Origin of the sequence: Streptomyces diacarni (genome assembly GCF_003323715.1) — a bacterium.
In the GTDB taxonomy this organism is placed as follows: domain Bacteria; phylum Actinomycetota; class Actinomycetes; order Streptomycetales; family Streptomycetaceae; genus Streptomyces; species Streptomyces diacarni.
Map to the genome: position 1 here is coordinate 115,344 of NZ_QOIN01000035.1, position 115,343 is coordinate 230,686.

General features: G+C 73.1%; 80 protein-coding genes and 3 tRNA genes (1 of these 83 only partly in view). 59 read left to right on the top strand and 24 right to left on the bottom strand.

Annotated features, from left to right (window positions below; all coding sequences use genetic code 11):
• Positions 1-152: 152 nt before the first annotated feature.
• Positions 153-225, bottom strand: a tRNA-Arg gene (locus tag DTL70_RS08200).
• A gap of 343 nt (positions 226-568) precedes the next feature.
• Between DTL70_RS08200 and DTL70_RS34155 the strand changes: the two genes are divergently transcribed.
• From DTL70_RS34155 to DTL70_RS08245, 7 genes are all read left to right on the top strand, one after another.
• A complete protein-coding gene (locus DTL70_RS34155; RefSeq protein ID WP_245979129.1) occupies positions 569-2,968 on the top strand; it encodes a GTPase domain-containing protein in 2,400 nt (799 codons plus the stop codon).
• 1,490 nt (positions 2,969-4,458) lie between these two features.
• Complete coding sequence (locus tag DTL70_RS33825) at positions 4,459-6,846, top strand: GTPase (RefSeq protein ID WP_425470333.1); 2,388 nt, start codon at positions 4,459-4,461, stop codon at positions 6,844-6,846.
• Positions 6,847-6,973: 127 nt separating this feature from the next.
• Complete coding sequence (locus DTL70_RS34935; protein WP_342776467.1) at positions 6,974-7,735, top strand: single-stranded DNA-binding protein; 762 nt, start codon at positions 6,974-6,976, stop codon at positions 7,733-7,735.
• Positions 7,736-7,927: 192 nt separating this feature from the next.
• Positions 7,928-9,421 carry a TQXA domain-containing protein gene (locus DTL70_RS08230; RefSeq protein WP_114021199.1) on the top strand — a complete coding sequence of 498 codons (1,494 nt, stop codon included), beginning with the start codon at positions 7,928-7,930 and terminating at the stop codon, positions 9,419-9,421.
• Positions 9,422-9,951: 530 nt separating this feature from the next.
• A complete protein-coding gene (gene ettA, locus DTL70_RS08235; RefSeq protein WP_114021200.1) occupies positions 9,952-11,616 on the top strand; it encodes an energy-dependent translational throttle protein EttA in 1,665 nt (554 codons plus the stop codon).
• 4 nt (positions 11,617-11,620) lie between these two features.
• Positions 11,621-12,046 (top strand): acyl-CoA thioesterase, encoded by a 426-nt coding sequence (locus tag DTL70_RS08240; RefSeq protein ID WP_114021201.1) that lies wholly within the window; start codon positions 11,621-11,623, stop codon positions 12,044-12,046.
• Positions 12,027-12,707: a DUF8185 domain-containing protein gene (locus tag DTL70_RS08245; RefSeq protein ID WP_114021202.1), complete on the top strand. Its 681-nt coding sequence runs from the start codon at positions 12,027-12,029 to the stop codon at positions 12,705-12,707. Before DTL70_RS08240 ends, DTL70_RS08245 begins: the two co-directional genes overlap by 20 nt.
• A gap of 29 nt (positions 12,708-12,736) precedes the next feature.
• Here the strand turns inward: DTL70_RS08245 and DTL70_RS08250 are convergent, their stop codons facing one another.
• The 6 genes from DTL70_RS08250 to DTL70_RS08275 form a co-directional block, all read right to left on the bottom strand.
• Positions 12,737-13,885, bottom strand: a complete 1,149-nt coding sequence (locus DTL70_RS08250) for an ATP-binding cassette domain-containing protein (RefSeq protein ID WP_114021203.1) — start codon at positions 13,883-13,885, stop codon at positions 12,737-12,739.
• On the bottom strand, positions 13,882-16,776 hold the full coding sequence (locus DTL70_RS08255; RefSeq protein ID WP_114021204.1) for a hypothetical protein: 2,895 nt from the start codon (positions 16,774-16,776) through the stop codon (positions 13,882-13,884). The genes DTL70_RS08250 and DTL70_RS08255 overlap by 4 nt, the downstream gene beginning before the upstream one ends.
• Positions 16,777-16,779: 3 nt before the next feature.
• On the bottom strand, positions 16,780-20,334 hold the full coding sequence (locus DTL70_RS08260; protein WP_114021205.1) for an FtsX-like permease family protein: 3,555 nt from the start codon (positions 20,332-20,334) through the stop codon (positions 16,780-16,782).
• A gap of 133 nt (positions 20,335-20,467) precedes the next feature.
• The gene (locus DTL70_RS08265) at positions 20,468-20,869 is read right to left on the bottom strand and encodes a globin (RefSeq protein ID WP_114021206.1); all 402 of its coding nucleotides are present in this window, start codon (positions 20,867-20,869) and stop codon (positions 20,468-20,470) included.
• Positions 20,870-20,987: 118 nt separating this feature from the next.
• Positions 20,988-22,064 carry an ABC transporter permease gene (locus DTL70_RS08270; RefSeq protein ID WP_114021207.1) on the bottom strand — a complete coding sequence of 359 codons (1,077 nt, stop codon included), beginning with the start codon at positions 22,062-22,064 and terminating at the stop codon, positions 20,988-20,990.
• Entirely contained in the window at positions 22,061-22,831 is a 771-nt protein-coding gene (locus DTL70_RS08275) for an ABC transporter ATP-binding protein (protein ID WP_114021208.1), read from the bottom strand. The genes DTL70_RS08270 and DTL70_RS08275 overlap by 4 nt, the downstream gene beginning before the upstream one ends.
• 420 nt (positions 22,832-23,251) lie before the next feature.
• Here DTL70_RS08275 and DTL70_RS08280 point away from each other — a divergent pair, with 420 nt between their 5' ends.
• The 7 genes from DTL70_RS08280 (at position 23,252) to DTL70_RS33455 (ending at position 35,863) form a co-directional block, all read left to right on the top strand.
• Positions 23,252-24,727 (top strand): hypothetical protein, encoded by a 1,476-nt coding sequence (locus DTL70_RS08280; RefSeq protein ID WP_181860837.1) that lies wholly within the window; start codon positions 23,252-23,254, stop codon positions 24,725-24,727.
• Between the two features lie 20 nt (positions 24,728-24,747).
• Positions 24,748-25,836 (top strand): glutamate ABC transporter substrate-binding protein, encoded by a 1,089-nt coding sequence (locus DTL70_RS08285; RefSeq protein WP_114021209.1) that lies wholly within the window; start codon positions 24,748-24,750, stop codon positions 25,834-25,836.
• Between the two features lie 74 nt (positions 25,837-25,910).
• The gene (locus DTL70_RS08290; RefSeq protein ID WP_245979131.1) at positions 25,911-27,239 is read left to right on the top strand and encodes a hypothetical protein; all 1,329 of its coding nucleotides are present in this window, start codon (positions 25,911-25,913) and stop codon (positions 27,237-27,239) included.
• A gap of 65 nt (positions 27,240-27,304) precedes the next feature.
• On the top strand, positions 27,305-30,046 hold the full coding sequence (locus DTL70_RS08295) for a serine/threonine-protein kinase (RefSeq protein ID WP_425470334.1): 2,742 nt from the start codon (positions 27,305-27,307) through the stop codon (positions 30,044-30,046).
• Positions 30,047-30,744: 698 nt separating this feature from the next.
• Complete coding sequence (locus DTL70_RS35100) at positions 30,745-31,782, top strand: PP2C family protein-serine/threonine phosphatase (RefSeq protein WP_425470330.1); 1,038 nt, start codon at positions 30,745-30,747, stop codon at positions 31,780-31,782.
• Positions 31,783-31,972: 190 nt separating this feature from the next.
• Positions 31,973-33,322 (top strand): vWA domain-containing protein, encoded by a 1,350-nt coding sequence (locus tag DTL70_RS08305; RefSeq protein WP_114021211.1) that lies wholly within the window; start codon positions 31,973-31,975, stop codon positions 33,320-33,322.
• A gap of 84 nt (positions 33,323-33,406) precedes the next feature.
• Positions 33,407-35,863, top strand: coding sequence for an FHA domain-containing protein (locus DTL70_RS33455; protein WP_181860838.1), 2,457 nt, complete (start codon positions 33,407-33,409; stop codon positions 35,861-35,863).
• A 161-nt stretch (positions 35,864-36,024) separates the two neighbouring features.
• Here the strand turns inward: DTL70_RS33455 and DTL70_RS08320 are convergent, their stop codons facing one another.
• Positions 36,025-37,011 (bottom strand): mechanosensitive ion channel family protein, encoded by a 987-nt coding sequence (locus tag DTL70_RS08320; RefSeq protein ID WP_114021213.1) that lies wholly within the window; start codon positions 37,009-37,011, stop codon positions 36,025-36,027.
• Positions 37,012-37,287: 276 nt separating this feature from the next.
• Here DTL70_RS08320 and DTL70_RS08325 point away from each other — a divergent pair, with 276 nt between their 5' ends.
• The 8 genes from DTL70_RS08325 to pepN (DTL70_RS08360) all read left to right on the top strand — a co-directional run bounded on the left by DTL70_RS08325 (position 37,288) and on the right by pepN (DTL70_RS08360) (position 47,640).
• Complete coding sequence (locus tag DTL70_RS08325) at positions 37,288-37,827, top strand: HNH endonuclease (protein WP_114021214.1); 540 nt, start codon at positions 37,288-37,290, stop codon at positions 37,825-37,827.
• A gap of 376 nt (positions 37,828-38,203) precedes the next feature.
• Entirely contained in the window at positions 38,204-39,040 is an 837-nt protein-coding gene (locus DTL70_RS08330; RefSeq protein ID WP_245979132.1) for a YwqG family protein, read from the top strand.
• A gap of 389 nt (positions 39,041-39,429) precedes the next feature.
• On the top strand, positions 39,430-39,711 hold the full coding sequence (locus tag DTL70_RS08335) for a hypothetical protein (RefSeq protein ID WP_114018208.1): 282 nt from the start codon (positions 39,430-39,432) through the stop codon (positions 39,709-39,711).
• On the top strand, positions 39,711-41,558 hold the full coding sequence (locus tag DTL70_RS08340; protein WP_114021215.1) for a 4-alpha-glucanotransferase: 1,848 nt from the start codon (positions 39,711-39,713) through the stop codon (positions 41,556-41,558). The genes DTL70_RS08335 and DTL70_RS08340 overlap by 1 nt, the downstream gene beginning before the upstream one ends.
• A 138-nt stretch (positions 41,559-41,696) precedes the next feature.
• Entirely contained in the window at positions 41,697-43,406 is a 1,710-nt protein-coding gene (locus tag DTL70_RS08345; RefSeq protein ID WP_114021216.1) for an alpha-L-fucosidase, read from the top strand.
• Positions 43,407-43,453: 47 nt separating this feature from the next.
• Complete coding sequence (locus DTL70_RS08350; protein WP_114021217.1) at positions 43,454-43,690, top strand: hypothetical protein; 237 nt, start codon at positions 43,454-43,456, stop codon at positions 43,688-43,690.
• 121 nt (positions 43,691-43,811) lie between these two features.
• On the top strand, positions 43,812-44,717 hold the full coding sequence (locus DTL70_RS08355; RefSeq protein WP_114021218.1) for a hypothetical protein: 906 nt from the start codon (positions 43,812-43,814) through the stop codon (positions 44,715-44,717).
• A gap of 262 nt (positions 44,718-44,979) precedes the next feature.
• Positions 44,980-47,640 (top strand): aminopeptidase N, encoded by a 2,661-nt coding sequence (gene pepN / locus DTL70_RS08360; protein ID WP_114021219.1) that lies wholly within the window; start codon positions 44,980-44,982, stop codon positions 47,638-47,640.
• Positions 47,641-47,900: 260 nt separating this feature from the next.
• Here the strand turns inward: pepN (DTL70_RS08360) and snpA are convergent, their stop codons facing one another.
• The gene (gene snpA / locus DTL70_RS08365; protein ID WP_114021220.1) at positions 47,901-48,593 is read right to left on the bottom strand and encodes a snapalysin; all 693 of its coding nucleotides are present in this window, start codon (positions 48,591-48,593) and stop codon (positions 47,901-47,903) included.
• A gap of 285 nt (positions 48,594-48,878) precedes the next feature.
• On the opposite strand from snpA, the gene DTL70_RS08370 reads away from it, so the two are divergent.
• Positions 48,879-49,967, top strand: coding sequence for a LysR family transcriptional regulator (locus DTL70_RS08370; RefSeq protein WP_114021221.1), 1,089 nt, complete (start codon positions 48,879-48,881; stop codon positions 49,965-49,967).
• A gap of 76 nt (positions 49,968-50,043) precedes the next feature.
• On the opposite strand, the gene pepN (DTL70_RS08375) is transcribed toward DTL70_RS08370, so the two are convergent.
• Positions 50,044-52,689 carry an aminopeptidase N gene (pepN, locus tag DTL70_RS08375; RefSeq protein ID WP_114021222.1) on the bottom strand — a complete coding sequence of 882 codons (2,646 nt, stop codon included), beginning with the start codon at positions 52,687-52,689 and terminating at the stop codon, positions 50,044-50,046.
• A gap of 166 nt (positions 52,690-52,855) precedes the next feature.
• Here pepN (DTL70_RS08375) and DTL70_RS08380 point away from each other — a divergent pair, with 166 nt between their 5' ends.
• A complete protein-coding gene (locus DTL70_RS08380; protein ID WP_114021223.1) occupies positions 52,856-53,494 on the top strand; it encodes a DsbA family protein in 639 nt (212 codons plus the stop codon).
• Between the two features lie 178 nt (positions 53,495-53,672).
• On the opposite strand, the gene DTL70_RS08385 is transcribed toward DTL70_RS08380, so the two are convergent.
• Both DTL70_RS08385 and DTL70_RS08390 read right to left on the bottom strand, forming a co-directional pair.
• The gene (locus DTL70_RS08385) at positions 53,673-54,314 is read right to left on the bottom strand and encodes a superoxide dismutase (RefSeq protein WP_114021224.1); all 642 of its coding nucleotides are present in this window, start codon (positions 54,312-54,314) and stop codon (positions 53,673-53,675) included.
• Between the two features lie 210 nt (positions 54,315-54,524).
• Positions 54,525-55,976, bottom strand: coding sequence for an amino acid permease (locus tag DTL70_RS08390; protein ID WP_114021225.1), 1,452 nt, complete (start codon positions 55,974-55,976; stop codon positions 54,525-54,527).
• 304 nt (positions 55,977-56,280) lie between these two features.
• Between DTL70_RS08390 and DTL70_RS08395 the strand changes: the two genes are divergently transcribed.
• Positions 56,281-56,889: a biotin transporter BioY gene (locus DTL70_RS08395; RefSeq protein ID WP_114021226.1), complete on the top strand. Its 609-nt coding sequence runs from the start codon at positions 56,281-56,283 to the stop codon at positions 56,887-56,889.
• 105 nt (positions 56,890-56,994) lie between these two features.
• On the opposite strand, the gene DTL70_RS08400 is transcribed toward DTL70_RS08395, so the two are convergent.
• On the bottom strand, positions 56,995-58,512 hold the full coding sequence (locus DTL70_RS08400) for an amino acid permease (protein ID WP_114021227.1): 1,518 nt from the start codon (positions 58,510-58,512) through the stop codon (positions 56,995-56,997).
• 220 nt (positions 58,513-58,732) lie between these two features.
• Here DTL70_RS08400 and DTL70_RS08405 point away from each other — a divergent pair, with 220 nt between their 5' ends.
• The gene (locus DTL70_RS08405; protein WP_114021228.1) at positions 58,733-59,230 is read left to right on the top strand and encodes a ribose-5-phosphate isomerase; all 498 of its coding nucleotides are present in this window, start codon (positions 58,733-58,735) and stop codon (positions 59,228-59,230) included.
• A 4-nt stretch (positions 59,231-59,234) separates the two neighbouring features.
• Complete coding sequence (locus DTL70_RS08410; protein ID WP_114021229.1) at positions 59,235-60,083, top strand: Fpg/Nei family DNA glycosylase; 849 nt, start codon at positions 59,235-59,237, stop codon at positions 60,081-60,083.
• A gap of 47 nt (positions 60,084-60,130) precedes the next feature.
• Here the strand turns inward: DTL70_RS08410 and DTL70_RS08415 are convergent, their stop codons facing one another.
• On the bottom strand, positions 60,131-61,387 hold the full coding sequence (locus DTL70_RS08415; RefSeq protein WP_114021288.1) for a GNAT family N-acetyltransferase: 1,257 nt from the start codon (positions 61,385-61,387) through the stop codon (positions 60,131-60,133).
• A 124-nt stretch (positions 61,388-61,511) separates the two neighbouring features.
• On the opposite strand from DTL70_RS08415, the gene DTL70_RS08420 reads away from it, so the two are divergent.
• The 3 genes from DTL70_RS08420 to DTL70_RS08430 all read left to right on the top strand — a co-directional run bounded on the left by DTL70_RS08420 (position 61,512) and on the right by DTL70_RS08430 (position 66,247).
• Positions 61,512-62,675, top strand: coding sequence for a PP2C family protein-serine/threonine phosphatase (locus DTL70_RS08420; RefSeq protein WP_114021289.1), 1,164 nt, complete (start codon positions 61,512-61,514; stop codon positions 62,673-62,675).
• Between the two features lie 141 nt (positions 62,676-62,816).
• Positions 62,817-63,668, top strand: coding sequence for an ABC transporter ATP-binding protein (locus DTL70_RS08425; protein ID WP_114021230.1), 852 nt, complete (start codon positions 62,817-62,819; stop codon positions 63,666-63,668).
• Between the two features lie 44 nt (positions 63,669-63,712).
• On the top strand, positions 63,713-66,247 hold the full coding sequence (locus DTL70_RS08430) for an FtsX-like permease family protein (RefSeq protein ID WP_114021290.1): 2,535 nt from the start codon (positions 63,713-63,715) through the stop codon (positions 66,245-66,247).
• An 80-nt stretch (positions 66,248-66,327) separates the two neighbouring features.
• Here the strand turns inward: DTL70_RS08430 and DTL70_RS08435 are convergent, their stop codons facing one another.
• Complete coding sequence (locus DTL70_RS08435) at positions 66,328-67,566, bottom strand: acyltransferase family protein (RefSeq protein ID WP_114021231.1); 1,239 nt, start codon at positions 67,564-67,566, stop codon at positions 66,328-66,330.
• A 628-nt stretch (positions 67,567-68,194) separates the two neighbouring features.
• Between DTL70_RS08435 and DTL70_RS08440 the strand changes: the two genes are divergently transcribed.
• Entirely contained in the window at positions 68,195-68,389 is a 195-nt protein-coding gene (locus tag DTL70_RS08440) for a hypothetical protein (protein ID WP_114021232.1), read from the top strand.
• Between the two features lie 213 nt (positions 68,390-68,602).
• Here DTL70_RS08440 and DTL70_RS08445 read toward each other — a convergent pair.
• Positions 68,603-68,673 (bottom strand) — tRNA-Gly (locus DTL70_RS08445).
• A 56-nt stretch (positions 68,674-68,729) separates the two neighbouring features.
• Here DTL70_RS08445 and DTL70_RS08450 point away from each other — a divergent pair.
• The 5 genes from DTL70_RS08450 to clpX all read left to right on the top strand — a co-directional run bounded on the left by DTL70_RS08450 (position 68,730) and on the right by clpX (position 73,387).
• Positions 68,730-68,806 (top strand) — tRNA-Pro (locus DTL70_RS08450).
• A 102-nt stretch (positions 68,807-68,908) separates the two neighbouring features.
• A complete protein-coding gene (gene tig, locus DTL70_RS08455) occupies positions 68,909-70,321 on the top strand; it encodes a trigger factor (protein ID WP_114021233.1) in 1,413 nt (470 codons plus the stop codon).
• A gap of 229 nt (positions 70,322-70,550) precedes the next feature.
• Positions 70,551-71,168 carry an ATP-dependent Clp protease proteolytic subunit gene (locus tag DTL70_RS08460; RefSeq protein WP_114018229.1) on the top strand — a complete coding sequence of 206 codons (618 nt, stop codon included), beginning with the start codon at positions 70,551-70,553 and terminating at the stop codon, positions 71,166-71,168.
• 100 nt (positions 71,169-71,268) lie between these two features.
• Positions 71,269-71,928: an ATP-dependent Clp protease proteolytic subunit gene (locus DTL70_RS08465; RefSeq protein ID WP_114021234.1), complete on the top strand. Its 660-nt coding sequence runs from the start codon at positions 71,269-71,271 to the stop codon at positions 71,926-71,928.
• A 175-nt stretch (positions 71,929-72,103) separates the two neighbouring features.
• Positions 72,104-73,387 (top strand): ATP-dependent Clp protease ATP-binding subunit ClpX, encoded by a 1,284-nt coding sequence (gene clpX / locus DTL70_RS08470; protein WP_114021235.1) that lies wholly within the window; start codon positions 72,104-72,106, stop codon positions 73,385-73,387.
• A 125-nt stretch (positions 73,388-73,512) separates the two neighbouring features.
• Here the strand turns inward: clpX and DTL70_RS08475 are convergent, their stop codons facing one another.
• From DTL70_RS08475 to DTL70_RS08485, 3 genes are all read right to left on the bottom strand, one after another.
• On the bottom strand, positions 73,513-74,355 hold the full coding sequence (locus DTL70_RS08475) for a hypothetical protein (protein WP_147266750.1): 843 nt from the start codon (positions 74,353-74,355) through the stop codon (positions 73,513-73,515).
• A 60-nt stretch (positions 74,356-74,415) separates the two neighbouring features.
• The gene (locus DTL70_RS08480; RefSeq protein ID WP_114021237.1) at positions 74,416-75,447 is read right to left on the bottom strand and encodes a hypothetical protein; all 1,032 of its coding nucleotides are present in this window, start codon (positions 75,445-75,447) and stop codon (positions 74,416-74,418) included.
• A 322-nt stretch (positions 75,448-75,769) separates the two neighbouring features.
• Complete coding sequence (locus tag DTL70_RS08485; protein WP_114021238.1) at positions 75,770-76,837, bottom strand: hypothetical protein; 1,068 nt, start codon at positions 76,835-76,837, stop codon at positions 75,770-75,772.
• Positions 76,838-76,969: 132 nt separating this feature from the next.
• Between DTL70_RS08485 and DTL70_RS08490 the strand changes: the two genes are divergently transcribed.
• On the top strand, positions 76,970-79,612 hold the full coding sequence (locus DTL70_RS08490; RefSeq protein WP_114021239.1) for a valine--tRNA ligase: 2,643 nt from the start codon (positions 76,970-76,972) through the stop codon (positions 79,610-79,612).
• A gap of 75 nt (positions 79,613-79,687) precedes the next feature.
• On the opposite strand, the gene DTL70_RS08495 is transcribed toward DTL70_RS08490, so the two are convergent.
• Complete coding sequence (locus DTL70_RS08495; protein WP_114021240.1) at positions 79,688-80,452, bottom strand: glucose 1-dehydrogenase; 765 nt, start codon at positions 80,450-80,452, stop codon at positions 79,688-79,690.
• Positions 80,449-81,114, bottom strand: coding sequence for a TetR/AcrR family transcriptional regulator (locus DTL70_RS08500; protein ID WP_114021241.1), 666 nt, complete (start codon positions 81,112-81,114; stop codon positions 80,449-80,451). The genes DTL70_RS08495 and DTL70_RS08500 overlap by 4 nt, the downstream gene beginning before the upstream one ends.
• Positions 81,115-81,229: 115 nt before the next feature.
• Between DTL70_RS08500 and DTL70_RS08505 the strand changes: the two genes are divergently transcribed.
• From DTL70_RS08505 to obgE, 17 genes are all read left to right on the top strand, one after another.
• Positions 81,230-82,510, top strand: coding sequence for an extracellular solute-binding protein (locus DTL70_RS08505; RefSeq protein ID WP_245979135.1), 1,281 nt, complete (start codon positions 81,230-81,232; stop codon positions 82,508-82,510).
• Positions 82,511-82,579: 69 nt separating this feature from the next.
• Positions 82,580-84,139, top strand: coding sequence for a bifunctional tetrahydrofolate synthase/dihydrofolate synthase (folC, locus tag DTL70_RS08510; protein WP_114021243.1), 1,560 nt, complete (start codon positions 82,580-82,582; stop codon positions 84,137-84,139).
• Positions 84,140-84,493, top strand: a complete 354-nt coding sequence (locus tag DTL70_RS08515; protein ID WP_114021244.1) for a DUF4233 domain-containing protein — start codon at positions 84,140-84,142, stop codon at positions 84,491-84,493.
• Between the two features lie 176 nt (positions 84,494-84,669).
• Positions 84,670-85,083 carry a nucleoside-diphosphate kinase gene (gene ndk, locus DTL70_RS08520; protein WP_114021245.1) on the top strand — a complete coding sequence of 138 codons (414 nt, stop codon included), beginning with the start codon at positions 84,670-84,672 and terminating at the stop codon, positions 85,081-85,083.
• 259 nt (positions 85,084-85,342) lie between these two features.
• Positions 85,343-86,362 (top strand): rod shape-determining protein, encoded by a 1,020-nt coding sequence (locus tag DTL70_RS08525; protein WP_114021246.1) that lies wholly within the window; start codon positions 85,343-85,345, stop codon positions 86,360-86,362.
• 138 nt (positions 86,363-86,500) lie between these two features.
• Positions 86,501-87,436, top strand: a complete 936-nt coding sequence (gene mreC, locus DTL70_RS08530; protein WP_114021247.1) for a rod shape-determining protein MreC — start codon at positions 86,501-86,503, stop codon at positions 87,434-87,436.
• A gap of 24 nt (positions 87,437-87,460) precedes the next feature.
• Positions 87,461-88,177: a rod shape-determining protein MreD gene (gene mreD / locus DTL70_RS08535; RefSeq protein ID WP_425470335.1), complete on the top strand. Its 717-nt coding sequence runs from the start codon at positions 87,461-87,463 to the stop codon at positions 88,175-88,177.
• Between the two features lie 76 nt (positions 88,178-88,253).
• Positions 88,254-90,536 (top strand): penicillin-binding protein 2, encoded by a 2,283-nt coding sequence (gene mrdA, locus DTL70_RS08540; RefSeq protein ID WP_114021248.1) that lies wholly within the window; start codon positions 88,254-88,256, stop codon positions 90,534-90,536.
• Positions 90,533-91,732 (top strand): rod shape-determining protein RodA, encoded by a 1,200-nt coding sequence (gene rodA / locus DTL70_RS08545; RefSeq protein ID WP_114021249.1) that lies wholly within the window; start codon positions 90,533-90,535, stop codon positions 91,730-91,732. Before mrdA ends, rodA begins: the two co-directional genes overlap by 4 nt.
• A 123-nt stretch (positions 91,733-91,855) precedes the next feature.
• Complete coding sequence (locus DTL70_RS08550; protein WP_114021250.1) at positions 91,856-93,781, top strand: TIGR03960 family B12-binding radical SAM protein; 1,926 nt, start codon at positions 91,856-91,858, stop codon at positions 93,779-93,781.
• An 81-nt stretch (positions 93,782-93,862) separates the two neighbouring features.
• A complete protein-coding gene (locus DTL70_RS08555) occupies positions 93,863-94,444 on the top strand; it encodes a GNAT family N-acetyltransferase (protein WP_114021251.1) in 582 nt (193 codons plus the stop codon).
• Positions 94,441-95,655, top strand: a complete 1,215-nt coding sequence (locus DTL70_RS08560) for a hypothetical protein (RefSeq protein ID WP_114021252.1) — start codon at positions 94,441-94,443, stop codon at positions 95,653-95,655. Before DTL70_RS08555 ends, DTL70_RS08560 begins: the two co-directional genes overlap by 4 nt.
• A gap of 277 nt (positions 95,656-95,932) precedes the next feature.
• Positions 95,933-96,793, top strand: coding sequence for a TIGR03936 family radical SAM-associated protein (locus DTL70_RS08565; RefSeq protein WP_114021253.1), 861 nt, complete (start codon positions 95,933-95,935; stop codon positions 96,791-96,793).
• Positions 96,794-97,040: 247 nt separating this feature from the next.
• Complete coding sequence (locus tag DTL70_RS08570) at positions 97,041-101,666, top strand: ribonuclease E/G (RefSeq protein WP_114021254.1); 4,626 nt, start codon at positions 97,041-97,043, stop codon at positions 101,664-101,666.
• A 230-nt stretch (positions 101,667-101,896) separates the two neighbouring features.
• Entirely contained in the window at positions 101,897-102,220 is a 324-nt protein-coding gene (rplU, locus tag DTL70_RS08575; RefSeq protein ID WP_114018249.1) for a 50S ribosomal protein L21, read from the top strand.
• Between the two features lie 13 nt (positions 102,221-102,233).
• On the top strand, positions 102,234-102,491 hold the full coding sequence (gene rpmA / locus DTL70_RS08580; protein WP_114021255.1) for a 50S ribosomal protein L27: 258 nt from the start codon (positions 102,234-102,236) through the stop codon (positions 102,489-102,491).
• A gap of 176 nt (positions 102,492-102,667) precedes the next feature.
• Positions 102,668-104,116, top strand: coding sequence for a GTPase ObgE (obgE, locus tag DTL70_RS08585; RefSeq protein WP_114021256.1), 1,449 nt, complete (start codon positions 102,668-102,670; stop codon positions 104,114-104,116).
• Positions 104,117-104,195: 79 nt separating this feature from the next.
• Here the strand turns inward: obgE and DTL70_RS08590 are convergent, their stop codons facing one another.
• A complete protein-coding gene (locus DTL70_RS08590; protein ID WP_114021257.1) occupies positions 104,196-105,446 on the bottom strand; it encodes a phospholipase D-like domain-containing protein in 1,251 nt (416 codons plus the stop codon).
• A gap of 371 nt (positions 105,447-105,817) precedes the next feature.
• The gene (locus DTL70_RS08595) at positions 105,818-107,914 is read right to left on the bottom strand and encodes a hypothetical protein (RefSeq protein ID WP_114021258.1); all 2,097 of its coding nucleotides are present in this window, start codon (positions 107,912-107,914) and stop codon (positions 105,818-105,820) included.
• A gap of 822 nt (positions 107,915-108,736) precedes the next feature.
• Between DTL70_RS08595 and proB the strand changes: the two genes are divergently transcribed.
• The 5 genes from proB to DTL70_RS08620 all read left to right on the top strand — a co-directional run bounded on the left by proB (position 108,737) and on the right by DTL70_RS08620 (position 114,178).
• Complete coding sequence (proB, locus tag DTL70_RS08600; protein ID WP_114021292.1) at positions 108,737-109,843, top strand: glutamate 5-kinase; 1,107 nt, start codon at positions 108,737-108,739, stop codon at positions 109,841-109,843.
• 185 nt (positions 109,844-110,028) lie between these two features.
• Positions 110,029-110,475, top strand: coding sequence for a hypothetical protein (locus DTL70_RS08605; protein WP_425470336.1), 447 nt, complete (start codon positions 110,029-110,031; stop codon positions 110,473-110,475).
• Between the two features lie 153 nt (positions 110,476-110,628).
• Positions 110,629-111,993 carry a glutamate-5-semialdehyde dehydrogenase gene (locus DTL70_RS08610; RefSeq protein WP_220183596.1) on the top strand — a complete coding sequence of 455 codons (1,365 nt, stop codon included), beginning with the start codon at positions 110,629-110,631 and terminating at the stop codon, positions 111,991-111,993.
• A 160-nt stretch (positions 111,994-112,153) separates the two neighbouring features.
• A complete protein-coding gene (locus DTL70_RS08615) occupies positions 112,154-112,858 on the top strand; it encodes an SCO2584 family spore wall biosynthesis protein (RefSeq protein ID WP_114021261.1) in 705 nt (234 codons plus the stop codon).
• A gap of 195 nt (positions 112,859-113,053) precedes the next feature.
• The gene (locus DTL70_RS08620; RefSeq protein WP_114021262.1) at positions 113,054-114,178 is read left to right on the top strand and encodes an SCO2583 family membrane protein; all 1,125 of its coding nucleotides are present in this window, start codon (positions 113,054-113,056) and stop codon (positions 114,176-114,178) included.
• A gap of 178 nt (positions 114,179-114,356) precedes the next feature.
• Here the strand turns inward: DTL70_RS08620 and DTL70_RS08625 are convergent, their stop codons facing one another.
• A protein-coding gene (locus DTL70_RS08625) for a M48 family metallopeptidase (protein WP_114021263.1) crosses the window boundary here: on the bottom strand, positions 114,357-115,343 show its 3' portion. It continues 156 nt past the right edge of the window; 987 of the gene's 1,143 nt are visible here — the last part of the coding sequence; its start codon lies beyond the right edge, outside the window; it ends in the stop codon at positions 114,357-114,359.

Sequence of the window (115,343 nt, forward strand, 5' to 3'; positions counted from 1 at the left end):
CGTCAGGCCGGTGTCCATCAGACCGGCGTCCGACGTGACGGACATCACCGTGCGTCTTCGGCCGCGGGCGGTCGTAGCGCTTGGCTCGTGCGGGACGTGCGCACCGGCACGAGAAAGCCTCACCGGCGTTTCCGCTGGTGAGGCGTGTCGTGCGCCCCCGGCAGGACTCGAACCTGCGGCCAAGCGCTTAGAAGGCGCCTGCTCTATCCACTGAGCTACGGGGGCCGGTCTCCGTTGCGGCGGGCGGGCTCGCCGTCCCCCGGAGTGACCACGGCGGGGTCAAGGATAGGGGGCCGTGCGGCTCGTCCTGTGCGCTTCACGTCCGCGACGTCTTGTGGAGGTTCCGTGAAGCGGTCCCGATAATCGCAGGCTGGTGCGATTCACGCAGCGGTTTTGGCGGCGCGCGGTGCGGGTGTTGCGCAGTCGTTATGGGTGCGGCCGGGTTGCAGGTGGTACATCGGGCTCTAATGCGGCGAAAGAGGCTATTGAGCCCCTAAAGCACCTATTTTCCCCGCCTGGTGTTGCGGATACGCTTCAAAACTGCCGCAAAATTGGGCATTCTGCGCATGTGGCGATCTTGGACGTACGGCTCGAACTGCTCGACGCGCTCACCGCACTGCGCGAACGCGTCGCCGCCGCGCGCTTTCCCCTCCCGTTGCCGGGCGCCGAACGCGCCCGCCGCTCGCGGGACGAGCTGCTCGCGCAGCTCGACGACTATCTCCTCCCGCGCGTCCGCACCCCGGAGGCCCCGCTCCTCGCGGTGATCGGCGGGTCGACGGGTGCCGGCAAGTCGACACTGGTCAACTCGCTGGTCGGGCGGAAGGTCAGCGAGGCGGGAGTGCTGCGGCCCACGACACGGACTCCGGTGCTGGTCTGCCATCCGGACGACCGGGCCTGGTTCATCGGCAGGCGCGTGCTGCCGGGCCTGGAGAGGGTGTGGGTCCCCAGACAGGACGCCCCTGGCGCCCCCGATCCCGCCATCGCTTCCGGATCCGGAGGCGTCGGCGGCGCCGGCGGGCCGAGGACCGGTACGAGAGCCGGGGTGGGACCGGGAGCCGGGGCCAGAACCGGAACCCGACTCGGAGCCGGAACCGGAGCCGGAACCGGAGTCGGAACCGGAGCCGGAGGCGTGGGCGGGCTCGGGCGCGGCAGTGACGCCGGAAGCGTCGGCGACCCCGGCGGCGGCGCCGGTGAGGGCGTCGGCTTCGTCGGCCTGCCCGCCGACGACGGCGGGAGCGGACACGGCGGCTGGAGAGGCGGGAGGGACCGGAGTCGGGACGGCGAGCGGCCCGCGCACCCGGGCACCGACCGCGGCCCGGCCGCCTGGGGCCCCGATGGCGACCCGGCCGCGTGGGGCTCCGGCGGCGAGCCGGCTGCCTGGGGTACCGACGGCGAGCCGCAGTGGCAGACCGGCGAGCCCCCGTGGCAGGCCGACGGGTCGCGGTGGCAGGCCGGCGAATCCCCGTGGCAGACCGGCGGGCCCCCGTGGCAGACCGGCGGGCCGCAGTGGGAGGCCGACAGAGGAACCGGGTGGGATTCCGGACGCCGGCCGGCGTGGGAAGCCGGAGGGGAGCACGGCTGGGAATCCGGGTGGGACGGTGACGAGGTCGCCGAAGGCGAGGCGCCGCTGCCCACCCTGCGCATCGAGACCGACAGCGGCCTGCCGCCCGGCCTCGCGCTCCTCGACGCGCCCGACATCGACTCCCTCGTCACCCACAACCGCGACCTGGCCGCCGAACTGATCTGCGCGGCCGACATCTGGGTCCTGGTGACCACCGCCGCCCGCTACGGCGACGCCGTCCCCTGGCACCTGCTGCGCAACGCCAAGGAGTACGACGTCACCCTCGCCACCGTCCTGGACCGCGTGCCGCACCAGATGGCCACCGAGGTGGCCGCACAGTACGGGCTGCTGCTCGACCGCGAGGGCCTGGGCGAGGTGCCCCGCTTCACCATCCCCGAACTGCCCGAATCGGCCTCGGGTTCCGGGCTGCTGCCCGTCTCCGCCGTCAGCGGCCTGCGCGACTGGCTCGAAGGGCGCGCCACCGACCCCGCCGCACACCAGGCAGCCGCCGACCGCACCGCCGCAGGGGCGCTCGCCTCGCTGCGCCCGCGGATCGCCGCCCTCGCGGGCGCCTCGGCGACCCAGTACGCGGCGGTCTACCGCCACAGCCGGCACATCGAGACCGCCTACCACCACGCCGGTACCCGGCTGCGCGCCCGGATCACCGAGGGCGAACTGCTGGCGGGCGACGCCGCCGAACACTTCCGCTGCTTCCCCGCGGACAGCGACGGCGACGAACTCCTCGACGCCCTCTGCGACGGTCTGGCGGCGTTGCTGTGCGGAGCGGTGGCCGCCGCCGACGAACGCGTGGCCGAACAGCGCCGGGCCACCCCCGCGCTCGACCACTGCGGCCCCGCGGGTACCGACGGCGAGGGGGAACGCGGCGAGGCGGCGGGCCGGATCGGCGTGATGGTCCGCCGCTGGCGCCGCTGCGTCGAAGAACTCGCCGAAGAGGAGACCCGTGCCGCCGGCCGCGCCGCCGCGCCGGACGGCGACACCGAACGCGTGGCGGGCCTCCTCGTCGCCGCCCTGCTCGGTGGCCGGCGCGCCACCGGAGCCGACGACTCCCTCGCCGCCCTGCTCGGTGACGACAACGCCCACGAGCTGCGTGAACAGTGCGCGGAAATGCTGGACGAGTGCGTCGAACGCGTCCTGAACGGCGAGCGCGACCTGCGCCTCGCCCCGCTCGACGACGTCGACACAGGCCCCGCACCGCAAATGGAACTGGTCGCCGCGTTCTCCGCGGTGATCCGGCTCGAGAAGGCCCCGCACCGGCTGCGCGAACCGGCCGGAGCCGAGACGACGCCGGCCCGTGACTTCCCGCCGACGCGTTCCCCGCTCGGCCTGCACACCAGCACGCAGCGTGGCCCGCAGCGCGGCCTGCAGAGCGCGCACATGGAGAGGTGACCGCAGTGACGTCCACCGATGCTGCCGCCGGCGGAGCCGACGAGACCCCCGACCGCTGGTACGTCGGCGCCCCCGGCCACGTCGAAGGGCAACTGGAACTGTCCCTCGACGAGGATCCGACGCCGGGCTCGGCACCGGCCCCGGCGCCGGACCCGATGCCGGGCTCGGCGACTGGCCCGGAGGGGGAGGAGCCCCCGGCGGGCCCGCCGCCGGGGTCGGTTGCCGCTGAGCCCGCACCTGGGACCGGGACGGCGTCCGGGACCGCGCCGGAGCCTGCGTGCGGGCCCGAGCCCGCGCCTGTGCCCGGACCCGAGTCCGGGTCTGACCCCGTGTCCGAGCCCGGGCCTGTGTCCGGACCCGAGTCCGGGTCCGAGCCCGCGCGGGGTGCCGAGCCGGGGGGTGCCTGTGCGGATGTTCCCCCGGTAGCGGGGACCGCCGAACCGCCTGCGGTGTCCTCGGCGGCGGCGAGTGCGGCCGCCACGTCGGCGAGCCTGGAAAGTGATCCCGGAGTCGGCGCGGGCGGCGTACCGCCCCAGGTGGTACCGGTGCCCCACCAACAGGCCGAAACCCCGGCGGACGGGATGTCGGTCCCCACCGAAACCGGCGCCGGAGCGGGAGCTGAAACCAAAACCGGAACCGGAACCGACGTGGGGGCCGCCACCGACAACGGGTCCGGCTCCGGGTACGAGTCCGGGGCGGACGGGGACGCGGGCTCGCGGGACGCGGGCGGCTCGGAGGGCGCGCGTGCCGTCGCGAGTGAGACGGGGCTCGTCTGGGACGACGGCGTCATCGCCCGTCGCGTCCGCGCACAGCGCACCCCCGAACCCACGGAGCACAGCCCCGAACCCTTCCAGGAGCCGGACGACCGCGCACCGCTGACGCCCGCCCACGCTTCCGTGGGTGACGGCGCGAGGCGGGAAGCGGACTCCCTCGCGCCCGGTCTGGCGCCGCCCTGGCGCAGCGCCTCCTGGCCGGACGCCTACGCCATCGGCACCGGCACCGGCACCGGCACCGGTGGGGACACCGCTACGGAAACGAGCACGGGCGCCGTTACGGAGACGAGTACCGGCGCCGCCGCCCTCGGCTCTGAGGCCGACCGCGGCACAGGCCGGGAGGTCGCCACGGAGACCGTGGCCCCTCTCCCCACCGACGGGGCCGCCCCCGGCCCCGTCACCGCTCCGGCTGCCGCCCGGATTCCCCGAGCGGCGGAGGGAGAGGCGCGACGCGACGACCCGGGGCCGGCCCCCGGCCCCGGGTCGCCCGGGCCCACCGCCGACAGCAGGCCGGTCCCCGACAACAGGCGCGCCGCCCACACCGGGCACGCCGCCGGCACAGGGCGAGGCGGCGGCGCGGACAAGGACGCGGCCGACGGGTTCCCCTGGGACGAGTACGTGGCCGCACACCGGGACGCGCACCAGAACGCACGCCGTGCCGCCTGGGAAACAGGCGAAGGGGCGGACGCGCTGGACGCGCGGGGCGCCGGAGAGCACATGCTGCGCCAGCGGCTCGGAGCCCTGCGCGAACTCGTCGGCCTGTCCCACACCCGGCTCGACGCCGACGTACTGGCCGAGGCCGGACGGGTGCTGGACGAGGCGGCGGCCCGGCGCGGCCTGCCCCGCTCGTACACCACCGTGGCGCTGGCGGGCGCCACGGGCAGCGGCAAGTCGTCGCTGTTCAACGCGCTGGCGGGGGCCCGCCTCTCCGAGGTCGGCATGCGCCGCCCCACCACCGCCGCCCCCGTCGCCTGCACCTGGGAGACGGCCGGCCGCGAGGGCGACGCCGGCCCCGACGGGCTGCTGGACAGGCTCGGCATCCCGCACCACGCCCGGCACCGTACGCGGGAGATCGGGCTGAGCGGTCTCGTCCTGATCGACCTGCCCGATCTCGACTCGGCCGCACCCGGGCACCGCGAGCAGGTGGACAGGCTGCTGCGACTGGTCGACGCGGTGGTGTGGGTCGTCGACCCGGAGAAGTACGCCGACGCCGTCCTGCACGAGAACTACCTGCGCCGCCTGGCCGGACACGCCGAGGTCACCTTCGTCGTCCTCAACCAGACCGACCGGCTCACCCGCGACGCCGTCGACGCGGTCCTCGACGACCTGCGGCGGCTGCTGGACGAGGACGGTATGGCGCTGGGCGAGCACGGCGAACCCGGTGCCGTCGTCCTGTCCGCGTCCGCGCTCACCCACGAGGGCATCGGCGTCCTGCACGAGGAACTGGGCGAGTTCGTCGCACAGCAGCGCGCCGCCGTCCTGCGGCTCAGCGCCGACCTCGACGGCACCATGGAACGCCTCCGACCCGTCTACGCGGATCCGGGCCCTGGCGGGGCGGGCGGTCCCGTCGGGCTCACCGAGGGCGCCCGCGAGGACTTCGAGGACCGCCTCGCCGTCGCCGTCGGCGCCGCCGCCGCGGGGCAGGCCGCCGAACGCGCCTGGCTGCGCCAGGCCGCGCGCTCCTGCGGCACCCCCTGGGTACGGGCCCTGCGCTGGTACGCCTCCCGTCCCGGCCTCGCCGACCGCGCCGAACACTCCCGTGAACCGGCGACGGCCGCCACGGGAACGCAGCCGGGATCGGAGCACGAGCCGGGGCCGGGGCCTGAGCCGGGGCGGGAGCCGGAGTCCCGTGCCGGAGCCGGCGCAGCCGTCGAGCCCGCGGCCGGCGTCCGCAACGGCGAGCGCGCCCGTGGCGGCGGGCGCGAACGCGAGACGCTGCAGCAGCCGCGTGCCGCCCGGCCCGTGGTCGCGCAAGCCGTACGGGAGCTGGCCGACGCGGCTGCCGCCGGCCTGCCCGGCGCGTGGGCACGCACCGTACGGGAGTCCGCGCGGCGCGGTGCGGCAGGTCTGCCGGAGCGCCTGGACGAGGTCATGACCACCTGCGCCGCCGAAACCCGCGTCGTTCCCGCCCCCGCGGACCACCGCCCGCACGGCGACGAGCAGACCCCCGGTGCCCCGCCGGCCCCCGGTGCGGAGAACGGGGACGTGAGCACGTCCACGTCGGAGCTTGCGGGCAACCAGCTTGCGGGCAACCAGCTCTCGGCTGAGCAGGTCTCGGGCGAGCGGCCCGCTGGTGAGCGGCCCGCTGGTGAGCAGCCCGCGAACGGTCGGCTTTCCGGCGAGGCGGCCGACGTGCTGCCGGACGGTACACAGCCGGAGGCTTCGCGTGCCTCGCGCTCACCGGGCAGCCTTTCCCGCTTCTTCCGCCCCTCGCACCTCTCCCGTTCTGCCCGTTCGGCTCGTTCGGCCGGTGTGGGGCGGGCGGGCCATGCGGGGCGGCGTCGGCCGGCGCGGGCGTCGCGTCCGCCGTGGCACGCCGCCGCGCTGGGCGGCCAGTGGCTCCTCCTCGGGCTCCAGTTGGCCGCCGTCGTGTGGGCGCTGGCCACGGTCGTGATGGCGGGTGGCGTCACGCGCGCGGTCTCGTTGCCCTGCGCGGCCCTGGTGGCGGCCACGTTGGCCGGACCGCTGCTCGCTTGGGGATGCCGCAGGGCGGCGCGAGGTCCCGCCCGCGCCTACGGGCTGGAGGCGGAACGCAGGCTGCGGCAGCTCGCTGCCTCCAGCGGCAGGGAGCGGGTGCTGGAGCCGGTGGCGGCCGAACTCGTCCGGTACCGCGAGGTGCGCGAGCAGTTCGCCATCGCGGCGGGCTCGGTCGGAGCCGCCGGAGACCCCCTGGGCACGTGGGGGCAACCGCCGACCGCCGAGGGCCAGTGGCCGGACGCCGCGGACCGCCCGGGCCTGGCTGACCGCCCGGGCCTCGCGGACCAGCCGGGTCTCGCGGCCCGGCGAGAGGGGCCGGGCCGACCCGACCCCTCCGGTCGGCCCGAGGCCGCAGGCAGCGGGCCGTCACCCACACCGGTGACCGACTTGTGCACAACCGGCGAGTAATACACAGCTCCGAGCCCATTTCCCCACGACTCTGCTTCCTGTCCCACTCTGGAAACCGGAAGCAGAGGACGGCACGAGAAACACAGGGCAGCGGCGGCCGGTCCGCCGCTGCACGGGGGTGGTTCGCATGTATGAGACGCACGTGACGGTGATGGGAAACGTGGCGACGAAGGTCGACCACTGGACTTCCTCGTCCGGGGTTCCGGTGGCCAGGTTCAGGCTCGCCAGCACGGTGCGGCGCTTCGACAAGCGCACCGAGCAGTGGACGGACGCCTCCACCAGCTTCTACACGGTGTGGGCCTGGCGTTCCCTCGCCACCAATGTCGCCTCGTCGGTGTCCCGTGGCGAACCCGTCGTCGTGAGGGGGCAGCTGCGGCTCGCGGAGGACGAACGGGAGGGCAGGCGTTACCTGAACGCCGACCTGACGGCTGCCACGGTGGGCCACGACCTGTCGCGCGGCACGGCAGCCTTCGTCCGGGTCTCCCGCGCGGCCCCGGAGCTGTCGCGGGGGCCGGCGCCCGCTTGGCCGCCGTTGGATGCGGCGGTGCCCGACCCGTTCGGGACCTCCGCGCCGCCCCGGGCCGCCGGAGGGGGCGAGCGAGTCGACTGGGGTCCGGGGGGAGGAAGGGCCGAGAAACCCCTCGAGAAGACCGCCGAGGAGTCCGCCGCCGAGGAGCCCGTCGTCGGGAAATCCGTAGCGGGGGAACCCGTTGGCCAACTTGCCCGGAATGCCCGGCCCGGGCGGTCCACCCGCAAGGGGCGAGCACGCACCGACGGAACGGGCGGTTCCGGCGCGGAGCCGTCCGAGGCAGGGGGATCGCGTGGCGAGGTGTTGGCGTCCGAAGCCGCAGCGGAAGGAAGCGTTCCAGGTCAGCGCGGTGCGCCGTGATCATCCCGGTCCGCCGGATTCGCCGATAACGATTCCGAGTCGGAATGTGTGTCCGACGTGAATCCTGGGGATTCCGCGCCGTTGATCTTCCTACGATCCCACCCGTACCGAACTGGGGGGTTCAGCTTTGCGGCAGACCGGCCGCACGGGGGCGAGACGGCTTCGTGCGCGCGCTGCCAAGAGGGGAAGACCATGACTTCTGCACGCGCGCGGACGGCCCACCGCCTCATGGCCGCCGCCGTGGCCACCGGGCTGTCCGCAGCCGGCGTAGCGGCGGGTGCGCCACCGGCGGCGGCACACCCGGCGGCGGGCCCAACCGCCGCTCAGGGTGTGCCCGCCGGAGGGCAACCGGAGCAGCGGAACGGGGCAACCGCCACGTTGAACGGCCTCACGACGGCCGACGACGCGGTCATCACGGTGGACGGCGAGCGGCAGGAGATCAAGGCCGGACTCTTCGAGATGGCCGTCGACGGCGGCGGCACCCTGCAGACCTACGGCATCGACGCGCTCAATCCCGTACGGGAGCAGTCGCGTTACGCGGAGGGGGAGTGGAAGGCCTCTCCGCTGTGGGGGAACCGCAACGCGGGCCGAATCCGCTGGGTCGTCGCCCATTCCTATCCGCACAGGAACGACCTCCAGGCACTGGCGAGGGCGGCGGGAGCCAAGCGGCTCACCCCGCAGGCCGCCGCTGCCGGCACGCAGGTCGCCATCTGGCGGTTCGCCGAAAAAGGGGCACGGGGGGACGTGGGGGGAGGGGGGAGGGGGGCGGCCCCCCAAGAGCCCCCCTCCATCACCCCCGCCGACCCCGCCGCCCGGAAGCTGGCCGGCTATCTCGTCAAGAGGGCCCGGAGTATGGCCGAGCCCGGCCCGTCCCTGGCCTTCGACCGGGCGGAGGTCTCCGGTAAGAGTGGTAGCCGCACCGGTCCTGTGACGGTCCGCACGTCCGCCTCCACCGTCAGTGTGGCGCCGAGTCCCCGTGCCGCCTCCGAGGGGGTGCGGGTCGTCGACGAGAAGGGCGAGCCGGTCGAGTCCGCCCGCAACGGTACGAAGGTGTATTTCGAGTTGCCGAAGTCGGCCGATCCCGGGGCCGCGTCGCTGACCGCGCAGGCGGCGGCCAAGGTTCCGGTGGGCAGGGTGCTGACCGGGGCCGGGGAGCGCGGGAGGAGCCAGGCGCAGATCCTGGCCGGTTCCAGCCAGGCGACGGTTTCGGCCACGGCTTCGGTCAACTGGGCGGAGCGCGGCCCGGTGCCGGCCACCACGTCCCGGGAGAACTGCGCGGGGCACGGTGTGGACATCAATGTCGACAACAGCGGGGACGCGACCTTCCCGTTGCGGGTCGGCAAGGAGCGGGAGGAGATCGCCGGTGGCGAGCGCGGCACGGTGACGGTGCCCGTCGAGGAGGACCAGCCCTACCGCATCCCGGTGCGGGGGCCGAACGGGTACGCGAAGACGTTCAGCGGTGTCCTCGACTGCACCACCTCCGCCGCGGTGGGCGGGGTGACCCGGCGAAGCGCCCCGGCGACGGCGGAGCGCCCGGCGACCGTCGGCGGTGGCGGCGCCGTCGTGGGCGAGGGCGACCTGGCCCGGACGGGCGGCGGCAACACCCGGCTGTTCACGGCGGTGGCCATCGGTCTCCTCGCGGTCGGTTTCACCACCTTGCGGATCGTGCGCCGCGGCGGGAAGTGAGCAGCGCTGCTCAGTCCCTGACGGGGCCCCGGGCCCGCACACGCCGGCCCCGCCGCGGCCCCGCGCCTCCGGGGCGCCCCAGCCCCGGGCCCGCCGTGGCCCGCACCTCGCGTGTGGCCCGGACTCGGCCCACCGTGGCCCGCACCTCGCGTGTGGCCCGGCCCCGGCCCCGGCCCACCGAGGCCCGCACCTCGCGTGTGGGCCGGACTCGGCCCACCGTGGCCCGCACCTCCCGGGCAGCCCCGGATCGGCGGCCCGCTCCGCACACTTCCGCCCGGATGGGCCCGGAAGGGCTCGGCCGTCGCCGTGTCGGGGCGGCGGCCGACGGCGGAAGCCCGGCCGGGTTCGGCGGGGGACTCGGAGCCCGTTTCCGGGGTGGGGGGCGGGTGCGGCAAGATGGGGTGCGTATGCCTGACGTGGTACGGCCGCGGCTCACTCACCGGCGAGCGGCGCGGCGCGCTGCCGCATGATGAGACGACCCGCGCGGCCCGGCCGCGTACGACTACCTACAGAAGCTCGGACGGTTCCTCTTGGCTGAGTACATCTACACCCTGCGCAAGGCGCGCAAGGCGCACGGCGACAAGGTGATCCTCGACGACGTCACCTTGAGCTTCCTGCCCGGCGCCAAGATCGGTGTCGTGGGCCCCAACGGCGCGGGCAAGTCGACCGTGCTCAAGATCATGGCGGGGCTGGAGCAGCCCTCCAACGGTGACGCCATGCTCGCTCCCGGCTACAGCGTGGGCATCCTGTTGCAGGAGCCGCCGCTGGATGAGTCGAAGACGGTTCTGGAGAACGTGCAGGACGGTGTCGCGGAGACGAAGCAGCAGCTCGACCGGTTCAACGAGATCGCCGAGCAGATGGCGACCGAGTACACCGACGCGCTGATGGAGGAGATGGGCAAGCTCCAGGAGAAGCTGGACCACGCGAACGCCTGGGACCTGGACGCGCAGCTGGAGCAGGCCATGGACGCGCTGGGCTGCCCGCCCGGTGACTGGCCGGTCGTCAACCTCTCCGGTGGTGAGAAGCGCCGGGTGGCGCTGTGCAAGCTGCTGCTGGAGCAGCCCGATCTGCTGCTGCTGGACGAGCCCACCAACCACCTGGACGCCGAGTCGGTGCAGTGGCTGGAGCAGCATCTGGCGAAGTACCCGGGTACCGTCATCGCGATCACCCACGACCGGTACTTCCTGGACAACGTGGCCGAGTGGATCATGGAGTTGGACCGTGGCCGTGCCGTCGGCTACGAGGGCAACTACTCCACTTACCTGGACAAGAAGCAGGCCCGCCTGAAGGTGGAGGGCCAGAAGGACGCCAAGCGGGCCAAGCGTCTCAAGGACGAGCTGGAGTGGGTCCGCTCGAACGCCAAGGGGCGGCAGGCGAAGTCGAAGGCGCGTCTGACGCGGTATGAGGAGATGGCGGCCGAGGCGGAGAAGACCCGGAAGCTGGACTTCGAGGAGATCCAGATTCCGCCGGGGCCGCGCCTGGGCAACGTCGTCGTCGAGGTGGACAAGCTGAACAAGGCGTTCGGTGACAAGGTCCTCATCGAGGACCTGTCGTTCACTCTTCCGCGTAACGGCATCGTCGGTGTGATCGGTCCGAACGGTGCGGGCAAGACGACGCTGTTCAAGATGATCCAGGGTCTGGAGGAGCCGGACTCGGGCTCCATCAAGGTCGGCGACACGGTCAAGATCTCCTACGTGGACCAGAGCCGCGCCAACATCAATCCGGACAAGACGCTGTGGGCGGTCGTCTCGGACGAGCTGGACTACATCAACGTCGGCCAGGTCGAGATGCCGTCGCGCGCGTACGTGTCGGCGTTCGGTTTCAAGGGCCCGGACCAGCAGAAGCCGGCGGGTGTGCTCTCCGGCGGTGAGCGCAACCGGCTGAACCTGGCGCTGACGCTCAAGCAGGGCGGCAACCTGCTGCTGCTCGACGAGCCGACGAACGACCTGGACGTGGAGACGCTCTCCTCGCTGGAGAACGCGCTGCTGGACTTCCCCGGCTGTGCGGTGGTCGTCTCCCACGACCGCTGGTTCCTGGACCGTGTGGCCACGCACATCCTCGCCTACGAGGGTGACAGCAAGTGGTTCTGGTTCGAGGGCAACTTCGAGGCGTACGAGAAGAACAAGGTCGAGCGGCTGGGTCCGGACGCGGCGCGTCCGCACCGGGCGACGCACAAGAAGCTGACACGGAGCTGAGCGCGTGCGGCACAGCTACGCGTGTCCGCTGCGCTGGTCGGACATGGACGCCTTCGGGCACGTCAACAACACCGTCTACCTCCGGTATCTGGAGGAGGCCAGGATCGACTTCCTGGCCCTGGCGGCGCGGGTGGCGGACCCGGAGGCGTTCACCGGTGGCACGGTCGTGGCGCGGCACGAGATCGACTATCTGCGGCAGCTGGTGCACCGTGCCGACCCGGTGACGGTGGAGCTGTGGGTGGTCAAGCTGACGGCCGCCTCGGTGACGTTCGCGTACGAGATCAAGGACGCGACCGGTGGCGGCGGCCCGTATGTGCGGGCCAGGACGGTCGTGGCGCCGTACAACATCAAGGAGGGGTATCCGCGGCGGCTGTCGCCGGCCGAGCGGTCCTTCCTGGAGGGCTACTTCGATGACAGCCACAGGGGCTGACCGGCTGGTTTTCGCCGATCCCGGGGAGGCGGCGGGGCTCGCCGCCTTCCTGGAGCGGCTGGTGCGCTGGGAGAAGACCGCCGCCGTGCGCGTCCAGGCGGGCGGTGGCGTGGCCGGGGTGTTCGCCAAGCCGGCCCGTTTCGAGGTGCTGGCGGTGCGCACGGGACGGCTCTTGGAGCCCGTCGACCTCGATGTGACGGTGGCGGCCGGCGCGCTGCTCGAACTGGTCGAGGAGGAGCGCGAGTCCGTCGGCGTTCCGCAGGCCGTCACCGGTCCTTCGTGGGCGGGGGTGCTGCCGCCGCGTGGCGGGTGGCACGAGTTCGCGCGGGTGCCGGTCGACGCTGTCGGTTCGGTGGCGGCGGCGGCCGTGGGCGAGTTCCGGGAGCGTGCGGAGAAGTTGCCGGCGCAGCGGCGCGGCCGGGAGGCGCTGGACGCGCTCGCCGAGGAGATCTGGTCCCGCCCGCTGGGGCGCACTCAGCTGCCGTTGCGCGCCGCGCACGCCGCGCACGCGCTGGGCTTTCTGCGGGGCACCGATCCGGTGACGTTGCTGGAGGCCGGCGCGTGGCTGCGGCTGCGGACGCTCTACGGCTCCGTCGCGGTACGGCGCAGGGGCGGTGCGGGGGCCGGTGCGGGCGCCGGTTTGAGCGTCACCCCGGTGTGAGCCGGTGAGCCAGTGAGTCCACCCGGCGCTCAGCCGGGTTCCTCCTCCTGGCGGTCGGCCGTGTCCTTCCCCCCGGCACCGCTCCCACCCCCCTCCGACCCGGCCCCGGGCTCCGTCCCGGCCGCGGGTGCCTGGGTCTCCTCCGGCCGGGTGCGCTCGCCCGGGCGGACCTGTATGTGGTCAGGGCGCAGTTCCAGCAGTACGCGGTCGCGGATGGCGAGCGGCGTGGTGAACTCGGGTGGCAGTTGGAGGCGGCCCGAGCGGTCGATGGTCGTGTACTCGCGCCCGGCTCCGGCCGCGCCGCCCTCCTCGTCGGGGGCGACGGTGCGCAGCGTCTCGGTGCTGGTGCGCCCGTCCCGGATGGAGACGGTGCGGTTGACCTGCGCGGACACTGCCGAGTCGTGGGTGACGACCAGGATGGTGGTGCCCAGTTCGCTGTTGGCGCGGCGCAGCGCGGCGAAGACCTCGGTGGCCGTGGCGGTGTCGAGTTCGCCGGTGGGTTCGTCGGCGAGGACGACGGACGGGTCGTTGGCGAGCGCCACGGCGATGGCCACCCGCTGCTGTTGGCCGCCCGAGAGCTGTGCGGGGCGCTGCCCGGCGTGGTCGGCCACGCCGAGCAGGTCGAGGAGTTCGAGGGCCCGCCCGGCCCGCGCCCTGCCCCGGCGCGGGCCGCCTGCGCCGGGGCGTCCGCCGCCTGCGCTCAGTGTCATGGGCAGTGCCACGTTCTGTGCGGCCGTCAGGTAGGGCAGCAGGTTGCGTGCGGTGCGTTGCCAGATGAAGCCGACGACCTTGCGGCGGTAGTGCAGCCGGGTGCGCGCGTCCATGGCCGGCAGGTCGTGTCCGGCGACGCTCGCGCTGCCCGCCGAGGGGGTGTCGAGTCCCGCGAGGATGTTCAGCAGCGTCGACTTGCCGCTGCCGGACGCTCCGACGAGGGCGGTGAGTTCGCCTTTGTGTACGAGGAGGTCGAGGCCCTGGAGGGCTTGGACTTCGACGCCGTCGCCGCTGAAGATGCGCACCAGGCGGTCGCAGGCGATCAGCGCGTCGGCGCCGTAGGCGTGTTCCTGCCGTCCGGCGGTGGCGCGCCGTTCCAGGTCGCCGAGTGTGGTGGTCCGCTCCCCGCCGTCTGCCGGTGCGGATGCGGGGGTACCGGGCCGGGGCTGCCGGGGCTGGGGTGTCATGCGGGCTCCTGGTTCTCCGTGCGCAGGTCCGCCGCGCCGCCGCCGCGCCGGGCCTGTGCCAGCAGTCCGAGCGTGGCCAGGGCCAGCAGCGCCAGCGGGGGCGCGAGCAGGGGTGGGGCGTCGGCGGTCAGTCCCACGGGCAGGGTGTCGGGTGTGCCCGCCAGGGCGCTCAGGTCGATGCCGGGCCCCAGCAGCGGCACCGTGGCCAGCCCGGTGGCGGCTCCTGCCGCGGCGGTCAGTACGTACAGCGGCAGGCTCTCCAGCAGCAGGACGCCCCGGCCTTGGCGGCGGGCCAGTCCCATGGTGCGCAGCCGGGCGAGGAGTGCCCGGCGGCCGGGCGCGGTCTGTGCCAGTGACAGCCCGACGGCCAGGGCGCTGTAGCCGGCGGCGGCCAGCACGGCGAGGGTGTAGAGGTGTTCGGCGCCGGACTGGAGCACGGTGTCGGCGTACTCGGCGCGTTCCTCGGCGCGCAGGGAGACCAGGGGGCCGGTGTCCGTGTCGGGGAAGGCCGCGGCAGCCAGTCGGCGCAGCGTGCGGGCGTGGGGGGCCTGGCCGCCCGCCAGCAGCGTGTTGGGGGCGAGGAGTGCGGTGCCGCGCGCGTCGGGGCGGGCGCGGGCGACGGTCTCGCGGGAGAGGACGACGAAGTCGCCCTGTTGGGCGGCGGGTGTGGCTTCGCGGATCACGGCGGGCCGCACGGGCAGTTGCAGTCCGGGCAGTACGAGGTCGGTGTACTCGGCGCCGTTGCCGAGTTTCCGGGCGAGGCCGGGGGACATCAGCGCGGGGAGGGGGTCGGTGGAGGCTTCGGAGGTTTCGGGTACCAGGGCGTCGGCGGAGAAGGAGGGCAGGCCGTCGTGTCCGGTGAGGCGGGCGTAGGCGGGTGCGTCGACCAGGGCGACGGTCACCGCGTCGGCGACGCCGGTCAGTTCGCCGTCGTCGTGTGCACGGTAGGCGGTCACGGTGTCCACCCCTGGTGCGTGGCGGACTTTTTCCGTCATCCCTTCGGGCAGGTTTTCCGCGCCGGGTGCCTCGATGCGGGCGTCCGCTCCGACGGCGCGCAGGGCGGCGGTGTCCCTGCCGTGTGCGATGCCCGTGAGGACGGTGCCGCCGAACGAGGCCACGGTGAGCGCGACGAGCAGGGCGAGCAGCGCGGGCCCCGACACGGCGGAAGAGGGTGCGCGGCCCGCGCGGGCCACGCCGAGGAACGCGACGGGGCCCGCGCTGCGTGCGGTGAGCCGTTCCAACAGCCGCAGTGGCAGCGGGTAGCAGCGCAGCAGGAGCAGCGCGGCCGCCAGTGCGACCAGGACGGGGGCGAGCGCCAGCAGCAGGTCCGTGTCGCCCGCTGTGCCGGCGGCGTCCGCGCCGCCGGTCGCGGCCGTCTCCTGCGCGCTGTTCCGGCCGCCGGTGCCGCGCTGCCGCAGTGCGACGACGGCGGCGACGGCGAGCACGAACGTGCTGGCCTCCACCACCGTGCGGCGCCGCGAGGGGCGTCGCCGGGTCAGGTCGCCGCGGGGCGGGGCGGACCGGACGCGGCGGTGCGCCAGCGCCGCGCGCACCGGCAGGGCCAGCGCCGCCAGGGCGGTGACGGCCGCTGCCGCGGTCAGTGCGGCCGTGCTGCGGGTGCCGTCGGTGGCCGCGAGCGCGAGGCCGGTGCCCAGCGCTCCCGCCGGCACCGCCACGGTGGCGCTCTCGGCCAGCAGCCTGCCCGCCAGGCCGGCCAGTGAGGCGCCGCGGGCACGCAGCAGCGCCAGTTCGTCCGCGCGCCGTTCGGCGGTCAGCAGCGCGGCCAGGAGCAGCACCATCAGCGCTGTGGTGGCCAGCCCGAGCGCGGCGATCAGCAGGAGTGGGGCGACCGCGGAGTTCTCCCGCTGGAAGGCGGCGAGGGTTTCGGTCAGCCCTGTCTCGAAGGTCAGTTCGCCGACGCCGGCGCTCTCGCGCAGGCGTGCCGCGTCGGCGCCGGAGGCGAGCCGGGTGAGGTCCTGCGCGGCTTGCCGTGCCTGGTGCCCGGCGAGCGCGTCGGTGTCGAGAGGGTGGTGGAAGTACAGTTCGGCGCCGTCGCGCAGGGACAGCAGCGCGGGCGCCGCCTTCGGGTGGATGAACGCGGTGAAGTGCCAGTAGCGCTTCGGTGTTCCGCCCCCGCCGGCGGGCGGGATCGACAGCAGGGAAGGGCGCGCCAGGCTCTGTTCGGCATTCCAGAAGGGGCTGTGGGCGACCTGCTCCCGGGAGCCGTGCGGTGCCAGTACGCCCGTGATGCGGACGGTGACATCGCTTCCGCCGGTGCCCGTACGGTCGGGCAGGTGGAAGGTGTCGCCCGGGGCGAGGTGCATCCGGCGGGCGGTCGCCTCGGTGACCGCCGCCTGCACGAGGTGTCCCTCCCGCGCCCGTTCCGGGCCCGGCATCCGGCCCCTGGTGAGGGTCGCGTGCCGGGCCAGACCCGCCTGCGCGGTCAGCGTGGCCTTGGGGGCGACGTCCGGGGAGGGGCGGGGCAGCGCCGGATCGTCGGTGTCCGCGGGGCTGGTGTTGTGCACTCCGTACGCCGCCTGCCCGGCCGCCAGGCGCAGGGGGGCGTGGACGGCGCGGCGGAGGGCCGTGTCAGCCCGGTCCACCGCCGCGGGCGCGACGCGTGCGCGCAGCTCGGCGGGGCTGCCCGCGTCGGGCGCCGCGGAGGCCGTGGCCCGGAGCGCGCGGTCGGCGGGGCGGGCCCGTTCGTAGGCGGCGCGCAGCGCGTCGTCGGCTGAGGCGTCGACGGCCCGCGGCAGCGCGGCCGCCACGAACGCCGTCGCCAGCACCAGCACGGCGAACGCCAGCGCCGCACCGGGCGCCGCTCGCAGCCGCGCCCGCAGCCACCCGCCGCGGGGCGCGGCCTGTCCGTCGGGGCGCGCGAGGTCCGGCACCGGTCACTCCCCCCTCTCCGTGCGGGGAGCCGCCACGGGGCCCGTGCGGCGGAAGGCGGTGGCGGCGACCACCGCCACCGGCACCGCCAGCACCGCCGCCAGCAGGGCGGCCGTGCCGCCCGCCGGGAGCCGTACCAGCAGGTCGGGCACGGGCGCGCGGGCGTCTCCTGTGACGACGATCAGCGGCACCACCAGCCGCACCAGCAGCGCCCCCAGAGCGAGTCCGAGCGCCGCCGAGAGCACGAGCACCAGCCCCTGTTCGGCCGCGAGGGCGTGCGCGAGCCGCCGCCGGGGCGCGCCGAGAGCCCGCAGGACGGCGAACTCGCCCGCGCGTTCCCGCGCCGCGCCCGCGGCGCTGACGGCGAAGCCGGCCGCCGCCAGCACGGCGGCGGCAGCGGCCAGTGCCGTCAGCGCGCTGCGGGGTCCCGCGCCCAGCGGGTCGCCGCGCAGCTCGGCGGCGACCTCGTCGCGTACCTCTACGGTGCCCACGGCGGGTTCGGCCCGCAGCTCGGCGGCGACCCGGCCGCCCGCGCCGCCGGCGACCGACAGCCACCACGTGCGCGGCTCCAGCAGGGTGGCATCGCGCCCCGCCAGCGTCCGGTTCAGCGTCCCCAGGTCGAACAGCAGGGCCCCGGCGGCGTTTTCACCGTCGGCGGTCGGTGCGGGCGAGACGGTGGGCAGGGCGCGGACGGCGCCGGTGATACGGACGCTCAGGTCGGTGCCCAGGGCGTCGACCCTGACCGTGTCACCCACCTCGGCGCCGCTCGCCCGCAGATAGGCGTCCGTGGCGACGGCGGCGAGCGGCCGGTGCGCACCGGCCGGCGAGGCGTCGGCGGACCACAGGACGGAGACGGTCACCGGGTCGGTCCCCTGCGACGCCTCGGAGGGCGCGGAACCCGTGGTGTGGCGGGCGGTCAGCACCGCGCCGTCCGGACGGAGCTGGGCCGTGCGGGCATCGGCGTCGGCGTACGGGCCGCGCCCCAGCCGGGCCTGCGCGTCGTCGGCGCTCACCTGGGGCGTCCAGTGCTCCTGCCGTGCGGGGTGCACCGTGCGGCTGCCGTGCGGCCCCGTGGCGCCGATCTCCTCGACGGTCAGCTTCCGTTGCCGGCTGTGCGCGGGTGCGCGGTAGGAGACGTCGATCCCGGTCAGCCGCACGGGTCCGGCCGGTGTGCCACCGTCCTGCGCGAGGGCGGCGCTCAGCGTGTGCGCTTCGCCGTCGTCCGGCACGTCACCGAGCGGTATCCGGTAGGGCACGCCGAAACGGTCCTCGACGGTGAGCGAGAGGGTGTCCGTACCGGGGGCGCGCTGTTCGCCGCCCGGGGAGGCACGCTCGCTCTCCAGCCGTACGCGCAGCCGCAGCTTCTTGGTGTCCTTCGGCAGCCGCACACCGGTCTGTGTACGGTCCTCGCCGGCCAGCGGCCGCAGCAGCCGGGACAGGGGCTCGTCGGCCAGGTCGTCCCGCAGCCGCAGGACCCCCTCGCCTGCCGTGCGCGCGTCGGTGGCCAAAAGCTGCGCCGTACGGTCGCCCGCCGTGCTGAACGACGCCCGCGCGAGGGGCGCCACCTGCTCGACCCCGTGGAGGCCGGTGAACAGCCCGCCCTGCGCGAGCGGGGGTGCGGTGGAGCCGCTGACGGACAGGTCGGCGCCGGTGCGGAAGTCCGCCTGGTCGTCCTGCGAGCGGTCCCAGCTGGCGCCCTGGCCGACGGCGAACACCCCCGTCGCCACGGCCAGCACGAGCAGCAGCGCGGGCCCCGCGCCGCGCAGCGGGCGGCGGCTGAGCTGCCAGCCGGCCAGTGCCGCGGCCAGCCCCCGCCCCCGGGTGGCGAACCGCTCGCCCAGCCGCGCCGCGAGCGGCAGCACCCGCAGTACCAGCACGGTGCCCGCGAGCAGGGCCAGCGCGGGTGCCGCCACCAGCACCGGGTCGATGCCCAGTGCCCCGCCGGAGGCGCCCCGCGCGCCGGAGCCCTGGCGCGCTGACAGGACGCCGGTGCCGTCCGAGCGCCGCTCCAGCTGCCAGTAGGCGACCGCTGCCAGCGCGACCAGCGCGAGGTCGGCGCCGCCGCGCAGCAGGGTCGCCGCCGTACGCCGCCGCGCGGGCGTGCGGGGGCCGCCGCGGGTGGCTCTGCTCTCCGGGTCCTCCTCGCCCGCGCGGCCACGGGCCCGCAGCGTCGGCGCGGCGATCAGCAGCGCGCATCCGAGCGCTGTCGCGGCCGCCACCCACCAGCCTCCCGCGGGCATCCCGCCGCCCGGTTCGACCCCCGCGCGGGCGAGCGCGCCGTGCGCTGCCTGCCACCGCACCGCGGGCCCGGCGAGCAGGGGTGCGGCGAGGGCGGCGGGCAGCGCCAGCAGCAGCGCCTCCGCCGCGGCCAGGGCGCACACCCGGGTCCTGGAGGCGCCGCGGGCCCGCAGGAGTGCCGTGTGGGGGGCCCGCTCGGTGTGCAGCAGTTGCGCCACGAGCAGCAGCGTCAGCCCGGTCAGCAGCACGAGGGGGAGCGCGGCGATCAGCAGGGTGGAGCGCATGACGAGCAGCGACCGGGTGAGGGAGTCCAGCAGCTCGGGGAGGTCCGTGGTGGCCACGGCGTGCGGGGTCAGGGGCGAGGCCCCGATCCGGTCGGCGGCCTTGGCCACGTCGGCGCCCAGCGCGTCGAGGCGGGAGGTGTCCAGGCCGGCGAAGTCGGCGTCCGCCTGCCACCGGGTCTCGGCGGGCCACAGCGCCCCGCCCGCGCCGTGGGCTTCTTCCGCCGCGCCGTCCCCGTCGGCGAAGGCGCCGTCCGGGACGGCGAGCGGGCCGTACGTGGTGAAGTCGCTCACCGTCATGCCCTGACCCGCCAGCGGGTCCAGCCACGTCCAGTAGGGCGAGCCGGGTAAGGCGGGCGCGTAGACGCCGGTGACCTCGACGCGGACGTCGGGCGGTCCTTCGAGCCTGCTCGTGACGCGGAGGGTGTCGCCCGGGTGCAGCGACAGCCGTTCGGCCGCCCGCTGGGGCACCGCCGCGGCGACGGTGTGCTCGCCCGCGCGGGGGGTGTGCGGCCAGGAGCCGTCGATCATCCTCACGCGGGCGGGGTCGAAGGTGGCGAAGCGTGTCAGAGCGGGCTTGTCGTCCTCCGAGGCACCGGAAGAACCTGAAGCGCCTGCAGCACCCGCGGCACCTGAAGTGCCCGAGGCGCCCGAGGTATCCGGAGTACCGGAAGGTCGAGAGGTGCCGGCGGCCCGGTCGCGGGCGTCGGCGCCCGGGCGCAGCGAGGAGGGCAGCGCGTACGCGTCGGAGTGGGTGCTGGCGGCGGTCCGCACGGGCAGCCCGCCGAAGGCGTCGCGCGCCGCCTCGCGGACGGCCGCGTCCGTGGCCTTCCGGTTCCCGGCGGTGACGTCCGAACGGACGTCCAGCACGGTACGGGGGGCCGCCCTGTGCTCCAGTGCGCGCCGCGGCCCGGCGTCGCCGACCGCGGTGGCGAAGGCGGCGAGGGTGGTCAGTACGCAGGTGGCCAGCAGGACGGAGAGCAGCGCGGAGGCGAGGAGCAGCCGGTGTGCACGCATGCGTGCCACGACGAACCCGGTCACGCCCTGCCGCCCCCTGTCCCCCTCCGCGTATGGGGCCGCCGGGGGCGCGTCCTCCCGCTACGTGCGCGGGATGGCGCGCTCTCGCTCCCGCGTGCGGGTCGGCACGCGCCGGGATCGCGGTCCGACGGTCCGCTCAGTCCGCGGAGTTGACCATAGACCCGGCGGCGTAAACGAGGTAGTCCCACAGCGGGGTTTCCAGATGCTCGGGCAGCTCCAGGCTGTCCACCGCGTCCCGCATGTGCCGCAGCCAGGCGTCGTGCGCGGCGCGGTCGACCTTGAACGGTACGTGCCGCATGCGCAGCCGGGGGTGGCCCCGCGACTCGCTGTAGGTGCGCGGGCCGCCCCAGTACTGCATCAGGAAGAGCGCCAGCCGGTCCTCGGCGGGGCCCAAGTCCTCCTCGGGGTACATCGGCCGCAGCAGGGGGTCCTCGGCCACCCCCTGGTAGAAGCGGTGCACGAGCCGTCGAAAGGTCTCCTCGCCGCCGACCTGCTCGTAGTAGGTCTGCGTGGGAAGGCTGCCGCGCCGGATCTCCATCACCCGTCCATGGTGGCAGACGTCCCGGCGGAGGACCCCGGACCTACGACCCCGCCCCCGGCCCGGGCGCCTTCTCCGCCTTCTCCGCCCTACTACGCCGCGCCCCCGCGGGCGGGCGCTACGCCGCGTCCCACCGGAAGAGCCGGGAGGCGAGCAGCGTCAGCACCGCGGCGAACAGCAGCAGCCCGCCCATCACGGGGAGCGCGTCGCCCCAGCTGCCGCCGCGGCTGAGGACGGCCTCCATCGCCGCGACGAGATGTTTGAGCGGCAGCACGTCACTGATGGTGCGCACCCACTGCGGGGCGCCCTCCAGGGGGAAGAACGAGCCGGAGAGGAACGCCATGGGCAGAATGATGATCTGTGCCAGCCCGTTGGCGGCCTCCTCGGTCTTCGCGAAGGAGCCGACCAGCAGCCCGATCGAGAGGAACGCCAGCGTCCCGCAGGCCACCAGCGGCAGGCTCAGCCACCACTGTCCGGTCAGTTGCAGCCCGTAGTAGGGCAGCGAGGCGATCAGCAGGAAGACGGCTGTCTGTGCGAAGGCCATGACCAGGTTGACGCCTACCCGGGCTCCGATGACGCTGCGCGCGGCGACGGGCGCCAGCCACAGGCGGCGCAGGATGCGCTTCCTCCGCCAGCTGACCAGGTTGAAGGCGGCACCGAAGACGCCGCCCATGGCCACCGCCCAGCCGAGCAGCCCGGGGGTGAGGAACTGGATGGGCTTGACCGACTCGTCCTCCACGGCCGTACTGCCCAGCGCGTAGGCGGGCGGCTGCCCCGTGGCGCGCTGGTTGGCCTGCTGGACGATGCTGTCGAGCACCCCTTGGACGGTGCCGGAGCGCACCTGGTCTGCGGCGGAGTAGCGGAGTTCGACCTTGCCGCCGTGCTGGAGGACGACCCCGTCGGCGTCGCCCTCGCGGACCTTTTCCAGCGCCTGCCTGCGGGCCGCGGCCGATCCGTCGGTCTTCTCGATCGTCAGGACGTCGCGCAGTTGAGCGCGCGTCTTGTGCGGCATCGTGTCCAGCACCCGCACGTCGCCCACCTGCACGAGGGTGGACTGCTCGACGCCCTGGTCCTTGAACAGCGCCCCGAACAGCATCAGGAACATCAGCGGGAAGATCAGGGTGAAGAACACGGCGGCCCGGTCCCGCAGCAGTCCGCGGGCCATCGCCAGCGACAGGCTGACAAACGCTCTCATTCCCGGTACTCCCGCCCGGTCAGCTGGAGGAAGAGGTCCTCCAGGGAGTCGACTCCGGCCTCTTCGGCCATCGCGCGCGGCGGTCCCACGCGCAGCACCCTGCCGTGGTCCATGACGGCCACCCGGTCGCACAGCGTCTCCGCCTCGTCCATGGAGTGGGTGGTGAGCACCACCGTGCGTCCCGCCGCGTTGCTGCTGCGCAGCAGGTCCCACAGGTTGCGCCGCGCCTGCGGGTCGAGGCCGGTGGTCGGCTCGTCCAGGAACACCAGTTCCGGGTCGTGGACGAGGGCGCAGGCGAGGGACAGCCGCTGCGCCTGGCCGCCGGAGAGCTTGTCCTCGCGGGTGCCGGCCTTCTCCGTCAGCCCGACGGTCTCCAGCATCTCGTCGGCGCGGGCCTCGGATATGCCGTAGAGGGCGGCGAAGGTGCGGATCTGCTCCCGGGCGGTCAGCCGTTCGAAGAACGCGGAGGCCTGCAACTGGACGCCGATGCGGCGCAGCAGCGCCGGGTCGCGCGGCCAGGAGGCCGTCCCCAGCAGGCGGGCGTGGCCCTCGTCGGGCCGGCGCAGCCCCTCCAGCAGCTCCATGGTGGTGGTTTTGCCCGCGCCGTTGGGGCCGAGGATGCCGTAGAACTCGCCGCGCTCCACCTCCAGCGAGACGCCGTCGACGGCCTGTGTCTCCCCGTAGCGTTTGCGCAGGCATTCGGCCGTGATCGCCGGGCCGGTGTGCCGGGGTGCCGTACCCGGGTCTGTGATCGTTCGCGGTGACATGGCCGGAGGGTAAGGGGGGAGGCGCGCATTCCGGTCTCGCCTGGTCATCGCTTCGGTCCCGCAGTGGACACGCGGCCCGCACCCGCCCCGCGCGGGCCGCCCCGCGGGCAAGGGAACCGCCGGTGGTCCGGGGCGCGTGTGGACAGAAACAGGAGGGAGCGCGAGCGGGGCGCGGGCAGGACGCGCCGGCGGGGCGGATCCGGTGGCGCGAACCGGGCGTTTGGTCGCGATACGAACAAGATCCCGCCCCATCCGGTGTGGTCACCGGCCGCTGCGGCCATACTGCTGCACCGAGGCACCACAGTCGGGCGCCCCGGCGCTCGCAGCCCCGGGCAGGGGAGCCGGGGGCTGCACGGAGGGGAGCGGGGGCGCGCACAACCGGCAGGGTGTCCGTCAGCGACCGAGGGGGAGGGCTCAGCCGTGACACAGCCGCCGACCGCGCCACCGACACCGCCGCCCGTGCCCGCGGCTCCGGAGGCCGGGCACGCCGCGGGCGGCGCCCCGGGTCCGGCACCGGGCGCGCGGCCGCCGGGCGCCCCGGGCTCCGCCGCGAGCGGCGTGGGACGCGGCAAGGGCTGGTCCGAGGGGAGGGCGCGGCTGCGGGCCGCGGTGACGACCGAGCCGGGACGGCTGCGCGCGATCGGCGCCGCTCTCGCCCTGCTGGTGGTCCTGTTCGGAGCGGTCTCGTCCTGGCAGGTCGCCGACCGGAAGGCCGCCGCCGACGCGGTGGCCGAACGCAGTCAGCCGCTGAGCGCGGACGCGGCGCGCGTCTACCGCTCGCTGGCGGACGCCGACACCTCCGCCTCCAGCGGGTTCCTGGCGGGCGGGGACGAGCCGGACGAGGTGCGCGAGCGGTACGAGGACGACATCCGCGAGGCGTCCGGGCTGCTGGCCGACGCGGCGGCCGACTCCTCGGGTTCGGGCACGGCGGAGCGGCAGATCACCGCGCTCAACCGCGGTCTGCCCGTCTACACGGGGCTGGTCGAGGCGGCGCGGGCCAACAACAGGCAGGGCCTGCCGCTGGGCGGCGCCTACCTCCGGTACGCCAACGAGAAGATGCGCGGCGAACTCCTGCCCGCCGCGCGCAAGCTGTACACGGCCGAGAGCGGGCGTCTTGAGGGCGACTACGCGGACGCCACGTCGTGGCCCCTGCTCGCCGTCGGTGCCGGTGTCGTCGCGCTGGGGGCGCTGGGCTGGGCGCAGCGCCGCACCTACCTGCGCACCAACCGGGTCTTCAACCAGGGGCTGTTGGGCGCGAGCGCCGTCGTGCTGGTGTTGCTGGTGTGGCTGACGGGCGGCCACGCGCTGGCCCGCTCGGGGCTGCACGAGTCGGACTCCAGGGGCGCGGCCTCCCTCCAGGCGCTCAACGAGGCGCGGATCGCCACTCTCCAGGCGCGCGGCGACGAGAACATGACGCTGGTCGCCCGGGGCGGCGGCGCCGCGTACGAGGACAGCTACCGCAAGCGGATGCGGGCCATCGCGGGCGGCGAGAAGGCCGGTGACGAGACGCACGGCGCCCCGGGTATGAGCCTGCTGGAGGAAGCCCGTCACCTCGCGGACGACCGTACGGGGCGGCAGGCCGTGCGGGACGCCGAGAAGGCCGTCGAGGCGTGGCAGCGGCGGCACAAGGCGGCCAGGGCCGAGGACGACGACGGCGACTACGAGGACGCCGTCGACCAGGTGATCGGCACCGTGAACAGCACGGGACAGAGCTTCGACCGGGTCGACAAGAGCCTCGGCCGGGCGACCGCGCACGAGCAGGAGCAGTTCGAGCAGGCGGCGGACAGCGCGCGCGGCAGGTTCCGCGGGCTGACGGCCGGCGCCCTGGTGCTGGCCGTTCTCGGTGCGGCGGCGGCCGTGCTGGGTATCGGGCGCAGGCTGGCGGAGTACCGGTGAGGCCGGTGAGGGGGGACGCGATGACGGGCACAGGCACAGGCACCGCACGCACACAGCCGACGGGCGCGCGGGGCGGGGGCACACGCACCCGGGGAACCGGCGCGCGGTGGGCCGCCGCCGCGGGCGGCCTGTCGGCCGCCGCGGCCCTCGTCGCGGCCGCGCTGCTCGCTCCTGCGCCCGCCCCGCCTTCCCCACCCGACGGCGCCGCGCACGGTGCGGGGGCGGCCGACGGGCGTCCCGCCTCGGCCACCGACCCGGACGAGAAGCCCGAGCCGGAGAAGTGCGAGGACGGCGGCAACCCCGCCGAGAGCCTCAAGCCTTCGGGGAAGGCGGGGGACGCGGTCGAGCGGATCAAGGACGAGGGCAAGCTGGTCGTCGGCGTCGACCAGAACAGCTACCTGTGGGGCTACCGGGACCCGACGACGGGGAAGATCGAGGGCTTCGACATCGACCTGGTCAAGGCCATCGCCCGCGACCTGCTCGGCGGCGACGGGGACGACAGGATCACCTACAAGACCATCCCCACCGACCAGCGCATCCCCGCCATCGAGAAGGGCGAGGTGGACATGGTCGTGCGGACCATGACCATCGCCTGCGACCGCAAGGACAAGGTCGCCTTCTCCACGGCCTACTTCGAGGCGGGGCAGCAGCTGCTGGTGCCCAGGAAGGACGCCCGCGTCAAGGGCTTCGACGCGAGCATGCGCGGCAAACGCGTGTGCTACGCCTCGGGTTCGACGGCGGAGACGATGATGACGTCGGACGCGTACGAGGAACTGGGCGCCGAGCCCGTCGTCGTCCCCAACCAGCTCGACTGCCTGGTGCGCCTCCAGCTCGGCGAGGCCGACGCCACCGTCACCGACAGCGCCCTGGCCGCCGGGCAGGCGGCGCAGGACCCGTCCGTGGAACTCATCGGCGAGCCGCAGACGATCGAGCCGTACGGCGTCGCGATGAACCTGGAGGACGAGGATCTGGTCCGCAGGGTCAACAAGGTGCTGGAGGACTACCGCGAGGACGGGTGGAAGTCTTCCTACGAGCGTTGGCTCGCCGACGACATCGTGGGTACGGAAGGAAAGAAGCCCGCACCGCCGAAACCGCTCTACCGTGACTGAACCGGTGCCGGGACGCGGATCGCCGCCAGCGCCGGTCCGTGAGTGCACGTACGCGTCGAACAGCGAGGTGATCGATGGGGACCGCCGGGCCCGCCGGAGAGGTGATGAGCCGGGAGGAGGCCGACCGCGCTCTGGAGCGTCTTGACGCCGAGCACGAGGCCGTCGAATCCTCCCTGCTGGCACTCCAGGACCACGCCGGGCGCAGGCTGCTGGAGGGCGCGCGGCTCACCGGGACGACCGCGCACCGCTGGGCGCGCGCCGAGACCGCCATCACCTCACTGTGGAACGGGTTCGAGGCCTACTCGCGCACGCTGGAGCGGGCGCGCGAGCTGCGGGCCCGCCGCCGCTGGCCCAGCCGCGACGACCTGGCCGAACTGACCCGCCTGCTGCGCGGCACGCTCACCGTCTCCGGGGGCGCGCTGGCGGGCTCGCCGGGCGCGAGCCTGACCCAGAGCCCGAAACTCGCCGAGGAGCTGACGCTGAGCCGCCTCGTCGAGCGGATGAACGAGTGGTACGCGCAGGCCCTCGATGTGGTGGCCGCCGCCGACTCGGTGTGGTCGGCGCTGCCCGCCAGGATCGACCTGCTCGCCGCCGAACTGGGGCGCGTGCGCTCCCTGGCGCACTCGGTCGGCGTGCGCCCCGGCGAGCACCCGGCCGCCGACGACCTGGAGCGCACCACCACCGAACTCGCGGCCCTGCGCGAGGAGGTCGTCGCCGACCCGCTCGCCTTCTGGACACCCACCTCGGGCAGCGGCGCCCCCGGCGGCGGCCGCCCCGACACCACGCGCTACGACAACGCGGCCCGCACCCTGGAGGACGTACGGCGCGAGATCGACGCCGTACTCGCCGTGCGGCAGGACGCCGAGACGCGGCTGATGACCCTCCGCGACGTGCTCAGCCGCGCCGACCGGACCCTCGCCGAAGCCCGCGCCGCACGCGGCGAGGTGCTCGCCAAGATCGCCGCCTGGGACGTGCCCGCCGTCAGCGGTCCGCCCACCGCACTCCAGGAACAGCTCGCCACCGCCGCCGAACACCGCAGATACGCGCGCTGGCACCGGCTCTCCCCGCTGCTGGAGAGCCTGGAGGAGCGGGCCGAGGAGGAGTTGGAGCGGGCCCGCGCCGAATTGTCGGCCGTCACCGCGCCGCTGGCCGTCCGCGCGGAACTGCGCGGGCGCCTCGACGCGTACAAGGCGAAGGTGGCACAGAACGGCCTTGCGGAGGACCGCGTCCTCATCGAGCGCTACGACGCGGCACGCCGCATGCTGTGGAGCGCGCCCTGCGACCTGCGGGCCGCCGAGGAGGCCGTACTGCGCTACCAGCGGGCCGCACAGGAGGCGCTGGCCCAGCGGCAGCGAGAGGCCCGGCACACCGCGGGCGGAGCGATGAACATGGGGGCAGAGTGAGCGAGCAGGCGAGCGCGCCGCGGCGGCCGTGCCAACGGCCGCAGTGCGAGGGCGCCTACGAGGACATGGGCGGCGGGGAGCTGTACTGCGACACCTGCGGGCTCGCGCCCGTGGTGGCGCCCGGCGGGGTGCTGGGCTCGGCACCGACGGGGATGACCAGCCCGGGGCGGGGCAGCCGCTCCACGGGGTCGGCCCGCACAGGCTCTGCGCGCGTCTCCGCGCGCTCCCGCTCCTCCCGCCGCTCGGTCTCCGGGCGGCTCACCGGTTCCCTCTCGGGCCGCTCGACCAGCCGCTCGGTGTCGGTGCGCAGCGGCCGCTCCTCCACCGCCTCCTCGTCCCGCGGCAGGCTGGGCGCCGGACTCGTCCAGGTCCCTGACGTGCCGCGGCCAGAACCGGCCACCGTGGTGCTGGCCGACCCCGAGGTCCCCGAGCGCAAGCGGTTTTGCAGCAACGGCGAGTGCGGGGCGCCCGTCGGCCGCTCCAGCGGCGCGCGCTCGGGACGCACCGAGGGGTTTTGCACCCAGTGCGGCCATCCCTACTCGTTCGTGCCCAAGCTGGGCCCGGGCGACATCGTGCACGGCCAGTACGAGGTCGCCGGATGCCTCGCCCACGGCGGGCTCGGCTGGGTCTACCTCGCCGTGGACCGCGCCGTCTCCGACCGCTGGGTCGTCCTCAAGGGCCTGCTCGACACCGGTGACGAGGACGCCATGGCCGCCGCGATCGCCGAGCGGCGCTTCCTGGCGGAGATCGAACACTCGAACATCGTGCGCATCTACAACTTCGTCGAGCACCTCGACCAGCGCACCGGCAGCCTCGACGGCTACATCGTCATGGAGTACGTCGGCGGCAGCTCGCTCAAACAGATCGCCAACGAGCGCCGCACCCCGGCGGGGAAACGCGACCCGCTGCCCGTCGAAGTGGCCTGCGCCTACGGCATCGAGGCGCTGGAGGCCCTCGGCCACCTGCACAGCCGCAACCTGCTCTACTGCGACTTCAAGGTCGACAACGCCATCCAGCAGGGCGATCAGCTCAAGCTCATCGACATGGGCGCCGTGCGCCGCATGGACGACGACGGCAGCGCCATCTACGGCACCGTCGGCTACCAGGCGCCCGAAGTCGCCGAAGAGGGCCCCTCGATCGCCTCCGACCTGTACACGGTGGCGCGCACCCTGGCCGTCCTCACCTTCGACTTCCAGGGCTACACCAACGTCTACGTCGACAGCCTGCCCGAGCCCGGCAACATCGACGTCTTCCACAGGTACGAGTCCTTCTACCGCTTCCTGGTACGGGCCACCGACCCCGACCCGCAGCGCAGGTTCGCCTCGGCCGAGGAGATGTCGGAACAGCTGCTCGGCGTGCTCCGCGAGGTCGTCGCCGTCCAGTCGGGGCGGCCGCGACCCGCCCTCTCCACCCTCTTCGGCCCCGAACTCCGCGTCGTGGACACCGACCTGGTCACCGCCCAGCAGGGCGACGTCTCGCTGCTGGGGGCCCGCACGGGCGGGCGCGGCAGCGGCCGGCGCGGCCAGGGGCCCGCGGCCGGCGGCGGGCCCGCACAGGTGACACTGCCCGCCCAGGCGCTCGCCCCCGCGCCCGAGAACGCCGCGGCCCTCGCGGCGACTCCGGGCTCCACGGGAACCGCCCTCGCGGCCGCTCCTGGCCCCACGGGGACCGCCCTCGCGGCTTCGGCCGTCCCGGCCGTCCCGGGCGCCGCGGCCGGCGGTCCAGGCGCCGCCCAGGCCGGTGCCGCCGCACGCAGCGCGCCCGCGCCGCTCTCCTCCTTCCCCGCGCCGGCGGCAGCAGCAACGGGCGCGGCCGGGATCGCGCTGCGTCCCCTGGAGGCGGGCGCGACGGCGCTCGCGCTGCCCGTACCGCGCGTCGACCCGTCCGACCCGAACGCGGGGTTCCTCGCCGGGCTGATGGCCTCGGCCCCCGCCGACCTGCTCACCGCGCTGGAAGCCGCCGTCACCGACTCCCCCGAACTGCGGCTGCGCACCCTGCGCACCCACCTCCAACTCGGGTCGGGACCGCAGGGGTCGGACGCCGCGCTCGACGCGCTCGGCGCCCTAGAGGCCCGGCACGCCGACGACTGGCGGGTCGTGTGGTATCGCGGCGTGGCCTCCCTGGTGACCGGCGACCGGGAGACCGCGGCCCTCGCCTTCGACGCCGTCTACGACGCCTTCCCCGGCGAGCCTGCACCCAAGCTGGCGCTCGGCGTCTGCGCGGAGGTGCTCGGCCAGTGGGACAACGCCGCCGCGTACTACCACCTGGTGTGGACCACCGACCCGGCGTACGTGAGCGCCGCCTTCGGACTGGCGCGGGTCCGGCTGGCCACCGGCGACCGTGACGGTGCCGTACGCGTGCTGGAGTCGGTGCCGGAGTCCTCCATCCACTTCACCGCGGCCCGCGTCGCGGCCGTCAGGGCGCGCCTGCGGCAGCGTTCGCCGCACGAGCCGCTGCTCGACGACCTGGAGGCGGCCGCACGGCAGGTCGCCGGTCTCGAGGACGTCGGACTGGACGCCGTCCGCCGTCACGAGTTGACCTGCGAGGTACTCGGCTGCGCGCTCGACTGGCTGTTGTGCCAGGCTGGTGCCGCCCGGGGGACGGTCTCCGGGCCCGCGCCTGCGGGTGCGCCGGGCTCACCTCCCGGCGCCGGGGTACGGCTGTTGGACAGTCCGCTCACCGAGGAGGGGCTGCGCTTCGGCCTGGAGCGCTCCTACCGGCTGCTCGCCCGGCACGCGCAGACCGGAACCGAGAGGATCGAACTGGTGGAACGGGCCAACCGCTTCCGCCCCCGGACGTGGGTGTGACCATGCCTCAGCTCGACCAACTGTCCGCCTGCCCGAGCTGCGCGGAGCCGCTCGAGGAGGGTGACCGTTTCTGCGGTGCCTGCGGCGCCGACCTGGAAGCCGCCGCCCGCGACCTCGCCGCCGGCGCGCAGGACGCCACGCAGGGGCGCACCCCCACGCTCCCCGACGGCCTGCCGACGGTGCCCCCGCCGGGCCAGGGCGGCCACGCCTCCGCCCCGCCGCCCGTTCCGGGTCCTGCCTCCGCGCCGCCGCCCGTTCAGGGCCATGCGTCCGTCCCGCCGCCGCCTCCGCCGCCCGGCCGGGGGCACCCGTCCGCGCCTCCGCCTCCGTCCGCGCCTCTGCCTCCGTCCGCGCCGCCCGCCCAGCCGGGCGCCGGCGCCGGTGCGGCCCCGCGACAGCCGGCGGCCGACGGCGGGGAAGCCTTCCCGCCCGCGGGAGGGCCGCCACCCGTGTCCCCCTCCGCATCCCAGCCCACCGAACCGGACTTCACCCTGCCGCCCGCGGCCGGTGAGCCGGCGGCGCCCCCACAACCGGCAGACGCCGGCACGGTACCGCCCGCTGCTGAGGCGGGCGTTCCGCCGGCCGGTGCCGGGTCCGTCCCGCCGATTGGTGCCGGGCCCGTTCCCTCGGTCGACGGGGCGGGCGCCCCACAGGCCGTCGGGGCGGGCGTTCCGCCGGGCCAGGACGCGGGCGTTCCCATGCCGCCCGCGCAGGGACCCGCACCGAGCGGGCCCGACCCGCGCGCCGTCTCCGACGATCCCGCCCGGCGCACGGGCGCGGCCCACGGCGTCGCGGGCGGCCCCGAACCGTTCGGCCCCACCTGCGTCGCCTGCGGCACCGGCACCATCGACGACGACGGCTACTGCGAACACTGCGGCCACAAGCAGCCCCGCGACCGCGACCACATGGAGTCGGCCCTGGCCACCGTGGCCGCCGCCAGCGACCGCGGCCTGCGCCACCACCGCAACGAGGACTTCTACGCCCTCGCCGAGACGACCACGGGCGAAGGCGCGCCCGTGACGATCGCCGTCGTCTGCGACGGCGTCTCCTCCGCCACCCGCCCCGACGAGGCGTCGGCCGCCGCGGCGGAGGCGGCCAGTGCGGCACTGCGCACGGCACTGCCGCAGGGCCGCCACGTGCAGCAGGCCATGCACGACGCGCTCGTCGTCGCCGCCGAGGCGGTCAACGAACTGGCCGCCGACACCCCCGTCGACCCGGCCAAGAACGCGCCCGCCTGCACCGTCGTCGGCGCGCTCAACTGCGCGGGGATTCTGACCGTCGGCTGGATCGGTGACAGCCGCGCCTACTGGGTGCCCGACGACCCCGGCGCCGGTGCCGCGCGGCTGACCGAGGACGACTCCTGGGCCGCGCAGATGGTCGCCGCCGGGCTGATGAGCGAGGCCGAGGCCTACGCGGACCCGCGCGCACACGCCATCACGGGGTGGCTGGGCGCCGACGCCTACGAACTCGACCCGCACACCGCCTCCTTCCAGCCCGAGAGCACAGGCGTCGTGGTGGTGTGCACGGACGGGCTGTGGAACTACGCCGAGTCCGCCGACGAGATGGCCGCCGCGCTGCCGCCCGACGCCGGCACCCACCCGCTCCACACCGCCCGACACCTGGTCGGCTACGCGCTGGACGGCGGGGGCCACGACAACGTGACGGTCGCGGTGCTGCCCGTACCCGCGCCACCGGCGCCGTCGTTCGCACCGCCGCAAGGGGCGAGGCAGGCCTGAGCCGCGCACACGGTGGGCCCCGTGACGACCGGGGCCCACACAACCGGGGCCCACACACGCGGGGCTCACACCATCGGGGGACAGGGACGGTCGTGGGGACACCGTCCGGGGGGAAGCACCGCGCACACCGGCACACTTCCGCCCGCCCCTTCGTCTACCCGTCGCCGTAGCACACACAGGAGCGGAAAACATGGCCAACTTCGCCAAGTCCAACGCGCCGCGCTTCTCCGTGGACGTCTACCAGAACGAGTTCCTGCCCGAGGGCGCCCGCGAGGTGAACGCGATCGTCACCGTCACCTCCACCGGCGGCGGCACCACGGGCGGCCTGCCCCTCCCGGCGACCGATGCGGGGCACGGCGGCGCGGGAGCGGACGCGGCCGTCGTCATCATGGTCGACTGCTCCGGCTCGATGGACTACCCGCCGACCAAGATGCGCAACGCGCGCGAGGCCACCGCCGCCGCCATCGACACCCTGCGCGACGGCGTCAGGTTCGCCGTCGTCGCCGGAACCCACAAGGCCCGCGAGATCTACCCGGGCGACGGCTCGCTCGCCGTCGCGGGCGGAACCACCCGCTGGGAGGCCAAGGACGCGCTGCGCGGCCTGAGTGCCAACGGCGGAACCGCCATCGGCACCTGGCTCACCCTCGCCGACCGGCTACTCGGCTCCGCCGACGTCGCCATCCGGCACGGCATCCTGCTCACCGACGGCCGCAACGAGCACGAGTCGCCCGCCGAGTTGAGGGCCGCGCTCGACGCCTGCGCGGGCCACTTCACCTGCGACGCCCGCGGAGTCGGCACCGACTGGGAGGTCAAGGAGGTCACCGGCGTCGCCTCCGCGCTGCTGGGCACCGCCGACATCGTGGCCGACCCCGGCGGCCTCGCGGGGGACTTCACACAGATGATGGAGAACGCCATGGGCAAGGAGGTCGCCGACGTGGCGCTCCGCCTGTGGACACCGCAGGGCACCCGGATCAAGTACGTCAAGCAGGTGGCGCCCACCGTCGAGAACCTGACCGAGCGCCGCACGGAGGCGGGCCCGCGCGCCGGGGACTACCCGACGGGGTCATGGGGTGACGAGTCGCGCGACTACCACGTCTGTGTGGAGGTGCCCGCCGCCGAGATCGGCCAGGAGATGCTCGCGGCCCGGGTCTCCCTCGTACTGCCCGCGCCCGAGGGCGGCACCCCGCAGACCCTCTCCCAGGGCCTGGTGCGGGCGGTGTGGACGGACGACATGGTGGCCACCACCTCCCTCAACCCGCAGGTCGCGCACTACACGGGGCAGGCCGAACTCGCCCAGGTCATCCAGACGGGACTCGATCTGCGCAAGACAGGCGACGAAGCGGGCGCAACGGCCAAACTGGGACGAGCCGTACAGTTGGCGAGCGCCTCGGGGAACACGGATACTGCGAAACTGCTTTCGAAGGTGGTCGACGTGGTGGATGCCGCGACGGGTACTGTTCGACTGAAAGCGAAGGTCGCCGAGGCCGATGAGATGACGCTGGAGACGCGGTCCACCAAGACGGTCCGCGTCAAGCGCTAGCCGCACCGGCCGCGGCACGCATCCCTACCCGGCGAGGCGCCGGGTACGCACCCGAGCAGGAGCACGGAGGGGGAGGCACTCACCATGCCGACTTGCCCGAACGGCCACCAGTCGGCGGCCGACGACTGGTGCGAGGTCTGCGGTCACCGCATGACCGACGCGCCCGCGTCGCCCGCTGGGGCCGTACCGCCGCCCCCTCCGCCACCCGCACCGTCCGGCGGCTACGGCTACCCCGGCCCGCCCGGGCCCCCGCCCGCGCCCGGCCAGGGGTACGGCTACCCGGGCCCCGGCGCGCCCCCGCCCCCGGCCGCCCCCGGCGGCTACGGCCACCCCGGCCCCGGAGCTGATCCCGGCACTGGCTCCGGCAGGCCGGAGCTGTGCCCCCAGTGCGGGACGCCGCGCGAGTCGCAGGCGCCCTTCTGCGAGGAATGCCGCTACAACTTCCTCACCCACACGCCGACCACGTACGCGCCGCCGCCCGCGCCCAACGCCGCGCCCGGGACCCCGGGCCCCGACGCCCACGGGCCCCCCGGCTTCCCGCGCCCGTCCGGCCCCGCCGACCCGGCCCCCGACCCGCTGCGCACCCCGGGCTACCCGGGCGCCGGCGAGCAGGCCCCTGACCCCCTGCGCACCCCGGGCTACTCGGGGCCCGGCTACCCGCCCCCCGGCGACGAGCCCGGCCCCGACCCCCTGCGCACCCCCGGCTACCCCGGCGAGGCCGGCGAGGCCGGCACTCCGCCGGCGCCGGGCACACCTCCCGGCTTCCCGCCTCCGGGCGGCCCCGGCCCCGAGAGCCACGGAGCCCCCGGCTTCCCCGGCCGCCCTGGCGGTCCGGCGGGCCCGGGTGGTCCGGCCGGCCCGGGTGACCCGGCAGGGCTTGGCGGCTCGCCGGCGCCCGGCTCCGAGGGGCCTGGCGGCCCCGCGTTCCCCGGGCCGAACGGTCCCGGCCCCGGTGGCCAGGACGCTCCCGCGTTCCCCGGCCAGGCGGGCCCCGGCCCCGAGGGCGCGGGTCACCCCGGCTTCCCCGGCCCGAGCGGTCCCGGCCCCGAGGGCCAGTCCGGCCCCGGTTTCCCAAGCGGTCCGGGCGGCCCCGGCAGCCCGGCGGGTCCTGGCGGACATGGCGGCCCGGCCGGCCCGGGCGCTCCCGGCCCCGGAGGCCAGGGTTTCCCGGGCGGTCCCGGTGGTCCCGGGCCCGAGGGCCCGGGCGGTCCCGGTTTCCCAAGCGGTCCGGGCGGCCCCGGCGGTCCGGCGGGTCCCGGCGGAGACGGCGCTCCTTCCGGCCCCGGCGGCGCTGGTGGTCCGAGCGGTCCTGGCGGTCCCGGCCCCGAGGGCCCTGGCGGTCCTGGTTTCCCCGGCGCCCCGGGTGGTCCTGGCGGGCCTGGTCCGGAGAGCCCGGCTGGTCCTGGTTTCCCGGGAGGCCACGGCGCCCCGGGTGGCCCCGGCGGACAGGGCGCTCCTGTCGGCCCTGGTGGCCCCGGGGCCGAGGGTCCGATGGGACCTGGCTCGCAGGGCCCGGGTAGTCCCGGTTTCCCGGGCGGTCCGGGGGGCTCCGGTGCCCCGGCCGGGCCTGGGCCCGAAGGGCCCGCTGGGCCTGGTTTTCCCGGTGGGCCGGGTGAGCCCGGAAGGCCCGGCGGCCCGGGCCCGGCAGGGCCGAATGCCGGTCCTTACGGTCCCGACGCGGGGCGGCCCGGTGTTCCGGCGGGCGAGCGTGAGCCGGGGGTTCCCGGCTGGCCGGGCGGACCTGGTGGCTCAGGCCACCAGGAAGGGCCTGGGCAGTCCGGTTCGCCCGATGGCGGCCCCGGGTGGCGTCCCGGAGCCGAGGGCATGGGCCAGGGCGGCCCCGGCCCGCAGGTTCCGGGGGTGCCCGGCGGCGGAGAAGCCGTGCCGGGCCAGGGCCGGCCGTTCCCGGCGAACGAGGCCTACGGCGGGCAGCCCGCCGGCGGGGACTGGGAGCTGTCCCCGCCAGGAGCCGCCGAGCAGCGCGTCGGCGCCCCGCAGGTACCTGCGGGCGTGCCGGAGGGCCACCCGGGCCAGCCGGTCCAGCCCCCCGGCGGACCGGCCCCGCAGGGGCCTGGCGCTCCGGGGGCTCCGGAGTTCGCGCCGCAGCAGGGCGGGGCCCCGGCCCCGCAGGGCGGCGGTGCGTGGACGGCGCTCATCGGCCCCGACCGCGAGTACTTCGCGGCGATGATGCAGCGCAGTGGCCCGGAGGCGGCGTCGCTGAACCTGCCCGCCTACTCCCCGGAGCAGCAGTTGCCGCTGACGGGTCCGCAGGTGACGATCGGTCGGCGCCGCGCGTCGACGGGTGAGGCGCCGGACATCGACCTGGGCCGTCCGCCGGAGGATCCGGGGGTGTCGCACCAGCACGCGGTGCTGGTGCAGCAGCCGGATGGTTCCTGGTCGGTGGTGGACCAGGACTCGACCAACGGCACCACGCTCAACGGTGCGGAGGATCCGATACAGCCGTACGTGCCTGTTCCGCTCAAGGAGGGGGACAGGGTGCACGTGGGCGCCTGGACGACGATCACGCTGACGCGGCGGTAGTCCACCCCGGGTGGGCGCTCCGGCAGGTGCGCCCACCCGTCGACACCGGCGGTACGGAAATCCCGAGGCCCGAGGCCCGAGGCCTGGAGGTCCGGCAGCCCGGGAGTCCGGCTGCACCGGGAGCTGAGCCCGATGGGGCGCCGGGGACGCCGGGGGCGGAGCTACTTGTCCAGCGGCACGGGCGCCCGTGCCGCGTCGAGCGCGAGCGCCTGTTTGTCGACGATGCGGATGCCCCGCGCGTCCAGCGCCTTCTTGACGCGCCACCGCAGCTCGCGCTCGACGCCGAGGCTCTTCTCCGGCATGGTCTTGACGGAGACGCGCAGCACCATGGAGTCGAGTGTCACCTCGTCCAGGCCGAGGACCTCGACGGGTTCCCACAGGACCTCGTCCCAGGGGCTCTCCTTGCTCAGCCCCTCGCCCGCGGCGAGGACGGCGGCGCGGACTTCGTCGAGGTCCTCGTCGGCGCGTACCCGGACGTCGAGGGCGGCCATGGCCCATCCCTGGCTGAGGTTGCCGATGCGTTTGATCTCGCCGTTGCGGATGTACCAGATCTCACCGCCGTCGCCGCGCAGCTGTGTCACGCGCAGGCCGATCTCCATGACGACGCCGGAGGCCTCGCCGGCGTCGATGCGGTCGCCGACGCCGTACTGGTCCTCCAGGAGCATGAACATGCCGGCGAGGACGTCCATGACCAGGTTGCGGGCGCCGAAGCCGAGTGCTACGCCCGCGACGCCCGCGCTGGCGAGGAGCGGCGCCGGGTTGATGCCCAGTCCTGACAGAACGGTCAGCGCCGCGGTGCCCAGGATGACGAAGGAGGCGACGCTGCGCAGGATGGAGCCGATGGCGGCGGACCGTTGCCGCCGGCGTTCTCCGCTGACCAGCAGTCCGCGCAGGGCGTTGCCGCTGTCGACGATCTCGGCGCGGCGGTTCATGCGGGCTATGAGCTGGGTGATGGCCCGGCGGATGAGGTAGCGCAGGACGAGGGCGACGACGCAGATGAAGACGAGGCGCAGGCCGGAGGCGAGCCAGTCCGTCCAATTGTCCTGGATCCACCCCGCGGCCTCGCTCGCGCTGTCCTGGGCGTCCTCGAGGGACCTCGGCGGCTGGGGTCCGCCGGGCGGGGGAGAGGCGCTGAGCAGCCAGTACACAGGATCGACCTTCCGTGCGAGTCACATCCACAGGGCACACGAACGGATGCCTCGACCACACTAACGGCGCAGGGGCTTCACATTTGGTGCCACCGAGCAGTATGGGGCCAGCTGTTCGAGGGGGACGTTCGATCCCGCGTCGATGGTGTGAGGTGTGGTCCGAAACACGCTGAGCTCGTTGCCCGGTCGTGGTGGCGGAGTGACCAGGGCACGGGACACACTGAGGGGAGATCGTCACGGCGCGAGCCACGCGCCGCCGACGTACGAGGAGGCACCGTGCCGCATGTCCTGGTCCTCAACGCGTCGTACGAGCCGCTCGGCGTCGTACCGCTCCGCCGCGCGCTCGTTCTCGTCCTCAACGAAAAGGCTGTCAGCCTGGAGGACTCCGGCGCCCTGATGCACAGCGCGACCCGTGTGATACCCGCGCCCAGTGTCGTCCGTCTCAAGCGTTTCGTGAGGGTGCCCTTTCGCGGCAGTGTCCCTCTCACGCGGCGTGCGTTGTTCGCCCGGGACGGCGGCCGTTGCGCATACTGCGGTGGCGTCGCAACCAGCGTCGACCACGTCATTCCGCGCAGCAGGGGCGGGATGCACGCCTGGGAGAACGTGGTGGCGGCCTGTCGCCGCTGCAATCATGTGAAGGCCGACCGCCATGTCGCCGAGCTGGGCTGGAGGTTGCGCCACCAACCCGCGCCACCGTCCGGTCTCGCGTGGCGGATCATCGGCACGGGGCACCGGGATCCGCGCTGGCTGCCGTATCTCATGCCATACGGCGCGGACGATGATCTCGCCCGGATCGACGGCAGAGCCACTGCCTGAGTTCCGGGCTTTGTTGTGTCGGGAGGCGGGCGCGGTGGGGGCCGGTCAGGAGCGGCCCGCACCGCGCAGCGCCGGCTGTGCGTCGCCGACGCGCACCCGGCCCGCACCTCGTCCGTACGCTTCGGACGCCCGCTTCCCGCCTTCCGTCCGGACCGGAACTGGCTTCCCCTTCGCGCCAGATGCGGCCCTCCGGCCGCGTTGAACGCGGCCGTCCGTCCGCGCCGGCGAGGGCTACGACTACGACCAACTGCGGCCGTGGCTACGAGCGCGAAGCCGAGCACTTCCTGCCCTCGTCGGCACAGCCGCGGCCTGGTCGCCTACAGCCGACGCATCCAACGGAAACGGCGTGTCAGAGGGGTTGGCCATGATGGTCATCATGACATCTGCCTCTCTTGACGCCTGGCGTGACTTCGCTGTGCAGCACCTCCCCTTCGACGTCGCAAAGCAGTGGCTGGGGCTCCTGCGCCCTGCCGTACGACTGGAGGTCGATGACGACTCGGATGGTGTCGTCGGGAGGATCGGCGGGCTGCCCCGGTTGCCGGACGGAGAGGACTGGCCGGTATGGGAGGGGCACGGGCCGTTGTCGCTCATCGCCTCGGTCGACTGCGCTGAGCTGCCTTCCGACTCCGTGGACATCCCCCTTCCGAGCGAAGGGACACTGCTGTTCTTCTTTTTCGACGGCCAGTTGGACGCCTACGCGTCCTGGGCGGACGGGCCGTCGGCCCGTGACAGCCGCTCGGGCGCCCGGGTCCTTTACGTGCCGGAGGGGCAGGACGCGCCGGTGCGTGACGCACCCGCCGAGCTCGAACCGTTCCCGTCTCTGCCGCTGACCGCGCGGACCGTGATGACGCCGCCCGACCCCTCGCATCCCAGGGCAGTGGCGGCGTTTGCGCCGGGCACCTCGTACCCGGGCTCCTACGAGCACCCGATCCGCGAAGAGGACTTCGTCGACGCTTTGATCGATTTCGAGTGCGAGGACGACGCCGACAGCGTTCATCAGATCGGTGGCTACGCCGAGTCGATCCAAGACCTCGTTGAGATCGAGGTCGCGGGCTCAGAGGGCGACGAATGGGTGCTGTTGGCGCAGTTCGACGGTGTCGACGAGGCGGACATGGTCTGGGGCGACTCCGGAATCCTGTACTGGCTGATACGCCCTCATGACCTGGCCGAGCGCCGGTTCGACCGGGCGATGTTCACCTGGCACATGGCCTGAGGGGTTCTCGCGGTCGGAGACGCCCTTCCGGCCCGCACGCACAACCCGCGCGGCCGGGGACGTGCCCCCACGGCCCCGGGCGCGTGCCCACCCACAGTCCCGGGCGCGGGACCGCGCCCGGGCCCCGCGTTCGCGACCGGGCGCGGACCCTACACCCCCGGTGCCCCGGACTCCATGGTTCCGGGGCACCACCGTGCGGGGGCCCGCAAAACCTGCCGCCGGGTGTCCGGTTCGTCCGTCGTTTCTCCGCTTCCTGATCCGTCCCGTCGGCGATTCCTCGCGGGAACCGACGTGAGCTGGGACACGTTCTCGGGGCGGACACGTCTGTACTCCGGTCGACTGGGTAGGGCGAGTTCTGTCCGCAATTCGTCAACGAACGGAGGCCCGTCGTGGCCGCGTCCGCTGAACTCCTGCTGTCCGCGCTCGCTCCGCTTCCGCAGCAGCGCACACTCTCCAAACGAGGGCACGAGCCGGTAGACCTGTCCGGTGTGTCCGACCCCGACTCCGGACTCGACGGCTCGTGCACGTGCGGGTGCGCCGACGCCCCCCTCACCAGCGAGCCCCCGCTCGCCGACGCCATTCCGCTGACCAGTGAGCCGCCCCTCGCCGAGGCGCCGCTGACCAGCGAGCCCACCGGGGTCGGTTACGGCACGGAGCCGGCGGACATCTGATGCCCCTCCCCCAGGCACGGTCCGGGGGGAACCCCACCCGGCTCGCGCGGCTCGCCGAGGCCCACGGCGTCGCCCTCTCCCACGAGCCCGAACCCGGCCGGCACGTCCAGGTGCCCGAGGGGACGGTCGTGGAGGTGCTGGCGGCTTTGGGTGTCGACGCCTCGACGCCGCGCGCTGTCCGTGCGGCGCTGGAGCGGCACGAGTGGGACGGCCGGCAGTTGCTGCCGCCCACCGTCGTGCTGCGCTCCGGCGCGCGGCCGGTGTCCGCGCCGGCTCGCACCTCGTGCTTATCCCAGCTTCCCGACGGGACGGTGCTGCGCGTCGTCACCGACAGCGGTACGACCCTGGACTGGGGCCCGGGCACGCGCCTGCCCCTGGGGGTGCACACCCTCTTCGGGCACGCGCCCGACGAGCGCGCGGCCCACAGCACGCTCATCGTGGTGCCCGAGGCCTTCCCCGCCCCTCGGACCCGCGCCTCGGGCGAGGGCGGTATGGGGCTCCGCGTCCGGTTGCGGTCGCTGCTGTCGGCCCGTTCCCGGGGGAGGGGGGACCTGGCCGATCTCGGTGAGCTGGCCGACTGGGCGGGGCGCTGCCTCGGGGCGGACTTCCTCCAGCTGGACCCCTCGCACAGCGCCGTGCCCGTCCCGGACGAAACCGCGCCCGTTTCGGACGAAACCGCGCCCGTTCCGGGCGGGCGAGCCGGGGAGGGCCCGGCGGGCCACGCCGCCCTCTCGTCCTGCCTGCCCTCATCCCGCCGCTTTCCCGACCCGGTGCACCTGCGCGTCGAGGATGTCTTGGAGTTCGGGTGTCTGGGGGAGGAGCAGCGGCGCCGGGCCGAGGTGCTCCTGGGGCGTGCGGCAGCCCTGCGCGAGGGCGTGTCCGGCGGTCACGCGCCCCTCGGTCGGGGCGCGGTGTGGGAACTCAAGCGGGAGGCGCTGGAGCTGGTGCGCTCGGTTCCGCTCGGGCCCGGGCGCCGGGCCGCGTACGAGGACTTCGTGGCCGAACGCGGGCAGGCGCTGGTGGACCACGCCACCTGGTGCGCCCTCGCCGAGGCGTACGGCTCCGACTGGCGTTCCTGGCCCGCGGGTCTCGACGATCCCCGGTCCGCGCACACGGCCCGCGTACGCGCGCAGCGCCAGGACCGGGTCGACTTCCACGCCTGGGCCGCGTGGCTCACCGACTGCCAGCTCGCGGCGGCGCAGCACACCGCGCGGCAGGCCGGTATGGCCGTCGGTCTGGTGCTCGATCCGGCGGCGGGCGCGCATCCCGGTGGCTCGGACGCCTGGTCGCACCAGCACAGCCTCGCGCAGGGCGTCACCCTCGGCGCGCCGCCGCGGGGGCGCGATGCCAGGGGCCAGGACTGGGGGCTGCCGCCCTGGCGGCCGGACGCGCTGGCCCGGGCGGGGTACGGGCCCTACCGCGAGGTGCTCGCCGGGCTCTTCCGGCACGCCGGGGCTCTGCGTCGCGGTCGTGCCCTGGGCCGCTCCAGGCTGTGGTGGATTCCCGAGGGCCGTCCGCCGGCCGAGGGCACCTACGTGCGCTATGACGCCGAGGCGTTGCACGGTGTTCTCGCCCTGGAGGCCCACCGGGCGGGTGCCGCCGTCCTCGGCGAGGATCCGGCCGGCGCCGGGCCCGGGGCGCGGGAGTCGGCGGCGCCGGGGGAGCCTGCGGGGCTGGGGGAGCCTGCGGGGCGGCGGATGCGCGGCGCCTCGGTGTCGTGGCCGGAGTGTCCCGACCCGCCCCTTCCCGTGGTGGATGTCCAGGGCCGGCCCGTGCCCTGGGAGGAGGTCGCCGCCTCGCCGCGGGGCAGGGAGTTGCTCGCACAGTGGGGCGCGCTCCCCGGCTGAGAGCCGCACGCTCACCGCCTCCTCCCCCCCCCAATAGATTGGACCTATCTCTTTCCCGCCACCTCACGCCTGCGGCACCATGCCCACGTACCCCTCAAGAGATCGGATCTCTCTCCGGGTGAGGAAGGTGGAGGACTCATGGTGAGACGCCGCCCCCGCGCACGGCTGCTGGTGTCCGCGCTGGCGTTGGCCCTGGCCGGTGCCGTGCTGTCGGCGCCCGCGCAGTCGGCTTCCGGGGCCGCCCGAGGGCCGGAGGGCCCGGGCTGCCATCGGCCCGTGCGCCCGGCCTCGCAGATGCGGATCGAAGACTGCGACAGCCCGCAGCGCGTCATCGAGAAGGCCGCGAAGACCGTGCCCACGAAGGGGCAGTACGCCTGGCAGCAGCGGGAGGTGACGGCGTTCACGCACTTCGGCATGAACACCTTCACCGACCGCGAGTGGGGTTCGGGCGCGGAGGACCCTTCCCTCTTCGACCCGGGACACATCGACTTCGACCAGTGGATGCGTGCCTACAAGGCGGCGGGCGCGGAGCAGGTGATGCTGACCGCGAAGCACCACGACGGGTTCGCGCTGTGGCCCAGCCGCTACACCGAACACTCGGTGGAGAACACCCCCTACGGGCGCGACGTCGTCGGGCAGTACGTGAAGGCTGCCCGCAAGGCCGGTCTGAAGGTCGGCGTCTATCTCTCTCCCGCCGACGGCGCCGAACTGCCGCACGGCTGGCACGAGAAGTGGCTGGCGGACCTCCGGGCGAAGCAGGACGCGGGCGAGCAGCTGACCACGGTGGAGCGCACGGCGCTCGCCGACGGCGGTCCTCCGCGGGGGAAGGGCCGGTACGGCAATGGCAGCGAGCCGACCGAACGCACCTTCCCCACCCTCGTGCCGGGCGACGACCGCGCGGAGAAGGTGGCCTCGGGGGAGCTGCCCAGCTTCACGGCGAAGGTCAACGACTACGACGCCTACTACCTCAACCAGGTCTACGAGATCGTCACCGAGTACGGCCCCCTGGACGAGCTGTGGCTGGACGGTGCGAACCCGTGGAGGGACGCGGGTGTCACCCAGGAGTACGGCTGGAGCGAGCTGTTCCGCGCCCTGCACGAGCTGGCGCCCGACACGCCCGTCTTCGGCGGCCCGCAGGGCGTGCGCTGGGTGGGCAACGAGAACGGTGTCGCACGGGAGAGCGAGTGGAGCGTGACGCCGTCGACGCGCGACCCGTGGACGGCGTACGCCGGAGGGCTGCCCAACGACTCCACCGATCCCGACATCGGCTCCCGCGAGAAGCTCCTCGACCCGTCGGTGAAGTACCTGCAGTGGTATCCGGCCGAGGCGGACGTCTCGCTCAGACCGGGCTGGTACCACCACGCCGACGAGCACCCCAAGAGCGCGGCGCGACTGCTGGAGCTGTACGAGAAGAGCGTCGGGCGCAACGCCTCGCTGCTGCTCAACGTCCCGCCCGCGAAGAACGGCAGGATCGACGCGGCGGACGTACGGGAGCTGACGGCGTTCGGTGACGCCGTGCGCGACATCTACGGCACCGACCTGAGAAAGCGCGGCCCGGGACCCCACACGTTCGACCGCGTCGCCGTGGGGGAGGACATCCGCGAGGGGCAGCGGGTGGAGCGCTTCACGGTCGAGGCCAGGTCGGGTGGCGCGTGGCGTGAGATCGCCTCGGGTACGACGATCGGCCACCGCCGCATCCTGGAGCTGCCGCAGCCGGTGACCGCGCGGCAGGTGCGGGTGAAGGTCGAACAGTCGCGCGGGAAGCCGCACCTGCGGCCCCTCACACTGCACCTGGCGGAGCAGTCGGAGCGGCCGGCGCACCCGCGGGCCGCGGCGGTCGTCCGATAAGCCCACCCCGGCGCGCGGGGCGTTCACCCATCCGATATCTTGGCAGGGTGAGCAACAAGGTCAACAAGAACGCCCTGCGCGCCGGAACGGTCACTGCCGGTGCGACGCTGATGATGCTCCTGTCGTCCCCCGCCTTCGCGCTCACCCGCGACGACGGCGACGACCCGGGCCCGGGTCTGAGCGTCGCCGAGACGCTGGGGCTCTACGTCGCCATCCCGATCGTGCTCTTCCTGGTGATCGCCGGGTTGGTCACGCTGGGCGACAAGCGCAAGAAGAGCCACTGACGCCTCGGCGGGCCGTTATCGGCTTTCGAACGGCCGTGCTTTAGGGCAGAGTTGTCCGCGTTCCGCGACAGCTTCGTCACAAGCGGTGGCAGCCGCCGGGCGGCGGGGAAGTGGCCCCGACATGACGCACGAGGTACCACTCCCGCCCCGCACAGGACTGCCCACCAGTGAGCAGCGGCTGCACGCCGCGCTCCGGTACGCCGGCACCGACGCCGCCGCTCCGCCCGGGGCCGCCTCCAGAGCCCCGCACCGCGCGATGATCACCGGTCTGGCCGCGCTGGCGCTGCACTGCTTCTCCGCCGCGCCGTCCCTGCTGGACCTGGAGCGGATCGACGTGCTCGTCCCCGAACTGGACGACAGCGCCCACCCGGGGCCCCGCGCCCCGTCCCCCGCGGCCTGCGCCTACACCTCCGCGCACCTGGTGCGCACCCGCATCCTGCCCGAGCCCGAGGAGATCACCGGGCTGCCCGTGGCGCCCGCGCCCCGCGCCCTGGCCGACGCCGTGGCCGGTCTCACCGACGCCGAGGACGTGCGGCGGCTGCTGGTCGAGGCGGTACGCGGCGGACACTGCGACCCGCAGCCCGTCGTCCGCGAGCTGACCCGCGCCCGGCTGCTGGGGCTGCCGCACGTCGCGGACGCCGTGGACAGCCTGCTGGCCGAGGGGCGCGCTCTGACCGAGGGCTGCCTGTACGCCCTGGTCTTCACCCACGGGCTCCCCGACCCCTGCTGGAACGTCGAGCTCCGCGTTCCCGGTGGCCCGCCCGTCGGCGCCGTGGACGCGTACTGGCCCGACCACGGTGTCGCGCTGGAGATCGACGCGCGCACGCCCCGGGCCGGTGCGGAGGCGGCCTGGGACGCGTACGCCCGCAAGCGCGAGACGCTGGAACAGCTCGGCGTCACCGTCGTGCACGTGACCGAGGCGAAGCTGCGGGACGCCCTCGCCCAGCAGGCGACGGTGGTCCGCACGGCCCTGATGACCTCGGGCGAGCGGGAGCCCGCCGCCTACCTGAACGTCCTGCCGCGCTGACGCGGCCGCTGGCCCGCGAGGTGCGGGCCGCCTGGCGTGCGGGTGGTGACAGCCCCTCCGTGCGGGCGTGCCTGGCGGCCCTCACCACCGGCGAGCCGGACGCGGGGGCGCGCTGAAGCCGCCGGGCGCCCCGAACACCCGCTCCAGGGGCCTCGGCCGCCCCGGCCACCCGCCGTTCTTCGCGGTGCCCGCGTGGAAGGATGGCCCCTGCACGACTGCGCCGTAAGCCGCGAGCGTTTCGCGAGAGTGGGGAGATCACCAAGTGCCTGGCACGAATCTGACGCGCGAAGAGGCCCAGGAGCGGGCTCGCCTGCTCGCCGTCGACTCCTACGAGATCGAGCTGGACCTCAGCAGCGCGCAGGGCGGGGGTACCGCAGCACCGGGCGGCCCTGACGACGGCGAGGGGATCTTCCGCTCGGTCACCACGATCCGGTTCACCGCCAGGGAAGCCGGCGACACCTTCGCCGACCTGATCGCGCCCGCCGTGCGTGAGGTCACCCTCAACGGCACCTCCCTCGACCCGGCGGAGGTCTTCGCCGACTCCCGCATCGCCCTGCGGGGGCTGGCCGCCGGGCCGCAGGAACTGCGCGTCGTCGCGGACTGCGCCTACACCAACACCGGTGAAGGCCTGCACCGTTTCGTGGACCCGGTGGACGGCCAGGCCTATCTCTACACCCAGTTCGAGGTCCCCGACGCGCGCCGCGTCTTCGCCAACTTCGAGCAGCCCGACCTCAAGGCGACCTTCCAGTTCACCGTCCGCGCCCCCGAGGGCTGGACGGTGATCTCCAACTCGCCGACCCCGCGGCCGGAGGGGACGCTGTGGCGGTTCGCGCCCACACCGCGGATCTCCACCTACATCACGGCGCTGATCGCCGGCCCGTACCACGCGGTGCACAGCACCTGGGAAGACAAGAGGGGTCTGAGCGAAGCTCAGTCCGCTGGGGGTGGTGGGGGGCGACGGGCGGGCCGCAGCGTGCCGCTGGGCATTTACTGCCGTCCGTCGCTTGCCGAGTACCTGGACGCCGAGGCGCTCTTCGAGGTCACCCGCCAAGGCTTCGACTGGTTCCAGGACAAGTTCGACTACCCGTACCCGTTCGAGAAGTACGACCAGCTGTTCGTGCCCGAGTTCAACGCGGGCGCCATGGAGAACGCGGGCGCGGTCACCATCCGCGACCAGTACGTCTTCCGCTCCAAGGTCACCGACGCCGCCTACGAGGGCCGCGCCGAGACCCTCCTGCACGAGCTGGCCCACATGTGGTTCGGCGACCTGGTCACCATGGAGTGGTGGAACGACCTGTGGCTGAACGAGTCGTTCGCCACCTACACCTCCATCGCCTGCCAGGCCCACGCCCCCGGCAGCCGCTGGCCGCACGCCTGGACGAGCTTCGCCAACCAGATGAAGACCTGGGCCTACCGCCAGGACCAGCTGCCCTCCACCCACCCGATCATGGCGCCGATCCGCGACCTGGACGACGTCCTGGTCAACTTCGACGGCATCACCTACGCCAAGGGCGCCTCCGTCCTCAAGCAGCTGGTCGCCTACGTCGGCATGGACGAGTTCTTCCAGGGGGTGCGCGCCTACTTCAAGCGCCACGAGTGGGGCAACACCCGCCTGGCCGACCTGCTCGGCGCCCTGGAGGAGACCTCGGGGCGCGACCTGAAGACCTGGTCGAAGGCGTGGCTGGAGACCGCGGGCATCAACGTCCTGCGCCCCGAGCTGACGACGGACGCCGACGGCACCCTCACCGCGCTGGCCATCCGCCAGGAGGCGCCGGCACTGCCCGCGGGCGCCACCGGAGAGCCGACCCTGCGCCCGCACCGCCTCGGTGTCGGCTTCTACGACCTCCGCGACGGCAAGCTGGTGCGCACCGACAGCGTGGAGCTCGACGTCGACGGCGAGCTGACCGAGGTGCCGCTGCCGAAGGCCCGCAAGCGCCCCGACGTGCTGCTGCTCAACGACGGGGACCACACCTACGCCAAGGTCCGCCTCGACGCCGACTCGCTGGCCGTCGTCACCCGCCACCTGGGCGACTTCGCCGACCCGCTGCCGCGCGCCCTGTGCTGGGCCTCGGCCTGGGACATGACCCGCGACGGCGAACTGGCCACCCGCGACTACCTCGACCTCGTCCTGACCGGCGTCGGCAAGGAGTCCGACATCGGCCTCGTCCAGTCCCTGCAACGCCAGGTCAAGCTCGCCCTCGACCTGTACGCGGCGCCCGACTGGCGCGACGCGGGGCTCACCCGCTGGGCGGAGGCCACCTTGGAGCAGCTGCGCGCCGCACGCCCGGGCAGCGACCACCAGCTGGCCTGGGCCCGCGCGTTCTCCGCCGCCGCCAGGACCGACGCCCAGCTCGACCTGCTCGCCGCGCTGCTGGAGGGCGGCGAGTACCTCGAGGGGCTGACCGTCGACACCGAGCTGCGCTGGGCCTTCCTCCAGCGGCTCGCCGCCACCGGGCGGGCCGACGAGGCGCAGATCTCCGCCGAACTGGCCCGGGACGCGACCTCGGCGGGCGAGCGGCACGCGGCGGCCGCCCGTGCGGCGCGGCCCACGCCGGAGGCGAAGGCCGAGGCGTGGAGCGCCGTCGTCGAGAGCGACGCCCTGCCCAACGCGGTGCAGGAGGCCGTCATCTCCGGGTTCGTGCAGACCGACCAGCGCGCCCTGCTCGCGCCCTACACCGAGCGCTACTTCGCGGCCGTCAAGGGTGCCTGGGAGGAGCGCAGCCACGAGATGGCCAGCCAGATCGTGGTCGGCCTCTACCCGGCGCTGCACGTCGAGCAGCGGACGCTGGAGGCCACCGACGCCTGGCTCGCCTCCGCCCAGCCCAGCGCGGCGCTGCGCCGCCTGGTGACCGAGTCCAGGGCCGGTGTCGAGCGGGCGCTGCGCGCCCAGGCGGCCGACGAGGCGGCGGGCGCCCCTCGCTGACCTGCCGCGTACCGCGGACGTCGGCCCCCGGCATCAAGCCGGGGGCCGACGTGCGGGGAGACGGGGCTCCGGCCCGGCCCGTGGGGGAGAGGGCCGGTGGGGGGTGGCAGGAGAGCGGCCCTCTGAGCCGGTGGGCGGAGCCCCGGTGGAGCTGCCGGCGCCCGGCCGCCGTCCCGGCGCCGCGAAGGGGCCGGACGCCGGGAGACGGAACGGTGCCGGGAAGTGCGGGGCGTGCTGGGGAGGTCAGACGCCCGGAGGGGTCACCTGAGCAGGGCCGCCTTCTCGAACATCACCTCGGCGACACCGTTGGCCCACAGCTGTTCGACCTGGGAGCGCTCGGTCGCGTTGGGCTGGTCGTTGGTGCAGGAGGGCCCAGGGCCGCCGCCTGACATCAGTTCGCTGCAGGGGCCGGAGTAGTTGTCCGGCAGGCCGAGCACGTGCCCGGTCTCGTGCGCGACGACCCGGTTGGAGTCGTACTGCTGGTTTTGCGCGTAGTCGAGGAAGACGTAGCCGCTGCCGTGCCCGTCGGTGTAGGCGTAGCTGCCGCGCGAGTCGTTGCCCTCGCGGTAGTCGAAGGTGGCGCCGCTGCCCTCGGCCAGCTGCACGTTCTGGACGGCGGAGTTCCACACGGCGGCGCTGTTGGCTATCTGGCTGCGGAAGCTGGGCGCCCCGCTCGCGTCGTACTTGACGGTGACCTGCTGGAAGCCGGGCTTCTCACCCTGCTGCTTGAGCGCTTCCTTGACGATGAACTTGAAGAACTCCTGGTTCTGGCGGTCGCTCTCCCCGGTGTAGCCCTGCGTGCTGCCCGCGTCGGTGTGCGAGGTGGCGGCGACGGGGGCGTGGGAGTCGGCGGTACCGGCGTCGGAGGCGGTGGCGGGGACGGCACCGAGACCGAGGGCGACGGTCGTGCCGAGGCCGATCGCCGCGGACAGAACAGAAGTGCGGTATCTCATGGGGGGTCTCCTCGAGTTCCGAGGGGCCGGCGCCGCTGCGAAGTGGCGTGGGGGCGCCGCCGGTCCCTTGGGGCGGATTCCTTGGGACGGATGCTCGCTGCGGGAGATTCTGTTCGAGCGGACGGCGTTCCGGAATGATGCCAGGTGGCGATAGGGCGGGGTTATCGCCCCGCGCGCCCCGTCCTCCCTGAGCGCACCCGGCCGGGCGGGCGGCGCCGTTCACCGCGCCGTCGCCGCCGCTTCGCGGCCCCGTCGCCGTCTGGTACGACCACTGACACCGCCGCTATGCTCCCAGGCGTGGAGCTCGAAGTGAGGCATCTTCGTGCACTGTGCGCGATAGCCGACACCGGCAGCGTGCACAAGGCGGCCCGCCAACTCGGCATGACACAGCCGTCGCTGACGACCCAGCTGCGCCGCATCGAGCAGGCCGTCGGCGGCCAGCTCTTCACCCGGCAGCGCACCGGCAGCAAACCCACCCCGCTCGGCCGCACCGTCCTCACCCGCGCTCGGCCGATCGTCGCGCAGATGACCGAACTGGTCCGCGAGGCGAAGGACGCCGCGGGGCTCGGCCCCGGCGGCCCGGGCACGCGGCTGCGGCTCGGCAGCACCGGCAGCAGGGCCGTCCCCGGCTGGCTGCGGCGCCTCAACGGCAGGCTGCCCGAGCGCGACATCACCTTCCAGACCGACGTATCCGCCAACACCCTGCTGCGCATGGTCGCGGGGAACCAGCTCGACGCCGCCTTCGTGCACGAGGTGGAGGGCTCGCCGCTGCGGGTGCCCGACGGCGTCGAACTCCGCGTCCTGGTGCGCCGCGAACCCCAGTTCGTGGCCGTCCACGAGACCCACGCGGCCGCCCGCGCCGGACGGGCAGTCGCCCTCGCCGAACTGGCCGACCAGAAGTGGATGGTCGACCCGTCCGTCGACGGCGACTGGGACGGGCTGCGCCGGGTGTTCGTGGACGCGGGCGTCGACCCGCGCATCGTCTACGGCGACTACCTGTCCGCCGGCGACCTGGTGGCGGCGGGCGAGGTCGTCACCCCCTGCCAGCCCACCGCCCAGCCGCGGCCCGGCATGTCCATCGTCCCCCTGGAGGGCGATCCGCTCGGGGTGCGGCTGGTGGTGGGCTTCCGCAGCGGGACGGGGCTCGGTGAGGAGGGCGACGCCGTCTTCGCGGACCTGCGGGCCTCCTACGAGGCGGTCGCCAGGTCGAGCCCCGCCTATGCCCGCTGGCTGACCACCCGGAACGCTGCCCCGGCCCCGCCCTTCCAGCGTTTCCTGGGGGCTCCTCCCCCAGACTCCGGCCGGGGGGACCCCCACCCGGACCCCCGGACTTCAATCGCCGGACAGGCTGATCTCAGCCTGTCCGGCGATTGAGGACGAGCGAGGCGATTCCGGGTGGGGGGGGCAGAGCCCCCCACAGAAACGGTGAAGGGCGGGGACGCCGGCTCCCTCACGCGCCCCCGGCCGAGGCGTCCGCCTGCTGGGCCCGCAGGGCGCGGGCCAGGTCGTCGCGGGACTCCGCGACGAGCCGCCTCAGGGCCGGCGCCGCGTCCGCGTGGGCGCCGAGCCAGGCGTCGGCGGCGTCCAGCGTCGCCTGGTCGCCCTGCGCCGCGGGGAACAGCCCCCGCACGATGGCCATGGCGATCTCGATGGAACGCGAGGCCCACACGGACTCCAGCACCTCGAAGTACCGCTCGGCGTAGGGCGCGGTCAGCTGAGCCTGGCCGCTCTGGTCGAACCCGGCGATGGTCGCCTCGACGAGCGCGTTGGACAGCGTGTCGGACTCCACGACCCCGGCCCACGCCTGGGCCTTGACCGCGGCGGACGGCCGGGCCGCCAGGCACCGCACCTGGTGCCGCTTGCCCGACGCGGTGTCGTCCCGGGCCAGCTCCGCGCCGATCGCGGCCTCGTCGGCGATCCCTTCGGCGGCGAGCGTTCCCAGGAACGTCCAGCGCAGTTCCTGGTCCACCCCGAGCCCGTCGACGCGCGCCGTGCCGGCCAGCAGGCCCTGCAGCAGGCGCAGCTCCGCCTCCCCACTGGCGACCGCGGCCAGGAAGCGGGCCCAGGCCAGCTGGTGGCCGCTGCCGGGCTCGGCGTTGCGCAGCCCGGTGACGGCGCCCTCGGACAGCAGCCGCGCGCCCTCGGCGCGCCGGGCGGGCGCGGTGTAGCGGTCGAGGGCGAGTTTGGCCTGGCCGTGCAGCATCTGCAGGACGCCGATCTCGCTCTCGTCGCCGGCGAACCTGAGCACCAGCGCCAGGAAGTCCCTGGCGGGCATCAGACCGTCGCGGGTGAGGTTCCACAGCGCCGACCAGCACAGCGCACGGGCGAGGGGGTCGGTGAGTTCGCCGAGGTGGTCGCGGAGGGTGGCGAGGGAGGCGTCGTCGAAGCGGACCTTGCAGTAGGTGAGGTCGGCGTCGTTGACGAGGACCAGGTCGGGGCGGTCGGCGCCGGTCAGCTCGGAGACGGCGGTGCGCGGTCCGGTGACGTCCACCTCGGCGCGCGCGTACCGCTCCAGCACACCGGCGGCCGCGTCGCGGCGGTAGAGGCCCACGGCGACGCGGTGCGGGCGCAGCACCGGGTGCGCGTCGGGAGCCTCCTGGAGGACGGCGAGTTCGGTGACGCGCCCGTCCGCGTCGTAGGTGAGCTGCGGGGTGAGGGTGTTGACCCCGGCGGTCTGCAGCCACGCCTTGGACCACTCGCCCATGTCGCGCCCCGAGGTCTCCTCCAGCACGGCCAGCAGGTGCTCCAGGCGGGTGTTGCCCCACTGGTGGCGCTGGAAGTAGCGGCGGGCGCCCTCCAGGAAGGCGTCCTTGCCGACGTAGGCGACCAGCTGCTTGAGGACGGAGGCGCCCTTGGCGTAGGTGATGCCGTCGAAGTTGAGCTTGGCGTCCTGAAGGTCCCGGATGTCGGCGGTGACGGGGTGGGTGGAGGGGAGCTGGTCGGCGCGGTAGGCCCAGGACTTGCGCCGGTTGGCGAAGGTGATCCAGCCGCCGGTGAACCGGGTGGCCTCCACGAGCGAGAAGGCGCCCATGAAGTCGGCGAAGGACTCCTTGAGCCACAGGTCGTCCCACCACTCCATGGTGACCAGGTCGCCGAACCACATGTGCGCCATCTCGTGCAGGATGACGTTGGCGCGGCCCTCGTAGGAGGCCTCGGTGACCTTGCCGCGGAAGACGAACTCCTCGCGGAAGGTGACGCATCCGGGGTTCTCCATGGCGCCGATGTTGTACTCGGGCACGAACGCCTGGTCGTACTTCCCGAACGGGTACGGGTAGTCGAAGTGGTCGTGGAAGAAGTCCAGGCCCTGCTTGGTGACGGTGAAGATGTCCTCGGCGTCGAAGTGCGGGGCCAGCGCCTTGCGGCACAGCGCGCCGAGCGGAATCTCCAGCTCGCCGCCTCCCTGGGAGCCTTCGGCCCGGGAGGTGCCTCCGGCGAAGGTGCGCCGGTAGGTGTCGGTCACGTAGTGGTAGGGGCCGGCGACGACGGCGGTGATGTAGGTGGAGATCGGCTGGGTGCGGGCGAAGCGCCACACCGCCGCGCTGCCGCCGTCGACCGGGCGGGGCTCGCCCTCCTGGGCGCCGTTGCTCAGCACCGTCCAGCCGGCCGGCGCGGTGACGGTGAAGTCGAAGGGCGCCTTGAGGTCCGGCTGTTCGAAGTTCGCGAAGACGCGGCGCGCGTCGGCGGGCTCGTACTGGGTGTAGAGGTAGACCTCGCCGTCCTGCGGGTCGAGGAAGTGGTGCAGGCCCTCGCCGGTGCGGCTGTAGGCGCACCGGGCGTCGATCGTCACCACGTTCTCACCGTCGGCGCGCAGCCCCCGCAGGGTGACGCGGGTGCCGTCGAAGACCTCGTCGACGGGCAGGGAGGCGCCGTTGAGGGTGACGGAGTGGACGTGCGGTGCCACCAGGTCGGCGAAGGTGGTGGCGCCCTCCTCGGCGCACGTGAAGCGGATGGTCGTCGTCGACCTGAAGGTGCGCGGCCCCTCGGCCGGTGGTGCTTCGACGGCCGAGCGCAGATCCAGCGCCACGTCGTACCCGCTCACGCTCAGCAGCGCGGCGCGCTGCCGGGCCTCGGTGCGGGTCAAGTTCTCTCCGGGCACTGCCACGCTCCCTCTCGCTTCAGGGTCTGGATCCGTCCACGTCTCGTATGGTGAACAACCCGCTCAGCATCGCACGTGCCGCTGGGCGCCCGTACCCGGGAATGCGGTCGATGCCGCCGATGTTGTCGGCGTCCGAGACGATCCGCCCCACCTCCGAGGAGAGCGCATGTCCGAGACGCCCGAGGCGACACCCGCCGATTTCTGGTTCGACCCCCTGTGCCCCTGGGCGTGGATGACCTCCCGCTGGATGCTGGAGGTGGAGAAGGTACGGCCGGTTTCGGTCCGCTGGCACGTGATGAGCCTGTCGGTCCTCAACGAGAAGCGGGTCGACGACCTGCCCGAGCGCTACCGCGAGCTGATGGCGCGCGGCTGGGGCCCGGTCCGCGTCTGCATCGCCGCCGAGCAGGAGCACGGCAGCGACGTGCTCGGCCCGCTCTACACCGCGATCGGCACCCGCGTGCACCCGGGCGGCCGTGAGCTGAGCCGCGAGGTGCTGATCGAGGCGCTGGAGGAGGTGGGACTGCCGGCCGCGCTGGCGGACGCCGCCGACACCGACACCTACGACGCCGCCCTGCGCGCCTCGCACGAGGAGGGCATCTCCCTGGTGGGTCAGGAGGTGGGTACGCCGGTCATCGCCGTCCCGGACGAGGTGGGCAAGCAGGTCGCCTTCTTCGGTCCTGTGGTCACTCCGGCGCCCAAGGGCGAGGCGGCGGCCAGGCTGTGGGACGGCACCCTGATGGTGGCCTCGACCCCCGGCTTCTTCGAGCTCAAGCGCACCAGGGACGTGGAGCCGCTCTTCGACTGAGCCGCTCATCGGCTGAGCCGTTCATCGACTGAGCCGCTCTTCGACTGTGCCGAGGGGCGGCGAGCGGCCCCCTGTGCGTCACGTCCGCACAGGGGGCCGCTCTCTTTTCTCCTCCCGCCCGCCGCGAAGGTTGAGAAGACGATCACGAGGACGGAAGCCGGGCTGCCGCGCCGCCGGGTTACGGAGCCAGCAGGAGGTTGTTGGCGCGCTCCTTGGCGGCCGTGTAGCGGGCCGAGACGTCGCGCCAGTTGACGACGCGCCACATGGCCTCGACGAAGTCGACCTTCTGGTTGCGGTACTGCAGGTAGAAGGCGTGCTCCCAGGCGTCGAAGACCAGGATCGGCACGGAGCCCTGCCCGACGTTGCCCTGGTGGTCGTAGACCTGCTCGACGATGAGCCGGCCCGTGACCGGCTCGTAGGCCAGCACGCCCCATCCCGAGCCCTGTGTGGTGGCCGCGGCCTTGGACAGCTGGGCCTTGAACTTGGCGAAGCTGCCGAAGGATTCCGCGATGGCGTCCGCCAGCTCGCCGGTGCCGTCCCTCTCCAGGGGCTCGCCGCCGCCGTCACCGGTCATGTTGCGCCAGTAGATGGTGTGCAGGATGTGCCCCGACAGGTGGAAGGCGAGGTTCTTCTCCAGGCCGTTGATCGACCCCCACGCGTCCTTGTCGCGGGCCTCGGCGAGCTGTTCGAGGGTGTCGTTGGCCCCCTTCACGTACCCGGCGTGGTGCTTGTCGTGGTGCAGCTCGATGATCTCGCCGCTGATGACCGGCTCCAGCGCGGAGTAGTCGTACGGCAGCTCCGGCAAGGTGTATGTCGACATGCCCTCTCGCCCTTCGCTCGCTAATGCACATTACTTGCAACAAGAAGTTAGCAGCAAGAGCACGCGAAAGAGCGGAGCGCCCCTCGATCCGAGGGGCGCTCCGCTCCTGGCATGGGGGGCCGGAGGCCTAGGTCCTCCCGGTCCTTCCGGCCCTCTCGACCCTCCCGGTCCTTTCTTTCGGCCCGTGCCGGGCTCGCGGTCGAGGCACCGTCAGGCGTCCTCGGTCACCGCGGGGCGCGGGCGGGTGCGCTGCCGCACGTAGCCGACGGCGGCCAGTACCACCGTCAGGCCTGCCGTGAAGGCGAGCTGGGTGCGGGTGTCGCCCTCGCGCAGCATCAGCAGCAGGATGGCGAGGATCGCCAGCACCGCCACGATCGTCAGGCCCGGGAAGAGCCACATCCGCACCACCAGCTTCTCGGGCGCCTCCCGCTCCAGCCGGTAGCGGGTGACCAGCTGCGCGACGGCGATGAAGCCCCACACGACCAGCGTCGCCGCGCCGACCATGTTCAGCAGCCAGGTGAAGACCGTCTTCTCCCAGAAGATGTTCAACAGGACCGCGACGAAGCCGAAGAAGGACGAGGCGATCACCGCGTAGCGCGGCACGCCCTGCGGGCTCAGCCGGTTCAGGAAGGCCGGGCCCTCGCCCCGCTCCACCAGCGAGTACGACATGCGCGAGGCGCCGTAGATGTTGGCGTTCATCGCCGAGAGCAGCGCGATGAGCACCACCACGTTCATCACCTGCGCGGCCGCGGGGATACCGACGTAGTCCAGCACGGCGGCGTAGGGGCCCGACTTGACCGACTCGTCGCTCCACGGCATCAGGGTGACGATCACCAGCATGGAACCCACGTAGAACAGCGCGATCCGCCACACCGCGGTGCGCACCGCGGTGGCGACGCCGGAGACCGGCTTCTCCGACTCGGCCGCCGCGATCGTCACCGTCTCCAGACCGCCGAACGCGAAGACGGAGGCGAGCAGGCCGACGATCAGCCCGTCGGTGCCGGTGGGGAAGAAGCCGCCGTCGCCGGTCAGATGGCTGCTGCCCGGCGCGTCGGTGCCGGGCAGCAGTCCGGCTATGGCCAGGATCCCCAGCACCAGGAACGCGCTGATCGCCAGCACCTTCAAGGTGGCGAACCAGAACTCGTACTCACCGAAGTTGCGGACCGCGGCCAGGTTGCTGGCGCAGAACAGGACCATGAACAGCGCGACCCACATCCACTGCTCGGTCCCCGGCAGCCAGCTCGTCATGATCTTGGCGGCGGCGGTGGCCTCGGTCGCGATGGCGACGCACAGCAGCGTCCAGTAGATCCATCCGCTGGCGAAACCCGCCCAAGGTCCCAGGGCCCGCTCGGCGTGGACGGAGAAGGAGCCGGAGGCCGGGCGGGCAGCCGACATCTCGCCGAGCATCCGCATCACCAGCATCACCAGCGCCCCGGAGGCGGCGTAGGCGAGGACGATCGAGGGGCCCGCCGCGGCGATGCCCGCGCCGGAGCCGACGAACAGGCCCGCGCCGATGACACCGCCGAGGGCGATCATCGACAGGTGGCGCTGCTTGAGACCGTGGGAGAGGGAGCGCCCGTCGGACGCGCCGCCGTCCGGTCCCGAGGGCTTGGCGGGCTCGTCGGGCGGGTGCGGCGCGTCGGACGTCTCGGTGCGCGTCATAGGGGCCGTTCCTGGGTGTGAGGGGTGAACGGGGACAGAGCGGTGCGTGGTGCGTGGTGCCCCCACAGTGTTCGGGAGGCAGCCCCGGCACATCAATAATCGTGCAGCCCATCCCGCGATACGGACAGGCCGCGTTGCGGGTGAATACGGGGTGAACCGCCCACCCGTGCCCGGCTGTCGCGCAGTTCACCCCGCCCCGCGCGCACTGGGCACTGTCGCCAAGCTCACGGTCCGCTCACGCACAGCCATCGGACGGTTTCGGCTAGCGTCATGGGGCACGAGACCGACGAGACGGAGATGCCAGATGAGTGCCCTCACTTCCGCCGCAGCCACCCCGCGCCCCGGAGCCGTGCTCGCGGATCTGCTGCCCGCCTCCAGCGCCGCCCGCGCCCGCGTGCGGGACGCCGCGCTGGTCGTCGGCGGCGCCGCGCTGACCGGGATCGCCGCGCAGATAGCGCTGCCGATCCCGGGCTCGCCCGTGCCGGTGACCGGACAGACCTTCGCCGCGCTGCTGGTCGGCGCCGGGCTGGGCGCCGGGCGCGGCTTCCTCGCGCTGGCGCTGTATGCGGTGGCGGGCGTCGCCGGGATGCCGTGGTTCGCCGAGGCCTCCTCCGGCGCGGGGCTGCCCACGCTGGGGTACGTCATGGGCATGCTGCTGGCCTCCGTCGCCGTGGGCACGCTGGCCCGCCGCGGCGGCGACCGGGGCGCGCTGCGTACGGCGGGCACGATGGCGGTCGGCCTGGCGCTGATCTACGCCGTCGGCGTCCCCTACCTGGCGCTGTCGACGGGCATGTCGCTCGGCGAGGCGGTCGCCGCGGGCCTGGTGCCGTTCCTGATCGGCGACGCCCTCAAGGCGGCGCTGGCGATGGGCGCCCTGCCCGCCGCCTGGAAGCTCGCGGGCCGCAAGGGCTGAGCCGGCTCGCACGCCGCGCGCAGCGCTCCGCACGCCGCGCACACCGAGGGCCCGGCGCCGTACAGGCGCCGGGCCCTCCTGCGTCCCCGGAGGGGCGCACACCGCTCAGCCCGCGTCGGCGGGGGAGCGGGGCGGCGCCTGGGCCGCCCCGCCCAGCGGTTCCCCGGCCCGTGCCTTTCCGCGCCCGAGACGGTCCTTGACCAGCGAGGTGATCAGCACGCCCGCCGCGACGGCCAGCGAGAGGAGCATCTGGGTGCGGCCGTCGTCGTCGGTGAACATGTAGCCGATCACGAAGACGATCAGGCCGATCGTCGCCCACGTCAGGTACGGGTACAGCCACATCCGCACCGTCAGCCGCTCCGGCGCCTCCCGTTCGATGCGGCGCCGCATCCGCAGCTGCGAGGCGCAGATGACCAGCCACACGAACAGCGCGACGGCGCCCGAGGAGTTGAGCAGGAACTCGAAGACGGTGTCCTTGGCGATGTAGTTGAAGAAGACCGCGACGAAACCGAAGGCAACCGACGCCAGGATCGCGGCGGTCGGCACGCCCCGCTTGTTGGTGCGGCCGAAGGAGGCCGGGGCGTCCCCGCGCTCACCCAGCGAGAACGCCATCCGCGAGGCGGTGTAGAGGCCCGAGTTGAGGCAGGAGAGGACGGCGGTCAGCACGACGACGTCCATGACGGTGCCCGCGTAGGGGATGTCCAGCGCGTCGAGCACGGCCACGTACGGGCCGTCGGCGGCGATGGCCTTCGAGTCCCACGGCAGCAGCGCCACGATCACGAACATCGAGCCGATGTAGAACAGGCCGATCCGCCAGATCACGCTGTTGACGGCCTTGCGCACGGCGGCGACCGGGTTGGGCGACTCGGCGGCGGCCAGCGTGACGATCTCGCTGCCCATGAAGGAGAAGACCACCAGCAGCATCCCGGAGAGGATGGCGCCGGGACCGTGGGGCAGGAACCCGCCCTGCCCGGTCAGGTGGGAGAGCCCGGCCGCGCTGTCGGCGGGCGGCAGGCCCACGAAGGCGACCATGCCGACGACGATGAAGGCGATGATCGCCACGACCTTGATGCCCGCGAACCAGAACTCGAACTCGCCGTAGGAGCCGACGGAGATCAGGTTGGTGCCCGTCAGCACCAGCATCACCAGCAGGGCCCACACCCACTGGTCGACGGCGGGTATCCAGCCCTCCAGGATGTCGGCGGCGGCCGTCGCCTCCACGGCCAGTACGACGGCCCAGAAGAACCAGTACAGCCAGCCGATGGTGAACCCGGCCCAGCGGCCCAGCGCCCGGTCGGCGTAGGTGGAGAACGAGCCGGAGGCGGGGTCGGCGGCGGCCATCTCGCCCAGCATCCGCATCACCAGGACGACCAGCAGCCCGGCCAGCGCGTAGGAGAGCAGGATGCCGGGTCCGGCGTCGGCGATGCCGGCCTTGGAGCCGACGAACAGGCCGGCGCCGATGACGCCGCCGATGGCGATCATGGACAGATGGCGGTTCTTGAGGCCTGCCTGGAGGCCGTCGCCGTCCTGTGCGGCCGCGGGGGCCGCTGCGGCCTCGGCGGCCCGCGGCGGCGGCTTCTGCGGCGGCACCCCCGGCGTACGCGGGGTCTGCTGGGAACTCATGGGGCAGCCGGCTCCTCGTGAGGTCGTCTTTAACGAGCGTTCACATGTAAAAGGTCGTGCTGCCCGCAACGGAAGAGCCGAATCCCATGTGTTGCCCGCGCAACAGCGGACGGCGACGTACCGGGACCCGGCCACCGCGTACGGTCACCGGCGTGACATGCCGTGCCGCCTTCCCTGCCCTGCGCGGGGCCACGCGCCGCGGGGATGACACACTCTCGGTATGCGCGTGTACCTCGGCTCCGACCATGCCGGTTACGAACTGAAGAACCACCTCGTCGAGTGGCTGGAGTCCGTGGGCCACGAGCCCGTCGACTGCGGCCCCCACCTCTTCGACGCCGAAGACGACTACCCTCCGTTCTGCCTCCGCGCCGCCGAACGCACGGTCGCCGACAGCGGCTCCCTCGGCATCGTCATCGGCGGCTCCGGCAACGGCGAGCAGATGGCCGCCAACAAGGTCCCCGGCGCGCGCTGCGCCCTGGCCTGGTCCGCCGAGACGGCCGCGCTCACCCGCGAGCACAACGACGCCAACCTCGTCAGCGTCGGCGCCCGGATGCACACCACCGAGGAGGCCGTCTCCTTCGTCGAGACGTTCCTGAACACCTCCTTCTCGCAGGGCGAGCGCCACCGGCGCCGCATCGGCATGCTCGCCGACTACGAGCGCACCGGTGAGCTGCCGCCCGTCCCCGCCCACCACCCGCAGGCACCCTCCAAGCCCTGATCCCGTGCCCGAGGGACACACCATCCACCGGCTGGCCCGCGACGTCGCGGACCGGTTCGCCGGGCACACGCTGGACGTGTCCAGCCCCCAGGGCAAGTTCGCCGACGGCGCCGCGCTGCTCGACGGCGCGGCGCTGACGGCGACCGAGGCGCACGGCAAACACCTCTTCCTCGGCTTCGGACCCGTCGGCTGGGTGCACATACACCTGGGCCTGTACGGCACCTTCCGCTTCGGCGAAGGGACGCCCCCCGAGCCCGTCGGCCAGGTACGGCTGCGGCTCGCCACCCGACCCGGCGAGACCCCCGCAGGACCGCTGCACTACGCGGACCTGCGCGGCCCCACCCGCTGCGAGCTGCTGGCCGAACCCGAGAAAAGCGCCGTCAGCGACCGGCTCGGGCCCGACCCGCTGCGCGCCGCCTCCGACCCCGAGGCGGCCTGGGCGCGGATCTCCCGCAGCCGCACGAGCATCGCCGCGCTGCTCATGGACCAGAAGATCGTCGCCGGCGTCGGCAACGTCTACCGCGCCGAGGTCCTCTTCCGGCACGGCATCGACCCCTACCGCGCCGGCCGCGACCTGGCCCGCGCCGAGTGGGACGGGCTCTGGGAGGACCTGGTCGCCCTGATGACGGACGGGGTGCGCAAGAACCGCATCGACACCGTCAGTCACGCGCACACCCCCGAGGCCATGGGACGCCCGCCGCGCGTGGACGACCACGGCGGCGAGGTCTACGTCTACCGCCGCGCCGGGCAGCCCTGCCTGGTGTGCGGCAGCCCCGTCGCCACCGCCGAACTGGCCGCCCGCAACCTCTTCTGGTGCCCCCACTGCCAGCGGGAGCGCCCGCGGGGCCGATGAGACGCCGGCCGTGCCCGCTGCCCGAGCAGGCCCCCCCGTGCGCCTCGTCAGAAGCCGTGCGGCAGCCAGGGGGCCGTCTCGCTCGTGAAGGCGGTGGCCGCCGCCCGCAGCGCGCCGGATTCGGGCCGCACCTCGCGCACCAGACCCGCGCTGCCCAGCGCGGCCAGGGAGGTGCCGCCCAGGTAGGCGCGGCCCAGCTCCCGCACGGACAGCGACAGATCGGCCGCCTCCCGGGTGGGCTCGCACACGGCGCCCTTCTCGTCGCCCGACACCCGCCACCGCCCGCTGTTCCACGGGCAGAAGGTGTCCTCGACCTCCAGGACGACGTCCAGCGGGGCACCGTAGGAACGGGCGGCCAGCGCGTCGCCCACCTGCACGAGGCGCACGTACAGCGTGTCGTCGTTGAGGTGTTTCGCGGACCTGCGCGGGTCGTCCACCAGGTGCAGCCACGGGTCGTCCAGCGGCCGGTTGTCCGCGACGATCGACGTCGTCAGGTCCAGGGACCACAGGAAGCGCCACATCGCCGCGTGTCCGGCCGCGTCCACGGCCTCCAGGTTCCGCAGCCGCACCTCGCCCTCGGGCGCGCCCGACGCGGAGGCGCCGAGCTTGACCGCGTAGCGGGCGAACGCCACGGGCGTGCCGTCGCGCAGAGCCACCACGCAGCGCAGCGGTGAGGCGCCGTCGCGCCGGCGCTCGGGGTCGAGCAGGGGCGCGTGCTCCCATCCCGGGCGCCTCTCCAGCATCCCCGGGCGCAGGGGCACGGCCCGCGCGTAGACCGCCTCGCACTCCGCGAGCAGTGCGGAGGCCGTGTCGGAGGCCCGCAGTCGAAGCGCGTCCGCCTCGGCGGCCAGGGGCGCGGGAAGGTTCAGCGTGCTTCTGCTGGTGTCGATCCTGGCCGCCATACGGCCCGCCGCCAGGCCGTATCCGAACCGCCCGTAGATGGCCGCCTCCGACGCCGTCAGCACGGCCAGCGGCTCCTCACCCGCCGCCCGGATGTCGTCCAACTGGCGGCGCATGAAGGACCGCAGGATGCCGCGCCTGCGGTGGGTGGGTGCCACGCTCACCATCGTCACCCCGGCGGTGGGCACCACGGCGCCTCCGGGGACGGCCATCCGGAAGGACAGCAGCCCCGCCGTGGCCACAGGACGCCCCTCGTCCCACACCCCCAGGCAGCGCTCGATCTCGGTCAGCGAGCGGTACAGGTTCCGCTCCTCGGGCGTCTCCTCGTCCACGAACGCACTCAGCACCCTCTCGTACCAGGCGTCCCACTCGGAGGGCTGGAGAACACGCGGCTCAGTCGTCATGCGGCCCATCACAGCAGGCCATTCGAACACCGGCTAACGATTTTGGCCGCGGGCGCGGCGCACGCCCCCGGTGCCCACGCCGGGAATCGACGGGCAACCAGAGGGGTGGCTAGGCTCCGTGAGCATGGCGCAACGCCGCGCGGGACCCTCCAAGGCGACGACCCGGTCGCACCAGGCACTCAAGGCCTGGCACCGGGTCCGCACCAACCTGCGCAAATCCGCCGTCGACTACTTCCGCGGCGGCGCCTCCGACTGGGTCGCGCTGGCCGGACTGCTGCTCACCGTCCCGGCGTTGACGTGCGCCACCGTCCTCACCCCGCTGTGGTGCGCCCCCGAGGCGCTGGTGCTGCCCCTCATCGCCGGCGGGCTGCTGCTGCGGCCCGCCAGCCTGCTGGCGCTCTACGCCGCGGCCGCGATCGCGCTGATGGCCGAGTCACTGCTGCTGGAGCCCTGGGAGTTCAACGACGGCGCGGGACGCGTCACCCCCGGCACCATCCTGGTGGTCGCCGCCGCAGGACTCTCGGGCCTGCTCATCGCCCAGTTCCGCAGCCGCGTCGGCGTGCCCTGGAGACGCGGCGGCACCATGCTCTTCGACCTGCGCGAACGCATCCGCGTCCAGAGCGAGCTGCCCAAGCTGCCGGCTGGGTGGCACCACGAGATGGCGCTGCGTCCCGCGGGCGGCCAGTCCTTCTCCGGGGACTTCGTCGTCGCCGCCAGGACCGGGCCGAAGCGGCGCACCCTGGAGCTCGTCCTCACCGACGTCTCGGGCAAGGGCATGGACGCCGCCTCCCGCGCCCTGCTGCTGTCCGGTGCCTTCGGCGGGCTGCTCGGCTCGCTGCCGCCGCACGCCTTCCTGCCCGCGGCCAACGGCTATCTGCTGCGCCAGTCCTGGGACGAGGGGTTCGCCACCTCCGTCCACCTCGTCCTCGACCTCGACAGCGGCGACTACGAGCTGCTCTCCGCCGGCCACGTGCCCGCGATGCAGCTCAACGCCGGTTCCGGCAAGTGGGAGGAGAAGGCCGCCGAGGGCCCGCTGCTGGGCGTCTACGACGGCGCCGAATTCGACCCCGTCAAGGGCACGCTGCGCCGCGGCGACGTGCTGATGCTCTTCACCGACGGGCTGGTGGAGACCGCGGAACGCGACCTCACCGAGGGCATGGACCGCCTCGCGGGCGAAGCCGACCGCTACGTCTCCTCCAGTTTCCACGGCGCCGCCTGGCACCTGATCGAATCGGTCGCCCGCGACGTCAACGACGACCGCGCACTACTGCTGATCTGCCGCGACTGAGGGCCGCACCGGCCTGCCCCACGCCCCGTACTGGTGCTGTCCCCACCCCCGGCTCTGGGGCAAGCGGGATGGCCCGGACCCACCCTTGATCCATACGTTCGAGGTGACCAACTCGCGGGATCACCAGGGACGGAGAGCGGCATGCGCGAGCACCCGAAGGGGGCACCCATCGCACCGGGAGGGGCGAGGGGCGCCGTGGAACTGCGCGGGGTCACCCGGCGCTACGGGCGTGGGGTGCGGGCCCTCGACGGCATCTCCCTGACGCTCCCGTACGGCAGCTTCACGGCCGTCATGGGCCCCTCGGGATCGGGAAAGTCCACCCTGCTGCAGTGCGCCGCCGGACTCGACCGGCCCACCTCGGGCACCGTCCGCCTCGGCGGCACCGACCTGGCCTCGCTCGGTGAGAACAAGCTCACCGCGCTGCGCCGCACCCGGCTCGGCTTCGTCTTCCAGGCGTTCAACCTGCTGCCGTCCCTGACCGTCGAACAGAACGTGCTGCTGCCGCTGCGGCTGGCCGGGCACCGCCCCGACCGACGGCGGTCGGCGCGCGTGCTGGCCCAGGTCGGCCTCGGCGCGTACGCGCGCCGCCGTCCCGACCAGCTCTCCGGAGGGCAGCAGCAGAGAGTGGCGCTCGCCCGTGCGCTGGTCACCTCACCCGACGTGATCTTCGCCGACGAGCCGACCGGCGCCCTGGACACCGGTACGGCGGGCGAGATCCTCGCCCTGCTGCGCGCCGCGGTGGACGCCCCGCCCGAACCGGTGGGCCCGGCGGGCACCGGCGCGACGCTCGTCATGGTCACCCACGATCCGGCCGCCGCGGCCCACGCCGACCGCGTCCTCTTCCTGGCGGACGGCACCCTGGTGGACAGCCTGGTCTGTCACGCGGGCACGGACACCGCCCGCACGGCCGGCCTGATCGCGGCACGCATGAGCGCCCTCACCGCCCGCCAGGACCCGTGCGGGCCGCAGCCGCGCCCCGAGGCCGTCGCGTGAGCCCGCCCGGTGCCCGGCGCCCGCGGGCGCCCTGGCCGGTCAGGATGCTGCCCAACGGGCTGGCGCGGTCCGCGGTCCGGGCCCATCCGGTCGCCTTCGCGGGCACGTTCGTCGCGCTCACCATGACCGCGATGATCGTCTCGGCCTGCGCCTTCCTGGCGGACACGGGAGCGCGCGCCCGCGCGGTACCGCACCGCTACGCCGACGCGCCCGTCGTGGTGACCGCCGACCAGCGCGCGCACCTGTTCACCGGTAGCGGCGAGGCCCGTGCGGACGTCGGCGAGACCGTCCCCGAACGCGCCAGGATCGCCGTGGAGAAGGCCACCGCCACGGCGCGCGCCGTCCCGGGCGTGGCACGCGTCGTCCCCGATGTGACCGCCACCGTCGGCGCCCACCACCCCGCGGCAACCCTCACCGGCCACGGCTGGGGCTCCGCCGCCTTCACGGGAACCGGACTCACCGCAGGCGGGCCGCCCCGCACCGACCGCGACGTGGTACTCGACGCGGACACCGCGGCGGCCCGCGACCTGGCCCCCGGCGACACCCTCCGGCTCACCACCGCGGACGGAGACCGCACCTTCCGCGTCACCGGCGTCGCACGAAAGGGACCGCAGGACGAGGGGACGGCGGCCTGGTTCTCCGACGCCGGGGCACGGGCGCTCGCCGGCCACCCCTCTCGCGCCGACGCCCTCGCCGTCCTGACCGCGCCGGGAGCCAACACCGAGGCGGTGGCCTCCCGGCTGCGCCGCGCCCTCGGCGAAGGACCCCTCGTCCGCACCGGCCAGGCCAAAGGCGCCGCGGAGGGCGCGGACGTGGCGTACGGCAAGGAGGCGCTGGAGGCCCTCGGCGTCTCCTTCGGTGTCCTCGCCACGCTGACCGCCGTCTTCACCGCCTCGGGCACCGTCGCGCTCTCCCTCACGCAGCGCCGCCGCGAGTTCGCCCTGTTGCGCGCCGTCGGCGCCACCCCACGCCAGATACGCCGCACGGTCGCCACCGAGACGCTGTTCGTCGCGCCGCTCGCCGGGGCACTGGGCTGTCTGCCCGGAGCGGCGCTGGCCCGCTGGTGGTTCGGCGCGCTGCGCGAGCGCGACGCCGTACCGAAGAGCGTCCACCTTCACTTCGGGACGACCTCGGTGGCCGTCGCCGTCGGCGTCACCGTCGGCACCGCGCTGCTGGCCGGCCACCTCGCCGCACGCCGCCCAGCGAGGACGCGGCCGAAGGAGGCGCTCGGTGACGCGGCCCGCGAACGGTTCCGGCCCGGCGTCGTGCGCACCCTCCTGGGGCTCGGCGCGCTGGCGGGCGGCCTGGCCATGGTGCGGGTGGCGGGCCAGGAGGGCGGTGAGGACGCGGCGAACCTGGCGCTGGGCGTGGTGCTGCTGCTGATGACGGCGGTCGCCCTGCTCGGCCAGTACGTCGCCAAGGCCTGCTCCTGGCTGCTCGGGCTGCCGCTGCGCGCCGGCTCCGCCGCCTCCGCGCTGGCCGCCGCGGGCACCTGGGCCAACGCCCGCAGGCTGGCATCGGTGCTCACGCCCGTCGTCCTGGCCATGTCCTTTGGCTGCACGCTGCTCTTCCTCCAGACCAGCGAGGACCGGCAGAGCGACCTCCAGCAGCGGGCGGGGCTGCGTGCCGATCACATCGTCACCGGCTCAGGTGGTGACGAGAGCGCAGGGCTGCCGCGCACCGCGGCGGAGCGCGCGGCCCGCACGCCCGGCGTGACCGCCGCGGTGGGCGTACTGCGCACGACGGTGCTGGTGGAGATCCGCTCCGGCGGCACCTTCCTGCAGGCGGCGGACGCGCAGGGCGTCAGCGAGCACCGGGGCCGGCTGTCCGCGGTGGAGGACCTCGGCGTGAGCCACGGCTCGCTCGACGACCTGCGGGACGGCACCGTCGCCATCGACCGCCTCGTCGCCCGCGGCGCCCGCGTGGGCCTCGGTGACCGGATCGGCCTGCGGCTGCCGGACGGCACCGAGGTGCGGCCCGAGGTGGTCGCCGTCCACACCCGGGGCACCGGACTCTCCCCGATCGTGCTGGACCGCGCGACGCTGGAGGGCCATCTGGCCTCGCCCTACGACGCGGAAGTACTGGTCCGCCAGGAGCCGGGAGCCGACACCGCGCGGGTCACCAAGGCCCTCAGCGCCCTGGGCGAGGTCCTCGACACCTCGGCCTGGACCAGGGCGGCGGACCGCGACCGCGCCGTCAACAGGTGGGGCAACCTCACCATGGCCCTCGTCCTGAGCTGCTTCGCCGCCGTCGCCGCGGCGAACACCCTGGTGATGACCGTCGCCGACCGGCGCCGCGAGATGGCCGCGCTGCGGCTGCTGGGCGCGACCAGGGGCCAGGTGCTGCGGATGGTGCACTGGGAGGCGGCGCTGATCACCGTCTCGGCCCTCGCCCTGGGCACCGGGATCGCCCTGCTCACCCTCGGCCCGATGACCGAAGGGCTCTTCCAGGCGCCGCCGCACGTTCCCCCCGCCCTGTACGCGGCGATCGCGGCCACCGTGACGGTGCTCACCTTCGCCGCCACGACGGTGCCCGCGCGTGCGGTGCTGCCCGTGCCTGCCCCGGCCGGCCGGCACTGACGGGCCCGGGCCCCGCGCACACGAGTCGGCCCCCTGCTCCCGTGCAAGGGAGAGGGGGCCGAGCCGTGTGCGGGAGCGGGCTACCGCTTCCGGTGCGAGACCGGATGCCGTGCGGCCTCGCCCGACGCGGGAGCGGAACCCGTGGTGGGGGAGGACTCCCTCTTCCGGGCCATGGCGCCCGGATCGCGCTTGAAGAACCAGTCCATCTTCGGCTCGATGGCGAACTTGAACAGCCTCGTCACCCACGGCGTGCACAGCACCGTCATCATCACGGCGGCCAGCACGGTGATGGCGACCCGGCTCAGCGGGTGGTCGACCCAGTCCATCTCGTACCAGTCGAACTGGCGCGAGCCCTGGATGAAGAAGATGTGCAGCAGGTACGCGTAGAGCGTGCCCGCGCCCAGCACGGTGAACCACATGTGCCGCCTCGGCACCCAGGACAGGAAGCAGGCCGTCATCACCAGGCCGCAGCCGAACAGCGCGAGATACATCACAGCGCCCGCCCAGGAGGGCACGCCCATGTCCGCGGCCGCCTTGTCGTGCAGGAACCAGGCCTTGGACATCCTGGGCACCGCCCAGTAGGCGAAGACCATGGCGCACAGCGTGACCGGCACGGCGATGTACCGCGCCTCCTTGCGCTTGACCAACTGGAAATGGCGGGGCTGCAACTGCAGGCCGAGCACGAAGAAGGGCAGGAACTGCCCGATGCGCATCAGGTTCAGGTCGCCGCCGATCGACGGAGTCACGCTGGCCGCGGCGCCGATCACCAGCGCGACCGGCATCGGCCAGCGCAGGCTCTTCCACAGCGGGGTCGTCAGCCGCCAGATGAACAGTGCGCACAGGAACCACAGTGCGAATCCGGGCTCCTGGAAGTGGAACTCCCGGTCCGGGTCGTCGTTGGCCCAGCGCATGAAGAAGGTGTAGGCGAACTGAATCGCCAGGTAGGGCACCACGACCCCGGTGACCAGCCGCTGCACCTGCTTCGGCTTGCCCTCGAAACTCCTGGACAGATAGCCGGAGATGATGATGAAAGCGGGCATGTGGAACGTGTAGAGGACGAAGTACAGCGCTTCCGCCGTACGGCTGTCCTCGCGCAACGGGTCCCAGGCGTGGCCGATCCCGACGAGAACGATCGTCAGGTACTTGGCGTTGTCGAAGAACGGGTCCCGCTGCTTGGCTGCTGGTTTCTTCTGCGCCTTGGGGGACTGCGGCTTCGCAGGCTCCTCCGGCGACGCCGGCGGCGTCTCGGAGGGTGACTCCTGGCGGACGGGGGGGAGCGGCGCCCGCTCATAACCAGCGTGCAACATCTGCCGCACCATAGCGCGCGAACCTGTGGACCGTAAATTCTCGTCGCGCCTCTTCTTCCCGCCTCCCCGCGTCCTATTCCCCTGCACCGGAACGAAGCTGACGGATCCTGGCGTGAATGTTCGGTTTGGCACCCGCTGCCCCGCTCGAGCCCGGTCCCACGGGGCGCCGGCGCCCCGCACTCGTGCCCCCGGCGGCGCCACGCGAGGCTCAGTCGGCGCCCTGTGGGGCCCTGTGAGCGAGCCCACAATTCACAGCCCTGCACCAGCAATTCACAGGCCCGCGACAAACGGCACTCGGTGCCGACCGCAATGCACCACGTGCACATATGCGACGCCGCGCATTGATCAGGCCGAAAGTCGAAACCGTTGGCTGAATTACGGACCCCGCTGCCCCTCCCCGGGCGCGCCCCCGTCAACCCCCTCGGGCACGTCAACCCCGTCAACCCCGTCAACATCGTGAAGCGCGTACCCGGTGTCAACGGTGAGGATTTACCCGATGATGGGGGCGACGGACGGTCACCCGGTCCCTGCGCCACCGGAGTTGGTGGCACGATGGGTGGGCGCCGTGTGCGCGGGGGTGTGACCACGGTGGCAGGCCCCCAGGCCGGGTGAGGTTCCGACCATGAGGGTGTGAGCAGTTGTGGCCATCTCGCTGTCCGTAGTCGTGCTGTTGGCGGTCATCCTGGTGGTAATGATCAGGAGCAAGTCCATCAAGCCGGGGCCGGCCATCGTCGCCATGCTCTTCGGCTTCTTCCTTGCCTCCACGGGCATGGCGCCGTCGATCAACAGGTTCCTGAACTCGATCGCCGACACGATCAACCAGATCAGTTTCTAGCCGTACCGACGCCCCGCCGAATCCCGGCCGCCCCTGGAACGACACGGGCGGCCGCGGGCTGTCCGCGCGCGGACACAGGGCGTACGCGGCGGCGCGCCGCCGGGCGTGCCCGCGGGGCCGGCAGGCGTACCCGCGGGGCCGCCCAGCAGCGCTGAGCAGGCTCTTTCCGTGCCGAAGGCCCGGCCCCCACCAGGGGGCCGGGCCTTCGTTGCGAGCGGGCGACGGGAATCGAACCCGCGTAGCTGGTTTGGAAGACCAGGGCTCTACCATTGAGCTACGCCCGCAGAGGCCGGATCGGCACAGCCGCATCCTACGACATGTACTCTACGTGTCGCATCGACGGGGTGTGGCGCAGCTTGGTAGCGCGTCCGCTTTGGGAGCGGAAGGTCGTCGGTTCGAATCCGGCCACCCCGACCACGTACTATGAAAGACGCGCGTGCCTGTGTCGTGTCTGCATGCATACGGGGCGCAGCTCAAGAATCAGCAAGACCCCCAATGCCAGCCCCAAGGAGACCGACCGTGAAGAGCGCCGTGGAGACCCTGAACCCGACCCGGGTTCGGCTCACTGTCGAGGTGCCCTTCGAGGAGCTCAAGGACAGCCTCGACGCGGCGTACAAGAAGATCAACCAGCAGGTCAGCGTTCCCGGCTTCCGCAAGGGCAAGATCCCCGCGCGCCTGATCGACCAGCGCTTCGGCCGCGGTGCCGTCCTCGAAGAGGCCGTCAACGACGCGCTCCCGAAGCTCTACCAGTCCGCCGTCGACGAGGGCGAGCTCAACGTGCTCGGCCAGCCCGAGGTGGACATCACCGAGCTGAAGGACAACGAGCTGCTGGCCTTCACCGCCGAGGTGGACGTGCGTCCGGAGATCGAGATTCCGGACTACAGCGGCATCGAGGCCGAGGTGGACGCCGTCGAGGTCTCCGACGAGGACGTGGACAAGGCCGTCGAGCAGCTGCGCGAGCGGTTCGCCTCCACCTCCGTCGTCGAGCGCGCCGCCGGCGACGGTGACGTGGTCAAGATCGACCTCGAGGCGAAGATCGACGGCGAGGTCCTGGAGGACGGCGTCGCCCAGGGCGTGGACTACACGATCGGCTCCGGTGAGCTGCTGGACGGCATCGACGAGGCCGTCACGGGGCTGGAGGCCGGCGGTTCGGCCACCTTCGCCTCCGAGCTCAAGGGCGGCTCGGGCGCCGGCCGGGAGGCCGAGGTCTCCGTCACGGTCGAGTCCGTCTCCGCGCGGGAACTCCCCGAGCTGGACGACGAGTTCGCGCAGATGGCCAGCGAGTTCGACACGCTGGAGGAAGTGCGCGAGGACAGCCGCAAGCGGCTGGCCGACCAGAAGAAGTACGAGCAGGCCACCCAGGCCCAGGAGAAGGTGCTCGACGCCCTTCTGGAGCTGACCGAGGTGCCGGTCCCGGAGAAGCTGCTCGCCGACGAGATCGAGAGCCGCAAGCACAACCTGGTCAACCACCAGCTCGGCCAGCTCGGCCTCGACCTGGGCTCGTACCTGAAGATGCAGGACAAGTCCGAGGAGGAGTTCGACGCCGAGCTCAAGGAGCAGGCGGAGAAGGGCATCCGCACCCAGTTCGTCCTGGACGAGCTGGTCAGCAAGGAGAAGCTCAACGTCAGCCAGGAAGAGCTGACGGAGCACCTGATGCGCCGCGCCCAGTCCTCGGGCATGAGCCCGGACCAGTTCGCGCAGGCCGTCGTCGAGGGCGGCCAGGTGCCGGTGCTCGTCGGTGAGGTCGCCCGCGGCAAGGCCCTGGCGACCGTGGTCGAGGCCGTCACCGTCAAGGACACCAACGGCGAGGTCGTCGACCTGAGTGACGAGGACGGCGAGGACGGTGCGGCCGAGACCGAGGCCGCCGCCGAGACGGCCGAGGCCGCCGCCGAGGGCGACGAGAAGTCCGGCGCGGAGAAGGCCGAGGGCTGACCGCGCCCCCGAGCACGGACCCGCGGACGGGGGGCGCCAGGGCGCGAGAGCACGCCCCTGGCGCCCCCCGTTCGGCTGTCGGCCCGGCCGGTCGGGGAACCTGCGCTCACAGCGAAATGCGCTCTGACCGGGATGGCTGCCGCCGGGTGGCGCGTTAGGGTCCCCAGTAGACGAAGACCCCAGTGACGGCCAGCTTCGCGTGGCCGTCCGGACACGAGCAGGTGGACACGTGACGCTTCCGAAGCCTTCCGCCGCCGGTGAGCCCAACTACGGTGGCGGCCTCGGCGACCAGGTCTACAACCGGCTGCTCGACGAGCGCATCATTTTCCTCGGCCAGCCGGTGGACGACGACATCGCCAACAAGATCACCGCCCAGCTCCTTCTCCTCGCCGCCGACCCGGACAAGGACATCTTCCTGTACATCAACAGCCCGGGCGGTTCGGTCCAGGCGGGCATGGCGATCTACGACACCATGCAGTACATCAAGAACGATGTCGTCACCATCGCCATGGGACTCGCGGCGTCGATGGGCCAGTTCCTGCTGACCGCCGGCACGCCCGGCAAGCGGTTCGCGCTGCCCAACGCCGACATCCTCATCCACCAGCCCTCCGCGGGCCTGGCGGGCTCGGCCACCGACATCAAGATCCACGCCGAGCAGCTGCTGCGCACCAAGAAGCGGCTGGCGGAGCTGTCGGCGGCGCACAGCGGCCAGACCGTCGAGCAGTGGACCCGCGACGCGGACCGTGACCGCTGGTTCACCGCCGAGGAGGCCAAGCAGTACGGTCTCATCGACGAGGTCTACGGCAGCGCCGCGCAGCTTCCGGGCGGCGGCGGAACGGGCGCGTGAGACCCGCCACAGCGCCGCACGGCACGCCTTCGTGCGGCCCCGCGCCGCACGGCTCCCGCCCCGACCGCAGCCACCCGTTCATCTCCAGGAGAACCTCCCGATGACCTCACTTCAGCCGGGCCCGCGGGCCGAGTTCACCGGCATCGCGCCCGAGTCCCGCTACATCGTCCCGCGCTTCGTCGAGCGCACCTCGCAGGGCGTGCGGGAGTACGACCCCTACGCGAAGCTCTTCGAGGAGCGCGTGATCTTCCTCGGGGTGCAGATCGACGACGCCTCGGCCAACGACGTCATGGCGCAGCTGCTGTGCCTGGAGTCGATGGACCCCGACCGCGACATCTCGATCTACATCAACTCCCCGGGCGGCAGCTTCACGGCGCTGACGGCGATCTACGACACGATGCAGTTCGTCAAGCCCGACGTCCAGACCGTCTGCATGGGCCAGGCGGCCTCCGCCGCCGCGGTGCTGCTCGCCGCCGGTACGCCCGGCAAGCGGATGGCGCTGCCGAACGCCCGCATCCTCATCCACCAGCCCTACAGCGAGACGGGCCGTGGCCAGGTCTCCGACCTGGAGATCGCGGCCAACGAGATCCAGCGGATGCGCGACCAGCTGGAGGACATGCTCACCAAGCACTCCACCAAGGAGCGCGAGGTCATCTCCTCCGACATCGAGCGCGACAAGATCCTCACCGCTGAGGAGACCCTGGAGTACGGGCTGATCGACCAGATCGTCACGACCCGCAAGTCCTCCGTGGGAGTCTGACGGAGCATGTTCAGGCGGCCCACATCCCCTGGGAACGACACGGCGCGGCGCGGGAAGTGTCGGCCGGGTCGTTCCAAGGGGGGCCCATTCCGGCGGCCGGGCAAGGTACCGTCGTTTCAGCACGTACCTCGGTCCGTATATCCCTGACGGATCCCAGGCGAAGGGGAAGCTCCTCGTGGCACGCATCGGTGATGGCGGCGATCTGCTCAAGTGCTCGTTCTGCGGCAAGAGCCAGAAGCAGGTGAAGAAGCTCATCGCGGGGCCAGGTGTGTACATCTGCGACGAGTGCATCGATCTCTGCAACGAGATCATCGAGGAGGAGCTCGCCGAGTCCTCCGAGGTGCGCTGGGACGAGTTGCCCAAGCCCCGGGAGATCTACGAGTTCCTCGAGGGCTACGTCGTCGGCCAGGAGGCCGCGAAGAAGGCGCTCTCGGTCGCGGTCTACAACCACTACAAGCGCGTCCAGGCGGGCGAGAACGGGAGCGGACGGGACGACGGCATCGAGCTGTCGAAGTCCAACATCCTGCTGCTCGGGCCCACGGGCTCCGGCAAGACACTGCTGGCGCAGACGCTGGCCAGGATGCTGAACGTGCCCTTCGCCATCGCCGACGCCACGGCGCTCACCGAGGCGGGCTACGTCGGTGAGGACGTCGAGAACATCCTGCTGAAGCTCATTCAGGCGGCGGACTACGACGTCAAGAAGGCCGAGACCGGGATCATCTACATCGATGAGATCGACAAGGTCGCCCGCAAGAGTGAGAACCCGTCGATCACCCGTGACGTCAGTGGCGAGGGCGTGCAGCAGGCGCTGCTGAAGATCCTGGAGGGCACCACCGCCTCCGTGCCGCCGCAGGGCGGCCGCAAGCACCCGCATCAGGAGTTCATCCAGATCGACACGACGAACGTGCTGTTCGTCGTGGGCGGCGCCTTCGCGGGGCTGGAGAAGATCATCGAGTCCCGCGCGGGTGCCAAGGGCATCGGTTTCGGCGCCGACATCCGCTCCAAGCGGGAGATCGAGGCCAGCAACCAGTTCGAGGAGGTCATGCCGGAGGACCTGGTGAAGTTCGGGATGATCCCCGAGTTCATCGGGCGGCTCCCGGTCATCACCTCGGTGCACAACCTCGACCGCGAGGCGCTCCTGCAGATCCTGATGGAGCCCCGCAACGCCCTGGTCAAGCAGTACCAGCGGCTGTTCGAACTCGACGGCGTCGAGCTGGACTTCGACCGGCCCGCGCTGGAGGCCATCGCCGACCAGGCCATCCTGCGCGGCACCGGGGCGCGCGGCCTGCGCGCCATCATGGAGGAGGTCCTCCAGTCGGTGATGTACGAGGTGCCCTCCCGCAAGGACGTGGAGCGTGTCGTGATCACCGAGGAGGTCGTGCACTCCAACGTCAACCCGACGCTGGTCCCGCGCGCCCGCGGCAACGGCGAGCAGCAGCGCCACGAGAAGAGCGCCTGAGCGCCCACGGCGCCGCCCCGCGCCCGCGAGCCCACTGGGCCGCCCCGCGCCCCGGACGGCAACGGTGAGGGCCCGCATCCCGAACGGGGTGCGGGCCCTCACCGGTCGGCCGTGTGGCGGGCGCCTTACCTGGGCACCGTCACCTTGTCCTTGACGCGGACCGTGAGGCCGGCGAACTTCTCCAAGTCGATGGAGCCCGGACTCGTGTTGGCGATGTCGACCTCCAGCACGACGGCCATCGTGGACTCGTCCGCCCACGCGCAGGCGGGCGCGTACACGCTGACGCCGCCCTGGGAGAGGCGCGTCAGCTGGCAGGAGACCTCCACGCCGCCGCGGGTGAACTCCTTGCGCTCGCCGACGGCCCGCCCGTTCTGGCTCTGGCCCATCCCGTCCAGCATGTCGTCGCGCATCTCGGACGACGAGGCGTCGATGTCCCCGTAGGCGCCGGAGATGGCGAGCCCGCCCGCTGTCGGGCTGCCCGAGGAACCGGCGGAGTACGTGGCGACCCTGGCGACGCCGTCGGCCGGCAGCTCGTCCTGGAGCTGCCGCTCCTGCTCGCTCACCTGGGCGTTGTCGTCCACCCGGCTGTAGGAGCCGCTCTCCAGCGTGGCGGGGAACCGGATCTTCTCGGTGCCGTGCGGCTTGCTCGCGGCCACGAGTGCGCCGATGCCGAACAGCGCCCCGCCGACCGCCACCAGGCTGCCGAGCACGATGGCGGTGATGGCGCCGCCGCCCAGGCCGCGGCGGGGCGGCGGCACGGGAGGCGGCGGCCAGGCGCCGTAAGGGCCCGGAGCGCCGGGCGGCCCGCCGTAGGGCCCCGGCGCTCCGTAGGGGCCACCGGCCGGGGGCGGCGCTCCGTAAGGGCCGGGGCCCTGCGGGGGCTGTCCGTAGGGGCCGGGGGCGCCGTAAGGGCCCGGAGGCTGCTGCCCGTGTCCGCCCGGTGGGTTCGGGACGGGTGGCTGGGTCATGCGGTGGGTTCCCTCCCCTGGGCGTGTACGGAATCGTCCGGCCGACTGCCGGCAGGCGGCTCAGGACTTGACGCGGGCCTTCGTGCGCAGGTCGGCGGCGAACTTGGCGACCTCGTCCTTGGAGACGCCGCCGGTGCCCTTCATGGCCGCGGCGACGTCGACACCGACGACGGTGCCCATCGTGCTGCGGTCCGCCCACACGCAGATCGGCATGGACAGGTTGCTGCTGCCCTCGGTGACCTTCGCGGTCCGGCACTTCATCAGCGCGCCGTCCAGCCCCGCGGGCTCGACCGACTCGGCTTCGCCGTCCCAGGCGACCTTCTCGGACTCGCCGACGTTGTCGCCGGTGTCCTGGGAGTTCTCGTTGGCCTTGGAGAAGGCGTTGTCGATGGTCTTCTCCGGGTCGTCGATGGTGCCGTAGACGCCGTTGAAGCTCATCGACTTGCTGCTGGTGCCGGTCCCGGTCGTGTAGCCGCCGGACACCTTCTTGGCATCCTCGACGCCGAGTTCGGCGGCCTTGGCCGAGTCCGTCGCGCCGACGGGGCCGCCGCCGCTGCCGCCCGCCGACGAGCCGGTCTTGTACTCGCCGACCTGGTCGGGGACGGTCAGCTTGTGCGGCCCGTCGTCGGCGACGTCGCTGTTGCCGCTGCCGCCCAGGACGCCGAAGGCGAACAGTCCGCCGATGACGGCGCCCACCACGACCAGCGCGCCGATGACGATGCCGATGGTCTTGCCCTTGCCACCGCCGCTCTGCGGCGGCATCGGCATCCCGGGCTGCCCCGGCTGCCCGTAGGGGCCCGGCTGGCCCGGCATACCCGGAGGCTGCCCCGGCATCCCCGGCTGGCCCGGCTGTCCGTACGGTGCGCCGCCCTGCGGCTGGCCCTGCTGCGGGAAGCCGTAACCGGGCTGCTGCGGCTGGCCCTGCTGGGGGTAGCCGTAACCGGGCTGCTGCGGCTGGCCCTGCTGGGGGTAGCCGTAACCGGGCTGCTGCGGCTGGCCCGGAGCGCCGCCGTAGGGGCCTGGCCCTCCGGGCGGCGGCTGCTGACCGTAAGGGCCCGGCTGGCCGTAGGGGCCTGGCTGGTTGTGGCTCATGGCGGCGCTTCCCCTCCGTTGATGTGCTTATCGCGCCAGCTCATCTTGACGGATGCACGACGAGAACGCCGCACCGGGCGCCGAATCGGTGCCGGGCGGGAACGCAATCGTGAAACTCGCGCAGTGCATTGCCCCGCTCTGCGCGCAATGCCCCGAGGTGTGCGGTGTGTGCGGGCAAGGGCGCGCGGTGTTGCGGCCCCGAGCGCGGTGTGTGACAGGCGGTGTGTGACACGACGGCGCCCGGCGGAGACCGCCGGGCGCCGTGCTCACCTCTCGTCCCCCGTATCGCGTTCGTCGCCCTCGTCGCCCGAGGCGTGCGGGCTCACTTGAGCGGTACGCGCACGTCCTTGCGGACCTTCGCCGTCGTCTCACCGGCCTCGGACACGGGGGTGTCCTTGCCGCTGAGCACGTCGGCCGAGGAGGCGGTCACCACGAAGCCGATGGTGCTGTGGTCGCCCCACATGCAGAACGGCATGGTGAATCCTTCGATGCCCGAGGTGTCGCCGGGAGGCGCGGTGAACTTCACCTTCTGGCACTTCATCACCGCGTCGTCGCCCAGACTCGGCGGGTTGACCTCCTGCGGCTTGCCGTCCAGCTCGGCCTTGCCGCCACCGCCGGTGCTCGGGTCCTTCTCCGCCTCCTTGGCCACCATCAGCAGCGCGGCGTTGACGACCGCCTCCGGGTTCTCGATCTCGCCGTAGACCCCGCCGAAGTTGAGGGTCTTGGCGTTCATCCCCTCGCCGCTCTCGTAGGTCGCCGAGACGCTCTTGGGGTCCTTGACGCCGAACTGCTCGAACTTCTCCCGGTCGGACTCGCTGAACCCGCTGGAGGAGTTGTTCTCCGAGCCCGGCTTCTTGTCGTACTCGGACACCACCGTCTCCGGCGTGATGAGCTTGTACTTCTTGCCGTCGTCGGCGACCGAGGAGCCGCCCCCTCCGCCGCTGCCGCCGCCCTTGTCGTCGTCCTTCCCGGTGAAGAGGACGACGCCGCCTATCACCGCGCCGACGACGACCAGGGCCGCGACGACGATGCCGATGGTCTTGCCTTTGCCCCCGCTGCTCGGCGGCGGCGTCGGCATCCCGGGCATCCCCGGCTGGCCGGGCTGCCCGTAGGGGCCGCCGGGCTGGCCCGGCATACCGGGCTGCTGCATGCCGGGCTGCTGCTGCGGATAGCCGTAAGGTGCTCCGCCCTGCTGGGGCGGAGGGCCGGGAGGCTGCTGCGGTGCGCCGGGCTGTTGCGGATAGCCGTAGCCGGGCTGCCCCGGGGCACCGCCGTACGGGTTCGGGCCGCCGGGCTGCTGGGGCTGCTGCCCGTAGGGCCCCGGCTGCTGGCCGTAGGGTCCGGGCTGGCCTGGCTGGCCGCCGTACGGGCCGGGCTGGTTGTCACTCATGGCGGCGCTTCCCCTCCGTGAACATGTAGTCGAATGCGCTGACGCTCATAGTGACGGATGCCGTCTCCGAGCGCTGCACCGGTCCTCAAACCGATTCGAGACCGGGACATCGGCGCCCGTACACTGGCGGTCGTGACCGACAACACTCAGCAGAGCCCGGACGCGCACGGGCCGCACAGCGCCATCCCCGCAGATCTGCCGACCCAGTACGCGCCGGCCGAGGTAGAGGGGAAGCTGTACGAGCGCTGGGTGGAGGCGGGCTGGTTCGAGGCGGACGCCAAAAGCGGGAAGCCGCCGTACACCATCGTCATCCCGCCCCCGAACGTCACAGGATCTCTCCATCTCGGGCACGCTTTCCAGCACACCCTCATGGACGCCCTGACCCGCCGCAAGCGGATGCAGGGCTACGAGGCGCTGTGGCTGCCGGGCATGGACCACGCGGGCATCGCCACCCAGAACAAGGTCGAGCAGCAGCTCGGCGAGGAGGGCAGGTCCCGCCAGGACCTGGGCCGCGAGGCGTTCGTCGACCGCGTCTGGCAGTGGAAGCAGGAGTACGGCGGCAGGATCCTCGGCCAGATGCGGCGCCTCGGTGACGGCGTCGACTGGTCCCGCGAGCGCTTCACCATGGACGAGGGCCTCTCGCGCGCCGTCCAGACCGTCTTCAAGAAGATGTACGACGACGGGCTGATCTACCGCGCCGAGCGGATCATCAACTGGTGCCCGCGCTGTCTGACGGCCATCTCCGACATCGAGGTGGAGTACCAGGACGACGACGGCGAGCTGGTCCAGCTCAAGTACGGCGACGGTGAGGAGTCGGTGGTCGTCGCCACCACCCGGGCCGAGACGATGCTGGGGGACACGGCCATCGCCGTCCACCCGGACGACGAGCGCTACCAGCACCTGATCGGCAAGCAGATCAAGCTGCCGCTGACCGACCGCACCATCCCCGTCGTCGCCGACTCGCATGTCGACCCCGAGTTCGGCACGGGGCAGGTCAAGGTCACCCCGGCCCACGACCCGAACGACTTCGAGATCGGCCGCCGCCACGACCTGCCGATGCTCACGGTCATGGACGAGCGCGGCGTGATCACCGCGCACGGCCCCTTCCAGGGTCTGGACCGCTTCGAGGCGCGTTCGGCGATCGTCGCCGCGCTGCGCGAGCAGGGCCGTGTCCTTCAGGAGAAGCGCCCCTACGTGCACAGCGTCGGCCACTGCTCGCGGTGCAAGACGACGATCGAGCCGCGGCTGTCGATGCAGTGGTGGGTCAAGGTCGCCCCGCTGGCGAAGAAGGCGGGCGACGCCGTCCGCGACGGCCGGACGACGATCCACCCGGCGGATATGGCGTCCCGCTACTTCGACTGGGTCGACAACATGCACGACTGGACGATCTCCCGCCAGCTGTGGTGGGGCCACCGCATCCCGGTCTGGTACGGCCCCGAGGGTGAGGTCGTCTGCGTCGGCCCGGACGAGCAGCCCCCGGCCGGCGAGGGCTGGCACCAGGATCCGGACGTCCTGGACACCTGGTTCTCCTCGGGCCTGTGGCCCTTCTCGACCCTGGGCTGGCCAAACGAGACGCCGGACCTGGCGAAGTTCTACGCCACCGACGTCCTGGTCACCGGCTACGACATCATCTTCTTCTGGGTCGCGCGGATGATGATGTTCGGCACGTACGTGATGGACGAGCCGCCGTTCCACACCATCGCGCTGACCGGCCTCGTGCGGGACGAGCACGGCAAGAAGATGTCCAAGTCCTTCGGCAACGTCGTCGATCCGCTGGACTGGATGGACGCCTACGGTTCCGACGCGCTGCGTTTCACCCTCGCCTCGGGCGCCAACCCCGGCACCGACGTGCCCATCGGCGAGGACTGGGTCAAGGCGTCCCGCAACTTCGCCAACAAGATCTGGAACGCCACCCGTTTCGCGCTGATGAACGGCGCCACGGTCGAGGGCGCGCTGCCGGACGCGAGCGAGATGGCGGCCACCGACCGCTGGATCCTCTCCCGGCTGAACACCGTCCTGGCGGAGGCCGACGGCTACTACGAGGACTACCAGTTCGCCAAGCTGGCCGACGCGCTGCGCCACTTCGCCTGGGACGAGGTCTTCGACTGGTACGTCGAGCTGTCCAAGACCACCTTCGCCCGCGGCGGGCGGGCCGCGGAGGTCTCCCGCCGCGTTCTGGGCGAGATCCTGGACGTCACGCTGCGGCTGCTGCACCCGATCGTCCCGTTCGTCACCGAGGAGCTGTGGACGACGCTGACCGGCGGCGAGTCCGGCGAGTCCATCGTCGTGGCCGCCTGGCCGCAGGACTCCGGCTTCCGCGACGCGGCCGCCGAGGCGGAGATCGCCACCGTGCAGCAGGCGGTGACCGAGGTCCGCCGCTTCCGCGCCGACCAGGGCCTCCAGCCCGGCCAGAAGGTCCCCGCCGACCTCGCGCTGGCCGGTACCCCGCTGGTGGCCCACGAGGAGGCCGTCCGGCAGCTGTTGCGGCTCCAGCCGGCGGGCGAGGGCTTCCAGGCCACGGCCTCGCTGCCGGTGGCGGGCGCCACCGTCAGTCTCGACCTGTCCGGCGCCATCGACGTGGAAGCCGAACGCAAGCGGCTGACGAAGGACTTGGCCGCGGCGGAGAAGGAGCTGGCGCAGACGGGGGCCAAGCTCACCAACGAGGCGTTCCTGGCGAAGGCGCCCGAGCACGTCGTGGACAGGATCCGGGGCCGCAAGGCCGCGGCCGAGGCGGACATCGCGCGTCTGACGCAGCAGTTGGACCGGCTCGCCTGACGCGGGCAGCGACGGCAACGCCCCCTTCTCCGTACGCGGAGGAGGGGGCGCGGTGTTCCCGTGAGGCCGGCGGACTTACTGCCCCATCACGTACTTGACGGTCGGTCCTGTGGTCCAGCCGCCGTCGACGGCGAGTTCGGCGCCGGTGATGTACGACGCCGCGTCCGAGAGCAGGAAGCACACCGCCGAGGCGATCTCACCCGGCTCGCCGACGCGGGCCATCGGGGTGTTGGGGTAGTTGCCCTCGCCCTGCTGGATGCCGACCTCGGCGGTCATCGGCGTGTAGGTCATGCCGGGGTGCACGGAGTTGAGCCGAATGCGGTCGGTGCCCAGCTCGACGGCGCCGATCTTGGTGAGGCCGCGGACGCCCCACTTGGAGGCGCCGTAGCCCGCGGTCAGGGCCAGGCCCATCAGCCCCGCCGCCGAGGAGATGTTGACGATGGAGCCGCCGCCTGCCGCCCGCATCGCGGGGACGGCGGTCTTGATGCCGATGAAGACGCCCGTCAGGTTGATGTCGAGCACCTTGCGGAAGAACTCCGTGGAGACGGACTCCAGCGGGGCGCCGGTGGAGATGCCCGCGTTGTTGACGAGGCCGTCGAGGGCGCCGAACTCGGAGACGGCGTGGTCGGCGACGCGCTGCCAGTCCTCCTCGGAGGTGACGTCGTGCGCGGCGAAGCGGGCGTGGTCGCCGAGCGCGGCGGCGGTGGCCTTGCCCTCGTCCTCCAGGACGTCGGTGAGGACGACCTTGGCGCCCGCGGCGACGGCCTGCCGGGCCGTCTCGGCGCCGATGCCGCGCGCGGCGCCGGTGATCAGAAGGGTTTTGCCGGTCAGGTCGGTCATGTCGTGCTCCAGGGGGATTCGCTCAGGGAGGTGATGCAGCGCGCGGCGAGCGCCGCGGGGCCCTCGGGCCCGTCGGCCGGTGCGTCACCGGCCGCCCAGGTCTCGACGGCCACGCGGACCGCCGTCGCCGCTGTGCCGGCCACCAGTCGCACGGGGAGTGCGGCGGCGCGCCGGGGGTCGCCGGCGCGCTCGGCGAGCGCGGCTGCCAGGTCGGTCTCGGACGCGTGGTAGGCGTCGTTCCACACCGAGCGCAGCGCGGGGTTCGCCGCGGCCAGCCGCAGGAGTGAGCGCACCCACTCCAGGGATTCGGCGTTGGCGGCGTCGTCGGTGGCGAGCGCTTCGCGGGTGCCGTGCACCAGGGCCTGGGCGACGGTCAGGTGCGCGGGGGCGGCCCGGGTGGCGTCCACCCACTGTCTGGCCCCGGCCGCGAAGAGCGGGGCGACGGCTTCTTCCTTGGTGGGGAAGTAGCGGTAGAAGGTCCGCGGTGCGACGCCCGCTTCCCGTGCGATGTCCTCGGCCCGGGTGTCCCGTACGCCGCGTTCGACGAAGAGCGCGGCGGCGGTGCGTGCGAGGTCCGTGCGGGTCTCGGCCTTGCGGCGCTCGGTGAGCGAGCTCGACGGATTCTCGGCGAGCGAGCTCGACGGGTTACTGGCGACCGGCATGTCAGCAGACTATGCCTGCATGGCACAATCTGCCACCGCGGCCGAAACCGGCCCGGGTGCGGCCCGGTGCGGGCACGGGCGCGAGCGGGGGAGACGAGCGACCGTACGACCATGGGTGGCAAGACCAGTGCATCGACGCCAGTTCCTCCTCGGCGCCTCCTCTCTCGCGACCGCCACGGGCCTCGGGCTCACCGGGTGCTCCGGTGGCGGCGGGGAGCAGACGCTCACCGTGCTCGCCTCCAGCTACGACGAAAGCGTCGGCTCGGGCATCACCGACCAGTGGAGCGACGTCATCAAGGCGTTCGAGAAGAAGCACCCGGACATCAAGGTCGATCTCCAGCTCGTCCCCTTCACCCGCATCGACAAGGAGCTCGCCAAGCGGGTCGAGGACGGCGACCCGCCCGACATCTCCCAGGGCAACGTCTTCGCCGGCTACGCGGAGGACGGCAGGCTCTTCCCCGCCAGCGACGTCTTCAAGATCCCGGTCCAGGCCGACTTCATCACCTCCTTCGCCCAGGCGGGCGAGGTGAACTTCGCGCAGCACGGGATCCCGTTCCTGGCCAGCACCCCGCGCCTCTTCTACAACACCGACCTCTTCGAGAAGGCCGGCATCAGCGGTCCGCCCCGCAGCTGGGAGGAGCTGCGCACCGCGGCCCAGGCGCTCAAGCGGGCGGGCGTGCCCACCCCGTACGGGCTCGCGCTGGGCCCGGAGGCCGCCGAGGACGAGGCGCTCGCCTGGATGCTGGCCGCGGACGGCGGGTACGCCAGCACCGCAGGCTACGACTTCGGCAAGGCCGAGAACGTCCACGCGCTGACCTGGCTGCGCGAGAGCATGGTCGCCGAAGGGCTGGCCGGCGCCCACCCGGACAAGCTGACCCGCACGAAGGCCTACGAGGGCTTCCTCAAGGGGCGGATAGGCATGCTCAACGCGCACCCGGTGCTGCTCGGCACCGCGCAGAAGGCCGAGTTTCCGTACGCGCACGCCGCCTTCCCCAAGGAGGACGGCGGCGCCGCACCGCCCGTCGGCCTCTCCGACTGGCTGATGGCGTTCAAGGCGGGCGGCCGCCGCGAGCAGTGCTCCGCGTTCCTCAACTTCCTCTACCAGGTCACCTCCGTGCGCCAGTACGGCAGCGGCCAGGGCACCCTGCCCGTCACCGTCTCCGGCTCGCGCGCCCTGCGCGCGGACCCCTCGGGCAAGCCGCTGCGCCGGTTCATCGACCAGATGCCGGACGCCGAGTTCCAGCCGGTGGGGCGTACCTCCTGGCCGACCGTGCGCACCCGCGTGCAGGGCTCCGTCGGCAAGGCCGTCGACCCGAAGGGGCCGTCCCCGCGGGCCGTTCTCGACGCCCTGCAGAGGGCGGCCGACGAGGCCGACCGCGCGGCCCGCCGCGACTGACGGGCGGGCGGCCCCGGTGTCACCCGGCGGCCTGCGCCCGCCGCGCCACCCTTACGTAGACTGGTCCGCGTGAGCGACGAGCCCCAGCCCCACGAACCCGACCCGTCCCTCTATGAGCCCGCGGAGTCCCTCGATCCCGACGAGTCGCCCGACGCGTTCGAGGAGATCGTCGGCGAGGAGACCGACCGCGACGCGGACCTCGCGGTGATCGAGGCGGGCAGCCGCACCCTGCGGGCCCAGGCAGGGCCCCCGCAGCCGGACGTCGTGCCCGGCAGGCCCGAGGACCCCGAGGTGGACCGGGCGCTGCGCGAGGTCGAGGAGGCGCTGGCCACCCGCTGGGGCGAGACGAAGCTGGACCCCTCGGTCCAGCGCATCGCCGCGCTGGTGGACGTGCTGGGGGACCCGCAGCGCTCCTACCCCTCCATCCACATCACCGGCACCAACGGCAAGACGACCACGGCCCGCATGGTCGAGGCGCTGCTGTCCGCCTTCGAACTGCGCACCGGACGCTACAGCTCCCCGCACGTGCAGTCGGTCACCGAGCGCATCAGCATCGACGGCGCCCCCGTCTCCGCGGAGCGCTTCATCGAGACCTACCGCGACATCGAGCCGTACGTCGAGATGGTCGACGCCCGGCAGGACTACCGGCTCTCCTTCTTCGAGGTGCTCACCGGCATGGCGTACGCGGCCTTCGCCGACGCGCCGGTGGACGTCGCCGTCGTCGAGGTGGGCATGGGCGGCAGGTGGGACGCCACCAACGTCATCGACGCGGGCGTCGCGGTGATCACCCCGATCTCGCTGGACCACACCGACCGGCTCGGCGACACGCCCGAGGCGATCGCGGTGGAGAAGTCCGGCATCGTCAAGCCCGACGCCACGGTGGTGCTGGCACAGCAGCCGGTGGAGGCGGCCTCCGTCGTGTTGAAGAAGGCCGTCGAGGTGGACGCCACCGTCGCGCGCGAGGGCATGGAGTTCGGCGTCGTCGAGCGGCAGGTGGCGGTCGGCGGCCAGCAGCTGACCCTGCGCGGTCTCGGCGGCGAGTACCCGGACGTCTTCCTGCCGCTGCACGGCGCCCACATGGCGCACAACGCGAGTGTGGCCCTGGCCGCGGTCGAGGCCTTCTTCGGTATCGGCAGGCAGCAGGCCCGCGCCCTGGACATCGACGTGGTGCGCCAGGCCTTCGCCTCGGTCTCGTCGCCCGGCCGGCTGGAGGTGGTGCGCACCAGCCCCTCGGTGGTGCTGGACGCCGCGCACAACCCGGGCGGGGCGCAGGCCACCGCGGAAGCCGTCAGCGAGGCCTTCGACTTCAGCCGGCTGGTCGGCGTCGTCGCCCCGAGCGCGGGCAAGGACGTCCGCGGCGTGCTGGAGGCCTTCGAGTCGCTGTTCGCCGAGGTCGTCGTCACCCGCAACTCCAGCCACCGCGCGATGGACGTGGACGAGCTGGCCGCGGTCGCCGTGGAGGTCTTCGGCGAGGAGCGGGTCCAGGTCGAGCCGCGGTTGGATCTGGCGCTGGAGGAGGCGGTGACCCTCGCCGAGGAGGAGGGCGAGTACGCGGGGGCCGGGGTGTTGGTCACCGGCTCCGTCATCACGGTCGGCGAGGCCCGGCTGCTGCTGCGAGGGAGGCGCTAGATGCGCATGCTGGGTGCGTCCACGCTGATCGCCGAATTCTTCATCATCGGTTTCGCCGGATTGGTCGCGATGCGAACGAGTGACCTTTCGGTCTCCACCGTCTGGACGGTCAGCGGTATCGCGATGGTGCTGTGCGTGCTGCTGTGCGGATTTCTCACCCGTCCGGGTGGCGTGCAGCTCGGCTGGGTGTTTCAGATCGCGTTGATCGCGAGCGGTTTCGTCGTTCCTGTGATGTTTTTCCTGGGTGCCTGCTTCGCCGCGCTGTGGTGGGCTTCGATGCACTTCGGCAAGAAGATCGACGAGGCGAAGGCGCGGTTCGCGGCCCAGGCCGCGCCCGAGCCGGACGCTGCGTGAGACCGTTCTCCCTCACCCATGTAGCCTCTTTTGACCGCCGGGCTTCACGTCGCGTCACCGCGCCCGGCCTGGCGGAGCCTGCCCTCCCCTTTGGGGGTACCTCCCGGCGGCAGCCGGGGGACTCCGGCCGGGGGGTGTGCCCAGCCGTCGCACGACCAGCCAAGGAGCACCGCACCATGCCCCAGCGCACCCTCGTCATCCTCAAGCCCGACGCCGTCCGACGTGGTTTGACGGGCGAGATCATCGGCCGTATCGAGCGCAAGGCGGACTGGTCCCTGGCGGCTGTCGAGCTGCGCACTCTGGACCGCGCCACGCTGGAGCAGCACTACGCCGAGCACGAGGGGCGCCCGTTCTACGAGCCGCTGGTGGAGTTCATGGCCTCGGGTCCCTCCGTCGTCATGGTCGTCGAGGGCGAAAGGGTGATCGAGGGCGTGCGTGCTCTCGCGGGGCCCACCGACCCGATCGCCGCCGCTCCCGGCTCCGTCCGCGGAGACTTCGGCACCATCGTGCGGGAGAACCTCATTCACGCCTCGGACTCCGAGGAGTCCGCGGAGCGGGAGATGAAGATTTTTTTCCCGAGTTTTGCCTGAGGCGGGCGGCTTACCGACACGGGGGGCCGATTGAGGCGCGAGAGGCGCCCGGAGCGCTCCCGACACGACGTCACCATTACGGTGGCGGTTCCCACTTCCGCCGACAATGGCAAAGGAACCGTCTCCACGTGTTCGAGCAAGCGCGTCTACGATGGAACCCTCGCGCTTTGAGCACGCACCCGGCGCGTACCCACATCCTTCCGTAGCCGCACTCCACATCGCCCCACTTGGAAGGCCAGACGCATCCATGGGAACCAACATGTCGTTCATCGGCCGTGATATGGCTGTCGACCTCGGGACCGCCAACACGCTGGTGTACGTCAGGGGTCGCGGGATCGTCCTCAACGAGCCGTCCGTCGTCGCGATCAACACGAACACGGGCGGAATCCTCGCGGTCGGCGCCGAAGCGAAGAAGATGATCGGCCGCACCCCTGGCAACATCGTCGCGGTCCGGCCGTTGAAGGACGGCGTCATCGCCGACTTCGAGATCACCGAGCGGATGCTCCGCTACTTCATTCTGAAAATCCACAAGCGCCGTTATCTCGCCCGGCCCCGGGTGGTGGTGTGCGTGCCGTCCGGTATTACCGGCGTCGAGCGCCGTGCCGTCATCGAGGCGTCCACCCAGGCCGGCGCCCGCCAGGTGCACATCATCGAGGAGCCGATGGCCGCGGCGATCGGCTCGGGGCTGCCGGTGCACGAGGCCACCGGCAATATGGTGGTGGACATCGGCGGCGGCACCACCGAGGTGGCCGTCATCTCGCTCGGCGGCATCGTCACCGCGCAGTCCATCCGGGTGGCGGGTGACGAGCTGGACAACGCGATCATCCAGCACATCAAGAAGGAGTACAGCCTCCTGCTGGGCGAGCGCACCGCCGAGAGCATCAAGATCACCATTGGTTCGGCGCACGACCTGGAGAAGGACGAGCACACCGAGATCCGCGGCCGTGATCTGGTCAGCGGGTTGCCGAAGACGGTGGTGATCTCCGCGGGCGAGGTCCGCAAGGCCATTGAGGAGCCGGTCAACGCCATCGTCGACGCGGTCAAGACGACGCTCGACAAGTGCCCGCCCGAGCTGTCCGGCGACGTGATGGACCGCGGCATCGTGCTCACCGGCGGCGGCGCCCTGCTCCGGGGCCTGGACGAGCGGCTCCGCCGGGAGACGGGCATGCCCATCCACATCGCCGAGGACCCGCTGGACTCGGTGGCGCTGGGCTCGGGCAAGTGCGTCGAGGAGTTCGAGGCGCTCCAGCAGGTGCTCGACTCCCAGCCGCGCCGCTGACCGGCGAACACCGCACACCTGTTCGTGACAACCGCAATAACCGACCGTTCAGCGGCGGGTCGTTAAGCCCAGTGGCGGCCGCCGTCACGCACCCCGCCCCGGCGGGGCTGCCTCACCAGAAAGGCACGGCCGCCGCACGTGAGGGACACACGAGAAAGCCGGCTGCTGCTCGTCCTGCTGATCGCCATCGCGTTCGCACTGATCACGGTGGACCTCAGAGGGGGCGAGCAGTCTCCGCTCGACGGCGTACGGCAGGGGGCCGCCTCCGCGCTCGGCCCGGTCGAGAACGGGGTGGCCTCCGCGGTCGATCCCGTCGGCAACGCCATCGCCGCCGTCCGCGACTCGGGTGACCGCCACGACAGAATCACCCGCCTGGAGCAGGAGAACGCGGCGCTCAAGCAGCAACTCGGCTCCAAGGACCGCAACCGCGCCCGTGCCAAGGAACTCGACAAGCTCCTCAAGACCGCGGGCGCGGGCGGCTACGGAGTCAAGGGCGCACAGGTCATCGCGATCGGCGCGGCGCAGGGCTTCTCGTGGACGGTCACTCTGGACGCCGGCCGCGAGGACGGCATCCGCCGCGACATGACCGTCCTCAACGGCGACGGGCTGGTCGGCCGGGTCACCACCGTCGGCTCCTCCACCTCCACCGTGCTGCTCGCCAACGACCCGGACTTCACCGTCGGCACCCGCATGGAGAAGACCAACGAGCTGGGCTTCGCCACCGGGCGCGGCGGCAACGCGCTCAGTGTCCAGCTCCTCAACGGCAAGGCCAAGGTGGGCAAGGGCGACCGGCTGGTCACCTTCGGCTCCAGTGACGACAAGCCGTTCGTGCCCGGGGTGCCCGTCGGCGAGGTCACCAAGGTCGAGCGGAACAAGGGCACCCTCACCCGCACGGTCCAGGTCAAGCCCTACGTCGGCTTCACCCGGCTGGACGTGGTCGGCATCGTCGTCGAACCGCCGCGCGAGGACCCCAGGGACGAGGTTCTCAGGTCCAAGAAGCCCGGCAAGCCCAAGCCCGCACCCACGGTGACCGTGACCGCCACCCCCGGCGGCGAACCCTCGCCCAGGAGCTGATCCGCAGTGCTGTACGTCAACCGGATGCTTCTCACGGCCGCCCTCGTGGTCGTCGCCCTCATCGTGCAGGTCACCGTGTTGGCCCGGCTCCAACTGCCCGGAGCCGTCCCCGACCTGCTGCTGTTGACCGTCCTGGGCCTCGCGCTGGTCTACGGCCACACCGCCGGCGCCCTCGTCGGCTTCGTCGCCGGGCTGCTGGCCGACATCGCTCCGCCCGCCGACCACGCCGTGGGGCGCTACGCGCTGGTGCTCTGCCTCATCGGCTATGCCGCGGGCCTGACCAAGCCGGAGGCCGGACAGCACCGCTCGGCGACCGTCCCGATGCTCGTCGTCGCCTCCGCCGCGATCGGCTCCACCCTGCTGTACGCGGGTGTCGGCGCGCTGGTCGGCGACACCGCGGCCCGGCAGGTCGGCCTCACCGGACTGCTGGCCACCGCCACGATCTACGACCTGCTGCTCGCGCCGTTCGTCGTCCCCCTGGTCATGGCGCTGGCGCGGCGCGGCGAGAAGGACCCGCTCGGCGCCGAACCCGGCGGCGGCAGCGCCGGCGGCGGCATGCGCGCCTACGGCTGGCTCGCCTCCGGCGCCAGCCTCAGCCCCTCGGGCAGCGGCCTGCTCGGCAAGGGCGGCAAGCCGGGCAAGGTCAAGGCCGGCAAGCGCACCTCGCGCAACAAGACGATGGACCTGAGCGGCGGCGGCCGGTCCAAGACGGCGGGGCTCAAGGGGGTCAAGCGCCTGTGAGTGCCCGCCTTCCCCCAGCCTGCGGCCGGGAGGTGCCCCCACCCGACCACCACCCCTCGAGGAGGCGCTTCGCGCCGTGAGCAATATTCCTGAGACCGGCCGCACCTCCCGTGTCACCATCCGGCTGATCGCCATTCAGGTCCTGGTGATGTCGTTGCTGCTCACGCTCGGCGGGCGGCTGTGGTACCTGCAGATCCGCAACGGCGACGAGTACCAGAAGGAAGCCAAGGGCAACCACGTCCAGCAGGTCGTCGAGCCCGCCGTGCGCGGCTCGATCCTGGACTCGCGCGGCGTACCCATCGCCGACAACGAGACCCGGCTGGTCGTCTCCGCCTCCCGCACCGAACTGATGAAGCAGGACGACGAGGGCGAGGCCGTCCTCGAACGGCTCGCCAAGGTCCTCGGCATGGAGGCCAAGACCGTCAAGCAGAAGGTCCGCCTCTGCGACGCGGAAACCCCCCAGCCCTGCTGGAACGGTTCGCCCTACCAGCCGATCCCGGTCACCGACGACGCCAAGCCCCAGCAGGCCCTCCAGATCCGGGAACGCTCCGAGGACTTCCCCGGCATCACCGCCGAGCCGGAGGCGGTTCGCCGCTACCCGGCGCCGCACGGGGCGAACACCGCGCAGGCGCTCGGCTACCTCTCGCCCGTCACGGACGAGGAGATCGAGAAGGCCAAGGACACCGACTCCCCCTTCCTGCCCTCCGACGAGATCGGCCGCTCGGGCCTGGAGCGGACCTACGACAGCAAACTGCGGGGCAGCTCGGGCGTCACCCGCTACGAGGTCGACAACCTCGGCCGGGTGATGGGCGAGGCCGAGAGCGAGAAGGCCCGCCCCGGATCCAACCTGGTCACCTCCATCGACTCCCGCGTCCAGGCCGTCGCCGAGACCCAGCTCGACCAGGCGATGAAGAACGCGCGCAAGGAGTTCGACAAGAACACCGGCCGCAACTACAAGGCCGACGCCGGCGCCGTCGTCGTCATGGAGAACAAGACGGGCCGCGTCGTGGCCATGGCCTCCAACCCCGAGTACGACCCCAACGCCTGGGTCGGCGGCATCTCCGGCAAGGAGTACGCGAAGCTCACCGGCAAGGACTCCAACTATCCGCTGCTCAACCGCTCCATCCAGGGCCTGTCGGCGCCGGGTTCCATCTTCAAGGTGATCTCCACGAGCGCCGCCGTCAAGGCGGGCTACCCCTTCGACGGCAACTACGAGTGTTCCTCGGACTACAAGGTCGGCGGCCAGGTCTTCAAGAACTACGAGTCCAAGGGCTACGGCGACATCGGCCTCGGCCGCGCCCTGGAGGTCTCCTGCGACACCGTCTTCTACCGTCTCGCCCACAGGGAGTGGAAGAAGGACGGCGGGAACATGCCCAAGAAGGGCGCCCACGACTACTTCTACAAGACGGCCCACCAGTTCGGCCTCGGCAAGAAGACCGGCATCGACCTGCCCAACGAGGTCTCGGGCCGCGTCCCGGACCGCGAGTGGAAGAAGAACTACTGGGAAGCCAACAAGGACGCCTGGTGCAAGCAGGCCGAGGACGGCGGCGACAACCCCAGCTACGCCGAGAAGATCGCCAAGGAGAACTGCGTCTCCGGCATGAAGATGCGTGCCGGTGACAGCATCAACTACTCCATCGGCCAGGGCGACACCCTCGTCACCCCCATCCAGATGGCCACCATCTACGGCGCCCTCGGCAACGGCGGCACCCTCTACGACCCCACGCTCGGCAAGGCGGTCATCAGCCCCGACGGCAAGACCGTCAACGAGATCGAGCCCACCTCGCACGGCAAACTGCCGCTGACGAAGAAGACGCTGGGGCAGATGGACAAGGCCCTCCAGGGCGTCGCCACGCGCGGCTCGGCGGCCTGGCGGTTCGGCGAGGCCGGCTGGCCCCAGGACAAGATCAAGATTCGCGCCAAGACCGGTACGGCCGAGGTCGCGGGCAAGCAGACGACCTCCTGGCTGGCCACCTACACCGACGACTTCACCGTCGTGATGACCATCTCCCAGGGCGGTACGGGATCCGGCGCCTCCGGGCCCGCCGTGCGCAACATCTACGACGCGATGTACGGCGTCGGCGACGACGGCGGCATCGACAAGAAGAAGGCCCTGCTGCCCAAGCCGCAGACCGCGCTGCCCAAGATCTCCAAGGACGGCACCATCGTCGCCGAGCGCGACAAGCGCCCCGCCGACGACGCCGCCAAGCACCGCGAGGCCGAACCCCCCGCCGAAACCCCCGACACCCGGGGCGAGGCCCAGGCCGCACGCCACGAGGGCGAGCGGCAGCAGCGACAACGCGACGGCGCCCGCCAGGCACATCAGACCCGGCAGATCGCGGGAGGCGAGAGGCGATGAGCACCCGCACGTTCGCGCTGGACGGCTACGGCCCCCGCAAGCGCTCCGCCTGGAACCGGCTGACCGCACGCGACTCGGTCGTGTGGCGCATGGACTGGATCATGCTGCTGTCCGGCGCCGTCCTCGCCGTCATCGGCTCGCTGCTCGTCTACTCCGCCACCCGCAACCGCACCGAGCTCAACCAGGGAGACCCCCAGTACTTCCTGGTGCGGCACATCATCAGCCTCTTCATCGGCGTCGCCCTGATGGGCGCCACCGTGTGGCTCGGCCACCGCAGACTGCGCAGCGCCGTACCGGTGCTCTACGGCATCACCGTGCTGCTCGCCCTCGCCGTCCTCACCCCGCTCGGCGCCACCATCAACGGCTCCAGGGCCTGGCTGAACCTGGGCGGCGGCTTCACCGTCCAGCCCGCCGAGTTCATCAAGATCACGGTGATTCTCGGCATGGCGATGCTGCTCGCCGCCAAGGTCGACGCCGGCGACCGCGAACACCCCGACCACCGCACCGTGCTGCACGCGCTGGGCATGGCGGCCCTGCCCATCGTGATCATCCTGGCGATGCCCGACCTCGGTTCCGTCATGGTGCTGGTCATGATCGTGCTGGCCGTCCTGCTGGCCTCCGGCGCCTCCAACCGCTGGGTGATCGGCCTGTGCCTGGCCGGGGCCCTCGGCGCGGTGCTGGTGTGGGCGCTCGGGCTGCTCGACGAGTACCAGATCAACCGGTTCGCGGCCTTCGCCAACCCCGCGCTGGACCCCGCGGGCGTGGGCTACAACACCAACCAGGCCCGCATCGCCATCGGCTCAGGCGGCCTCACCGGCAAGGGGCTCTTCGAAGGCACCCAGACCACGGGGCAGTTCGTCCCCGAACAGCAGACCGACTTCGTCTTCACCGTCGCAGGCGAGGAACTCGGCTTCGTCGGCGGCGGACTCATCCTCGTCCTCCTCGGCGTCCTCATCTGGCGCGCCTGCCGGATCGCGCGGGAGTCGACGTCGCTCTACAGCACCATCGTCGCCTCCGGCGTGATCGCCTGGTTCGCCTTCCAGGCGTTCGAGAACATCGGCATGACGCTGGGCATCATGCCCGTCGCCGGACTGCCCCTGCCCTTCGTCTCCTACGGCGGTACGTCCATGTTCGCCGTCTGGATCGCGGTGGGCCTGTTGCAGTCCATCCGCACCCAGAAACCCATAGCGGCATAGGGCGGCACAGGGGAGCCAGGGCGGAGCCATCGGGAGTGTGGGCCACAACCGTTACTCTGGACGACCGGCCCTGTCCTCCCCGGAGTCCGTCCGGGGCACCCCCAGTGAAAGTGCGCTCATCAGATGTCCGTCGAGTCGGTCTTCCCCCAGCTAGAGGCCCTCCTCCCGCACGTCCAGAAGCCGATCCAGTACGTGGGCGGCGAGCTGAACTCCACGGTGAAACCGTGGGACGAAACGGACGTCCGCTGGGCGCTGATGTACCCGGACGCGTACGAGGTGGGTCTGCCCAACCAGGGCGTCATGATCCTCTACGAGGTGCTCAACGAGCGCGAGGGCGTCCTGGCGGAGCGCACCTACAGCGTCTGGCCGGACCTGGAGAAGCTGATGCGGGAGCACGACGTCCCGCAGTTCACCGTGGACGCGCACCGCCCCGTCGGCGCCTTCGACGTGTTCGGCGTCTCCTTCTCCACCGAGCTGGGCTACACCAACCTGCTGACGGCACTCGACCTGTCCGGCATCCCGCTGGAGGCGAAGGACCGCACCGAGGACCACCCGATCGTGATGGCGGGCGGGCACGCGGCGTTCAACCCCGAGCCGATCGCCGACTACATCGACGTCGCGGTGATCGGCGACGGCGAGCAGGCCGTGCTGGAGGTCACCGAGATCATCCGGGCCTGGAAGGCCGAGGGCCGCCCGGGCGGCCGGGACGAGGTGCTGCTGCGCCTGGCCAAGACCGGCGGCGTCTACGTGCCGCGCTTCTACGACGTGGAGTACCTGCCCGACGGCCGGATCTCCCGCGTCGTGCCGAACCGCTCCGGTGTCCCGTGGCGGGTCAGCAAGCACACCGTCATGGACCTGGACGAGTGGCCCTACCCCAAGCAGCCGCTGGTCCCGCTCGCCGAGACAGTGCACGAGCGGATGTCCGTGGAGATCTTCCGCGGCTGCACCCGGGGCTGCCGCTTCTGCCAGGCCGGCATGATCACCCGCCCGGTGCGGGAACGCTCGATCACCGGCATCGGCGACATGGTCGACAAGGGGCTCAAGAACACCGGCTTCGAGGAGGTCGGCCTGCTCTCCCTCTCCTCCGCGGACCACAGCGAGATCGGCGACGTCGCCAAGGGGCTGGCCGACCGCTACGAGGAGGACAAGGTCGGCCTCTCGCTCCCCTCCACGCGGGTGGACGCCTTCAACATCGACCTGGCCAACGAGCTGACCCGCAACGGCCGCCGCTCCGGTCTCACCTTCGCGCCCGAGGGTGGCAGCGAGCGCATCCGCAAGGTCATCAACAAGATGGTCTCCGAGGACGACCTGATCCGCACCGTCGCCACGGCCTACGGCAACGGCTGGCGCCAGGTGAAGCTGTACTTCATGTGCGGGCTGCCCACCGAGACCGACGAGGACGTCCTCCAGATCGGCGACATGGCCGTCAACGTCATCGCCAAGGGCCGCGAGGTCGCGCAGTCCAACGACATCCGCTGCACCGTCTCCATCGGCGGGTTCGTCCCCAAGCCGCACACCCCCTTCCAGTGGGCGCCGCAGCTGTCGGCCGAGGAGACGGACGCACGTCTCGGCAAGCTGCGCGACAAGATCCGCGGCGACAAGAAGTACGGCCGCTCGATCGGGTTCCGCTACCACGACGGCAAGCCGGGCATCGTCGAGGGCCTCCTCTCGCGCGGTGACCGCCGGATCGGCGCGGTGATCCGCGAGGTGTACGAGCGCGGCGGGCGCTTCGACGGCTGGCGCGAGTACTTCTCCTACGACCTGTGGATGTCCTCGGCCGCCGAGGCGCTGGGCGGCACCGGTGTGGACGTCGACTGGTACACCACCCGCGAGCGCTCCTACGAGGAGGTCCTGCCCTGGGACCACCTCGACTCCGGCCTCGACAAGGACTGGCTCTGGGAGGACTGGCAGGACGCCCTCGACGAGACCGAGGTCCCCGACTGCCGCTGGGACCCCTGCTTCGACTGCGGGGTGTGCCCGCAGATGGACACCGAGATCCAGATGGGGCCCACGGGCAAGAAGCTGTTGCCGCTCACCGTGGTCAAGTAGGCGCGGGCGGGGCAGGGTCCGGGTGCGGGCCCCTGTCGGTCTCTGGGGGCCGCCGTCCGATGGCGCTGGCACACTGGCGCGATGCCCCAGTTGAGTGAGCCCACGACCGCCGTGCACCGCTCCTTCGTCGCCGCGATGGAGGAGTTCGCCGCCGAGGGGCGCGGTGCGCCGGCGGACGGCTCGGCGATCGCCCGTGACCTGCGCAGGTTCGGGGACAGCTGGCAGAACGCCGACGTCTTCGCCGAGTACGTGGCCTTCGCCCGCAGCCAGTCCACGGAGGAGACGGCCGCCGCCCTCGGCTACGTGCCCACCTCCACCTACTGGTACGTGGAGGGTGGCACGTACTACGGCCGGATCGCCGTCCGCCACCGGCTCAACGCCATGCTGCTGGAGTACGGCGGCCACATCGGCTACGACGTGCGGCCGACCGCGCGGCGCCGCGGTTACGCGACCGCGATGCTGCGTGCCGCCCTGCCGCGCGCCGCGGCGCTCGGTCTGGAGCGGGCGCTGGTGACCTGCGACCACGACAACGTGGCGTCCCGCAGGGTGATCGAGGCGTGCGGCGGGGTCTTCGAGGACCGGCGCGGGGTCAAGCTCCGTTACTGGATCGCCACACCGGCGGCCGAACCGGCGGCGTCCTCGCCCCCGTCCTCTTCCGCGTGAACGCATATCAGCCACGGCACGGGTCGGTTCCGCGCGGCGAAGACCCCGGGGGCTGCCTCACCGCGGTCGTCCGGTGGCCGGTGCGGATCGTGATGTTCGTGCTGGTGCTGCCCGTCCGCATGGTCTGGGACGGGCTGCGGCTGGCCTGGCGGGCGTTCGCCCGGGGCGTGCTGGTGCCGGTGGGGCGCGGGCTGGCGTGGCTGGGCCGTACCTGCGTCGTGGCGCCCGCGGGGTGGCTGTGGCGCAATCTGCTCGCTCCTGTGTGCAGCGGCGTCGCCCTCGTGCTGACCTGGACAGCGAAGATCCTCTTCGTCTGGCCCTGGGCCGGCCTGTGGCGCTACGTCCTGGTACCCGCCGGGCACGGACTGGCCGCCGCAGGCCGGGGGCTGGCCGCCGCAGGGCGCGGACTGGCCAGGGCCGGACGCGCGCTCGCGGGCGGCATCGCCTCCCTCGGCCGGGCCCTCGTCGTCGTTCCCGCCGGCTGGCTGTACGCCCACCTCCTCGCACCGCTCACCCGGGGCACCGGGCGCGGTCTGGGCCTGCTGGGCCGGTATCTGCTGGTGCTGCCCGCTGTGCTGCTGTGGCGTCGGGGGCTGGCCCCCACGGGCAGGGGCGTCGGCGCGCTCGCGGCCTGGCTGTGGCGGTGGCTGGCCGTGGCACCCGCGGTGGGCCTCCACCGCCACGTCCTCACCCCGCTGGGGCACGCCGTGGTGGCCGTCGTCCGCGGCACCGGCGCGGCCCTGGCGTGGCTCGGCCGCCACCTGTGCGTCCTCCCGGCACTCGCCCTCCACCGCTGGGTCCTCACGCCGCTCGGACGGGGGCTCGCCCTGCTCGTGCGGGAGATCGCCGGCGCGGCCGTGGTGGCCTGGCAGGTGGCGGGCCGGGTGATGGCCGCGCTCTTCCACGCCGTCGGCCGGGGCCTGTACGTGCTGCTGATCGTGCCGTGCGTCGCGCTGTGGCGGTACGTGCTCGCTCCGGCGGGCCGCGCGCTGCGGACGTGGATGTGGCGGCCCACGGCACGGGCCGCACGCGCCACGGGCCGCGCGCTGCGGGACGCCGGGCGTGCGGTGGGCGGCTCCCTGCGGGATGCCGGACGCGCGGTCGGCGCTGCCCTCGCCGCGGCCCGGTCCTCCTTCCGTGCGACCAGGAGCGAGCTGCGGCGCGCCCTTGTCGGAGCGCCCCGCTCCCGGGAGCGGGAGCCGCTGCCGTAGGACGGCCGCGTACCCTGGGCAGAAGGATCATCCGCACAAACGCACAACGCGTCCGGGTGCCGGTCCCAGGGGACCCCGGGGACGGGCCCCAGGATGCGTGGCGTTCGGCCGCAGGCGAGGTGCTCCGCGCTCACGCGGGGCCGCGGGCGGCCGGTGCGGACCTCCGCCTTCGTATCGTCCTGTCAGACAGGGGCGGCCCGCCTGAGCGTGCCGCCCGGCACCGAGGAGAGAACCACTGGGCAAGCGACAGCCCGAAGGCCCGCCGCCCGCACCGGCCGTGCAGCGCGTCCGTCTGCGCTACACCAAGCGAGGCCGCCTTCGGTTCACCAGTCACCGCGACTTCCAGCGAGCCTTCGAGCGGGCCCTGCGCCGCGCCGAAGTGCCCATGGCGTACTCGGCGGGGTTCACCCCGCACCCCAAGGTCAGCTATGCCAACGCCGCTCCGACCGGAACCGGCAGCGAGGCCGAGTACCTGGAGATCGCCCTCGTCCAGCGGCGTGACCCAGAGCAGCTGCGCGCGCTGCTGGACGCCTACATGCCGGACGGCCTCGACGTCGTCGACGCGGTCGAGGCGCACGGCTCCGATTTCAGCGACCGGCTCGAGGCCTCCGAGTGGGAGCTGCGGCTCGACCGCGTGGAGCCGGGGACGGCACGCGCCGCGGCCGAGGCGTTCCTGGCGGCCGAGACGGTCGAGGTCGAGCGCCGGACCAAGAAGGGCATCCGCGCCTTCGACGCCCGCGCCGCCGTCCTGGCGCTCGGGGTGGCCCCTGCTCCGGGGGTACCTGCCGGCCGCATGCCGGGGGAGGAGCCGAGGGCCGGGGGCGCCGCCTCCTCCGAGGACGCCGCCACCTCCGAGGACGCCGCCGATAGGCCGGGCGAGGGGGGCTGTGCGATACTGCGGCTGGTAGTACGACACGTGACACCTGCCGTACGACCCGACGACGTCCTGTCCGGTCTCCGCGCTACGGCCGACCTGGCGCCGCCGGTCCCCGCAGCGGTGACCAGGCTGGCGCAGGGGCCGCTCGACGAGGAGAGCGGCACGGTGACCGACCCGTTCGCACCCGACCGTGACGCGGTCCCGGAGCCCACAGGCGCCGGGGTTTCCAGCGCCGGGACGGTGCCGGGCGACACCGCGTAGGAGCGCCGCCGAAGCCGCGCGCCGCCGCCGAACGCACGCCAGGGAGCCACCCGGGCCGCTGTACGGCAGGCGAGCGCACAGACCAGCAGACTTTCGCCGTAGCCGGGCCGGACAAGGGCCGGAACCGGCGAGTGAGACAACAGCTCCCGTGCGGCGCCCGCGCCCCGGAGAGCGGCCCGCCCCCCGGGTGGGCCGCCCCGGTACGAACGAGCGCGGCGCCCGGGAGCGTGACGGGAGAACCGCCCGCATGCTCGAACCAACTGAATCCAACGAGGCAGAGGCTTCCACGACCGGCGCCGCTTCCGCGGGGTCCGTCGTCTCCGGCGAGGCCACCGCCGGTGGCGGGAGCGCCCAGGCGCCGGAGACCGCGGGGGGTGCGCAGAGCACGCCCAGCGACACGCTGCCTGCCCGCCGCCGTCGCGCGGCCAGCCGCCCCGCAGGACCGCCCACGGGTGCTGACGCGTCCGCTTCCGGGCCCGAGGCCCTCACGGTGCGCGACAGTGCGGCCCAGGCCCCGCAGGACGCAGGCCCCGATGCCCCGCAGGCCGGTGACGCCGCCGACGCCCCGGCCCCCGCCGCGCGCACCCGCCGCCGCGCCACCCGTAAGGCGACGGCCCCCGCGGGGTCCCCGCCGCCGGCCGCCTCCGCGCCCCAACCCGCCGAGACCCAGCCCGCCGAGGCCCCGGCCACCGATGCGCGGCAGCCCTCGGCCGACGGCGACCAGCGGGCCGGCGAGGCGCCCGCGGCCGCCGCCGAGGAGCCGAAGCCGCGCACCCGGCGCCGCGCCACCCGCAAGGCCACCGCTCCCGCCGGCTCCCCGGCCGCGGCCGAGCAGCCCGAGCGGGGCTCCACCGAGGGGGAGGCCTCCGGCGCGCCGGCCGAAGCCGAGCAGCCCGGGGAGCAGGCCCCCAAGGCCCGCACCCGGCGCCGGGCCACCAGCCGCAAGGCCTCGTCCGCCACCCCGGAGCAGGAGACGGCCGCGCCTGCCGCCACCGCACAGACGACGACCACCGGATCAGCCGGTGAGGACGCCGCCGAGCAGCCCGCACCGCGCACCCGCCGCCGCGCCACCCGCGCGACCACGGCGCCCGAGACGCCGGGCGCCGACGCCGCAGCCGAGGCCACCGATCAGACGTCGGCGCAGCCGGAGAGCCCGCGCGCCACCCGCCCGTCCGAGGACGGCACGGAGGGGCCCAAGAGCCGCACCCGCCGCCGCGCCACCCGCACGTCGGGCGCGACCGAGGCGACCGGGCAGTCGGCCGCGCAGCCGACTGGGGAGGCCGCACAGTCGGCCGCCGAGCCCGAGGCGCCCGCACCGGCGCCCGCAGCGGCCCAAGGCGCTGCCGAGGAGGAGCCCGCGGCCGAGTCGGCCTCCGGCACCCAGGGCCGCTCCCGGCGCCGGGCGACCCGCAAGCCGGACGAGACGGAGCAGGCAGGACAGTCGGCCAGGAGTGGCAAGGCGGGCAGGCGCCGGGTCACGGACGGGGCCGAGGAGCCGGCCGCCGGCGCCGATGAGCGGGCCGGGGCCGAGGAGGGTGACCAGGGCCGTGCGGCCCCGCGGGTCGCCCGCGGCTTCGCGGCGCCGCCGACGCCGAAGAAGCGGCGGCGCGCCGAGCCGGCGGCCGAGGCCACCGAGGGTGAGGAGGCCGAGGAGCAGGCCGGTCGCCGCAAGCGCCCGACACCGCCCATGACGGTTTTCCAGGCCCCCGTCTTCGCCGAGCCCGCCTTCCAGACCCCGCAGAGCGCCGCGGCCGAGGCCGAGGCCGAGCGCCGGGCCGGGAGCGAACCGGAGGAGGAGCACCAGTCGGAGCCGGAGGCGGCGGAGGAGGGCGCGGGCGCCACGCGCCGTCGCCGTCGCCGCCGTGCGGACGCGTCCGAGCAGGCCCCCCGTGAAGAGAGCCGGGAAGAGCGCGAGACCCGTACGTCCGAGCAGGAGGCCGAGGCCGACGCCGAGACCGGCGCCGAGACCGGCGCCGAGGGCGACGGCGAGCCGGAGGGCGAGGAGGACGAGGCCGCGCAGGGCGGCGAGCGTCCCACGCGCCGCCGCCGCCGGGGCGGTCGCCGCCGTCGCCGGGGCGAGAGCGCCGAGCAGGGCGAGGGCGCGGACTTCGACGAGGCGGAAGCCGGCCCCCGGGCGGCCCGGGACACCGAGGCCGCCGAGGGCGAAGGGGCCGCCGGGGCGGAGAGCGCCGAGGGCGACGAGGAGGGCGACGCCGCGGGCGGCGGCTCCACGAGCAGCTCGCGCCGTCGCAGGCGCCGTCGTCGCCGTTCGGGGGATGCGGAGGAGCGTTCGGGTGGGCCCGCCCCCGCGGACGACCCCGAGCGCACCGTCGTCAAGGTCCGCGAGCCCCGCAAGAAGAAGGACACCGAGCCGGCCGACGAGGTGCAGGCCATCAAGGGGTCCACGCGACTGGAGGCCAAGAAGCAGCGCCGCCGCGAGGGGCGCGAGCAGGGCCGCCGCCGGGTGCCGATCATCACCGAGGCGGAGTTCCTCGCCCGCCGCGAGGCCGTCAAGCGGGAGATGATCGTCCGCCAGAGCGGCGAGCGCACCCAGATCGGCGTCCTGGAGGACGACGTGCTCGTCGAGCACTTCGTCAACAAGGAGCAGTCGACCAGCTACGTCGGCAACGTCTACCTGGGCAAGGTGCAAAACGTCCTGCCGTCGATGGAGGCCGCCTTCGTCGACATCGGCAAGGGCCGCAACGCCGTGCTGTACGCGGGCGAGGTCAACTTCGAGGCCCTGGGCATGTCGGGCGGGCCGCGCCGCATCGAGACCGCGCTCAAGTCGGGCCAGTCGGTGCTGGTGCAGGTCACCAAGGACCCGATCGGGCACAAGGGCGCCCGTCTGACCAGCCAGGTCTCGCTGCCGGGACGCTACCTCGTCTATGTGCCCGAGGGCTCTATGACGGGCATCAGCCGCAAGCTGCCGGACACCGAGCGCTCGCGGCTCAAGCAGATCCTCAAGCGGGTCGTCCCCGAGGACGCGGGCGTCATCGTGCGCACCGCGGCCGAGGGCGCCAGCGAGGACGAGCTGCGCCGCGACGTGGAGCGGCTGCAGGCCCAGTGGGAGGACATCCGCAAGAAGTCCCAGAAGGGCAACGCGCCCACGCTGCTGTACGGCGAGCCGGACATGACGGTCCGCGTGGTGCGGGACATCTTCAACGAGGACTTCTCCAAGGTCATCGTCAGCGGCGACGAGGCGTGGGAGACCATCCACGGCTACGTCGAGCACGTGGCGCCCGACCTGTCCGACCGGCTCCAGAAGTGGACCTCGGACGTGGACGTGTTCGCCACGTACCGCATCGACGAGCAGCTCGCCAAGGCGCTGGATCGCAAGGTGTGGCTGCCCAGCGGCGGCTCGCTGGTGATCGACAGGACCGAGGCGATGATCGTCGTCGACGTCAACACCGGGAAGTTCACGGGCCAGGGCGGCAACCTCGAGGAGACCGTCACCAGGAACAACCTGGAGGCGGCCGAGGAGATCGTCCGCCAGCTGCGGCTGCGCGACCTCGGCGGCATCATCGTCATCGACTTCATCGACATGGTCCTGGAGTCCAACCGCGACCTGGTGCTGCGCCGCCTGCTGGAGTGCCTGGGCAGGGACCGCACCAAGCACCAGGTGGCGGAGGTCACCTCGCTGGGCCTCGTGCAGATGACCCGTAAGCGGGTCGGTCAGGGGCTGCTGGAGTCGTTCTCCGAGCCGTGCGTCCACTGCAACGGGCGCGGCGTGATCGTGCACCTGGACCAGGTGACGGCCGCGTCGGGCGCCGGTGGCGGCGGCAAGAAGGGCAAGAAGGGCAAGGGCAAGGGCGAGACGAAGGCGGAAGCCAGGGCCGAGGCCAAGGCCGAGCCCAAGGACACGGCCAAGGCGGACGCCAGGTCGGAGGCGCCCGGCAAGGGGGAGACCTCCGGCAAGGGCGGCGGTCGCCATGGCGGCAGGTCGGAGCGGGCCGAGGAGCGGGCCGCTCCGGAGCCCTCGCCCGCGACCGCCCTGGCGGCCGCGGCCGTGGAGCCCGCCGACACGGCGCCCGAGGCGGCGCAGCTGTCACCGGCGCCCGTCGAGTTCGTCCCGGACGAGGACCTGTTCAGCAGCGCGGCCGAGGCGGAGGCGGCGGCGTCCGGCTCGCGGGGCCGTGGCCGGCGCCGGGGCAGCCGGAAGGCGGGCGCGCCCGCCGGCTCGCCGCCGAAGGCCGCGAGCGAGGCCGCCGAGGTGGTCCGCCCCGCCGAGCCGGTCGCGACCGAGCCCGCCGCCGAGGCCGCACCGGAGCCGGTGCCCGCCGCGGAGCCGGCGTCGGCGTCCGAGCCCGCTGCCGCGGCGCCTCGGGCCCGCCGGCGGGCGACGCGGAAGGCGAGCGCTCCGGCCGGATCGCCCCGTACGGGTGATGACACCGGTGCGGTGACGGTCGTCACCGCCGAGGAGTCCCCCGCACCCGCCGCCGCTGCCGAGCCTGCGGACGGTGGCGAGGTCGTCACCGACGTGGCTCCCGCACGGCGCCGGCGCAGGGTGACGCGCACGGTGACCACCACGGCCCCCGAGCAGGAGGCCGCGGCGGAAGCGCGCTCCGAGTCGCAGTCGGACGCGCAGCCGGAGTCGGAGTCCGCGCCGGAGAAGAAGGCCGCCAAGAAGACGGCGAAGGCCGCCAAGACGGCCACGACCGCCAAGAAGGCCACGGCCAAGAAGACGACGACGGCGAAGAAGGCCACGGCCAAGAAGGCGGCGGCCAAGACGACGGCCGCCAAGACCACGGCCAAGACGGCGACCGCCAAGAAGACGACGGCCAAGAAGACCGCGAAGAAGAGCGCCGCCAAGAAGACGGCCGCGGCCGGTCAGGAGGGCACGTCATCGGTGTCGGCACCGGCTTCCGAGGAGTGACCCGGGCACCGGGCGGCGAGGTCGGGGGTGCCACAGGGCCGGACGGGAGGCCCGTCCGGATGGGGTATCCTTGACCGTCGGCGTGTCGTTTCTGCGACGCGCCGCTCCTGAGCAACCACCTCCCCTTCCGGGGGAGAGGCCGTTCAATCCTTCCGGATCAGCTCCGCGCTCGGCGTGGGCGTCGGACGGCTGGCATCAGGGGCACCGTTTCGAGCGAAGGAGAGTTCCGCGTGTACGCGATCGTGCGCACCGGCGGGCGCCAGCAGAGGGTCTCTGTGGGCGACGTCATCGAGGTTGACCGTATTTCCACCAGCAAGGTCGGCGACACCGTCGAGCTCTCGACCCTGCTCGTCGTCGACGGTGACGCGGTCACCAGCGACCCCTGGGTGCTGGACGGTGTCAAGGTCACGGCCGAGGTGGTGGACCACCACAAGGGCGACAAGATCCGGATCCAGAAGTACAAGAACAAGACCGGATACAAGAAGCGCATCGGCCACCGCCAGCTGCACACCGCGCTGAAGGTCACCGACATCCCCGCCCCGGCCAAGAAGTAAGGACTGAGGAGAGATGGCACACAAGAAGGGCGCATCGTCCACCCGGAACGGTCGCGACTCCAACCCGCAGTTTCTCGGCGTGAAGCGCTTCGGCGGTCAGGTCGTCAGCGCGGGTGAGATCCTGGTCCGCCAGCGCGGCACCCACTTCCACCCGGGCACGGGCGTCGGCCGCGGCGGCGACGACACCCTGTTCGCGCTGGACGCGGGCGCGGTGCAGTTCGGCACCCACCGCGGCCGCAAGGTCGTGAACGTCGTCCCGGCCGCTCAGTAAGCAGCCGGACGGCACACTCACTCACTCCGAGGGCGGACCTCCTCTCCCCGCCGTACGCGCACGCGCCGTACGGAAGGGAAGCGGGTCCGCCCTCGGTGCGTTCCCCCTCAGTACGTCAGCGGTACCTCAGCACCCCGGTACCGCAGCACACCAGCACGCCTTGGAGGCACACCCCTATGACCACCTTCGTGGACCGCGTCGAACTGCACGTCGCCGCGGGTAACGGTGGGCACGGCTGCGCCTCCGTGCACCGGGAGAAGTTCAAGCCGCTCGGCGGCCCGGACGGCGGCAACGGCGGGCGCGGCGGCGACGTCGTCTTCGTCGTCGACCCGGACGTGACGACGCTGCTGGACTATCACCACAGCCCGCACCGCAAGGCCACCAACGGCAGGCCGGGCGAGGGCGGCCACCGTTCGGGGCAGGACGGCAAGAGCCTGGTGCTTCCGGTGCCGGAGGGCACCGTCGTCCTCGACCGCAGCGGTGAGGTGCTGGCCGACATGGTCGGTGCGGGCACCACCTTCGTCGCCGGGCAGGGCGGCCGGGGCGGGCTCGGCAACGCCGCGCTGGCCTCCGCGCGGCGCAAGGCGCCCGGTTTCGCCCTGCTGGGGGAGCCCGGCGAGGAGCGGGGCGTGGTGCTGGAGCTGAAGACGGTCGCGGACGTCGCGCTCGTCGGCTACCCGAGCGCCGGCAAGTCGTCGCTGATCTCGGTGCTCTCCGCGGCGAAGCCCAAGATCGCCGACTACCCCTTCACCACCCTGGTGCCGAACCTGGGCGTGGTCACCGCGGGCGCGACGGTCTACACGATCGCGGACGTGCCAGGGCTGATCCCCGGCGCCAGCGAGGGCAAGGGCCTCGGTCTCGAATTCCTCCGGCACGTCGAGCGCTGCTCCGTGCTGGTGCACGTGCTGGACTGCGCCACGCTGGAGACCGACCGCGACCCGCTCAGCGACCTCGACGTGATCGAGTCGGAGCTGTCCCGCTACGGCGGTCTCGACGACCGCCCGCGCGTCGTCGTCCTCAACAAGACCGACATTCCCGAGGGCAAGGACCTGGCCGACCTCGTACGGGCCGAGATCGAGGCCCGCGGCCTGCCCGTCCTGGAGGTCTCGGCCGTCTCCCGGCAGGGCCTCAAGGAGCTGTCGTACGCGCTCGCCCGCCTGGTCGACGAGGCCCGCGCGGCACGTCCGGCGCCGGAGGCCACCCGCATCGTGATCCGCCCCAAGGCCGTGGACGACTCGGGCTTCACGGTGACCCGCCTCGACGAGGGCATGTTCCGGGTGCGCGGCGAGAAGCCGGAGCGCTGGGTGCGGCAGACCGACTTCAACAACGACGAGGCCGTGGGCTATCTCGCCGACCGCCTCGCCCGCCTCGGTGTCGAGGAGGAGCTGTTCAAGGCCGGCGCCCGGGAGGGCGACGGCGTGGCCATCGGCGCCGAGGACGACGCGGTCGTCTTCGACTGGGAACCGACCATGATCAGCGGCGCGGAGATGCTCGGCCGCCGCGGCGAGGACCAGCGCTTCGACGCGCCCCGCCCCGCGGCGCAGCGCCGCCGCGACCGCGAGGCCGAGCGTGCCGACGAGGACGCGGCCCTGGGCGAGTACGAGGGCTTCGACCCGTTCGAGTGACCGTCCGGCGACTGCCGTCGGTATCCCCTCGCCAGGGGATCCCACGGCGGTCGTGACGTGAGGGGCAGGTCCGAGGTCCTCAGTCCTCCGGCTGGGGGCTGACACCCTTGCAACTGGGGGTGTTGTCGCGGGTGCCGGGCAGGGCCGAGGCGCGCAGGGCGCGGTAGCGGTCGGCGTAGGCGTCGTGGACGCTGTCGCTGTCCACCTTCAACAGCGTCTCGTCGTTCTTGGTCAGGGCGGGGCCCGAGTAGTTGTGGCTGCCCGTCCACACGAGCTTGTCGGTGGCCTTGGCGTAACGTCCCGAGATCATCAGGGTCTTGGAGTGGACGACTTCGCGGGAGGTGCCGGGGTCGCCGTCGTCGTCGTAGTGCAGGCACCGCACGGTCGGCCCGCCCGGCGCGTGCAGGGCCTCCCAGGTGCCGGGGGAGCCGGTGCTGGCCTCGCTGTCGGTCTGGGCGTAGACGATGTCGACGGCGCAGCCCTGGCGCTGGAGGGAGGCGAGTTTCTCGGCGACGCCCTGGCGGGTGAGCTTGAACATCGCCAGCCGCACCCGGGTGCGGTGGCTGCCCGAGGCGTCCTTCCAGCGGCAGGTGACGTTGTCGAGGATGCCCGTCACGGTGTCGCCGCCGCGCGGGCGCGGGAAGAAGTAGCTGGTGTAGGGGGAGGCGGCGGCGCGGGTGTAGCGCCAGGAGCGCCAGTCGGATCCTGCGACCTTGTCGAAGTAGCGGCTGTAGGCGGCGTACGTGCCGCGCTGGGCGACGACCATCGCGTCGTTCCAGAACTTGGTGTAGCTGCCCGTCGACAGGTTCGAGGACGTCTGCACCACGACGTCGCGTAAACCGCCGGTCCGCGAGAAGAGCCAGAACTTGTTGTGCGCGATGGAGTTGCCGGCCGAGGGGTCGCCCAGGCACGACTTGTTCTCGGGGCAGAGTCCGACGAAGGACCGTTTCGCCCGGTCGGTGCCCAGCGCCTCGCGCAGGATGGAGTAGGACGTGCTGGAGGGCATGGAGCTGACGCTGGACTCGTCCAGCATCACCTGGACGTTCACGCGGCGTTCCGGCGCGGTGTGCGCGGTGGCGAGCGCGCGGGCCACCTCGGCGTCCCAGAAGTGGTAGAGCGCGACCTTGATGGTGGAGCGCGGGGCGGCGGCCTCGACGCGGTCCAGCAGATCGCTGCGGATGGCGCGCTGCTGCGCGGCGGTGCCGTTCGGCTGGTTGAAGACGGGTCCTGTGCCCGGGGAGGCCGCCGCGGCGGACGGGGGAGTGGTGAGCGTGAGCCCGGCGCCGAGCAGCAGGGCGAGGGGCGGTGCGGCGGCTCGCAGACGTGACAAAGGGGCCCTCCTGGCGGCTGGTGCGGACCGTGCGGCCGTACCGGGAGGTACGGCCGGGTCGCAAGCGAGGGTAGGGACGCCAGAAGCTCCTGCTCAGCCCGTCTCGCCGCCCAGCCGCTACGCCTGGGGCTGGTGTGACGCACGAAGACGGAAGGGCCCCAGGAGGCGAATCCTCCTGGGGCCCTTCCGCCGTCTCGCGCTCCCGTGCGCCGGTGTGCGCCGCACACGCCGCCCGAACGGGTGACGGCTGCGCTGGAACGCTCCGACCGGGCACGGCTGCTCAGCGACCGGATCCCGGCCGGGCGCGGCGTTGAGTGACCGGACCCTGGCCAGGCGCGGCTACGGGGTGACCACGCCCTGGCCTGGCACGGCTACGGGGTGACCGCGTCCTCCGGATCGGAGGCGCCGCCCGGCGCCTCCATCTCCGCCTCCTCGGCGGCCTCCTCCGCTTCCCGCTGTCCGGGGATCTCGGCCGTGCGCCGCGCGACCCGCACGTTGCGGGCCTCCGTCTCGTCGGCGAGCTTCAGCGCCGCGGCGTTGAAGCGCGCGAGCGACGGCGGTTCCGAGGGGCCCAGCAGGCGCGTCTTGAGCTCCTTGCGCGCCCCCACCAGCGTGTCCTTGCCCGCGTCGCGCACCGACTCCAGCAGGGCCGGGATCTGCCGGGCGTCGGGCGTGAGGACCGTTCCGGCCCGCACCGTCGGGAAGGCGTGCCGGAACTCCTCCTCGGTCATACCGCTGGTGTTGGCCACCGCGTACGGCTTCTCGCTGCTGAGGTAGTCCGAGACGACGGAGGAGACGTCCGAGATCAGCAGGTCGGCCTGGTTGAAGCAGCTGAAGATCGCCGGGCGCGGCCCGGTGACGATCTGGTGCTCGGAGACGGGGAAGGACGCCCAGTAGGCGGCCTCCCACGCCTCGGTCGCCTCGCGTACCCGCTCGGCGTTGCCCTCCTGCGGGGCGCCCTGGCCCTTCATCCGTTCCATCTCGTCCGCGCTGGCGCGGAACGCCGCGGTGGTGGCCTCGTCCAGGACGGCCGTCCGCCGCTCCAGCTCGGCGGTGGCCTGCGGGTCGCGGCGCCCGGCGCCGCGCTCCACGTTGGCCTGCATGATCATGGCGCGGATGCGCTGGTCGGCGGCGCCCGCACGCGGGTCCACCGAGCCGGTCATCGGGTGCGGCTTGTACAGCAGCCGCACCTTCGGGTCGGCCAGCAGCGCGGCGACGATGTGCTCGCCCGCCAGCGGCACCGAGGTGTTGCCCGGGTTGCCGTCCCAGCCCTCCCAGGTCGGCGCGTACAGCACCGTGGTGTAGTCGCTCGCGGGGGCCGCGGCCCGCTCGTCGGCGTGCTGGATGGGGGTCAGCTGGGGGCGGCCGACCTCGACGACGTCCTTGTCGTCCACTCCCACCTCGGCGAGCGCGTAGCGCTCGCGGGCGGCCTCGCCGGCGACCCACACCTGGTCGTAGGCCTTGGCGTAGGGGTTGCAGGAAGAGAGCTTGTCGGACTCGCCGTGGTTGATGAAGGCGTGCTTGAGGGTGGGGATGCGCAGCACCTGCGAGGTCTTGCCGGAGTTCGCCGGGTGCAGCAGCACCTTCAGCGTGGAGTGCTCCAGGTGCATGAGGTGGGCGACCTTGGGGATGCAGACGATCGGGACGTCGGTGGCGTCGATCTTCTGCACCATGAACCGCTCACGCAGCACGATCAGCGGCCGCCCGTCCAGCTCGGCCAGCGTGCTCAGCCACATGTTCGCCTGGTAGGCGCTGGTCGTCCCGCCGGAGAAGTACATGCCGACGGTCGGCTTGTAGGCCGCCAGCCACTTGTCCAGCCACGCCATGACCTCGTTCTCGCTGCGGGAGCGCTTCTTGGGCAGCAGCCAGGTGCCCAGGTAGACCGCGCTGCCCAGCGACAGCAGGAACGTGCAGCTGATCCCGACCAGACCCCACTCCTGCTGGGAGAGGCCGGCGGAGAGCATCAGCCCGACGGTGCCGGGGATCGAGAAGCGCAGCAGCCTGCGGCTGGGCTGCCGGGCCAGCAGCCGGGAGGGCGCGGCGGTCAGCCGCAGCGCCGAGGCGTCGATGTTGCGGGTGACGACCGGCAGGGTGCGGGTACGGCGCACCAGCTGGGCCACCGCCTGGCACAGGAAGTGCGCCGCGTAGGCGAGCAGCAGCAACAGGGTCAGCGGGCGCTCTATGTCCGGCGGCACGTCGGGGATCCGGACCAGCCCGATGACGATCAGCATGTCGCGCAGCAGCTGGCGGGTGGTGACGTCGAAACGGACCTTCCCGAGCAGGGCCAGCAGCCCCGGCTGCCGGTGCGTCAGGTACAGGTCGAGAGCGAGGCCCGCCAGGGAGGCGGTGAGGAAGACGGGCACGTTCGGCAACAGCGCACCCGCGAGCTGTGCGGTGTAGAACACCGCCAGCGCGAGCAGCGCCGCGAGCTGCACGGCGCGTCGTGGGGAGAGTCCGGCAGAGGGCACGGGCTGGGCTCCTGGCATGGAGATCGAGGGTCTGCAGAAAAGGGGCGGCCGGTGGCGGTGGGGCCAGGGTCGACCCCTGACCGTATGTCGCCCGCGGGTCAAGTGACAATCTTCGACGGACCCGGATACGTGCTTACGTGGTCAAAGGTAACCATCCGCCCCCGTCCATTGCGCGGAACGGATGAGCGCCCCGGACCAGCGCTGACGTAGATTGCGGACGAGAACCCGCGGCGGGTCACCGGTCAGGGGCGCACACGGGCACCCCGGGCGCCGCGGCGGGCATGGGTACGAGGGGTACGGACGGGCGTGGCAGGCAGGACGGGAACCACCGGCGACGAGCGGCGCGGCGACGGCGCGGCCGCGCCGCGCGGCGACGGCGGAGAGGCGACACCCGGCGACGGCGTGGCGCACCCGCCCGACGGCGGCCCGGCCGAGGCGCCATCGGCCTGTGCCGCCGAGGCGCCATCGGGCGGTGTGGCCGAGGCGCCCGGGACAGGCGCGGCCGAGGGGCCACGAGTCGGTGTGGCCGCGGGGCCATCGGCCGATCCCGCCGGGATGCCGGTGACTGGTGCCGCCGAGACGCCGTCGGCGGGTGTGGCCGAGATGCCGGAGGCTGGTGTGGCCGAGGCGCCGTCGGCCGGTGCCGCCGAGACGTCAGGGGACGGCGCGGACGAGACGCCAGGGGACGGTGTGGCCGAGGCGCCGTCGGCCGGTGTGGCCGGGACGCCAGGGGGCGTCGCGGCCGACGCGCTGCCGGGGGTGGTGACGGACAGCGGTGCGGCGCGCCGCCGGCCGGGGTCCGAGGCGTCGTACCGTGCGGCCGTGCGGGACGCCCGCCGCGTGGTCGTCAAGGTCGGCTCCTCGTCGCTGACCACCGCGGCCGGCGGCCTGGACGCCGACCGGGTGGACGCCCTCGTCGACGTCCTCGCCCAGCACGCCGGGCGCCCCGACCGGGAGATCGTGCTCGTCTCCTCCGGCGCCATCGCCGCGGGACTCGCCCCGCTGGGCCTCACCAAGCGCCCCCGCGACCTGGCCCGCCAGCAGGCCGCGGCCAGCGTAGGGCAGGGGCTGTTGGTGGCCCGCTACACCGCGTCCTTCGCGCGCTACGGGCGCCGCGTCGGGCAGGTGCTGCTGACCTCCGACGACACCAGCCGCCGCGCCCACTACCGCAACGCCTACCGGACCCTCGGGCAGCTGCTGTCGATGGGCGCGGTGCCCGTCGTGAACGAGAACGACACGGTGGCCACGGACGAGATCCGCTTCGGCGACAACGACCGGCTCGCCGCGCTCGTCGCCCACCTGGTCCGCGCCGACCTGCTGGTCCTCCTCTCCGACGTGGACGGCCTCTACGACGGCAACCCGGCCACGCCCGGCACCCGCCGCATCGACCAGGTGCGCGGCCCGGCCGAGCTGGAGGGCCTGGACATCGGCAGCGCGGGCCGCGCGGGTGTGGGCACCGGCGGCATGGTCACCAAGGTGGAGGCGGCGGGCATCGCGGCCGGTGCCGGGGTGCCCGTGGTGCTGACCTCCGCCGTGCACGCGGCGGACGCGCTGGCGGGTCGCGAGACGGGCACCTATTTCCACCCGACTGGGCGACGCGCCGCGGGGCGACTGCTGTGGCTCGCGCACGCCTCGGCGCCCACCGGGGCGCTCACCCTGGACGAGGGTGCCGTGCGGGCCGTCGTGGAGCGCCGTACCTCGCTCCTGCCCGCGGGCATCGCCGGTGTGGAGGGCGACTTCTCGGCGGGTGATCCGGTGGAGCTGCGGGACGCCGCGGGGCGTGCGGTGGCGCGGGGACTGGTGAACTTCGACGCGAAGGAGCTGCCGCGGCTGCTCGGCCGCTCCACCCGCGAGCTGGCCAGGGAGCTGGGGCCGGCCTACGAGCGGGAGGTCGTCCACCGCGACGACCTGGTGTTGCTGCGCTCGTGAGGGGTGCCGGGCGGGTGTGCGGCCCGTGCCGGTCGTACAGCTGAGCGGTGCCCTACCCGATGGGGACAGGGAAAAAGACCAGCCTTTCCACGGACACCTTCCGCAAAACGGCCCCACGGGCCCGCGTGGACTGGTCAACTTTGACTCGGGCGGTCCGCGCGGCACGTGCACCCGCACGTGCACGCATCCTCCCCCCACGCCGCACTCACCAGCACCACTCCAGGAGGCCACCGGTGGGACGACTGGCCAGCGTCGACATGGCGCCTTCTCCCCAGTCCGAGGAACGCATCGGCTCCCGGCTCTGGCACATCACGCTCAGCGTCGCCGGGCGGGAGGCGCCGCTTGCCGAGGTGCGCAGCGCCCTCGAACAGCTCGCTCACGATCACCCCTTCTTGCTGACCAGCCGCTACGCCAACGACCACGCAGAGATCCGCTACTGGGAGGAGGCGGAGGACCTGCACGACGCCGCCGCCGTGGCGCTGCGGCTGTGGGGCGAGCACCGGTCCTCGGCCAAGCTGCCGCCCTGGGAGATCGTCGGACTGGAGGTGATCGGCCGCGAGACCTATCACCAGCGGGTGGCGGAGGGCTACGGGCCGCCACCGGCCAGCCCGGTCGGAGTCCACCCCTTCTGACCGCACCCGGGCTGCTCCGGCCGCACCCGGGCTGCTCCGACCCGTGTGCGGGCCGCCACCCGTACGCGGGCTGTGCCGTGCGCGGCCGGCCCGTACGGCACGGCCGTGAGACGCCGGGGCGCCCCGCCGCGGGCCCCGGCTACCATGCGCGCCATGAGCGCATCCCAGACCAGCGGCTCCCCGACGTCCCCGGCCGGCGGGGCCCCGACGCCTCCGGCCGACGCCCCTCGGCCCGGCGCCGCCGCACCGGCGGCGGACAGCCCCGTGCACGCGGTGGCGCGGCGTGCGCGCACGGCCGCAGCGGCCCTCGCCCCGGCGCCCCGCACGCTCCGCGACGCCGCGCTGGCCGGTGTCGCCGACGCGCTCGTCGCGCGCACGGGCGAGATCGTCGCCGCCAACGCCGACGACGTCGCCGCGGCGCGCTCCGAGGGCACCCCCGAGTCCGTCGTCGACCGGCTCACCCTCACGCCCGAGCGGGTGGCGGCCATCGCCTCCGACGTGCGCGACGTGATCGCGCTGCCCGACCCCGTGGGCGAGGTCCAGCGCGGCTCGACCCTGCCCAACGGTCTGGAGCTGCGGCAGGTCAGCGTCCCGCTCGGCGTCGTCGGGATCGTCTACGAGGCGCGCCCCAACGTCACCGTCGACGCGGCGGCGCTCTGCCTCAAGTCCGGCAACGCCGTCCTGCTGCGCGGCTCCTCCTCCGCACACGCCTCCAACACGGCCCTGGTGGCCGTGGTGCGGGACGCGGTGGCCGAGGCGGGGCTCCCCGCCGACGTCGTGCAGCTGGTGCCCGGACGCGGCCGTGAGAGCGTCACCGAGCTGATGCGCGCCCGCGGCCTGGTGGACGTGCTGATCCCGCGCGGCGGTGCCTCGCTGATCAAGACGGTGGTCGAGCAGTCGACGGTGCCCGTCATCGAGACCGGCACGGGCAACTGCCACGTCTACGTCGACGAGAGCGCCGATGTGGAGACGGCGCTGGCCATCCTCGTCAACTCCAAGGCCCAGCGTCCCAGCGTCTGCAACGCCGCCGAGACCGTGCTGGTGCACGAGGGCATCGCCGACGTCTTCCTCCCGCGCGCCCTGCAAGCGCTGACCGAGGCGGGCGTGACGGTGCACGGCGACGCGGCCTGGCAGAAGGCGGGTGACGGCGCGCACGGCCCCGCGGTGGTGCCGGCCACTGCGGCGGACTGGGCCGACGAGTACCTCTCCCACGACCTCGCCGCGGCGGTCGTGCCCTCCCTGGACGCCGCCGTCGAGCACATCCGCACGTGGTCCTCAGGGCACACCGAGGCCATCGTCACCGCGGACACGGCGGCGGCCCGCCGCTTCACCGCGCTGGTGGACTCCGCGGCCGTCATGGTCAACGCCTCCACCCGGTTCACCGACGGCTCGCAGTTCGGATTCGGGGCCGAGATCGGCATCTCCACGCAGAAGCTGCACGCCCGCGGTCCGATGGGGCTGCCCGAGCTGACCTCGACGAAGTACGTGGTCACCGGTGAGGGGCACATCCGCCGCTGAGCCGCCTGTCCTGCTGAGCCCCCTGTCCTGTTGAGCCGCCGTCCCGCTGGACCGGTCGGCGGGACGGCGCCGGGTGCGTTTCCCGCCCTCTTCCCGCCGACCCTGGCCGGATTCCCGTTCGCCCTGCCCAAATTGACCGCATAGGTCTACGCTGGACCGCGTGCCGGACGAGGTGGGGGGCCAGCCGTTCCCGGACGGTGAGGAGCCCGAGTACCGCGACCACGGGGCGGCGGACGACGCGTTCGCCTCCGTGGTGCTCGACGAGAGTTTCGTACGGGCCGCGCAGGTCCATGAGCCGAGCGCGGCGGAGCGCGTGCGCGCGGCCGCTGCCCAGTCGCGGGCGGACCACGCAGAGCACCCGGAGAACGCAGAGCACACGGAGACCGACGCTCCGCGGGTGGCGGAGGACGGCCTGGTGCACGGCCGCGGTCTGGTCGAGTTCCCGGAGTCCCCGTACGGCGAGCCGCCCGAGGACGGCGCCTGGGATGAGGACCCGGACGGTGACGACGACAGGTTCGACCGCCCCGACCCCTACGGGGAGTACGGCCCCGGCGGGCTCCCGCCCGAGTTGGAGGCGTACGAACACGGCGCCGACTTCGGGTACGCGCGGGGCGCCCACGGCCCGTACGCGGCGCGCGGCGGCGCTCCGCGCCCCTACCGGGGCCACCGCAGCTGGCAGCGGCCGATCGCCTGGGTGCTCGCCGTCGTGATGGGGATCGGCATGGTCGCGCTCGCCTTCTCCGCCCTCTACCGGGGCACCTCCGACCAGCGCGACGAGCCCGTCCCGCCGCCCGCCTCCACCGGCGTGGAGCCGACCGAACTCGGCGCGCTGCCCACCGTCACCGCGCAGCCGCCCGGCGGTTGACGCACGCAGCCATCCGGCGGCTGACGCACGCAGCCATCCGGCGGCTGACGCACGCAGCCATCCGGCGGCTGACGCCGCCCGCCCACCACCCCCGCACGCCCGGCGGACGGCGTAGGAGAACAGGACCCCGGCGTTTCGGCAAGTTGTCCGGGACCACGTCGTTTACCTCCCTGCGCGCGGTTCTACCCTGTGGGTATGGCAGGGCGAGTGGAACCTCCTGACGGGACGCCCGACGGGGCTCCCGGCGGCGACGACGAATACCGGTCCCTGGTGTTCGACGAGTCGTTCGTCAACGCTGCGCAGCTCCAGGAGTTCTCCGCCCAGGAGCGGCTGGACGACGACGAGCACGCCGCCGTCCGCCCCCGCCCCGAGGGGGAACGCCACGGCCGGCTGGGCCTGGGCTTCTCCCGGCAGGGCCTGATCCTGGTCCTGCTGATCGCCCTGGCCTTCGGCACCGCGATCTACATGGGCATACGGAACCCCTACAGGTCGCCCGCCAAGCCGGAGGCCGAGCCCGTGCACAGCGAACTGATGCCGCTCGCACCTCTCGGCTCCGTCGCCGGTGCCACGCCCGACGACCTGTTCGAGCACAGCCCCGCCGCGAGCTTCGAGAAGGGGGCCGACGGGGTGACGCTGCCCTCACCCGTTCGCAGCAGCGACCACTTCACCCAAAACCAGGTCCAGGCCGCGCTGCTGGGGGCCAAGGACTACATCGTCCAGAGCTCGCTCGACCCCAGGGTCCTCACCGGCAGCGCCGTGCGGCCCGTGCGCGAGCTGCTCGATCCGCGCCAGCACCGCCAGTTCGACCAGAGCGTGAACAACCCACGCAACGACGGACGGCATGCCGCCACCGCCTGGATGGTGCGCTTCGACCCGGCCAAGGCGGCGCTGGCCGGCGAGCAGGTGCGCGTCCACGGCACCCTCACCGCGCAGGAGGTCTCCGCCAACGCGCTGGAGGTCACCGCCGACCACGTCTTCGTGTACGCCGTACGGCCCGCCGACGCCGGCGAGGGCGAGGACGCCGAGCGGGGCACCTCGCTCTTCTCCGTGCGCCGCGAGGTGCGCTTCCACTTCGAGCGCGGTGACCTGCGCGACCACCAGGTCACCCTGCGCCAGGTCTCGATGCGGGCGGGGCCGATGAACTGCGGCGAGGACCCCGCGGACAGCCTGGCGCCGCTGCTGGCGGGGGAGAGGGCCAAGGACGCGGGAAAGGCGGGGACCGACCCCTTCGCGCGGGGCCGGTCCACCGCCTCCATGTGCGGGCTGCTGGCGCCCAGTGCCCAGCCGAGCCCGGCCCATCCCTTCAAGGAGAAGGGCTGAGGCTCTTCTCCTTGAAGCCTCAGCCCTTTCCGAGCTCTTCTGACCCTTTCCCGACCCCTTCCGAGCCCTCCTGAGTCCTCCCGAGCCCGTTCAGCCCTTTCCGCGTTCAGGCCCGCTGTTCCCCGCCGCGCGCAGCTCTCGCGCGTTGGGCGGTCACGGGCGGCGCGGGGCCGGCGCGTCAGCTCGGTTCTGACCCGCCGGGGCGTCCGGTGCCGTCCGCGTCCGAGCCGGTGTCGCCGTTGCCGTCGCCGCCGTTGGTGCTGCCCCTCGAGCCGCCCTGGCCGCCGCCGGAGCCCCGCCCCGTGAAGGTGTCGCGCAGCCGGCCGCCGACGTCCCCGACGCCGCCCGCGATGTCGCGCACGATGCCCATGAGCGGGTCCTTGCTGTTGCGCATCGAGTCCGAGTAGTGGGTCGCGGACTCACGGAAGGAGTCCCGTATCGAGGCCTCCTTGTCCTCCTGGCGCCGGGGGTAGTGGCCGTCCATGATCCGCTGGTAATCGCGGCTCTCCGCCCACTTCTTCAGCTCGGCGGCGCGCACGGTGGTGAACGGGTGGCTGCGCGGCAGCACGTTCATGACCTTGAGTACGGAGTCGCGCACGTCGCCGCCCGCCTCGTACTCCTTGGCCTGCGCCAGGAAGGCGTCCACGTTCATCTCGTGCAGGTGGTTGCCGCCCGCCAGCTTCATCAGGCCCCGCATGGACGCCTGCAGGTCCTGACCCACCAGCAACCCAGCGCGGTCCGCGGACAGTTCCGACTTGCGGAACCACTCGCGCAGGGCGATCACCAGCGCCCGCACCGCGACGCTGCCCAGCGGAATCCACGCGATCTTGATGGCGAGGTCCGACAGGAACAGCAGGATGGTGCGGTAGACGGCGTGACCGGAGAGGGCGTGCCCGACCTCGTGGCCGACCACGGCGCGCATCTCCTCCTCGTCGAGGAGTTCGACCAGGCCCGTGGTCAGCACGATCACCGGCTCGTCCATGCCCACGCACATCGCGTTGGGCTTCGGGTCCTGCGTGACGTACATCGGCGGGACCTTCTCCAGGTCCAGGATGTAACAGGCGTCCCGCAGCATCGCGTTGAGGTGCGCGAACTGCTGGTCGCTGACCCGGACGGAGTCGGAGAGGTACAGCAGCCGCATGCTGCGCTCGGGCAGCAGCCCGCT

Coding starts and splice junctions, on each gene's coding strand:
- DTL70_RS33825 (WP_425470333.1), top strand. CDS start 4,459: ATGCTGCGCCAGCGGCTCGGAGCCCTGCGCGAACTCGTCGGCCTGTCC.
- DTL70_RS34935 (WP_342776467.1), top strand. CDS start 6,974: ATGTATGAGACGCACGTGACGGTGATGGGAAACGTGGCGACGAAGGTC.
- DTL70_RS08230 (WP_114021199.1), top strand. CDS start 7,928: ATGACTTCTGCACGCGCGCGGACGGCCCACCGCCTCATGGCCGCCGCC.
- DTL70_RS08245 (WP_114021202.1), top strand. CDS start 12,027: ATGACAGCCACAGGGGCTGACCGGCTGGTTTTCGCCGATCCCGGGGAG.
- DTL70_RS08250 (WP_114021203.1), bottom strand. CDS start 13,885: ATGACACCCCAGCCCCGGCAGCCCCGGCCCGGTACCCCCGCATCCGCA.
- DTL70_RS08265 (WP_114021206.1), bottom strand. CDS start 20,869: ATGGAGATCCGGCGCGGCAGCCTTCCCACGCAGACCTACTACGAGCAG.
- DTL70_RS08270 (WP_114021207.1), bottom strand. CDS start 22,064: ATGAGAGCGTTTGTCAGCCTGTCGCTGGCGATGGCCCGCGGACTGCTG.
- DTL70_RS08275 (WP_114021208.1), bottom strand. CDS start 22,831: ATGTCACCGCGAACGATCACAGACCCGGGTACGGCACCCCGGCACACC.
- DTL70_RS08285 (WP_114021209.1), top strand. CDS start 24,748: ATGACGGGCACAGGCACAGGCACCGCACGCACACAGCCGACGGGCGCG.
- DTL70_RS08290 (WP_245979131.1), top strand. CDS start 25,911: ATGGGGACCGCCGGGCCCGCCGGAGAGGTGATGAGCCGGGAGGAGGCC.
- DTL70_RS08295 (WP_425470334.1), top strand. CDS start 27,305: ATGGGCGGCGGGGAGCTGTACTGCGACACCTGCGGGCTCGCGCCCGTG.
- DTL70_RS35100 (WP_425470330.1), top strand. CDS start 30,745: ATGCCGCCCGCGCAGGGACCCGCACCGAGCGGGCCCGACCCGCGCGCC.
- DTL70_RS08305 (WP_114021211.1), top strand. CDS start 31,973: ATGGCCAACTTCGCCAAGTCCAACGCGCCGCGCTTCTCCGTGGACGTC.
- DTL70_RS33455 (WP_181860838.1), top strand. CDS start 33,407: ATGCCGACTTGCCCGAACGGCCACCAGTCGGCGGCCGACGACTGGTGC.
- DTL70_RS08330 (WP_245979132.1), top strand. CDS start 38,204: ATGACATCTGCCTCTCTTGACGCCTGGCGTGACTTCGCTGTGCAGCAC.
- DTL70_RS08340 (WP_114021215.1), top strand. CDS start 39,711: ATGCCCCTCCCCCAGGCACGGTCCGGGGGGAACCCCACCCGGCTCGCG.
- DTL70_RS08345 (WP_114021216.1), top strand. CDS start 41,697: ATGGTGAGACGCCGCCCCCGCGCACGGCTGCTGGTGTCCGCGCTGGCG.
- DTL70_RS08355 (WP_114021218.1), top strand. CDS start 43,812: ATGACGCACGAGGTACCACTCCCGCCCCGCACAGGACTGCCCACCAGT.
- snpA (WP_114021220.1), bottom strand. CDS start 48,593: ATGAGATACCGCACTTCTGTTCTGTCCGCGGCGATCGGCCTCGGCACG.
- DTL70_RS08370 (WP_114021221.1), top strand. CDS start 48,879: ATGCTCCCAGGCGTGGAGCTCGAAGTGAGGCATCTTCGTGCACTGTGC.
- DTL70_RS08380 (WP_114021223.1), top strand. CDS start 52,856: ATGTCCGAGACGCCCGAGGCGACACCCGCCGATTTCTGGTTCGACCCC.
- DTL70_RS08385 (WP_114021224.1), bottom strand. CDS start 54,314: ATGTCGACATACACCTTGCCGGAGCTGCCGTACGACTACTCCGCGCTG.
- DTL70_RS08390 (WP_114021225.1), bottom strand. CDS start 55,976: ATGACGCGCACCGAGACGTCCGACGCGCCGCACCCGCCCGACGAGCCC.
- DTL70_RS08395 (WP_114021226.1), top strand. CDS start 56,281: ATGAGTGCCCTCACTTCCGCCGCAGCCACCCCGCGCCCCGGAGCCGTG.
- DTL70_RS08400 (WP_114021227.1), bottom strand. CDS start 58,512: ATGAGTTCCCAGCAGACCCCGCGTACGCCGGGGGTGCCGCCGCAGAAG.
- DTL70_RS08405 (WP_114021228.1), top strand. CDS start 58,733: ATGCGCGTGTACCTCGGCTCCGACCATGCCGGTTACGAACTGAAGAAC.
- DTL70_RS08415 (WP_114021288.1), bottom strand. CDS start 61,387: ATGACGACTGAGCCGCGTGTTCTCCAGCCCTCCGAGTGGGACGCCTGG.
- DTL70_RS08420 (WP_114021289.1), top strand. CDS start 61,512: ATGGCGCAACGCCGCGCGGGACCCTCCAAGGCGACGACCCGGTCGCAC.
- DTL70_RS08425 (WP_114021230.1), top strand. CDS start 62,817: ATGCGCGAGCACCCGAAGGGGGCACCCATCGCACCGGGAGGGGCGAGG.
- DTL70_RS08430 (WP_114021290.1), top strand. CDS start 63,713: ATGCTGCCCAACGGGCTGGCGCGGTCCGCGGTCCGGGCCCATCCGGTC.
- DTL70_RS08435 (WP_114021231.1), bottom strand. CDS start 67,566: ATGGTGCGGCAGATGTTGCACGCTGGTTATGAGCGGGCGCCGCTCCCC.
- DTL70_RS08465 (WP_114021234.1), top strand. CDS start 71,269: ATGACCTCACTTCAGCCGGGCCCGCGGGCCGAGTTCACCGGCATCGCG.
- DTL70_RS08475 (WP_147266750.1), bottom strand. CDS start 74,355: ATGACCCAGCCACCCGTCCCGAACCCACCGGGCGGACACGGGCAGCAG.
- DTL70_RS08480 (WP_114021237.1), bottom strand. CDS start 75,447: ATGAGCCACAACCAGCCAGGCCCCTACGGCCAGCCGGGCCCTTACGGT.
- DTL70_RS08485 (WP_114021238.1), bottom strand. CDS start 76,837: ATGAGTGACAACCAGCCCGGCCCGTACGGCGGCCAGCCAGGCCAGCCC.
- DTL70_RS08495 (WP_114021240.1), bottom strand. CDS start 80,452: ATGACCGACCTGACCGGCAAAACCCTTCTGATCACCGGCGCCGCGCGC.
- DTL70_RS08500 (WP_114021241.1), bottom strand. CDS start 81,114: ATGCCGGTCGCCAGTAACCCGTCGAGCTCGCTCGCCGAGAATCCGTCG.
- DTL70_RS08515 (WP_114021244.1), top strand. CDS start 84,140: ATGCGCATGCTGGGTGCGTCCACGCTGATCGCCGAATTCTTCATCATC.
- ndk (WP_114021245.1), top strand. CDS start 84,670: ATGCCCCAGCGCACCCTCGTCATCCTCAAGCCCGACGCCGTCCGACGT.
- DTL70_RS08525 (WP_114021246.1), top strand. CDS start 85,343: ATGTCGTTCATCGGCCGTGATATGGCTGTCGACCTCGGGACCGCCAAC.
- mreD (WP_425470335.1), top strand. CDS start 87,461: ATGCTTCTCACGGCCGCCCTCGTGGTCGTCGCCCTCATCGTGCAGGTC.
- rodA (WP_114021249.1), top strand. CDS start 90,533: ATGAGCACCCGCACGTTCGCGCTGGACGGCTACGGCCCCCGCAAGCGC.
- DTL70_RS08550 (WP_114021250.1), top strand. CDS start 91,856: ATGTCCGTCGAGTCGGTCTTCCCCCAGCTAGAGGCCCTCCTCCCGCAC.
- DTL70_RS08555 (WP_114021251.1), top strand. CDS start 93,863: ATGCCCCAGTTGAGTGAGCCCACGACCGCCGTGCACCGCTCCTTCGTC.
- DTL70_RS08570 (WP_114021254.1), top strand. CDS start 97,041: ATGCTCGAACCAACTGAATCCAACGAGGCAGAGGCTTCCACGACCGGC.
- rpmA (WP_114021255.1), top strand. CDS start 102,234: ATGGCACACAAGAAGGGCGCATCGTCCACCCGGAACGGTCGCGACTCC.
- obgE (WP_114021256.1), top strand. CDS start 102,668: ATGACCACCTTCGTGGACCGCGTCGAACTGCACGTCGCCGCGGGTAAC.
- DTL70_RS08610 (WP_220183596.1), top strand. CDS start 110,629: ATGAGCGCATCCCAGACCAGCGGCTCCCCGACGTCCCCGGCCGGCGGG.
- DTL70_RS08620 (WP_114021262.1), top strand. CDS start 113,054: ATGGCAGGGCGAGTGGAACCTCCTGACGGGACGCCCGACGGGGCTCCC.